Source organism: uncultured Jatrophihabitans sp. (genome assembly GCF_964252635.1).
In the GTDB taxonomy this organism is placed as follows: Bacteria; Actinomycetota; Actinomycetes; order Mycobacteriales; family Jatrophihabitantaceae; genus Jatrophihabitans.
The window spans coordinates 1-95,431 of sequence record NZ_CAXUNP010000005.1 but is presented as its reverse complement, the minus strand read 5'-3'; the positions used below and the strand labels follow the sequence as shown (position 1 = coordinate 95,431).

The 95,431-nt window shown below is 71.6% G+C and carries 94 protein-coding genes, 6 tRNA genes, 1 other RNA gene and 1 pseudogene; 62 read left to right on the top strand and 40 right to left on the bottom strand.

Translation table 11 applies throughout. The features are described from left to right. From ACFFCA_RS03850 to egtA, 5 genes are all read right to left on the bottom strand, one after another. Positions 1 to 779, bottom strand: a 779-nt coding sequence (locus ACFFCA_RS03850; RefSeq protein WP_375481980.1) for a lysophospholipid acyltransferase family protein, incomplete at its 3' end; no start/stop codon positions are given. A 52-nt stretch (positions 780 to 831) separates the two neighbouring features. Continuing rightward, positions 832 to 1,800: an L-histidine N(alpha)-methyltransferase gene (gene egtD, locus ACFFCA_RS03845; RefSeq protein ID WP_375481978.1), complete on the bottom strand. Its 969-nt coding sequence runs from the start codon at positions 1,798 to 1,800 to the stop codon at positions 832 to 834. Then, the gene (egtC, locus tag ACFFCA_RS03840) at positions 1,800 to 2,504 is read right to left on the bottom strand and encodes an ergothioneine biosynthesis protein EgtC (protein WP_375481976.1); all 705 of its coding nucleotides are present in this window, start codon (positions 2,502 to 2,504) and stop codon (positions 1,800 to 1,802) included. The genes egtD and egtC overlap by 1 nt, the downstream gene beginning before the upstream one ends. Next, positions 2,497 to 3,765: an ergothioneine biosynthesis protein EgtB gene (egtB, locus tag ACFFCA_RS03835; RefSeq protein WP_375481974.1), complete on the bottom strand. Its 1,269-nt coding sequence runs from the start codon at positions 3,763 to 3,765 to the stop codon at positions 2,497 to 2,499. Before egtB ends, egtC begins: the two co-directional genes overlap by 8 nt. Beyond that, a complete protein-coding gene (gene egtA / locus ACFFCA_RS03830) occupies positions 3,758 to 5,059 on the bottom strand; it encodes an ergothioneine biosynthesis glutamate--cysteine ligase EgtA (RefSeq protein WP_375481973.1) in 1,302 nt (433 codons plus the stop codon). The genes egtB and egtA overlap by 8 nt, the downstream gene beginning before the upstream one ends. A 362-nt stretch (positions 5,060 to 5,421) precedes the next feature. Between egtA and ACFFCA_RS03825 the strand changes: the two genes are divergently transcribed. The 3 genes from ACFFCA_RS03825 (at position 5,422) to ACFFCA_RS03815 (ending at position 9,943) form a co-directional block, all read left to right on the top strand. Then, positions 5,422 to 7,014: an alpha/beta hydrolase gene (locus ACFFCA_RS03825; RefSeq protein WP_375481971.1), complete on the top strand. Its 1,593-nt coding sequence runs from the start codon at positions 5,422 to 5,424 to the stop codon at positions 7,012 to 7,014. Positions 7,015 to 7,101: 87 nt separating this feature from the next. Then, positions 7,102 to 8,445 (top strand): amidase, encoded by a 1,344-nt coding sequence (locus ACFFCA_RS03820; protein ID WP_375481969.1) that lies wholly within the window; start codon positions 7,102 to 7,104, stop codon positions 8,443 to 8,445. 130 nt (positions 8,446 to 8,575) lie between these two features. After that, positions 8,576 to 9,943, top strand: coding sequence for an aspartate aminotransferase family protein (locus ACFFCA_RS03815; protein WP_375481967.1), 1,368 nt, complete (start codon positions 8,576 to 8,578; stop codon positions 9,941 to 9,943). Positions 9,944 to 9,968: 25 nt separating this feature from the next. Here the strand turns inward: ACFFCA_RS03815 and ACFFCA_RS03810 are convergent, their stop codons facing one another. Both ACFFCA_RS03810 and ACFFCA_RS03805 read right to left on the bottom strand, forming a co-directional pair. Then, positions 9,969 to 10,409 carry a hypothetical protein gene (locus tag ACFFCA_RS03810; protein WP_375481965.1) on the bottom strand — a complete coding sequence of 147 codons (441 nt, stop codon included), beginning with the start codon at positions 10,407 to 10,409 and terminating at the stop codon, positions 9,969 to 9,971. Positions 10,410 to 10,483: 74 nt separating this feature from the next. Next, positions 10,484 to 11,494 carry a helix-turn-helix domain-containing protein gene (locus ACFFCA_RS03805; RefSeq protein ID WP_375481963.1) on the bottom strand — a complete coding sequence of 337 codons (1,011 nt, stop codon included), beginning with the start codon at positions 11,492 to 11,494 and terminating at the stop codon, positions 10,484 to 10,486. Between the two features lie 161 nt (positions 11,495 to 11,655). Here ACFFCA_RS03805 and ACFFCA_RS03800 point away from each other — a divergent pair, with 161 nt between their 5' ends. From ACFFCA_RS03800 to purS, 4 genes are all read left to right on the top strand, one after another. Next, positions 11,656 to 11,820, top strand: a complete 165-nt coding sequence (locus ACFFCA_RS03800) for a hypothetical protein (RefSeq protein WP_375481961.1) — start codon at positions 11,656 to 11,658, stop codon at positions 11,818 to 11,820. Positions 11,821 to 11,861: 41 nt separating this feature from the next. Next, the gene (locus ACFFCA_RS03795) at positions 11,862 to 12,746 is read left to right on the top strand and encodes a phosphoribosylaminoimidazolesuccinocarboxamide synthase (RefSeq protein ID WP_375481959.1); all 885 of its coding nucleotides are present in this window, start codon (positions 11,862 to 11,864) and stop codon (positions 12,744 to 12,746) included. Positions 12,747 to 12,826: 80 nt separating this feature from the next. Further along, entirely contained in the window at positions 12,827 to 13,390 is a 564-nt protein-coding gene (locus tag ACFFCA_RS03790; RefSeq protein ID WP_375481957.1) for an NADPH-dependent FMN reductase, read from the top strand. A gap of 60 nt (positions 13,391 to 13,450) precedes the next feature. Beyond that, positions 13,451 to 13,684: a phosphoribosylformylglycinamidine synthase subunit PurS gene (gene purS / locus ACFFCA_RS03785; RefSeq protein ID WP_375481956.1), complete on the top strand. Its 234-nt coding sequence runs from the start codon at positions 13,451 to 13,453 to the stop codon at positions 13,682 to 13,684. Positions 13,685 to 13,700: 16 nt separating this feature from the next. Here purS and ACFFCA_RS03780 read toward each other — a convergent pair whose 3' ends face one another. Both ACFFCA_RS03780 and ACFFCA_RS03775 read right to left on the bottom strand, forming a co-directional pair. Further along, positions 13,701 to 14,945, bottom strand: coding sequence for a DUF1501 domain-containing protein (locus tag ACFFCA_RS03780; protein WP_375481954.1), 1,245 nt, complete (start codon positions 14,943 to 14,945; stop codon positions 13,701 to 13,703). 78 nt (positions 14,946 to 15,023) lie between these two features. Continuing rightward, the gene (locus ACFFCA_RS03775) at positions 15,024 to 16,331 is read right to left on the bottom strand and encodes a DUF1800 family protein (RefSeq protein ID WP_375481952.1); all 1,308 of its coding nucleotides are present in this window, start codon (positions 16,329 to 16,331) and stop codon (positions 15,024 to 15,026) included. Between the two features lie 114 nt (positions 16,332 to 16,445). Between ACFFCA_RS03775 and purQ the strand changes: the two genes are divergently transcribed. From purQ to purM, 5 genes are all read left to right on the top strand, one after another. After that, positions 16,446 to 17,117 (top strand): phosphoribosylformylglycinamidine synthase subunit PurQ, encoded by a 672-nt coding sequence (gene purQ, locus ACFFCA_RS03770; RefSeq protein ID WP_375481950.1) that lies wholly within the window; start codon positions 16,446 to 16,448, stop codon positions 17,115 to 17,117. A gap of 70 nt (positions 17,118 to 17,187) precedes the next feature. Further along, complete coding sequence (purL, locus tag ACFFCA_RS03765) at positions 17,188 to 19,485, top strand: phosphoribosylformylglycinamidine synthase subunit PurL (RefSeq protein ID WP_375481948.1); 2,298 nt, start codon at positions 17,188 to 17,190, stop codon at positions 19,483 to 19,485. Positions 19,486 to 19,498: 13 nt separating this feature from the next. After that, a complete protein-coding gene (locus ACFFCA_RS03760; RefSeq protein ID WP_375481946.1) occupies positions 19,499 to 20,281 on the top strand; it encodes a sterol carrier family protein in 783 nt (260 codons plus the stop codon). Positions 20,282 to 20,341: 60 nt separating this feature from the next. Continuing rightward, on the top strand, positions 20,342 to 21,868 hold the full coding sequence (gene purF / locus ACFFCA_RS03755) for an amidophosphoribosyltransferase (RefSeq protein ID WP_375481944.1): 1,527 nt from the start codon (positions 20,342 to 20,344) through the stop codon (positions 21,866 to 21,868). Then, a complete protein-coding gene (gene purM / locus ACFFCA_RS03750; protein ID WP_375481942.1) occupies positions 21,865 to 22,944 on the top strand; it encodes a phosphoribosylformylglycinamidine cyclo-ligase in 1,080 nt (359 codons plus the stop codon). The genes purF and purM overlap by 4 nt, the downstream gene beginning before the upstream one ends. A gap of 171 nt (positions 22,945 to 23,115) precedes the next feature. On the opposite strand, the gene ACFFCA_RS03745 is transcribed toward purM, so the two are convergent. Next, the gene (locus ACFFCA_RS03745; protein WP_375481940.1) at positions 23,116 to 23,304 is read right to left on the bottom strand and encodes a DUF3073 domain-containing protein; all 189 of its coding nucleotides are present in this window, start codon (positions 23,302 to 23,304) and stop codon (positions 23,116 to 23,118) included. Between the two features lie 331 nt (positions 23,305 to 23,635). Here ACFFCA_RS03745 and ACFFCA_RS03740 point away from each other — a divergent pair, with 331 nt between their 5' ends. Further along, positions 23,636 to 23,845 (top strand): BldC family transcriptional regulator, encoded by a 210-nt coding sequence (locus ACFFCA_RS03740; RefSeq protein WP_375481938.1) that lies wholly within the window; start codon positions 23,636 to 23,638, stop codon positions 23,843 to 23,845. Between the two features lie 167 nt (positions 23,846 to 24,012). On the opposite strand, the gene ACFFCA_RS03735 is transcribed toward ACFFCA_RS03740, so the two are convergent. Next, entirely contained in the window at positions 24,013 to 25,641 is a 1,629-nt protein-coding gene (locus tag ACFFCA_RS03735) for a dihydroxyacetone kinase subunit DhaK (protein ID WP_375481936.1), read from the bottom strand. A gap of 43 nt (positions 25,642 to 25,684) precedes the next feature. On the opposite strand from ACFFCA_RS03735, the gene ACFFCA_RS03730 reads away from it, so the two are divergent. From ACFFCA_RS03730 to ACFFCA_RS03710, 5 genes are all read left to right on the top strand, one after another. Further along, positions 25,685 to 27,337, top strand: a complete 1,653-nt coding sequence (locus ACFFCA_RS03730) for an AMP-binding protein (protein WP_375481934.1) — start codon at positions 25,685 to 25,687, stop codon at positions 27,335 to 27,337. Between the two features lie 102 nt (positions 27,338 to 27,439). After that, positions 27,440 to 27,982, top strand: coding sequence for a MarR family winged helix-turn-helix transcriptional regulator (locus ACFFCA_RS03725; RefSeq protein ID WP_375481932.1), 543 nt, complete (start codon positions 27,440 to 27,442; stop codon positions 27,980 to 27,982). Further along, the gene (locus tag ACFFCA_RS03720) at positions 27,982 to 29,703 is read left to right on the top strand and encodes an MDR family MFS transporter (RefSeq protein WP_375481930.1); all 1,722 of its coding nucleotides are present in this window, start codon (positions 27,982 to 27,984) and stop codon (positions 29,701 to 29,703) included. Before ACFFCA_RS03725 ends, ACFFCA_RS03720 begins: the two co-directional genes overlap by 1 nt. Positions 29,704 to 29,797: 94 nt before the next feature. Beyond that, entirely contained in the window at positions 29,798 to 30,208 is a 411-nt protein-coding gene (locus tag ACFFCA_RS03715) for a Crp/Fnr family transcriptional regulator (RefSeq protein ID WP_375481928.1), read from the top strand. 236 nt (positions 30,209 to 30,444) lie between these two features. Beyond that, positions 30,445 to 31,533 carry an ABC transporter ATP-binding protein gene (locus ACFFCA_RS03710; protein ID WP_375481926.1) on the top strand — a complete coding sequence of 363 codons (1,089 nt, stop codon included), beginning with the start codon at positions 30,445 to 30,447 and terminating at the stop codon, positions 31,531 to 31,533. A gap of 60 nt (positions 31,534 to 31,593) precedes the next feature. Here the strand turns inward: ACFFCA_RS03710 and ACFFCA_RS03705 are convergent, their stop codons facing one another. Further along, a complete protein-coding gene (locus tag ACFFCA_RS03705; RefSeq protein WP_375481924.1) occupies positions 31,594 to 32,394 on the bottom strand; it encodes a phosphotransferase in 801 nt (266 codons plus the stop codon). Then, positions 32,384 to 33,373 carry a sugar-binding transcriptional regulator gene (locus ACFFCA_RS03700; RefSeq protein WP_375481922.1) on the bottom strand — a complete coding sequence of 330 codons (990 nt, stop codon included), beginning with the start codon at positions 33,371 to 33,373 and terminating at the stop codon, positions 32,384 to 32,386. The genes ACFFCA_RS03705 and ACFFCA_RS03700 overlap by 11 nt, the downstream gene beginning before the upstream one ends. A gap of 152 nt (positions 33,374 to 33,525) precedes the next feature. Here ACFFCA_RS03700 and ACFFCA_RS03695 point away from each other — a divergent pair, with 152 nt between their 5' ends. Genes ACFFCA_RS03695 through ACFFCA_RS03680 form a run of 4 tightly spaced genes read left to right on the top strand, consistent with a single transcriptional unit; the run spans position 33,526 to position 37,757 of the window. Further along, positions 33,526 to 34,881 (top strand): ABC transporter substrate-binding protein, encoded by a 1,356-nt coding sequence (locus tag ACFFCA_RS03695; protein WP_375481920.1) that lies wholly within the window; start codon positions 33,526 to 33,528, stop codon positions 34,879 to 34,881. Between the two features lie 43 nt (positions 34,882 to 34,924). Then, positions 34,925 to 35,890 (top strand): carbohydrate ABC transporter permease, encoded by a 966-nt coding sequence (locus ACFFCA_RS03690; RefSeq protein WP_375481918.1) that lies wholly within the window; start codon positions 34,925 to 34,927, stop codon positions 35,888 to 35,890. Then, entirely contained in the window at positions 35,887 to 36,771 is an 885-nt protein-coding gene (locus tag ACFFCA_RS03685; RefSeq protein WP_375481916.1) for a carbohydrate ABC transporter permease, read from the top strand. Before ACFFCA_RS03690 ends, ACFFCA_RS03685 begins: the two co-directional genes overlap by 4 nt. Further along, positions 36,768 to 37,757 (top strand): zinc-dependent alcohol dehydrogenase family protein, encoded by a 990-nt coding sequence (locus tag ACFFCA_RS03680; RefSeq protein ID WP_375481914.1) that lies wholly within the window; start codon positions 36,768 to 36,770, stop codon positions 37,755 to 37,757. The genes ACFFCA_RS03685 and ACFFCA_RS03680 overlap by 4 nt, the downstream gene beginning before the upstream one ends. Here the strand turns inward: ACFFCA_RS03680 and ACFFCA_RS03675 are convergent. The 7 genes from ACFFCA_RS03675 to ACFFCA_RS03645 form a co-directional block, all read right to left on the bottom strand. After that, positions 37,735 to 38,520 carry an esterase/lipase family protein gene (locus ACFFCA_RS03675; protein WP_375481912.1) on the bottom strand — a complete coding sequence of 262 codons (786 nt, stop codon included), beginning with the start codon at positions 38,518 to 38,520 and terminating at the stop codon, positions 37,735 to 37,737. The genes ACFFCA_RS03680 and ACFFCA_RS03675 overlap by 23 nt on opposite strands. A 302-nt stretch (positions 38,521 to 38,822) precedes the next feature. Continuing rightward, a complete protein-coding gene (locus tag ACFFCA_RS03670; RefSeq protein ID WP_375481910.1) occupies positions 38,823 to 40,457 on the bottom strand; it encodes a hypothetical protein in 1,635 nt (544 codons plus the stop codon). Between the two features lie 247 nt (positions 40,458 to 40,704). Continuing rightward, positions 40,705 to 40,781 (bottom strand) — tRNA-Phe (locus ACFFCA_RS03665). A 40-nt stretch (positions 40,782 to 40,821) separates the two neighbouring features. Continuing rightward, positions 40,822 to 41,508: a sirohydrochlorin chelatase gene (locus ACFFCA_RS03660; protein ID WP_375481909.1), complete on the bottom strand. Its 687-nt coding sequence runs from the start codon at positions 41,506 to 41,508 to the stop codon at positions 40,822 to 40,824. Positions 41,509 to 41,543: 35 nt separating this feature from the next. Further along, a tRNA-Asp gene (locus ACFFCA_RS03655) sits at positions 41,544 to 41,620 on the bottom strand. A 52-nt stretch (positions 41,621 to 41,672) separates the two neighbouring features. Continuing rightward, positions 41,673 to 41,745 (bottom strand) — tRNA-Glu (locus tag ACFFCA_RS03650). 85 nt (positions 41,746 to 41,830) lie between these two features. After that, complete coding sequence (locus ACFFCA_RS03645; protein ID WP_375481907.1) at positions 41,831 to 42,793, bottom strand: prephenate dehydrogenase; 963 nt, start codon at positions 42,791 to 42,793, stop codon at positions 41,831 to 41,833. Positions 42,794 to 42,925: 132 nt separating this feature from the next. Here ACFFCA_RS03645 and ACFFCA_RS03640 point away from each other — a divergent pair, with 132 nt between their 5' ends. The 4 genes from ACFFCA_RS03640 (at position 42,926) to ACFFCA_RS03625 (ending at position 44,475) form a co-directional block, all read left to right on the top strand. Beyond that, a complete protein-coding gene (locus ACFFCA_RS03640; RefSeq protein ID WP_375481905.1) occupies positions 42,926 to 43,411 on the top strand; it encodes a tRNA adenosine deaminase-associated protein in 486 nt (161 codons plus the stop codon). 6 nt (positions 43,412 to 43,417) lie between these two features. Then, positions 43,418 to 43,918: a tRNA adenosine deaminase-associated protein gene (locus tag ACFFCA_RS03635; RefSeq protein WP_375481904.1), complete on the top strand. Its 501-nt coding sequence runs from the start codon at positions 43,418 to 43,420 to the stop codon at positions 43,916 to 43,918. Next, positions 43,915 to 44,370: a tRNA adenosine(34) deaminase TadA gene (tadA, locus tag ACFFCA_RS03630; RefSeq protein ID WP_375481902.1), complete on the top strand. Its 456-nt coding sequence runs from the start codon at positions 43,915 to 43,917 to the stop codon at positions 44,368 to 44,370. The genes ACFFCA_RS03635 and tadA overlap by 4 nt, the downstream gene beginning before the upstream one ends. Positions 44,371 to 44,387: 17 nt before the next feature. Next, positions 44,388 to 44,475, top strand: a tRNA-Ser gene (locus tag ACFFCA_RS03625). 55 nt (positions 44,476 to 44,530) lie between these two features. On the opposite strand, the gene ACFFCA_RS03620 is transcribed toward ACFFCA_RS03625, so the two are convergent. The 4 genes from ACFFCA_RS03620 to ACFFCA_RS03605 all read right to left on the bottom strand — a co-directional run bounded on the left by ACFFCA_RS03620 (position 44,531) and on the right by ACFFCA_RS03605 (position 48,361). Further along, a complete protein-coding gene (locus ACFFCA_RS03620; protein ID WP_375481900.1) occupies positions 44,531 to 45,073 on the bottom strand; it encodes a carbonic anhydrase in 543 nt (180 codons plus the stop codon). Positions 45,074 to 45,155: 82 nt separating this feature from the next. After that, the gene (locus ACFFCA_RS03615; protein ID WP_375481898.1) at positions 45,156 to 46,085 is read right to left on the bottom strand and encodes a GlxA family transcriptional regulator; all 930 of its coding nucleotides are present in this window, start codon (positions 46,083 to 46,085) and stop codon (positions 45,156 to 45,158) included. Between the two features lie 4 nt (positions 46,086 to 46,089). Further along, the gene (locus ACFFCA_RS03610) at positions 46,090 to 47,049 is read right to left on the bottom strand and encodes a Dyp-type peroxidase (RefSeq protein WP_375481896.1); all 960 of its coding nucleotides are present in this window, start codon (positions 47,047 to 47,049) and stop codon (positions 46,090 to 46,092) included. A 22-nt stretch (positions 47,050 to 47,071) separates the two neighbouring features. Then, complete coding sequence (locus ACFFCA_RS03605; RefSeq protein WP_375481894.1) at positions 47,072 to 48,361, bottom strand: NAD(P)/FAD-dependent oxidoreductase; 1,290 nt, start codon at positions 48,359 to 48,361, stop codon at positions 47,072 to 47,074. A gap of 62 nt (positions 48,362 to 48,423) precedes the next feature. Between ACFFCA_RS03605 and ACFFCA_RS03600 the strand changes: the two genes are divergently transcribed. Next, the gene (locus ACFFCA_RS03600) at positions 48,424 to 49,356 is read left to right on the top strand and encodes a diacylglycerol kinase (protein ID WP_375481892.1); all 933 of its coding nucleotides are present in this window, start codon (positions 48,424 to 48,426) and stop codon (positions 49,354 to 49,356) included. 38 nt (positions 49,357 to 49,394) lie between these two features. Here the strand turns inward: ACFFCA_RS03600 and ACFFCA_RS03595 are convergent, their stop codons facing one another. Continuing rightward, positions 49,395 to 49,955, bottom strand: coding sequence for a YceI family protein (locus ACFFCA_RS03595; protein WP_375481890.1), 561 nt, complete (start codon positions 49,953 to 49,955; stop codon positions 49,395 to 49,397). Positions 49,956 to 50,047: 92 nt separating this feature from the next. Here ACFFCA_RS03595 and ACFFCA_RS03590 point away from each other — a divergent pair, with 92 nt between their 5' ends. From ACFFCA_RS03590 to ACFFCA_RS03560, 7 genes are all read left to right on the top strand, one after another. Then, positions 50,048 to 50,587, top strand: coding sequence for a MarR family winged helix-turn-helix transcriptional regulator (locus ACFFCA_RS03590; protein ID WP_375481888.1), 540 nt, complete (start codon positions 50,048 to 50,050; stop codon positions 50,585 to 50,587). Positions 50,588 to 50,689: 102 nt separating this feature from the next. Beyond that, positions 50,690 to 51,877 carry a PP2C family protein-serine/threonine phosphatase gene (locus ACFFCA_RS03585; RefSeq protein ID WP_375481886.1) on the top strand — a complete coding sequence of 396 codons (1,188 nt, stop codon included), beginning with the start codon at positions 50,690 to 50,692 and terminating at the stop codon, positions 51,875 to 51,877. Next, the gene (locus tag ACFFCA_RS03580) at positions 51,874 to 53,436 is read left to right on the top strand and encodes an ATP-binding protein (protein WP_375481884.1); all 1,563 of its coding nucleotides are present in this window, start codon (positions 51,874 to 51,876) and stop codon (positions 53,434 to 53,436) included. The genes ACFFCA_RS03585 and ACFFCA_RS03580 overlap by 4 nt, the downstream gene beginning before the upstream one ends. Then, positions 53,414 to 53,881, top strand: a complete 468-nt coding sequence (locus tag ACFFCA_RS03575) for a response regulator (RefSeq protein ID WP_375481882.1) — start codon at positions 53,414 to 53,416, stop codon at positions 53,879 to 53,881. Before ACFFCA_RS03580 ends, ACFFCA_RS03575 begins: the two co-directional genes overlap by 23 nt. A gap of 98 nt (positions 53,882 to 53,979) precedes the next feature. Then, complete coding sequence (locus ACFFCA_RS03570; RefSeq protein WP_375481880.1) at positions 53,980 to 54,240, top strand: hypothetical protein; 261 nt, start codon at positions 53,980 to 53,982, stop codon at positions 54,238 to 54,240. Between the two features lie 56 nt (positions 54,241 to 54,296). After that, positions 54,297 to 55,133 carry an alpha/beta fold hydrolase gene (locus ACFFCA_RS03565; protein ID WP_375481878.1) on the top strand — a complete coding sequence of 279 codons (837 nt, stop codon included), beginning with the start codon at positions 54,297 to 54,299 and terminating at the stop codon, positions 55,131 to 55,133. Between the two features lie 48 nt (positions 55,134 to 55,181). Further along, the gene (locus ACFFCA_RS03560; RefSeq protein WP_375481876.1) at positions 55,182 to 56,378 is read left to right on the top strand and encodes an MFS transporter; all 1,197 of its coding nucleotides are present in this window, start codon (positions 55,182 to 55,184) and stop codon (positions 56,376 to 56,378) included. Positions 56,379 to 56,443: 65 nt separating this feature from the next. Here ACFFCA_RS03560 and ACFFCA_RS03555 read toward each other — a convergent pair. After that, positions 56,444 to 56,531, bottom strand: a tRNA-Ser gene (locus ACFFCA_RS03555). Positions 56,532 to 56,621: 90 nt separating this feature from the next. Here ACFFCA_RS03555 and ffs point away from each other — a divergent pair. The 6 genes from ffs (at position 56,622) to ACFFCA_RS03525 (ending at position 62,129) form a co-directional block, all read left to right on the top strand. Beyond that, positions 56,622 to 56,718, top strand: an RNA gene (gene ffs / locus ACFFCA_RS03550) — signal recognition particle sRNA small type. Positions 56,719 to 56,847: 129 nt separating this feature from the next. Continuing rightward, positions 56,848 to 58,854 (top strand): DNA polymerase III subunit gamma and tau, encoded by a 2,007-nt coding sequence (locus ACFFCA_RS03545; protein ID WP_375481874.1) that lies wholly within the window; start codon positions 56,848 to 56,850, stop codon positions 58,852 to 58,854. 71 nt (positions 58,855 to 58,925) lie between these two features. Next, complete coding sequence (locus ACFFCA_RS03540) at positions 58,926 to 59,279, top strand: YbaB/EbfC family nucleoid-associated protein (protein WP_375481871.1); 354 nt, start codon at positions 58,926 to 58,928, stop codon at positions 59,277 to 59,279. A gap of 24 nt (positions 59,280 to 59,303) precedes the next feature. Next, the gene (gene recR, locus ACFFCA_RS03535) at positions 59,304 to 59,900 is read left to right on the top strand and encodes a recombination mediator RecR (protein WP_375481869.1); all 597 of its coding nucleotides are present in this window, start codon (positions 59,304 to 59,306) and stop codon (positions 59,898 to 59,900) included. 10 nt (positions 59,901 to 59,910) lie between these two features. Beyond that, the gene (locus ACFFCA_RS03530; protein WP_375481867.1) at positions 59,911 to 60,897 is read left to right on the top strand and encodes a hypothetical protein; all 987 of its coding nucleotides are present in this window, start codon (positions 59,911 to 59,913) and stop codon (positions 60,895 to 60,897) included. Continuing rightward, positions 60,897 to 62,129 (top strand): S8 family serine peptidase, encoded by a 1,233-nt coding sequence (locus ACFFCA_RS03525; protein ID WP_375482058.1) that lies wholly within the window; start codon positions 60,897 to 60,899, stop codon positions 62,127 to 62,129. The genes ACFFCA_RS03530 and ACFFCA_RS03525 overlap by 1 nt, the downstream gene beginning before the upstream one ends. Positions 62,130 to 62,221: 92 nt before the next feature. Here the strand turns inward: ACFFCA_RS03525 and leuA are convergent, their stop codons facing one another. Beyond that, positions 62,222 to 63,979: a 2-isopropylmalate synthase gene (gene leuA / locus ACFFCA_RS03520; protein ID WP_375481865.1), complete on the bottom strand. Its 1,758-nt coding sequence runs from the start codon at positions 63,977 to 63,979 to the stop codon at positions 62,222 to 62,224. A 287-nt stretch (positions 63,980 to 64,266) separates the two neighbouring features. Between leuA and ACFFCA_RS03515 the strand changes: the two genes are divergently transcribed. The 7 genes from ACFFCA_RS03515 to ACFFCA_RS03485 all read left to right on the top strand — a co-directional run bounded on the left by ACFFCA_RS03515 (position 64,267) and on the right by ACFFCA_RS03485 (position 71,245). Beyond that, entirely contained in the window at positions 64,267 to 65,703 is a 1,437-nt protein-coding gene (locus ACFFCA_RS03515) for a gamma-aminobutyraldehyde dehydrogenase (RefSeq protein ID WP_375481863.1), read from the top strand. Between the two features lie 23 nt (positions 65,704 to 65,726). Next, complete coding sequence (locus ACFFCA_RS03510; protein ID WP_375481861.1) at positions 65,727 to 65,954, top strand: biotin/lipoyl-binding carrier protein; 228 nt, start codon at positions 65,727 to 65,729, stop codon at positions 65,952 to 65,954. Positions 65,955 to 65,975: 21 nt separating this feature from the next. Further along, positions 65,976 to 67,307, top strand: a complete 1,332-nt coding sequence (gene gabT, locus ACFFCA_RS03505; protein ID WP_375481859.1) for a 4-aminobutyrate--2-oxoglutarate transaminase — start codon at positions 65,976 to 65,978, stop codon at positions 67,305 to 67,307. Between the two features lie 42 nt (positions 67,308 to 67,349). Further along, positions 67,350 to 67,661 (top strand): NfeD family protein, encoded by a 312-nt coding sequence (locus tag ACFFCA_RS03500; RefSeq protein ID WP_375482056.1) that lies wholly within the window; start codon positions 67,350 to 67,352, stop codon positions 67,659 to 67,661. 2 nt (positions 67,662 to 67,663) lie between these two features. Beyond that, positions 67,664 to 68,824: an SPFH domain-containing protein gene (locus ACFFCA_RS03495; protein ID WP_375481857.1), complete on the top strand. Its 1,161-nt coding sequence runs from the start codon at positions 67,664 to 67,666 to the stop codon at positions 68,822 to 68,824. Positions 68,825 to 68,901: 77 nt separating this feature from the next. After that, entirely contained in the window at positions 68,902 to 70,170 is a 1,269-nt protein-coding gene (locus tag ACFFCA_RS03490; RefSeq protein ID WP_375481855.1) for an aspartate kinase, read from the top strand. Between the two features lie 55 nt (positions 70,171 to 70,225). Then, positions 70,226 to 71,245, top strand: a complete 1,020-nt coding sequence (locus tag ACFFCA_RS03485) for an aspartate-semialdehyde dehydrogenase (RefSeq protein ID WP_375481853.1) — start codon at positions 70,226 to 70,228, stop codon at positions 71,243 to 71,245. A 114-nt stretch (positions 71,246 to 71,359) separates the two neighbouring features. On the opposite strand, the gene def is transcribed toward ACFFCA_RS03485, so the two are convergent. The 3 genes from def to ACFFCA_RS03470 form a co-directional block, all read right to left on the bottom strand. After that, positions 71,360 to 71,881, bottom strand: a complete 522-nt coding sequence (def, locus tag ACFFCA_RS03480) for a peptide deformylase (RefSeq protein ID WP_375481852.1) — start codon at positions 71,879 to 71,881, stop codon at positions 71,360 to 71,362. A 132-nt stretch (positions 71,882 to 72,013) separates the two neighbouring features. Next, positions 72,014 to 72,087, bottom strand: a tRNA-Pro gene (locus tag ACFFCA_RS03475). A gap of 63 nt (positions 72,088 to 72,150) precedes the next feature. Then, positions 72,151 to 73,041: a metallophosphoesterase gene (locus ACFFCA_RS03470; RefSeq protein WP_375481850.1), complete on the bottom strand. Its 891-nt coding sequence runs from the start codon at positions 73,039 to 73,041 to the stop codon at positions 72,151 to 72,153. 43 nt (positions 73,042 to 73,084) lie between these two features. Here ACFFCA_RS03470 and ACFFCA_RS03465 point away from each other — a divergent pair, with 43 nt between their 5' ends. Beyond that, positions 73,085 to 73,540, top strand: a complete 456-nt coding sequence (locus ACFFCA_RS03465) for a GatB/YqeY domain-containing protein (RefSeq protein WP_375481848.1) — start codon at positions 73,085 to 73,087, stop codon at positions 73,538 to 73,540. 42 nt (positions 73,541 to 73,582) lie between these two features. Here the strand turns inward: ACFFCA_RS03465 and ACFFCA_RS03460 are convergent, their stop codons facing one another. The 3 genes from ACFFCA_RS03460 to ACFFCA_RS03450 form a co-directional block, all read right to left on the bottom strand. Then, a complete protein-coding gene (locus ACFFCA_RS03460; RefSeq protein ID WP_375481846.1) occupies positions 73,583 to 76,063 on the bottom strand; it encodes a transglycosylase domain-containing protein in 2,481 nt (826 codons plus the stop codon). A 119-nt stretch (positions 76,064 to 76,182) separates the two neighbouring features. Then, the gene (locus ACFFCA_RS03455; RefSeq protein ID WP_375481844.1) at positions 76,183 to 77,325 is read right to left on the bottom strand and encodes an ArsA family ATPase; all 1,143 of its coding nucleotides are present in this window, start codon (positions 77,323 to 77,325) and stop codon (positions 76,183 to 76,185) included. A 126-nt stretch (positions 77,326 to 77,451) separates the two neighbouring features. Then, entirely contained in the window at positions 77,452 to 78,432 is a 981-nt protein-coding gene (locus ACFFCA_RS03450; RefSeq protein ID WP_375481842.1) for an ArsA-related P-loop ATPase, read from the bottom strand. 41 nt (positions 78,433 to 78,473) lie between these two features. Here ACFFCA_RS03450 and ACFFCA_RS03445 point away from each other — a divergent pair, with 41 nt between their 5' ends. The 3 genes from ACFFCA_RS03445 to ACFFCA_RS03435 are packed head-to-tail and all read left to right on the top strand — an operon-like array spanning position 78,474 to position 80,570. After that, entirely contained in the window at positions 78,474 to 78,941 is a 468-nt protein-coding gene (locus tag ACFFCA_RS03445; RefSeq protein WP_375481840.1) for a RidA family protein, read from the top strand. A 28-nt stretch (positions 78,942 to 78,969) separates the two neighbouring features. Then, entirely contained in the window at positions 78,970 to 79,722 is a 753-nt protein-coding gene (locus tag ACFFCA_RS03440) for an NUDIX hydrolase (protein WP_375481838.1), read from the top strand. Then, positions 79,719 to 80,570 carry an MBL fold metallo-hydrolase gene (locus ACFFCA_RS03435; RefSeq protein WP_375481836.1) on the top strand — a complete coding sequence of 284 codons (852 nt, stop codon included), beginning with the start codon at positions 79,719 to 79,721 and terminating at the stop codon, positions 80,568 to 80,570. Before ACFFCA_RS03440 ends, ACFFCA_RS03435 begins: the two co-directional genes overlap by 4 nt. 169 nt (positions 80,571 to 80,739) lie before the next feature. Here the strand turns inward: ACFFCA_RS03435 and ACFFCA_RS03430 are convergent, their stop codons facing one another. The 3 genes from ACFFCA_RS03430 to ACFFCA_RS03420 form a co-directional block, all read right to left on the bottom strand. Further along, positions 80,740 to 81,567 carry a hypothetical protein gene (locus tag ACFFCA_RS03430; protein WP_375481834.1) on the bottom strand — a complete coding sequence of 276 codons (828 nt, stop codon included), beginning with the start codon at positions 81,565 to 81,567 and terminating at the stop codon, positions 80,740 to 80,742. Between the two features lie 195 nt (positions 81,568 to 81,762). Then, on the bottom strand, positions 81,763 to 82,437 hold the full coding sequence (locus ACFFCA_RS03425; RefSeq protein ID WP_375481832.1) for a Crp/Fnr family transcriptional regulator: 675 nt from the start codon (positions 82,435 to 82,437) through the stop codon (positions 81,763 to 81,765). A 130-nt stretch (positions 82,438 to 82,567) separates the two neighbouring features. After that, complete coding sequence (locus ACFFCA_RS03420; protein ID WP_375481830.1) at positions 82,568 to 82,831, bottom strand: hypothetical protein; 264 nt, start codon at positions 82,829 to 82,831, stop codon at positions 82,568 to 82,570. A gap of 17 nt (positions 82,832 to 82,848) precedes the next feature. Between ACFFCA_RS03420 and nth the strand changes: the two genes are divergently transcribed. Genes nth through ACFFCA_RS03390 form a run of 6 tightly spaced genes read left to right on the top strand, consistent with a single transcriptional unit; the run spans position 82,849 to position 87,007 of the window. After that, positions 82,849 to 83,631 (top strand): endonuclease III, encoded by a 783-nt coding sequence (gene nth, locus ACFFCA_RS03415; protein ID WP_375481828.1) that lies wholly within the window; start codon positions 82,849 to 82,851, stop codon positions 83,629 to 83,631. Beyond that, a complete protein-coding gene (locus ACFFCA_RS03410; protein WP_375481826.1) occupies positions 83,628 to 84,314 on the top strand; it encodes an NUDIX hydrolase in 687 nt (228 codons plus the stop codon). Before nth ends, ACFFCA_RS03410 begins: the two co-directional genes overlap by 4 nt. 41 nt (positions 84,315 to 84,355) lie before the next feature. Next, positions 84,356 to 84,793, top strand: coding sequence for a plastocyanin/azurin family copper-binding protein (locus ACFFCA_RS03405; RefSeq protein WP_375481824.1), 438 nt, complete (start codon positions 84,356 to 84,358; stop codon positions 84,791 to 84,793). Further along, the gene (locus ACFFCA_RS03400) at positions 84,790 to 85,977 is read left to right on the top strand and encodes a MarP family serine protease (RefSeq protein WP_375481823.1); all 1,188 of its coding nucleotides are present in this window, start codon (positions 84,790 to 84,792) and stop codon (positions 85,975 to 85,977) included. The genes ACFFCA_RS03405 and ACFFCA_RS03400 overlap by 4 nt, the downstream gene beginning before the upstream one ends. 15 nt (positions 85,978 to 85,992) lie before the next feature. Then, positions 85,993 to 86,547, top strand: coding sequence for a hypothetical protein (locus tag ACFFCA_RS03395; protein WP_375481821.1), 555 nt, complete (start codon positions 85,993 to 85,995; stop codon positions 86,545 to 86,547). Next, positions 86,540 to 87,007, top strand: coding sequence for a hypothetical protein (locus tag ACFFCA_RS03390; protein ID WP_375481819.1), 468 nt, complete (start codon positions 86,540 to 86,542; stop codon positions 87,005 to 87,007). Before ACFFCA_RS03395 ends, ACFFCA_RS03390 begins: the two co-directional genes overlap by 8 nt. Positions 87,008 to 87,069: 62 nt before the next feature. Here the strand turns inward: ACFFCA_RS03390 and ACFFCA_RS03385 are convergent, their stop codons facing one another. Both ACFFCA_RS03385 and ACFFCA_RS03380 read right to left on the bottom strand, forming a co-directional pair. Continuing rightward, positions 87,070 to 88,017, bottom strand: a complete 948-nt coding sequence (locus ACFFCA_RS03385) for an alpha/beta fold hydrolase (protein WP_375481817.1) — start codon at positions 88,015 to 88,017, stop codon at positions 87,070 to 87,072. An 11-nt stretch (positions 88,018 to 88,028) separates the two neighbouring features. Further along, positions 88,029 to 88,460: a phage holin family protein gene (locus ACFFCA_RS03380; protein ID WP_375481815.1), complete on the bottom strand. Its 432-nt coding sequence runs from the start codon at positions 88,458 to 88,460 to the stop codon at positions 88,029 to 88,031. Positions 88,461 to 88,577: 117 nt separating this feature from the next. Here ACFFCA_RS03380 and ACFFCA_RS03375 point away from each other — a divergent pair, with 117 nt between their 5' ends. Further along, positions 88,578 to 89,318 carry an oxidoreductase gene (locus ACFFCA_RS03375; protein ID WP_375481813.1) on the top strand — a complete coding sequence of 247 codons (741 nt, stop codon included), beginning with the start codon at positions 88,578 to 88,580 and terminating at the stop codon, positions 89,316 to 89,318. A 285-nt stretch (positions 89,319 to 89,603) separates the two neighbouring features. Here ACFFCA_RS03375 and ACFFCA_RS03370 read toward each other — a convergent pair whose 3' ends face one another. Next, a complete protein-coding gene (locus ACFFCA_RS03370) occupies positions 89,604 to 90,419 on the bottom strand; it encodes an HAD family hydrolase (RefSeq protein WP_375482054.1) in 816 nt (271 codons plus the stop codon). A 147-nt stretch (positions 90,420 to 90,566) separates the two neighbouring features. Here ACFFCA_RS03370 and ACFFCA_RS03365 point away from each other — a divergent pair, with 147 nt between their 5' ends. From ACFFCA_RS03365 to ACFFCA_RS03350, 4 genes and pseudogenes are all read left to right on the top strand, one after another. Next, the gene (locus ACFFCA_RS03365; RefSeq protein ID WP_375481811.1) at positions 90,567 to 91,289 is read left to right on the top strand and encodes a hypothetical protein; all 723 of its coding nucleotides are present in this window, start codon (positions 90,567 to 90,569) and stop codon (positions 91,287 to 91,289) included. Further along, positions 91,238 to 92,260 (top strand): annotated as a pseudogene (locus ACFFCA_RS03360) (TadA family conjugal transfer-associated ATPase); the annotation flags it as partial. The gene ACFFCA_RS03365 and the pseudogene ACFFCA_RS03360, both read left to right, overlap by 52 nt. Positions 92,261 to 92,423: 163 nt before the next feature. Then, positions 92,424 to 93,254: a type II secretion system F family protein gene (locus ACFFCA_RS03355; RefSeq protein ID WP_375481809.1), complete on the top strand. Its 831-nt coding sequence runs from the start codon at positions 92,424 to 92,426 to the stop codon at positions 93,252 to 93,254. A 158-nt stretch (positions 93,255 to 93,412) separates the two neighbouring features. Further along, positions 93,413 to 94,063 carry a type II secretion system F family protein gene (locus ACFFCA_RS03350; RefSeq protein ID WP_375482052.1) on the top strand — a complete coding sequence of 217 codons (651 nt, stop codon included), beginning with the start codon at positions 93,413 to 93,415 and terminating at the stop codon, positions 94,061 to 94,063. 5 nt (positions 94,064 to 94,068) lie between these two features. Here ACFFCA_RS03350 and ACFFCA_RS03345 read toward each other — a convergent pair whose 3' ends face one another. Beyond that, positions 94,069 to 95,331 (bottom strand): hypothetical protein, encoded by a 1,263-nt coding sequence (locus ACFFCA_RS03345; protein ID WP_375481807.1) that lies wholly within the window; start codon positions 95,329 to 95,331, stop codon positions 94,069 to 94,071. Between the last annotated feature and the right edge of the window lie 100 nt (positions 95,332 to 95,431).

The following is a 95,431-nucleotide window of genomic DNA, read 5'->3' as shown; positions in this document are numbered from 1 at the left end:
CCGTGAGCGCGCCGCTCGGCCACCCGCCGGGCCGTCCGCTCGGCTGCGGCGCGCTCACGGTCGGCGGCCACCTCGACGGTGGGCGCCGAGCCGCCGGCCACCGCGGGCACCCACCACCGGTCGGCGTCGTCACGGGGTTGGTCGGGGTAGGCACGCCACGCCTCGACGAGCAGGGCGTCCATCCGGTGGCGTAGCTCGGCGTCGACGTCGGCCGGGTCGGCGTCGCGTCCGGGCACGATCGGCTCGCCCACCACGATGAGCACGGTCTTGCCGCGGGTGAGGCTGTACTGCTTGTCGACGGTGAAGGTCCGCTGCGGGGCCCACAGCACGACGGGGATCAGTGGCACCTGCTCGCGGACGGCCAGCGTCGCGGCGCCGAGCTTGAAGGACTTGAGCGTGAACGACCGCGAGATCGTGGCCTCGGGGAACACCCCGACCAGTTCCCCGGCCGCGAGCTCGCGCGCCGCGCGCCGGTAGGCCGCCGCTCCGCTGGCCCGGTCGACCGGGATGTGGCCCATCCTGCGCATCAACGGACCGGCGACACCGTGCTCGAAGACCGCGGTCTTGGCCATGAAGCGCACGAGCCGTCGCCGGCGTCGACCGGCCAGCCCGACGAAGGCGAAGTCGAGGTAGCTGAGGTGGTTGCTGGCCAGCACCGCGGGCCCGTGGGAAGGGACGGCGTGCTCGCCGATCACGCGCAGTCTCAGCCCCAGCAGCCGGAACACCAGCCGGAAGATCCGGATGACCGTGCGGTACGTCCGGTCGTCGTGCGGCCCCATGCGCCCACTATCCGCCCTGTCGTACCGGATCGGTACACCCAGGGTGGCCGGTCTATCCCGGGACGGAGAGAGACAGCGCGAAGTCGCCGGGCGGGTCCGTCCACCACTGCGTCAGCAGCAACCCGGCCGCGGCCAGTTCGGCCTCGACCGTCGCCCGCCGGAACTTCGAGCTGATCTCGGTCCGCATCTCCTCGTGCTGTGCGAAGTGCACCTCGAGGCCGAGTCCACATACCTGCACCACCTGCTCGCGCGACGACTGCAACCGCATCTCGATGCGCTCGTGCTCGGCGTCCCAGACCGCACGGTGCTCGAAGGCGTCGAGGTCGAAGTCGCCGTCCAGGTCGCGGTTCACCACGGCGAGGACGTTCTTGTCGAAGGCCGCGGTGACGCCCTGCGCGTCGTCGTAGGCGGCGATCAACCGCTCGACGGGCTTCACCAGGTCGGTGCCGAGCAGGAACGCGTCGCCCGGCCGCAGGATGCTGCGCACGTCGGCGAAGAACCCGGCGCGCTGTGCCGGGTCGAGGTTGCCGATCGTGGACCCGAGGAACGCGACGAGTCGCCCCGGGTGACGCGGCAGCTCGCCGAGGTGACGGTCGAAGTCGCCGACGACCGGTTCGACCAGCACGCCGGGGAACTCACCGGCCACCGCGGAGCTCGCGTCCTTGAGCACGGCCGGGTCGACGTCGAAGGGGATGAAGCTCTCCAGGGTGCCGGCGTCACGCAGCGCGCCCAGCAGCAGGCGGGTCTTCTCCGACGTGCCGCTGCCGAGCTCGACGAGTGACCGCGCGCCCGTGACGCGGGCGATGTCGGCGGCGTGGGCCTCGAGGATGGCCCGCTCGGCGCGCGTGGGGTAGTACTGGGGCAGCCGGGTGATCTGGTCGAACAGCTCACTGCCGTGCGCGTCGTACAGGTACTTCGACGGCAGCGTCTTCCGGGTCGCGGTCAACCCGGCGCGGACGTCGGCGGCCAGCTGCTCGGCCAGCGCACCGGGGTCGGTCAGGACGACCTCGGGGACGTTCATCAGGACTCCAGATCGGTGACGGTGATCCGGGCGGGTCCGTCGACGCCCCGGGTCACCTCGATGAGGTGGTGATCGGGCACGTCGGTCCAGCGCGGGTCGTCGTCCCACGGCTCACTGGCCACGACGACCCCGTCCGGCTCGACGAGGTAGCTCAGCTCGTCGCCCCAGGTGAGCCCGAGGACCCGCTGCCCGTCGGTGAGGAGCAGGTTGAGGTAGGCGTCCGGGTCGCGCCTGGCGACCTCGCGGACGGTGTCGACGACGTGGTCGGCCCCGCGGTCGAAGACGTGCGCGGCCAGCTGCGCGGAGTCGCAGGTGGACTCGGCGTCGCGGCTCGCGGGCAGGGCGCTGCGATCGACGCGGCCGTTGTGCGACAGCAGCCACGCACCGTCGGTGAACGGTGCGGCCGCGCTCTCGTCCATGGGCATACCGACGGTCGCGGAGCGGACCGCGGCCAGCACCGAACCGGACGCGAGCACCGGCGCGAGCGAGGCGAAGGACGCGTCGCCCCACAGCGGCCGCGCCGAACGCCAGCGGCGCACCGCACCGTCGGCGTCGTGGAAGCCCACGCCCCAGCCGTCGGCGTTGACGACTCCGCGCTTCTGGCGGCGCGGCGCGTAGGACTGGTGCAGCAACCCCGCCGGTGGATCCAGCACGAGCGACGACACCGAGCGCGGTGCCCCCAGCCAGGCCAGGTGCCTACACATCCCAGGCCAACCGGAACCCCGTGAAGATCTGGCGCCGGATCGGGAGGTCCCAGTTGCGGAACGAGGGCCGGATCGAACTCGCGTCGACCGCCCACGACCCGCCGCGCAGCACGCGGAAGTCGCCACCGAAGAACGGTGCGCTGTACTGCGCGTAGAGCATCGGCGTGAAGCCCGGCCAGGCCTCGAAGCCCGAGGACGTCCACTCCCACACGTCACCCATGAGCTGCTCGACGCCGTAGGCGGAGGCGCCGGCCTCGTAGGCGCCGACGGGAGCCGGGCGCAGCCCCGTGCCGCCGAGGTTGGCCAGCGCGGGCGTCCAGTCGGCCGCGCCCCACGGCCAGCGTCGCCGCTCGCCGCGCTCCGGGTCCCAGGCACACGCCTTCTCCCACTCCTGCTCCGTCGGCAGCCGGGCGCCGGCCCAGGCGGCGTACGCCTCGGCCTCGAAGAAGCAGACGTGCTGCACGGGTTCGTCGTCGGGCAGGTCCTCGACCGCGCCGAAGCGGACCCGGCCGCCGTCCACCGTCCAGAACTGCGGGCGCTGGAGACCGGCCTCGACGCGGTGCGCCCAGCCGGGCTCGGACCACCAGCGCTGCTCGTCGTAGCCACCGGCCGCGACGAAGCGGCGGTACTCGCCATTGGTCACCGGCACCCGGCCGATGCGGTAGGCGGGCAGGTCGACGACGTGGGCCGGTCGCTCGTTGTCCAGCGAGAACGGCTCGTCGCTGCCGTCGACCCCGAGCTCGAACGGGCCGGCCGGCACCAGCACGCCGTCGTGCAGCACCGACCGCGCGGCCGGCACCGTGGTGCCCGGGCCGAGGATCGGGGTGCCGTCGCGCAGCTGATGGGTGGCCAGCATGGTCTCCACGTGCATCTGCTCGTGCTGCTCGACCATCGCGTACGGGAACAGCGCCGCCGCGTCGTCGGGAAGCCGGTCGAGCGCGTCGAAGACGCGGCCGCGCACGTCGTCGAGGTAGGCGCGCGCCTCGCCGGGGGTGAGCAGCGGCAGCGTCGCGCGGGTGGCCCGCGGGTTCTCGAAGGCGTTGTAGAGGCGCTCGACGGCCTGGGGCAGCACGCCCTGGGCCGACGCGTCGCCGGCGCGGAGCAGCCAGAGATCCTCCTGCTGGCCGATGTGGGCGAGGTCCCAGACCAGCGGGCTCATCAGCGGGCTGTGCTGGCGGGTCAGCTCGGCGTCGTCGAACTCGGTCAGCTCGGCGGTGCGGCGGCGGGCTCGTTCCAGGCCGCGAGCGGCATTGTCACGCACGGGCTTCCTCCAGCAGGGCGGTCAGCGGGTCGGTGGCGGTGGCGCGCTCGCGGATCTCGTCGCCCGGTGTGCGTCCGGCGGCCACGAGTTCGGCGTAGGCATCGACCTGGTCGTGCAGGGACGGCGGCGCGTGCCGCACGGCGATGTCGAGGCACGCGGTGGCGGCGGCGTGCAGCGCCCGGTCGGCCAGGCCGTCGCGTGCCGCGACCAGCCAGGCGTCGCGCACCGGTGCGCAGGCCTCCGCCGCGGAGTCGGCGGCCACCGGGTCGTCGACGAGCACCGTGGCGATCGTGGCCAGCGCGGGCCACCAGCGGTCGGGCACCGCGTCGAGGCAGCGCAGCTCGAGATACCCGCGCGGACGGATCGGTGGGAACAGCGTCGTGAGGTGGTAGTCGAGGTCCTCCACCCGCGGCGGCCGCGGCACCACGGCGCGCCCCGACACCCAGTCCGCCAACGAGGCGCCGGTCGTGACGGCCTGCGCGTCGGCACCGTCGCGGACGAGCATCAGCGGTGCGTCGAGTGCGTAGTCGGCCCAGGCCTGCGCGGGCTCGGCGCCGTGGATCGGCGCCGTCCGGCCGTGGTCGATGCCGTGCCAGGCCTGCTGGCGCATCGAGTGCCAGCCGGACGCGGTCCCGCCGAGCAATGGCGAGCATGCCGAGACGGCGACGAGGACCGGGCTGAGGTCGCGGATGTGCGCGGTGCGCCGTGCCCACCCGTCGCGAGGACCGGCGTCGAGATTGACCTGCAGCGCGGCCGTGGCCGTCATCATGGCCCGACCCGGTCCGGCGCAGCCGCGTGCGGCGAAGTGCGTCTCCATGGCGACGTAGCGCCGGCTCGGGTTGACGCGGCGGGCCTCGCGGGCGGGGTCGGTGCCGAGCGGTGCGGCGCCCAGCCCGACCTCCAGCAGTGCGGCGGCCAGGACGGCGCGGTCGGCCTCGAGGGCCGCCACCGAGCCGGCCACGCCGACCACGGGCGGGGTCGACAACTCGATCTGGCCACCGGGTTCCAGGGTGACGCTACTGCCCGACGGCATGGCGGGCAGCCCGGCGACGACCTCGGTGATGCGCTCCCAGTCGGGCCGCCGCGCAGGCCGGTCCAGGTCGACGAGGTGCAGTTCGAGCTCGAGGCCCACGAGGCCGGAGCCGGCCGGCGTCTCGGTGAGTGCGCTGGCCGCGATGTGGGACCGGGCGACGGCCAGCGGGTCGGCGCTGAGGTGCAGCGCGTCGGTCTCCGTGCAGTCGGCCGGACAGGGCCCGCTCGGATCGCGATCGGTGAATGAATACTGAGCGGTCATCCGCCCCCTCCAGGTCCGGACCGGTCACACCGTGAGGTGCGACCGCGGGTCGGTGCGGGGGCGGCCCAGGCTCGGCCGTCCTCGTACTGCGGTGATGCTGGTACTGCGTCGAACTGGTCGTTCGTCATCCAGTGTTGCCTACCGCGGGCGTCCGACAAAACCCCGGGTCGAGGGGCCTGAGACCCCCTTGCGGAGCTGAATCGCTTCACCGGCCGAACGGTCTGTCGTGCGACTTCGCCCGGACCTCTTGTCCGGCGGGGTCCCGCCCGCAACACTCATATCCCCTACACAGGTAGGGAGTCTCCCGAGACCAAGGAGTCCCGTTGCGCCGCTTGTTGTCCATAGTGGTTTCGCTGGCTGCGGTGGGTGCGGTTGCCGCCGCGCCGGTGGCCGCGCAGGCCAGTCCGAAGGCCCCCACCCGCTCGTCCGTCTACCAGCCGCCGAAGATCGCCTGGGGCGCCTGCCACGACGACACGTTGACGGGGATCGGCGCGCAGTGCGGCTACCTCGTCGTGCCGCTCGACTACGCCTTCCCCAACGGCCACAAGATCAAGATCGCCGTGTCGCGGCTGCTGCACAAGAGCGGCACCAGCTACCAGGGTGCGATGTTCACCAACCCCGGCGGCCCGGGCGGTTCAGGACTCGACCTCCCGGTGCTCGCTCAGTACGTGCCGAAGCACGCCGGTGACGGCTACGACTGGTACGGCTTCGACCCGCGCGGGGTGGGGTCCAGCATCCCGTCCCTGAGCTGTGACCGGCACTGGACCAAGCCCGACCGGCCGCCCTACGACCCGACGACCGCGGCCATCCACCGCGCCTGGGTCAAGCGCTCGAAGGCCTACGCCGCGAAGTGCGCGCACACTGCGGGCCACGCCCTGTTCAACCACGTGCGGACCACGGACACCGTCAACGACATGGAGAGCCTGCGACGCGCCATCGGCCGGCGTCAGATCAACTACTACGGCTTCTCCTACGGCACCTACCTGGGCTCGGTCTACATGACCCTGCACCCGACGCGCGTGCGTCGTTTCGTGCTCGACAGCACGGTCGACCCCCGCACGGCGTTCTACAAGAGCAACCTCGACCAGGACGTCGCGTTCCAGCGGACGTTCAACATCTACTTCAAGTGGCTCGCGAAGTACCACAGCGTCTATCACGTGGGCGCCAGCTTCCGCACCGTGCGGGCGCGCTACCTCGCCACCATCGCGAAGCTCAACCGCCATGCCGCACGGGGCATCCTCGGCGGCGACGAGTTCATCGACGTCTTCACCTCGGCCGGCTACTACGTGTACGGCTGGGAGGACATCGCCAAGGCGTACTCGGCGTACATCAACCACAAGAACCCGAGCGCCCTCATCGCGCTGTACCGGCAGGCCGACCCGACGACCGCGGGCGGCGACAACGAGGACGCGCTGTACCTCGGTACGCAGTGCACCGACGCCCGCTGGCCGCGCAGCCAGGCCCGCCTCGACCGGGACAGCCGCAGGCTCAACAAGAAGTACAACTACTTCACGTGGAGCAACGCCTGGTTCAACGGGCCCTGCGCGTACTGGCACTTCCCCGGCCGCATCCACCCCTTCAAGGTCTCGGGCCGGAAAGTGCACGCCAAGATCCTGATGATCGACGAGACGTACGACGCGGCGACGCCGTACGAGGGCAGCCTGTACGTGCGCAAGCTGTTCCGCGGCGCATCGCTGATCGAGGGGCGCGACGGCACCACGCACGCCGGTTCGCTCAGCGGCGTCTCGTGCACCGACAACGCGATCGCGACCTATCTCGCCACCGGTAAGACGCCGGCCCGGCGATCGGGCAACCGCTCGGACAAGGTGTGCCCGCCGGTGCCGAAGCCGAACCCGCTGGCCGATGCGAACGCACGGTCGGCGGCCACGGCGGGCGTCGCGCACCGCAGCCCGGTGCTGTTGCGGATCCTGCAGGACGCGCAACTGGTTCGCTGACGCAACCGGCAGCACCGATCCGACAGGCCCGTCATGGCCCGACCGCTACGGTCGGGCCATGACGGGCACCCACGCAGCAGGCATCGCATGACGGCGACGGCCACCGCGACCCAGATCGCCGCCGCCGTCCGGGCCGGGCGCACGACGGCGCGAGCCACGGTGGAGGCCGCGCTCGGGCGGATCGAGGACTCCGCGCGTCTGAACGCCTGGCAACAGGTACGGGTGTTCGCGGCGCTGCGCGAGGCCGACGAGATCGACGCCCGTCCCGACCGCGCCGAGCTGCCCCTGGCCGGCGTCCCGATCGCGGTCAAGGACAACGTGGCGGTGGCGGGGGAGCCGCGCCGCAACGGGTCGCTGGCGACCGACGACGCGCCACAGCCTGCCGATCACGAGGTGGTGCGCAGGCTGCGCGCTGCGGGCGCGGTCGTCGTCGGCACCACGCGCGTCCCCGAGCTGTGCGTGTTCGGCACCACCGACTCGTCGTGGGGCATCACCCGGAACCCGTGGGACGTCGACCTGACCCCGGGCGGTTCGTCGGGCGGTTCCGCCGCTGCCGTGGCCGCCGGCGCGGTCCCCGTCGCGCACGGCAACGACGGGATGGGCTCGCTGCGCATCCCGGCCGCCTGCTGCGGACTGGTCGCGATCAAGCCGGGCGCCGGGGTCGTGCCACGCGACCTGGGCAGCGGGTGGTTCGACATGTCCGAGAACGGGCCGCTCGCCACCACCGCCGCCGACGCAGCGCTCATGCTCTCGGTGCTCGCTGATCGCCCCGGTCTCGCGACGCCGCTGGATCCCGGCCGGCTGCGGGTCGCGGTGTCGACCGCGGTGCCGATGGTCGGGGTACCGCTCGCCCGGCCATGGGCCGACGTCACGCATCTCATCGGCGAGGTGCTGCACGGTGAGGGCCACGCGGTCGAGGCCGCCGACCCGCCGTACGGGTCGACACTGGGCCTGCACGAGATGGTGCGCTGGGTCGCCGGTACCGAGCTCGACGCGCGTCTCGTGCGCGACCGCACCCGCCTCGCGGCCCGCACCGCCCGGCATGCGGCGGTCGGCCGGCTCGCGCTGCGCGCCGGGCTGCCGCGGGAGAGCGGGCGCCGCCGATGGCTGCACCGCGCGGAGCGCTTCTTCGCCGACGTCGACATCCTGCTGACACCCGCGCTGGCCCAGCCGCCGGTACCCGCGAAGGCCTGGGCCGGGCGGGGCTGGCTGGCCAACGTGTGGTCGAACAGCCGCTACGCGCCGTTCGCGGCGCCGTGGAACCTCGCGGGCTGGCCGGCGATGGCGGTCCCGGCCGGGCTCGACGCGCACGGCCGTCCACTGGCCGTGCAGCTCGTCGGCAAACCCGGTTCCGAGGCGCAACTGCTCAGCGTGGCCGGGCAGATCGAGCGGGTCCGGCCCTGGGCGCGCACCGCGCCGACGACCCGCTGACCCAAGCTGCGGACGCGGGACGGCTCGGTCCTCGACACCGATGATCGACGCCGACCTGTCACCGGCCCTGCCGCCGCGTGCGTCGACGTGGCAGGGTCGGGGACAGACACCACGCTCGAGAGGATGACCCATGTCGGACCTCGCCGGCCTGCCCCGCGACGACGCCACCGTGCGCCTGCTCGACCGCGACCACGTCTTCCACTCCTGGTCGGCCCAGGAACTCATCGACCCGCTGCCGATCGCGAGCGCGTCGGGTTCCTACTTCGCCGACTACGACGGCAACCGCTACCTGGACTTCTCCAGCCAGCTCGTCAACGTCAACATCGGTTACTCGCACCCACGCATGATCGCGGCGATCACCGAGTACGCGCAGCGGTTCACGACGGTGTCGCCGGCTTTCGCCAACGACGCACGCAGCGAGGCCGCGCGGCTCATCGCCGAGGTGTCACCTCCGGCGCTCAACCAGGTGTTCTTCACCAACGCCGGCGCCGAGGCCAACGAGAACGCCATCCGGCTGGCGCGCCTGCACACCGGACGCAGCAAGATCCTGGCCGCCTACCGCAGCTACCACGGCGCCACCCACGGATCGATCGCGCTCACCGGTGACCCGCGACGGTGGGGCAGCGAGCCCGGGGCGATCCCGGGCGTCGTCCACTACTGGGGGCCTTATCCCTACCGCTCGGCGTTCCACTCCGACTCACCCGAGCAGGAGACCGAGCGCGCGCTGCGGCACCTGCACGAGACCGTCATGGTCGAGGGCGCCTCGACGATCGCCGCGATCATCCTCGAGCCGGTCGTCGGCACGAACGGCATCCTCGTCCCGCCGCCCGGCTACCTCGAGGGCGTGCGCCAGCTCTGCGACGACACCGGCATCCTGTTGATCAGCGACGAGGTCATGGCCGGCATGGGCCGCTGCGGCGAGTGGTGGGCGGTCGACCACTGGAACGTCGAACCCGACCTGATCACCTTCGCCAAGGGCATCAACTCCGGGTACGTGCCGCTCGGTGGTGTCGTGATCTCCGACGAGATCGCAGAGACGTTCGCGCGGCGGGTCTACCCCGGCGGGCTCACCTACTCGGGCCATCCGCTGGCGTGCGCCACCGCGGTCGCCTCGATGACGATCTTCCGGGACGAGAAGATCCTGGAGAACGTCCGCACCCTCGGCGAGGAGGTCGTCGAACCCGAGCTGGCCAAGATCGCGGCGAAGCACCCGTCGGTGGGTGACGTCCGCGGCCTGGGCATGTTCTGGGCCGTCGAGCTCGTGCGTGACCGCGACACCCGCGAACCGCTCGTGCCGTTCAACGTCGCCGGCGCCGCGGCCGCCCCCATGACCGAGTTCGCGGGTGCGTGCAAGCAGCGGGGGCTGTGGCCGTTCACGCACTTCAACCGCACTCACGTGGTGCCGCCGTGCACCGTCACCGCGGACGAGCTGCGCGAGGGCCTGGCTATCCTCGACGAGGCGCTCGAGGTCGCCGACGGCTACTACACCGGGGCGTAGGTAGCCCGGTCCGCCCGGCGACCGGTCACGCGGACGGGTCGCCGAGCTCGATCGGCCGGTCGACGGTGACCGCGGGCTCCGCGCCGGGCTTGAGCACGTGCAGGCGAACGTCGGCGCGCACCTGCTGGGCGACGAGCTGTTCCTTGAGGATCTTCAGCGTCTGGTCGTACACGATGCGGCGGGTGATGCCGGGCGCCAGTGACCCGGCGATGCTCGCCAGCCTGCCGCGCGTGCCGGCCAGCTCGAGCGCGTTGAGGATCTCGACGCTGATGAGCCTCCGCGTCATCCCGGCGACGGTGGGCGGGCGCGGCGTGCGATCCAGCGCGGCCGCGGCGGTGGCATCCACCTCCAGGACGCGCTCGAGCAGCCAGGCGGGCGGCCGGCGCACGAGCAGCACCAGTGCCACCACGGCCAGCGCGGTCGTCAGGGCGAGGAGCACGACCAGCACGACGAGCAGCGCGAGCACGGTGCGAGGCTAACCGCCGCCGGGCCCGGCGGCGGCGGTGTACGTCAGTTCGGCGCCGGTCAGTTCGGCGCCGGTCAGCTCTGCGACGGCGCGTCGGTGTGGCCGGCGCGAGCGGCGATGACCCCGGCCTGGAAGCGGCTCGACGCACCGACCTGCAGCATGTAGTCGGCGATGTGCCGGCGGCACGTCCGTACCGAGATCGACAGCCGTCGCGAGATGGCCTCGTCCTTCTCGCCCTCGGCCATCAGCCGCAGGATCGCCGCGCGGGTCTGGTCCAGCTCGGTCTCGTCGTCGTGCTCCTTGTGCATGACCTCGTCGAGCGGGGACGCCTCCGCCCAGAGCTGCTCGAACGTCGCGACGACCCAGGCGATGACGTTGCGTTCCCGCACCACGGCCAGCCGTTGGCCGCCCGGCTCCTCGGTGGGGATCGGGAGCAGCGCGACCTCGCGGTCGACGACGAGACCACGGCCGGGGACGGATGGTGTCAGGCGCACCCGCGCGCCGTTCTGCGCCAGCTCGTTGAGGTAGGACCGGGTCGCGCGGTCGCGCAGGGCGACGTACTGGTAGATGGCGCGGGTCTTGATCCCGCGGCGCGAGGAGTACACGTTGGCCACCCGGGTGCGCCCGTCGATTCGCGTGGCGGCCATCCGGCCCGGGGCGATCGAGAGCAGCTCCTCGCTGCAGCTGTCGGCGTAGTGCATGAGGATGTTGGCCATCGCGGTCGGGTCGGAGATGACGTCGACGACGCCGTCGTTGACCCGCTCGGACAACGCGGTGTTCCAGTCGGGGATGAGCTGGCGGATCGCGTCGCGCCGCTGCTCGACGGCTGCGCGACGGGCGGCCAGCTCGAGGTCCTCGGCGCCCAGGACGGTGGCCTCGGCGAGCATCGGGCTGATGGCTGTGAGCCGGTCGGGGCCGTCGAAGCGGATCAGGCCCATCTCGCCGAGCCGGGCCACCGATTTGTCGATCTCGTCCGACGTGCTGGCGAGCCGTCGAGCGAGCGCGTCGACGGTGCAGAGGGGCTCGACCAGGACGGCGCGGTACACCGCGATGTCGAACTCGATCAGCTCGCCGAAGTCGCTCATGTGGGTGCGCTCGCAATTCATGCCTGGCATGTATGTGCCACGGTCTGGATTTGTCAGACACGCCGTGGGACATGATTCTAGGTGTAGAGCAAACTGGCCGAAATTCGGCCGCAGTCGGTTTCCGCCGTAAAAACCGGACATAGCCCACCGAAAGGCACATAATGCGCAGGCTTCTTGCCCGTTGGACCGCGATCGTCGCCCTGGTCGCCGGTGTCACGGTCGGTGCCACCGCCCTGCCCGCCTCGGCCCACCCGACGAGCGGCGCAGCGTCCTCGGACCGCACGAGCTCGGTGCACACCGTCCGGCCGATGGACTGGTGGGTCTGACCGACCCCGGGTAGCGCCGAGCGCTCTGCCAGGATCAGGCCATGGACGGCCTCACGCACGTGCACAGCGGCAAGGTCCGCGACCTCTACCGCACCGACGACGGCCGGCTGGTCATGGTGGCCAGCGACCGCATCTCGGCGTTCGACCACGTCCTGGCCAGCCCCATTGCCGACAAGGGCCGCATCCTGACCGCCATGTCGGTCTGGTGGTTCGCGACGCTCGCCGACGTCGTTCCGAATCACCTGATCAGCGCCGACGACCCGGTGATCCCGGCCGCCTGGCGCGGGCGGGCCCTCGTGTGCCGGCCGTTGCAGATGATCCCCGTCGAGGCCGTGGCCCGCGGCTACCTGGCCGGTTCGGGGTTGCTGGACTACCGCGCCACCGGTGAGATCTGCGGCGTGGCCCTCCCGCCCGGTCTCGTCGACGGTGACCGGTTGCCGGCGCCCGTCTTCACCCCGGCGAGCAAGGCCGATCTCGGGGAGCACGACGAGAACGTCAGCTACGCCACGGTCGCGGCGCAGGTCGGCGAGGCCACCGCATCGCAGCTGCGCGACACGACGCTGGCGATCTACGCGGCGGCGAGCGACATCGCCCGCGATCGGGGGGTGATCCTGGCCGACACCAAGTTCGAGTTCGGTCGTACGTCGCCCGACGGCCCGCTCGTGCTCGGCGACGAGGTGCTCACTCCCGATTCGTCACGCTTCTGGCCCGCCGACGAGTGGGAGCCGGGCCGGCCGCAGGCCAGCTTCGACAAGCAGTTCGTGCGCAATTGGCTGCTGTCGCCCGCGTCCGGGTGGGACCGCAACGGCACCGAGGCGCCGCCCCCGTTGCCGGACGACGTCGTCGCCGCCACCCGTGACCGGTACGTGCAGGCCTACGAACGGCTCACCGGGTTGTCCTTCGCCGACTGGCCGGGTGGCGAGTGATCCGGACCATGCTTGGTTGACCTGTCACCCCGGTGGGTAGGGTGAGGTTGACAGATCAACCTCTCTCGTTCGGAGTCCCCATGCTGCTGCAGGTCATCGTCGCGAGCACCCGCCCGGGCCGGGTCGGGCCCGTGGTCGCCGACTGGTTCGCCGAACAGGCGAAAGCCCACGGCGGCTTCGAGGTCGAGGTCACCGACCTCAAGGTGCTGGACCTGCCCTTCCACGACGAGCCGGCCCACCCGATGACCGGGCAGTACGAGCACCAGCACACCAAGGACTGGGCCGCCATCGTCGCCCGCTCGGACGCGTTCGTCCTCGTCATGCCGGAGTACAACTTCAGCTTCAACGCGCCGCTGAAGAACGCGCTCGACTACCTCAACCGCGAGTGGGCCTACAAGCCGGTCGCCTTCGTCAGCTACGGCGGCATGTCGGGGGGCATCCGCGCGGTGCAGATGCTGAAGCCCGTGGTGTCAGCGCTGCGCATGATCGCGGTGAACGACGCCGTCCCGATCCCGATGGTCAAGACGCTGGTCGACGACGACGGGTTCCACCCCACCGACATCATCGCTGCTTCCGCAACGACCGTGCTCGACGAGCTGGCCAAGCTGGCGCCGGCCCTGGCCACGGTGCGCGAGAACACCTGACCGCGGCGACTAGGCTCAGCTGTTTAGGGTCGGAGACCCCACCGTCTGAAGGAGTTGCCCGTGGCCCGCGTGGTCGTCGACGTCGTGCTCAAGCCCGAGATCCTGGACCCGCAGGGTCAGGCGATCGTGGGCGCGCTCGGCCGCCTGGGCATCGCCGGGGTCCGCGACGTCCGTCAGGGCAAGCACTTCGAGCTCGACGTCGACGACGCCGTGGACGAGGCCACCCTCACCCGGCTCGCCGACACGCTGCTCGCCAACCCGGTGATCGAGACCTTCACGATCCACCGCACCTGACCCAGGCGCCCTGCGCTCAGGCCAGGAAGCCGAGCTCCGACGGCACCTTGTCGAGCACCCGGCTCGGATCGGCGCCGAGCACCCCGCGCACCACCTCGCCGTACACGGCCCGGAAGTCCACGGTCGAGATCATGTTGCCGTCGTCGAGCTTGGTCAGCGACGGCGGGTCGCCGTAGTAGCCGCCCTGCACGGGCACACCCGCCACGAACACCGGGCCCGCCGTGCCGTGGTCGGTGCCGTCCGAGGCGTTGGCGGCGACGCGGCGCCCGAACTCGGAGTACGCCATCACCACCACCTTCTTGCCGTTGCGGTCGCCGGCCATGTCCTTGAGGAAACCGGACACTGCGTCGTCGAAGGTCGACAGCAGCTGCTGCTGCGTCTGCTTCTCGTTGGCGTGGGTGTCGAAGCCGCCGAGGCTGACGAGGTAGGCACGCGTCGGCACGCCCGCCTTGACGCACCGTCCGACGAAGTCCAGCTGCCCGCTCAGCGCGTTGGCCGACTGGCCGGAGTGCCCGCCGGAACGCGCACCACGACCGTTGCCCGAGGTGGTCGACGTTCCCCTCAGCGCGGACGCAAAGGTCTTGGCGACCGTCCGCTCGTTGCGGTAGGAGGTGCAGACCGTCGACGTGGCGGGCGAGTCGCCCGTCTGGGTGCGCCCGAGCCCGGTGACCGCCGAGGCGAACGTGGGTCGCAGCTGTCCGTCGCCGCTGGCGTCGAGGGCCGCGGCGGTGCACCGGGCACCCACTCCCGCGGGCGGCAGCACCGATCCGATGTTGAGGGCCCGGACCGGGTCGTCACCGGTCGCGTCGAGCCAGCGACCGATCCATCCGGTCGTCACCGGCGCCGACGGTGATGCGGTCTGCCAGATGTCCATGGAGCGGAAGTGGCTGAAGTCCGGCGTCGGGTAGCCCGCGCCGCGGACGATCGCGAGTCGCTTGTCCTTCCACAACGCGCCGAGGCCCTTGAGCGACGGGTTGAGCCCGACCTCGTCGTCGAGGCGGATCACGTCGTCGGCGTCGTAGGCGAGGTCCGGGCGGGCGTCCTGGTAGGCGCTGTCGGCGTAGGGGATCACCGTGTTGAGCCCGTCGTTGCCGCCGTACAGCGTGACCAGCACCAGGATGTTGTCGGCCTCGTCCAGTGGCGTGTTGTCGGCCGCGTGCTGCAGCTCCCGCGGGCCGATCACCGCGGCGCCGGCGGCCAGGGCGGCCGCTCCGGTGACGCCCGAGGCGAGGAGGAACCGTCGTCGGGTCAGGGTGTCCATGGGTCGCTCCGGTTCGGTGGACGAGGTCAGTGGACGAGTTCGGTGGACGAGTTCGGTGGACGAGTTCGGTGGACGAGGTCAGTGGACGAGGTACTCGGGGGTGTTCAGGGCGACGGCGACCAGTTGCGCAGCATTGCTCGCACTGCCCTTGAGGACGGCGAGGCTGCGCGCCGACCACGTGTCGACCCCGAGCAGGTGCGCCACGGCCTCCAGGCGGCTCGTGACACTGCCGGCGAGGGCGGGCAGCTGCGCCTGCTTGACCAGCATCGCGGCGTAACGGAACCGCAGATCGGCCGCGGCGGTCGACGCCCACACCTGGCCGGACGGCCATCCGCCGACGCTCGGCGGGTAGAACGGCAGCTGGCCGAGCGAGTCCAGGGCCCCGGCGGCCTGCGCGGCACTTCTCGCGTCGTCGAGCGACACACGCAGGATGCGGGCCGAGCCGATCAACCACTCCGTCGGCCCGATGATGAGCGAGCCCTCGGCCGCGGCGAACGACGGGTCGGTGAACAGCGCGGTGAACAGGGCCTTGAGGTCGCGCTTCGCGCCGTACGCCGCGGTCAGCCGGGCCAGGACGTCCTTGGCCGGCGGGGTGCTGGACACGTACTGCGCCCAGAGGCGGTTCACGATGTAGGCCGGGCCGCCCGGACGGGCCAGCACCGCGTCGCAGTACTGGGTCGGGCCGAGGTCGCCGGTGACGCCGAGGAACGTCTTGGACCCGTTGTCGTGCAATGCCGGCACGAGCCGGGTCGCGCCGGTCGCCCGGTTGATCTTCAGCCCGGTCAGCGCGCGCGCACCTTGGCGGACGTCCTGCTCGGTGTAGCCGTCGGAGTGGCCCAGCGTGAAGATCTCCATGAACTCGCGGGCGAGGTTCTCGTTCGGTCCCTTGACGGTGTTCTTCTCGCCGTCCAGCCAGCGCAAGGTCGCGGCGTCGGTGAGCACGGCGGAGGCCAGGGTGTGGAAGTCGCCGCGGCCGAGGGTGCGCAACTTCTGGTTCTGGGCCAGCATCACCCGCGCATCGCGCACCTTCTTCAGCGACGTCGCGAAGTGTCCGTGCCACACGAACGTCGACTTCTCCCCGAAGGCGGACTCGGCCGCCACCATACGACGCAGCCACCACGCGGTGGCCTGCGTGCCCTGCGCGTGCAGCTTCTTGTTGCGCGCCTTCTTGGCGTCGGCATCGGCGTCCTTCACCGGCCGGTCGACCGCCTCGAAGTGGGGGACGGGGGTCCGGCGCGCGCCGGCGTCGGCGTCCGGATCGGCGGCCAGGGTGCGTGTGACGAAGGCGGCCATGCCCTGCTTCACCACGGCGTCGACCTCGGTGCCCGTGGCGCCGAACCCGGTACGTCGGACGAGCCGCGCCGCGGCGGCCCACTCGCTGGTCATGCGACCGATCCAACGCGCCGATTGTTCGAGCGAGGTCAGGGCGGCGTCCGGGTTTGCGCGGGCCGCTGGGACGCAGCGGCCGGAACGGCCCCGCCGCCCCGGTAATCTGCGTGTGTGGCTTTCCGTGTCGGTGTCGTGACTTTCCCTGGCAGCCTCGACGACCGCGACGCGCAGCGCGCGGTCCGGGTGGCGGGTGGTGAGCCCGTCGCGCTGTGGCACGCCGACCCCGACCTGCACGACGTCTCGGCGGTGGTGCTGCCCGGCGGGTTCTCCTACGGCGACTACCTGCGGTGCGGCGCGATCGCGCGACTGTCGCCGGTCATGGACTCCGTCGTTGCCGGCGCGCGAGACGGCCTGCCGGTGCTCGGCATCTGCAACGGCTTCCAGGTGCTCTGCGAGGCCCACCTGCTGCCCGGCGCGCTAATCCGCAACGACCACCAGCGCTTCGTGTGCCGCGACCAGCGCCTGCGCATCGAGAACGCCTCGACGGCCTGGACCTCGCACTACGCCGCGGGCCAGGAGATCGTCGTGCCGCTGAAGAACATGGAGGGCGGCTACGTCGCCGACGCCCGCACCCTCGACGAGCTCGAGGCCGAGGGGCGGGTCGTCGCGCGTTACCTCGAGCGCAACCCCAACGGCAGCCAGCGCGACATCGCCGGCATCACTAACGAGGCGGGCAACGTTGTCGGCCTCATGCCGCACCCCGAGCACGCGATCGACCCGCTGACCGGCCCGGGCACCGACGGCCTCGGCTTCTTCCTGTCCCGCATCCTCGAGGCCGCGTGATGACCGCCCTCCGCTGCGCTCCGGCCGCCGGAGGCCATGCCCATTCGTCCTTCGCTCGCGGAGCTCGCTCATGACTGTGGACACCGTCGGCGTCGCCGAACAGACCCCGGAGCAGGAGCAGCCGTTCAAGGAGCTCGGGCTGCGCGAGGAGGAGTACCAGCGCGTCCGCGAGATCCTCGGCCGCCGGCCGACGTCGTCGGAATTGGCCATCTACTCGGTGATGTGGAGCGAGCACTGCTCGTACAAGTCCTCGAAGGTGCATCTGCGCCAGTTCGGCGAGAAGAAGCCCGTAGGCACGGCTGGCAGCTCAGCTCTGCTCGTGGGCATGGGCGAGAACGCCGGCGTCGTCGACGTCGGTGACGGATGGGCGGTCACCTTCAAGATCGAGTCGCACAACCACCCGTCCTACGTCGAGCCGTACCAGGGCGCGGCGACGGGTGTGGGCGGCATCGTCCGCGACATCCTGACCATGGGGGCCCGTCCCGTCGCCGTGCTCGACAGCCTGCGTTTCGGCCCGCTGCACGCCGCCGACACCGGCCGCGTGCTGCCCGGCGTCGTCGCCGGGGTCGGCGGGTACGGCAACTGCCTCGGCCTGCCGAACGTCGGTGGCGAGGTCGTCTTCGACGAGAGCTACGTCGGCAACCCGCTCGTCAACGCCCTGTGCGTCGGTGTGATGCGGGCCGACGGCATCAAGCTGGCCAAGGCCGACGGCCCGGGCAACAAGGTGGTGCTCTTCGGCGCGCGCACCGGCGGCGACGGCATCGGCGGCGCGTCGGTGCTGGCGTCCGCGAGCTTCGCCGACGGCGACGCCAAGCGGCCCGCGGTCCAGGTCGGCGACCCGTTCGCCGAGAAGGTGCTCATCGAGTGCTGCCTGGAGATCTTCGCCGCCGACCTCGTCGTCGGCATCCAGGACCTCGGCGCGGCCGGGCTGTCCTGCGCGACGACCGAGCTCGCCGCGGCCGGCACCGGCGGCATGGACGTCGACCTCGACCTTGCCCCGCTGCGCGACGACACGCTCGCTCCCGAGGAGATCCTCATGAGCGAGTCGCAGGAACGCATGATGGCCGTCGTCACTCCCGAGAAGCTCGACGACTTCCTGGCCATCTGCGGCAAGTGGGATGTGCTGGCCACCGTCATCGGGACGGTGACCGACACGGGCCGGTTGCGGATGAACTGGCACGGCGAGCAGATCGTCGACCTGCCACCGCGCACCGCCGCCCACGACGGACCCGTGTACCAGCGTCCGATCGAGCGGCCGCTCGACCAGGACGCGGTCATCGAGCACGACGGCGCGGGCCTGCCCCGCCCCCGCACCCCCGACGAGCTGCGCGCCACCGTGCTGCGCCTGGCCGGCGCGCCGAACCTGGCCGACAAGTCGTGGGTCACCGACCAGTACGACCGTTACGTGCTCGGCAACACCGTGCTCGCCCAGCCCGAGGACGCCGGCATGATCCGCGTCGACGACTCGACGTCGCGTGGGCTCGCGCTCGCCACCGATGGCAACGGCCGGTACGCCCGCCTGGACCCCTACGCCGGCGCGCAGCTCGCCCTCGCCGAGGCGTACCGCAACGTGGCCACCACCGGCGCGCGACCGCTGGCCGTCACCAACTGTCTGAACTTCGGCTCGCCCGAGGACCCGGCGGTCATGTGGCAGTTCGCCGAGGCCGTGCGCGGGCTGGCCGACGGCTGCCAGCAGCTGGGAACCCCGGTCACCGGCGGCAACGTCAGCTTCTACAACCAGACGGGCAGCACGCCGATCCTCCCCACGCCCGTCATCGGCGTGCTCGGCGTCATCGACGACGTGTCGCGGCGCGTGCCGCAGGCGTTCCGTACCGACGGGGCAGAGATCTACCTGCTCGGGGACACCCACGACGAGCTCGGCGGTTCCGAGTGGGCCTACACCGTCCACGGGTTCCTCGGCGGCCGGCCGCCGGCGGTCGACCTCGCGCGCGAGCAGGTGCTCGCCGACGTCCTGATCGAGGCCGGCGCGCAGGGCCTGCTCGACTCCGCACACGACCTTGCCGACGGTGGCCTGTCGCAGGCCCTCGTCGAGTGCTGCCTGCACGGTGACGTCGGCGCGCGCATCACGCTGCCGACCGACACCGACACCGAAGCCGAGTCCGGCGCCGCTCCGGACGCGTTCGTGTCACTGTTCAGCGAGTCCGCCGGCCGGGCGGTCGTCAGCGTCCTGCGCGCGGACAAGGACCGCTTCACCGAGCTGTGCGCGCAGCGGGGACTGCCGTGCACGAGGATCGGATCGGTCGACCTGCTCGACGCGGCGCTGGAGGTGCAGGACCGGTTCCGCATCCCGTTGCGGGAGCTGCGCGAGACCTGGACGGCCACCCTCCCGCGGCGCTTCGACCGGTGATCTCCACGGTCTGATGAGCGAACGCCTGCCCCGGGCGCTGGACGCCTACCTCGCCCAGACGGCGGCGACGTCGGCCTGGCTTGCCACGTTGCCGGCCGACGACTTCGGCCGGCCGTCGGTGCTCGACGGCTGGGACGTGCGCACGCTGGTCGGCCACCTCGTCCGGTCGCGCGCCGGGCTGATCGAGGTGCTCGGCACCCGTTCGGGCGCCACGGCGATCCCGGTTGCGCGCTACGTGCAGGCCTACCGCCCGGCGGCAGGCGAGATCTCGTCCGGCACGGTCGAGGCGGCCGGTACGCGCGTCCCGGCCGAGCTCGTGGCCGCGCTGGCCGAACCGCCGGACGCCGCGGTGCGCGAGGCCGCGGACGGGTCGACCGATGCGACCGTGCTCGCCGGCCACCGCGGGCCGATCAGCGCACTGGACTGGGTCCGCACCCGGGTCCTGGAAGCCGTGATCCACGCCGACGACCTGTCGCGCTCGCTGCCCGATGCCGACGCCGGGCCGTTGGTGCGTCCGGCGCTGGCCGACGCCGTCCGGCTGCTCGCCGAGATGCTGGCCGAGTCGGTGCCCGGCCGCTCGGTCGAGGTGCGGGTGCCGCCGTTCGTCGCCGTGCAGGCCGTCCCCGGCCCCCGTCACACGCGGGGCACGCCGCCCAACGTCATGGAGACTGACGGCCTGACCTGGCTGCGGATCGCCACCGGCAGGCGGGTGTTCGCCGAGGCCGTGGCCGACGGCAGCGTGCGCGCGAGCGGCAACCGCGCCGACCTCACCGACCATCTGCCGCTGCTCAGCTGACCCGCGCGCGCCTCGCCGCCCGTGGCACGGGGTGCTGCCGTTCACCCCTACACTGGAGTCGTGGCCGGAGGCGACGGAAGACTGACCCACGATCTACTCGCTGACGACAAAGGACCCCAGGACGCGTGCGGCGTCTTCGGTGTCTGGGCGCCGGGCGAACAGGTCGCCAAGCTGACCTACTTCGGGCTGTACGCGCTGCAGCACCGCGGGCAGGAAGCGGCCGGCATCGCCGTCAGCGACGGCAGCTCGCTGGTCGTCTACAAGGACCTCGGCCTGGTGTCGCAGGTCTTCGACGAGGCGACGCTGGCCACCCTGCAGGGCCACATCGCCGTCGGCCACACCCGCTACTCGACCACCGGGTCGACCACGTGGGAGAACGCCCAGCCCAGCTTCCGCACCACCCCCGCCGGCACCGGCCTCGCTCTCGGGCACAACGGCAACCTGGTGAACACCGCCGACCTCGCCGCCGAGGCCCGCGCCGCCGGGATCCGCAGCGCCATCGGGGCCACCACCGACTCCGAGCTGCTGACCGCGCTACTGGCCGCCCGTCCCGACGTCAGCGTCGAGCAGGCGGCCATGGACGTCCTGCCGAAACTGCGCGGCGCGTTCTCGCTGTGCTTCATGGACGAGCACACCCTCTACGCCGCCCGTGATGCACAGGGCGTGCGCCCGCTCGTGCTCGGGCGCCTCGACCGCGGCTGGGTCGTCACGTCCGAGACCGCCGCGCTCGACATCGTCGGCGCGAGCTTCGTCCGCGAGGTCGAGCCGGGCGAACTGGTCACCGTCGACGCCGACGGGCTGCGCTCGCAGCACTTCGCGAACGCCGACCCCAAGGGCTGCATCTTCGAGTACATCTACCTCGCCCGCCCCGACACCACGATCGCCGGGCGCAGCGTGCATTCGGCTCGCGTCGAGATGGGCCGGCGGCTCGCGCGGCAGCACCCGGCCGAGGCCGACCTCGTCATCCCGGTTCCCGAGTCGGGCACGCCCGCCGCGATCGGCTACGCCGAGGAGTCGGGCATCCCGTACGGCGTCGGGCTGGTCAAGAACTCCTACGTCGGACGGACCTTCATCCAACCGTCGCAGACGATCCGCCAGCTCGGTATCCGGCTCAAGCTCAACCCGTTGCGCGACGTCATCCGCGGCAAGCGGCTCGTCGTCGTCGACGACACGATCGTGCGCGGCAACACCCAGCGCGCGCTCATCCGGATGCTGCGCGAGGCGGGTGCCGTCGAGGTCCACGTCCGCATCTCGGCGCCCCCGGTCAAGTGGCCGTGCTTCTACGGCATCGACTTCGCGTCCCGCGCGGAGCTGGTGGCCAACGGTCTGGACGACGAGGGGATCCGCCGCTCGATCGGCGCCGACTCGCTCGGTTACGTGTCGCTGGAGAACACCGTGGCCGCGACCGAGCAGCCGAGGTCCCGCCTGTGCTGCGCCTGCTTCGACGGCAACTACCCGATCGCGCTGCCCGAGGAGATGGGCGGCAAGCACGTCCTGGAAGGGATCGAGAAGTCGGTGCGCCTGACCGGTCGGGAACCCGAGCACGGCGGCGCCTACGACGCCGTCGACGCCCTCACCCGGCCGTGAGCCGCTCCGGGTACGCCGCGGCCGGCGTCGACATCGAGGCCGGCGACCGCGCGGTCGAGCTGATGAAGGCCTCGGTCAAGCGCACCGACCGACCCGAGTCGTTGGGCGGTCTCGGCGGGTTCGCCGGGCTGTTCCGCCTCGACCTCGCGAAGTACCCGCAGCCGGTCCTCGCCAGTTCGACCGACGGCGTGGGCACCAAGCTGGCGATCGCGCAGGCGCTCGACCGCCACGACACCATCGGCATCGACCTCGTCGCGATGGTCGTCGACGACCTCGTGGTGGTCGGCGCCGAGCCGCTCGTGCTCACCGACTACATCGCCACCGGCACGGTCGTACCCGAGAAGATCGCCACCATCGTGGCCGGTATCGCCGAGGGCTGCGTGCAGGCCGGCTGCGCGCTGGTCGGCGGGGAGACCGCCGAGCACCCGGGTGTGATGGCCCGCGACGACTACGACATCTCCGGCACCGGCGTCGGCGTCGTGAACGCGGACGCCGTGCTGGGGCCGGAGCGCGTGCAGGCCGGTGACGTGCTGGTGGCACTGGGTTCGTCCGGCCTGCACTCCAACGGGTACTCGCTGGTGCGGCACGCGCTGTTCGACCAGGCCGGCATCGGTCTCGACGAGACTCCGGCCGTCCTCGGCGGGCGCACGCTCGGCGACGAGCTGCTGGTGCCCACCCGCATCTACGCCCTCGACTGCCTGGCCCTGGCCGCCGAGTGCGACGCGCGGACCTTCGCCCACATCACCGGTGGCGGGCTGGCCGGCAACCTCGCTCGGGTGCTCCCCGAGGGGCTCGAGGCCGTCGTGGACCGCTCGACCTGGGCCCCGCAGCCGGTGTTCGACCTGGTCCGGGAGGCCGGCGCGCTGTCGCGGGCCGACCTCGAGCTGGCGTTCAACCTCGGCGTGGGCATGGTGGCCGTGGTTCCCGGTGACCGGGCGTCGCAGGCCCTGGACCTGCTGGCGGCAGGCGACGTCCCGGCGTGGCCGCTCGGTGAGGTCCGCCGCGCAGACGGCGCGCGGCCCACTTTCGTCACCCTGCACGGCGACTACGCGGGGCTCGCTGCGGGCTGGGTCTGACGGGCCGAACCGGGTCCGACATCCGCCGGCCGAGCCTGCGGGTGTCGCGGAACGGCGAAACGCCCGTTTGATCCGGTGTCAGCGTGTCACGTCACCTGAACCGGCTGTGTCACGAAAACGACGGGTCGCTACGAGGCCCCTCGGACGAGGGGCGGGAGCCGTCACGCGCTGTCAGCGCTCGGTGCCGGTCCAGTCCTCGTAGTCGTCCTCGTCGGCATCGGACTCCTGGGTAGGCGCGCGCCCGCCAGGGTCCGAAGTCCCGAGCTCGCGCTGCAAGGAGTCCAAATCGGTGAAATGCGTGTTGTATTTCAGCTCTCGGGCCACTTTTTGCTGCTTGGCCTTCGCCCGGCCTCGCCCCACGGCTCGACCCCCTCGCTCGCGCGCTCATCCGGCTGTCGGCCCGCTGTCGGAGGGTTAGCGGGCGTCACCGGGAACTTGTTCTGTCGTGAGATCAGCGTACCGCGCGGACAACTACCTCGGCACCGAGGGACAGACCCCTGCATCGTGGCCCTAAGTGACCGTCAATGTCCGTTTTATGCCATGACACCGACCACCAGCAACTTGTTGCATGGCACAGAGTGGACAGTTGAACGCGCAGCTATGGGCGCCGGGCTTCACCTTATGCATACTTGGGGTGTTCACGCGGAACAGGACTCCGGGTGATGAATCCTCCAGAAGGGTGGCACCACACATGACGACGGTCCGCCAAAGGCCCGACACCGAAGCTCTCCTCACGCCGTCCGAGGTCGCGACGCTCTTCCGCGTCGACCCGAAGACGGTCACGCGCTGGGCCAAGGCCGGCAAGCTCACCTCGATTCGCACCCTTGGCGGCCACCGCCGGTACCGCGAGTCCGAGGTCCGTTCGCTGCTCGACGGCAACACCGCAACCATCGACAGCTGAACGAGCCGCCCGACGGGCAGCACCGCACTCCGTGTGCGGCACGAGCCGCATCCCGACCTTGCGTCAGGATGCGGCTTTCGTGGTTTCTGACGTCTGGTGCAGGAGGGCGGTGCCCGGTTCGACGTCCGTCTTCGGCCACGCACGGCGGCGGGTTGCCGCGGGCTGGCTCATCTCCCGGCCGCGGCGCGGAGCATCACGGCGACAGCGGCGGCCCCCGGATCCTGCACGCCGGCGAGGTGCTCGCCGGATACGTAGGCCGAACGTCCGGCCCCGGCGTGGGCCATGTCGGCCGTCGAGCGCGCGCCGGCCTCGGCGGCGGCCGCGGCGTCAGCCAGGGACCCCCCGGCGCGCAACGCCTCGAGCGCGGGTACCAGAGCATCGAGCAGGGTCCGATCGCCTGGCGCGGCTCCACCGTGGCGCTGCATCGACTCGGCCCCTGCCCACAGCGCGTCCGCCGTCGTGGCGCCTTCACGAGCCGCGCCGGCGGCGGCGGAGAACAAGATCGAGGCCAGCACCCCGCTCGACCCACCCATCGCCGTCGACAGCACAACCGACAGGGCGCGCAGCAGGGCGGGCGGGTCGGCCAACGGCAGCCGGTCCGTCGCGTCGAGCACCCGGCGGGCCGCGGTGGCGAACGTGGATCCGGTGTCGCCGTCGCCCACGCGGGCATCCAGGGCGTTCAGTTCCTCCTCGGCCGCGACCAGGGCCTCGCACACCGCGACCACGAGCCCCCGTGTTCCGGCGTCGACCGAGGCCTCGAAGGTCTCACCGGGCGCCTCCGGCATCGCCCGGACCTCGAGCGATCCGACCGACCGCACCGCGGGCCAGGCGGTGTGCGCCGCCACCGGTGCCAGCAGCCCGGCACGAACGGTGTCGGTCAGGGGCAGCGCCGTCAGCGAGAACCCCTGCGCAGCCAGTGACGTCATCAGAGCGGCCGGACCGACGACGAGCTCGGCGCGCGCACCGAGGTCGGACCCGAGCACGTCATCCGTCACGACCCCCATCTCGAGGGCGGCGACCCCGCCGAGATTGTTGACCAGCAGGGCCAGCGGACCGGGTGCGGTTTCGGCGTCGAGGCGGTGGGCCATCTCGGCCACGAGCGTTGCCGCACCGTCGACGTCGATGGTCTGCGCGCCCGGCTCGCCGTGGATCCCGAGCCCGAGCTCGGCCCGGCCGTCGGGGATGCGTTGCTCGACCGGTCGTCCGGGGATGGCTACCGGGCTGAGCGACACCCCCAGGGTCCGGGCACCGTCGATCACCTCTCGTGCCGCCTGCGCGACCTCGGCGAGCGGGGCGCCCCGTTCGGCCGCGGCGCCGGCGACCTTGTGCACCAGCAACGTCCCGGCGAGGCCACGTGGCTGCGGGACGTCCGGCAGGGCGACGTCGTCGCCCACGACGACCATCTCGACGTCGAGCCCGGCCGCCCTGGCCTGTTCCACCGCGAGGCCGAAGTTCAGCCGGTCGCCGGTGTAGTTCTTGACGATCACCAGGCAGCCAGCGTCGCCGGTGACGTGCCTGATCGCGGCCAGCACCGCGTCGACGCTGGGGGAGGCGAAGATCTCGCCGGACACGGCCGCGGTGAGCAGGCCGCTGCCGACGAACCCGGCGTGTGCCGGTTCGTGTCCCGCGCCGCCCCCGGACACCAGGGCCACGCGGTCCCGCTGCCAGTCGGCGCGCACCACGACCTTGACGTCGGGGTATCCGTCGAGTCGAGCCAGCGCGCCGCCGGAACCGCGTACCAGGCCGTCGATGGACTGCGTGACGACCTCGTCGAGAGCGTTGACGAGATGGGTCATCAGACCTCTCTACCCTCTGGATTGTGGACCTAAGCTGACCAGGGTGACGACTCCCACGGTGCCCACCGCCCTGTCGTATGCCAGCGGCACGTCCGCCACCCCGCTGCTCGGCCAGACCATCGACGCCAACCTGCGTCGGGCCGTGGCCCGGTTCCCCGACCGTGAGGCGCTCGTCGACGTGGCCGCCGGGACCCGCCACACCTACGCCGAGCTCGACGCCTCCGTGACCGAGCTCGCGCGCGGTCTGCTGGCGCGGGGCGTCGAGCGCGGCGACCGGGTGGGCATCTGGGCGCCGAACTGCGCGCAGTGGTTCCTCGTCCAGTACGCCACCGCGCGGATCGGCGCCATCCTGGTCAACATCAATCCCAGCTATCGCACCCACGAGCTGGCCTTCGTGCTCGAGCAGGCGAGGGTCGGCACGCTGATCTCGGCGACGTCGTTCAAGACCAGTGATTACCGGGTGATGGTCGAGCAGGTGCGCCCGCAGCTCACCGAATTGCGCGACGTCGTGTTCATCGACGACCCCAGCTGGGACGCGCTGCTCGCCGACGGAGGCTCGATCGCGCCGGAGCGGGTCGACGAGTGTGCCGCGGCGCTCAGCTTCGACGACGCGATCAACATCCAGTACACGTCCGGGACCACGGGCTTCCCGAAGGGCGCGACGCTGTCGCACCACAACATCCTCAACAACGGGTTCTTCGTGGGCGAGGGGATGGACTACTCCGAGCACGACCGCATCTGCGTGCCGGTGCCCTTCTACCACTGCTTCGGCATGGTCATGGGCAATCTCGCCGCGACCAGCCACGGCGCGTGCATCGTCATCCCGGCGCCCGGGTTCGACCCTGCGGCCACGCTGCGGGCGGTGCAGGACGAGCGCTGCACCTCGCTGTACGGCGTGCCGACCATGTTCATCGCCGAACTGGCGCTGCCCGACTTCGGCAGCTACGACCTGTCGAGCCTGCGCACGGGCTGCATGGCCGGCTCGCCCTGCCCGGTCGAGGTCATGAAGCGGGTGATCTCCGAGATGCACATGGACGAGGTCACCATCTGCTACGGGATGACCGAGACCTCCCCGGTGTCGACCCAGACCCGCAAGGACGACTCCCTCGACCGGCGCACCGCGACCGTGGGCCGGGTGCACCCGCACGTCGAGGTCATGGTGGTCGACCCGGAGACCGGCCTGCCGGTACCCCGGGGCGAGTCCGGCGAACTGTGCACCCGGGCCTACTCGGTGATGATCGGGTACTGGGACGAACCCGAGAAGACGGCCGAGGTGCTGCAGCGCGGCTGGATGCACACCGGGGACCTGGCCGTCATGGACGACGAGGGCTACCTGAGCATCGTCGGGCGCATCAAGGACATGGTCATCCGGGGCGGCGAGAACGTGTACCCCCGCGAGATCGAGGAGTTCCTCTACACCCACCCCGACATCGTCGACGCCCAGGTCATCGGGGTCCCCGACGCGAAGTACGGCGAGGAACTGATGGCGTGGGTACGGCTGCGCGAGGGGGTCGATGGCCTGACCGCCGAGGCGTTGCGTGCGTTCTGCACCGGCAAACTCGCCCACTACAAGATCCCGCGTTACGTGCACGTGGTGGACGAGTTCCCGATGACGGTGACGGGCAAGGTGCGCAAGGTCGAGATGCGGGAGGCGGCCGCCGCGATGCTGAACGGGGAGGGCTCGGCCGGCGGGTGACGGCGGCGGGTCGGGACAGCCCGCGTTACCTACGTCACGGGATTTGCGTTTGCTGTGCCCCGGGTAGATGCTTGTATCGAGCATCTAATTCGGAGGTGACCCGTGACCGATCTCGTTGACGCGCCGAACACGACTGACACCCCTGCCGCCGAGGCGCCCCTCGTCGAGCAGGTGGCCGACACGTTCGTCGGCCTGATGCACTCGTTCGGCAAGGCCCGCGCCCGCCTGCTCGCCGCCGCACGCCACGACGTCGAATGGTCGGCGCACGTGATCCTCCGGGCGGTGCAGAACGAGGGCCCGATGCGCGCGAGCGCGATCGCGGAGGCGATCCAGTCCGATCCCTCGACCGTGAGCCGGCAGGTGGCCGCGCTGGTCAAGGACGGCATGCTCGAGCGGCAGGCCGATCCGGAAGACGGCCGGGCCGCGCTGCTCGTGCTCACCGCACGGGCCCACGAGGTGCTCGGGGCCCAGCACCGGGTCCGCCTGGACTACTTCGCCCGGATGCTGGCCGACTGGTCACCGTCCGAGCTGCACGATTTCGCCGGCCTGCTGCGCCGGTTCACCACCGACTACGAGAACGCCAATGAGCTGTGGATGAGCGAACGACTCCTCCAGGCGGCCGCGCGTCCAGGAGGAACGAACTGATGGCGACCACCCACTCCGCCCCCGCAGCCGCGGTCGAGGCCACCGACGACGGCGGGCTGAGCCACAAGCAGATCCTGACCATCCTGTCCGGCCTGATGCTGGGCATGTTCCTCGCTGCGCTCGACCAGACCATCGTCTCGACCGCCATCCGCACCATCGGCGACGACCTCAACGGGCTGTCCGTGCAGGCGTGGGTGACCACCGCGTTCCTCATCACCTCCACCATCGCCACCCCGCTGTTCGGCAAGCTGTCCGACATCTACGGGCGCAAGCCGCTGTTCATGATCGCGATCACGATCTTCGTGGCGGGTTCCGCCCTGTGCGGCCTGGCGCAGTCGATGTACATGCTGGCCGGGTTCCGCGCCCTGCAGGGCATCGGCGCCGGCGGCATCATGCCGTTGGCGCTGGCGATCATCGGCGACATCATCCCGCCGCGCGAACGCGCTCGGTACCAGGGCTACTTCATGGCCGTCTTCGCCACGTCCTCGGTGCTCGGCCCGGTCATCGGCGGCTTCCTCGCCGGCCAGTCCCACCTGTTCGGCGTGCCCGGCTGGCGCTGGATCTTCTACATCAACGTGCCGATCGGCGCCCTCGCACTGTTCGTCGTGCAGGCCGTGCTCAAGCTCGACCACACCCGACGACAGAGCCGGATCGACTGGGGCGGTGCGGCCGTGCTCGCGGCCGGCCTCGTCCCGCTGTTGATCATCGCCGAGCAGGGCCGGACCTGGGGGTGGGCGTCGATCGGCGCCTTCACCTGCTACATCCTGGGCGTTGCCGGGCTCATCGGCTTCGTCCTCGTGGAACGTCGGATGGGCGATGACGCCCTGCTGCCGATCCGGTTGTTCCGCAACCGCGTCTTCGCCCTCGGCTCCGTGCAGGCCACGATCATCGGCATGGGGATGTTCGGCGGGATCGCCTCGATTCCCCTGTACCTGCAGATCGTCAAGGGCGCGTCGCCCACGAAGTCCGGGTTGCTGCTGCTGCCGCTGATCGGTGGGCTGATGGTCGCCTCACTGGCCTCCGGCCAGATCACGTCCCGGACCGGGCGGTACAAGATCTTCCCCGTCGTCGGGTCGGTGTTCATGGTCGTCGGCATGCTGCTGTTGACGCAGACGGCCGCGGACACCCCGCTGTGGCAGACCGACATCTTCATGGCCGTGTTCGGCCTCGGCCTGGGCATGAACATGCAGAGCATCGTGCTGGCCATGCAGAACTCGGCCGATCCCCGCGACATGGGGGTGGCCACCTCGTCGGTCACCTTCTTCCGCCAGGTCGGCGGTTCGTTGGGCACGGCGATCTTCCTGTCCATCCTGTTCTCGCGGGCGGCCACCAACGTGCCGGCCGAGCTGAAGAAGGCCGGGGTGTCGGGTTCCGCCGGCGGCTCGTTCGACCTCAACGACACCAGCGGGATCGGCAAGCTGCCGGAGCAGATCAAGCACCCGATCCTGGTCGGCTTCAGCAACGCGATGGACACCGTGTTCCTGGTCGCGGCGATCGTGCTCGTCCTGGCCGTGGTCGTCTCCTCCGTGATGAAGGAGGTGCCGCTGCGCACGATGTCCGGCCAGCAGGCCGCTCGCTCGGCGGCTGCCGCGGCCGCTCCGGCCGCGGACGGTGTCACCGACGCGCAGACGCCGACCGGCGACGAGCCCGGTGCCCAGCCGGAGGCCGGCACGAACGGCTCCGTCGGGCTCGGCAAGCACCCGCTGCGAAAGAACACGTGACGCGTCGTCGTGCGTACGTGCGGCCGCGGCCCTAGGCTCTCACCCAGCCGGCCGCGGGCCGCGCGGGACGAACGACGACGTGAGGTGGACCCAGGTGGCCAAAGGCAGTGACACGCGTGAGCTCATCTCCACCCTGCGCGGGTTCGACACCTTTTCCGGCTGCGACAAGGGCGACATCGAGGCCCTCGTCGAGGCCGGCGCCCCGTTCTCCCTGCCGTCGGGCTGGCCGCTCGTGCAGGAGGGCATCCCGGCCGACGCGGTGTACGTGCTGACCGAGGGTCAGGCACGCGTCTTCCACCAGCGCGAGCAGATCGCCGATATCGGCGTGGGTGACCTCGTCGGCGAGATGGCGTTGCTCAAGGGCGGTCAGCGCAGCGCCACGGTCACCTCGGCGAGCCGCGTCGCCGGCCTGCGGGTGGAGTACGACAAGCTCAAGCCCGTCCTGCAGAAGCGTCCCAAGCTGGCGTCGGCGTTCGACGCCGTGTACTCCGCGCACCAGGGCTGACGCGGCTCACCCGCGACGGTCGGTCCGAGGCTCGTCGCGGCATCGATCGGGCCCGGGGCCTTGACCGGGGACCTGCCGAGCGTGTCTCATCCCACTCATCAGGTTGCTATGCCGTCGGTGCGTGTGCCGCCCTCATACCGGTGGGGCGGGTGCCGCACTCCCGACGGAAATCCGTGAGGCGACAACCCCGTCGCCCGTACTCGGCGCAGCCGAACACACCGGTCGGGGAGTGTGGCATGGCCACGGTTTCTTTCGTCAAGGCATCACGGCTCTACCCGGGAAACCCGGTGGCGGCGGTGAACGAGCTCGACCTCGACATCGAGGACGGCGAGTTCATGGTGCTCGTCGGTCCGTCGGGTTCGGGCAAGTCCACGGCGTTGCGCATGCTGGCCGGCCTCGAGGAGGTCAACGGTGGCGAGATCCGCATCGACGGTGAGGACGTCTCGCGCAAGGCGCCCAAGGACCGCGACATCGCGATGGTGTTCCAGAACTACGCGCTCTACCCGCACATGAGCGTCGCCGAGAACATGGGCTTCGCGCTGAAGCTGAAGGGCGTGTCGAAGGAGGAGCGGATGGCGAAGGTCACCGACGCCGCGAAGCTGCTCGACCTCGACAAGTACCTCGACCGCAAGCCCAAGGCGCTGTCCGGTGGCCAGCGCCAACGCGTCGCCATGGGGCGGGCCATCGTGCGCGAACCCAGCGTCTTCCTCATGGACGAGCCGCTGTCGAACCTAGACGCGAAGCTGCGCGTCGAGACGCGCGCCAACATCGCGGCGCTGCAATCACGATTGAAGACGACGACGGTGTACGTGACGCACGACCAGGTCGAGGCCATGACCATGGGCCACCGGGTCGCGCTGCTCAAGGACGGCCTCCTGCAGCAGGTCGACACCCCGCGCAACCTCTACGACCGCCCGAAGAACGCGTTCGTGGCGGGCTTCATCGGCTCGCCGGCCATGAACCTGCGGCAGGCGTCGCTGGTCGCGGACGGCGCGAAGATCGGTGACACCGTCGTGCCGCTGTCGCGCGAGACGCTGCAGCGGGCCCACCAGAACAACGTCGAGCGCATCCAGCTCGGCATCCGTCCCGAGGCGCTCGCCGCCGCCGACAAGGGCCTGACCCTCGAGGTGACGCTCGTCGAGGAACTGGGTTCGGACAGCTACGTCTACGGCAGCCTGCCCGGCGACAACCCGGCGACCGACCGTCCGATCGTGGTGCGGGTCGACGGCCGGTCGGCCCCGCGCATCGGTTCGACGATGACCGTAGCCGCGCAGCCGGGTTCGGAGCACGTGTTCGACGCCGAGTCCGGCGACCGCATCGACTGACCGCTCCCGCACCACCGCAGGTCGATCGGCACGGAGGTCGGCAGGGCTCGTCGCCGCCGTTCAGGAGGCGGCGTCGACGAGTCCTCCGGCGTTGTGCCGTAACCAGTCGTCGGCGCGCGCGTACATCTGCGACTGCGCGGCCCACAGACTGCCGAACGCGGGATGGCCGCGGCGGCTCGCGTCCTCGATGATCGCCGCGATCCACCCGTTGGCGGCGACCGTGGCGCGGGCGACGTCCTGGCGCAACGCGAGCGGCGCCTCGTACCCGTCGAGCAGGATGCGGAACCGTCGCCGGACGTTGCCCTGGCGGCTGTCGCTGATGTCGTCCGCGCTGCGCAGCGGGGCCCAGAAGCAGGCGGTGACCGCAAGCTCCCACGCGGGGGTGGCGGGCGCGGCGAGGTCGAAGTCGATCAGCGCCGCCGGCTCTCCGGCGCGGAAGATGACGTTGGCCGGGTTGACGTCGTTGTGGGTCACCAGCGGGCCTCGCCACGGTGCGGGTACGGGTCGCTGCCAGGCCAGGGCGCTGCCGTCGAAGTCGACGAGGTGTTCGTGCAGCTCCTTGAGCAGGCGCCCCACCCCGTGGACGGCCTCGTCGCTCAGGGCCCAGGCGGCCAGCGGCTCGGTGGCCGCGGTGCCCTCCAGGTAGGTGAGGACCTCGATGCGGTCGTCGGCGGTGACGACGCGCGGCGCCTTGGTGAACCCGCGCCGGACGAGATGGTCGAGCAGGGCGTGGACCGCGCGCGACTGGATGCCACGCGGTCGGTGGACGGTGTCACCCACCCGCAGGACGCGGCCGCGGTTCGCGGTGCCGCCCGGAAGCGGCCCGTCCAGTGCGCCGGGGTGTCGCGGCTCAGCGCACACGGCCGCTCCTGACCCCGGCCTCGTCCAGCCCAGCCTCGGCGGCGACGTCGAGCAGGGCCCGGGCCAGACCCGCGTGGGTGACGACCCCGTTGACAAGGCCGCCGCGCAGGGCGGCCAGCAGGGCCGGCGCCTTCGCCGGTCCGTAGGCGACCGAGATGACGGTGTCGACGTGACGCAGCTGATCACCCGTCACGCCGATGATCCGTCGGGTCAGCGGTGCCTCGAGCGCGTTGCCGTCACGATCGATCAGCGCGCCGGAGATCTCGCCGATCGCGCCGAGCTCACCGGTACGGCGGCGGGCGACCGGGTCGACCATGTCGTAGATGGTCGACAGCTCCGGCTCCCACGCACCGACGCCGACCACGGCCACGGTGACCTGTTCGGCGAGGGCGGCCGCGCGCATGACCTCGGGCTGCCGGCGCAGGCTGCGCGCCGAGGCCGCGTCCGGTGCGACGAGCGGCGCGTAGAAGACGTGCGGCACGCCATTGCTGGCCTTCGCGACACGGCGGACCAGGTCGAGCACGTCGCTGCCGTCCGGTCCGGACAGCGCGCCGGTGAGCTGCACGACCGGGCACGGGGCGAGGGGTTTCGCGCCCTCGTGGGCGATGCCGCGCAACGACCTGGCCCACGCCAGCCCCAGGACGTCGTCGCGCGTGACCACCCCGTGCAGCACTTCCGCGGTGACGCGTCCGAGCAGCGCGCGCAGGGTGTCGGGCTCGTCGTCCTCGGCGGTGACCACCACGGCGTGGGCGAGCCCGAACATCTGCTGCAACCGCATGGACAGCTCGGTGTCGTACCCGGTCGGCGACTCGATGCGGATGCTGACGACACCTTCGCGGCGCGCGGTGTCCAGCAACCGGGCCACGCGGAATCGGCTGATGCCGAGCTCGTCGGCGATGTCGCTCTTCGAGCGGTCCTCGAGGTAGTAGTGCCGCGCCACGCGCGCGAGCAGCACGTGCTCGGTGGGAGTGAGAGTCACGTCGTCCTCCGGCCGCTCATCTGAGCGCTCTTCATATCAGTTTGGCAGCGGTCGTTGACAGTGACCGGTGTCACGTAGAAGCTTCGCCTGACATTTCGAGCACCGTAGCGCTCATTTGAGAGCTCAGCGCACCCGGAACGGGAGACCGAAGTATGCGAATCAGACGAATCGGCGTCGTGGCACTGTCCCTCGTCCTTGCCGCGGCAGGGATGAGCGCGTGCAGCGCAGGCGGCAGCAGTTCGGGCAAGAAGAGCATCACCGTGCTCATGGTCAACAACCCGCCGATGTTGGAGCTGCAGAAGCTCACGGCCGCCAACTTCACGAAGAAGACCGGCATCAAGGTCCGCTTCGTGACCAAGGTCGAGCAGGACATGCGCGACACGGCGAGCACCGAGTTCGCCAACCAGAGCGGCCAGTACGACGTGGCGACACTGTCGAACTTCGAGATCCCCTACTACGCGAAGGCCGGCTGGATCTCGAGCATGGCGAGTATCGCCAAGAGCAAGAGCTTCGACCAGGCCGACATCCTGCCGTCGATGACGCAGGCGTTGTCCTACAACGGCACGGTCTACGGCGAACCCTTCTACGGTGAGTCGTCGTTCCTGATGTACCGCAAGGACGTGTTCCAGAAGCTGGGCATCACGGTGCCGACGAACCCGACCTGGTCGCAGGTCGCGCAGTGGGCGGCCAAAGCCGATGGCGCGCAGTCGGGCATGAAGGGCATCTGCCTGCGCGGCCTGGCCGGCTGGGGCGACAACCTGGCCCCGCTGACCACCGTCGTCAACACCTTCGGCGGAACGTGGTTCAACGACGACTGGAAGGCGCAGGTCAACACCGGCGGCTTCAAGGCGGCGGCCAACTTCTACGTCAACCTGGTCCGTCAGCACGGTGAGCCCGGTGCGGCCACGTTCAGCTTCCCGCAGTGCCTGAACGCGCTCCAGCAGGGCAAGGTCGCCATGTGGTACGACTCGACGGCCGCCGCCGGCTCGCTCGAGGCCTCCGACTCGCCGGTCAAGGGCAAGATCGGCTACGTCTCGGCGCCGCACGACAAGACCTCGCAGTCCGGCTGGCTCTACACCTGGGCCTGGGCCATCGAGAAGGCGTCCAAGCACCAGAGCGACGCGATGAAGTTCGTCAGCTGGGCGTCGAGCAAGGCCTACGAGCAGCTGGTCGCCAACGACACCAAGAACCCGAGCACGGGCGGCCCGACCAACATCCCGGCCGGCAAGCGTGCCTCGACCTACAGCAACCCGACCTACCTGAAGGTGGCATCGGCGTTCGCGAAGCCGACGCTGAACTCGATCAAGAACGCACCGGCCTCCATGCCGGGTGTGCAGAAGCGGCCCTACAGCGGGATCCAGTTCGTCGGTATCCCGTCGTTCACCGACTTCGGCACGAACTGCGCCAAGGTCATCAGCAGCGCCATCGCCGGTTCGGAGAGCACGAACTCGGCACTGAACAGCTGCCAGACCCTGGCGCAGGCGGCCGGCAACAAGCAGAAGAAGTGATCCGTGCCGTGCCGCGTCTTGTCGAGTCGAAAGAGGTGAACCCGTGAGTTCGGTCGCGCTCGGCAAGACCGGCACGGCTACGGCGCCCGAGGCGACGTCGAAGGTCAAGCCGCCGAAGGTCCGCAAGTGGGACAAGGCGTCGTGGGTGCGTCGCGCGCCACTGCTGCCGGCGTTGGTCTTCCTGATCATCGTCACCCAGTTGCCCTTCGTGGCGACGCTGGTCATCTCGTTCATGAACTGGAGCGCGCAGCCCGACGCACCGGGCCGCTCGTTCGCCGGCTTCGACAACTTCAAAGAGGTCTTCCAGACCCCCGCGTACCGCGAAGCGGTGTACACCTCCATCGAGATGACCGTGACCGTGGTGGCCGTCAGCGCGATCCTCGGCCTGGGCATCGCGCTGCTGCTCGACCACGCCTTCTTCGGGCGGGGCATCGTGCGGACGATGATGATCGCGCCGTTCCTCATCGTTCCGATCGCGGCGGCGGTGTTCTGGGGCAACGGCGTGCTGCAGACCGGTTTCGGTCTCGTCGACGGGCTGCTCGGCGAGATCGGTGTGCACAACGCCCAGAACATCTCCTTCCTGACCGAGCATCCGAAGCTCGCGATCGAGATCGAGCTCATCTGGCAGTGGACGCCGTTCATGATGTTGATCCTGTTGGCCGGCCTGCAGTCGAGGGACGGTGACGTCATGGAGGCGGCCAGCATCGACGGTGCGAACGCGTGGCAGATGTTCCGCAACATCACGCTGCCGCACCTGCGCCGCTACCTCGAGCTGAGCGTCGTGCTGGGCACCATCTTCATCGTCCAGAACTTCGACTCGATCATCGGCATGACCGGTGGGCAGAACTCGACGAACATCCCGTTCGAGATCTACGAGGTCTTCTACTCGGCCAAGGACTACGGCGCCGCGTCCGCGCTGGGCGTCGTGGTGGTGATCGGCTCGATCATCGTGGCCACCATCGGGTTGCGGGTCGTGTCCTCGCTGCTCACCGACGAGGAGGTCCGATGAGTTCCACGACCCTGGACAAGCCGGCGCTGGAGGACGTGCCGTCGGCCAAGTCGCCGAGCAACCGGCGATACGGCAAGGCGTTCATCGGGATCGGCGCGTGGATCATCGGGCTCATCTTCATCGTCCCGATCCTCTACATGATCCTGACGTCGCTGCACCGCGCGCCCGACGCGCAGAAGTACCCGCCCGCATGGGGTGCGCCGCTGACCGGCCAGAACTACAGCGACCTGTTCAGCGCCACGAACAGCATCCGTCCGGCCCTGCTGAATTCCCTGCAGGCCAGCGTCATCTCGACGGTACTGGTGCTGGTGCTCGCGATCCCGGCGGCGTACGCGCTGGCCATCAAGCCGGTGCGTAAGTGGACCGACGTGATGTTCTTCTTCCTGTCGACCAAGATGCTGCCGCCGGTCGCGGGCATCCTGCCGATCTACCTGTTCGTCAACAAGATCATCCATCTGCCGGACAACATCCTCGTCCTGATCATCCTGTACACCTCGATGAACCTGCCGATCGCGGTGTGGATGATGCGCTCGTTCCTGGCCGAGGTGCCGCCGGCGATCATCGAGGCGGCGTCGATGGACGGTGCCAGCACGACGATGATCCTGCGCAAGATCGTCGCGCCCATCGCCGCGCCGGGTATCGCCGCGACGTCGCTCATCTGCTTCATCTTCAGCTGGAACGAGCAGCTGTTCGCCAAGGTGCTGACCAGCGTCAACGCGCAGACCGCACCGGTGTACGTCAGCACGCTCATCCAGACCGAGCATTCCTACCTCGCCCAGCTGTCCGCCGGTGCGGTGATGATCTCCATCCCGGTGCTCGTCGCCGGTTTCGCCGCGCAGGACAAGCTGGTGCAGGGTCTCTCGTTGGGAGCAGTCAAATGAAGGCCGCCGTCGTCAAATCCATCGGTGAGGTCGGGATCGAAACGGTCGACGACCCGACCCCCGGTCCGGGTGAGGTCGTCGTCGAGGTGGCCGCGTGCGGCCTGTGCGGCACCGACCTGCACATCCTGCAGGGCGAGTTCGCGCCGACGCTGCCGGTCATCCCGGGCCATGAGTTCGCCGGCACCGTCGTCGCGCTCGGCCCGGGTGCGCTGGACGTCAACGAGGGCGACCGCGTCGCGGTCGACCCGTCGCTGTACTGCCACGAGTGCCACTACTGTCGCCGCGGGCACAACAACCTCTGCCTGCGGTGGGGCGCGATCGGCGTCACCACGGCGGGCGGGGCGGCCCAGTACGTCGCGGTGCCCGCGGCCAACTGCGTGCAGCTGCCCGACCACGTCGACACCCGTGACGCGGCACTGATCGAGCCGTTGTCGTGCGCTGTTCGCGGTTACGACGTGCTCAGCAGCCAGCTCGGCTCGCACGTGCTGATCTACGGCGCGGGCACGATGGGGCTGATGATGCTGCGTCTCGCGCAGCGGGTGGGTGCGACGAGCATCGACGTCGTCGACCTGAACACCGACCGACTCGAGATCGCGCGGGGGTTGGGCGTGACGCACGCCGAGACGACCGCCGAGGGCATCGAGCCACGCTTCGGCTGGGACCTCGTCGTCGACGCGACGGGCAACGCCAAGGCCATCCAGGACGGCCTCGGCCGGGTCGCCCCCGGCGGCACCTTCCTGCAGTTCGGTGTCGCCGACTATGCCGCGCGGGCCACCATCGAGCCGTACCGCATCTACAACAAGGAAATCACCATCACCGGCTCGATGGCGGTGCTGCACAGCTACGAGAGGGCCGCCGACCTGTTCGCGACCGGCGTGCTGGACCCGGAGCTGTTCATCACCGACCGCGTGCCGCTCGACCGGTACGCCGACGCGATCGAGGCCTTCAAGTCCGGCGCCGGCCTCAAGACCCAGGTGCTGCCGTAGCCGCCACCGTGCGCGTGACGGCGCGCAGCGCCTGCGGGTCGGTGGTCATACCGACGTGGCCGGCCGCCACCTCGACCAGGTCGGCGGCCGGGTCCAGGCAGGTGCGCCAGTCGAGGATCGCGTCGTTGCGCGAGTAGACGGACGTGAACGGCACGTCCGACGGGAACGGCGTTCCCAGCTCGGTAATCACGCGAGTCGCGCACGCCCCGGTGACGCAGTCGGCGGCCAGCACCCGGTGCAGACCGCGCTCGTGCAACCGGAACAGCAGCTCGAGCTGCTTGCGGACGTGCGGCGCCACGCTCAGCGATCCGGTGATCGGGGCCGCCAGGGTGACGAGGCCGGCCACCAGGTCCGGCCGGCGTCGTGCGGCCAACGCGGTGATCATGCCGCCGCGGCTGTGTCCGACCAGCACGACCGGGCGACCCTCGTCGCCCGTCACGACCTCCACGCGACGGACCAGGCGCTCGACCATCTCCTCGGTGCAGCCGACGTTCGCCCCGATGTCGCTGCGGAAGGTGCGCAGACCCGCCCGGCGCAGCTCGCGTGCGAGCAGGGTCAGCGAGACGTCGCCGGACAGGAAACCCGGCACGAGCAGCACCGGGGCGCGGGTGCTGACGTCCGGCTGGGCCACGGGACGGCCGAGCATGCGCACCATCCGTCCGTAGGCGCGCAGCTCCCCGGCGCGGGCGCCCGCGGTGGGGACGTGGTCGGGGGCCAGCCCGGGCTCGCTCGGCAGGGTGGGCTCGTGGGGAAGTGCGGTCACGGACCCGTCCTCGCCTGGCTGTCATGAGTGGCCGCTGCTCGCAGCCCGTATTACTCCGTATTACACCGCGCCGTGGGCCACCGCACCGACCACGCAAGCCGTGGGTGCCTCACACGAAGGGATTATCCGTCCCGGACCGTTCAGTGAGGTCGCGCTCGTCTGGCGTCCGGATTGCCAGCCGCGCGAAGAGATGGCGTTGCCACGGTTGTTACCAACTCCATCGGTGACCCTTGGTCTCGTCAGGACGTCATGGCCCTGGGGCACCGAGAGCGGACCAAGCCAGGCTATGGAGGAGAACAAAGTCAGTAGTTGACCTTGACTCCCAGGTTGCGGCAATCATTCTTGACGATGGGAAGGCTAGCTCTGGCCGCCTGGAGCTGCATTCGGGAAAGACTGGTATTTGGGAGTTCGGCGAGGGCGTGCATAGCCCGCGCGAGCCTTGCCCAGCCAGAACCAGCGGTCCGGGCCTGCTCGGCGGCTTTAAGCTGAACGGGGCCAGCGTCGGCCATGGAGATCTGCTGGCGTTCGATGCTCTGCCAGGTTGTGCATGCCTCCGTCGCTAGAGCGTCGTTGCTCAGGCTGGACGACGGCGATCGACTTCCGGGCGGCACAGACCAGATGGACAGCGCTTGCTCGGCGGCGACGAGCATCGGGTCCTGGTCACGGGTCGAACCGTGCACCCACCACGCGTCGAGTACGACGCCCATGTTGTCCTGTCCGGTGATCGTGTAGGCCTCGCTGGAAGGTACCTGGGTCGCGCCGGGCGCCGGGTGACCTTCGCGGAGCAGGTCATTGATGGACCCGGTGTCGTTGGCGTTCTGCAGCCGTTGAAACTTTTGGTTCGCCTTGTATCCGTACTGGTCACCGGGAGCCGGTGGGAAGCTGACCCAGACTTCGGAAATGACGGCTTGCCGGCCGCCGATAATTGCGGTCGCGACTATTCGTTTCGCCTGCGCGCAGGGCGTGGACTTGAAGAACGCGATCATGCGAGTGCCGTAGGAGTGCCCAGCGCAGTCGGTGATGCGGTCTGCAGCGATGATCTGCAACGGGTAGACGGCGCCGTCGAGCCCCTGAACGTTTAGCTGGTGGCCAGCGATCGGCCTTAGTGGGTCGCTGCCAGTTTGGGCTGGCGGCGCCGTGGTCGTTGGCGCCGAAACGGGTCGCAAGGTTGGTGACGAAGCGGAGGCGGCCCTGTTCGGCGACGATGCTGCGGGATTAGCGCCTTGATCTTTCCTAAGCCCGTTGATCGCGTTGCTGATTGTCGAGCGAGCCCGGCTTTCGTCGGCGGGTTGGTCGCTGCTCTTTACGGTAACCGAGAGGTCGAGGTCGGGATTGTGAAAATCGACCGTGGTGCCGAGCGCTGATGCGGGAAGATCGTCGGTGCGCGTGTCACCCCTCGTCGTGCAGGTCTGCGACGGCCCGCAGGGGGCAGGTGCTGGAAGTGAGGTTCGGTGACTTGGAAAGGTGGCCACTACTTTCCATAAAAGATTGTCGTCATCGTGTTCGCAGGTAATTGCGAATGCGCCGAAGTTGTCGGGACCGCTCACGTAGGTGTGGGTGCTGACGAACGCCGGGCCGGTTCCGACGGTGCTCGTGGTAGTCACGAGATCTTCCGGCGTTACAGACGGCAGCTCGGCTGCTTTCCAAGAATTACACAGAGCGACGACTTCAGGCGGCGGCCTCCGACAGGTTCCGCCTGGGGCGGTGTAATCGCCGCGGCAGGCGGTGTACACCGCGAGCACCGAATGCCGGTCCGAGCCAGTTGCGAGCGGCGCATCGGGATCGCTTGAGCTGCCGTCGGACGACACCACAACAAGTACAGCGCTGACGATTGCAGCCAGGACAGCTGCCGCGACCGCAATGAACGCACGTCGGCCCACTCTTGTCGAAAAAGCGCTTTGACGGCTGCAGGGTGCCGCTTCTTCGGTACTGGTCACGAAGCCTCGCTCAGTCTTGAGGTAAAGGAAATGTAAAGTATGACTGAGAGGTTGGCAAGCGTTGATCAAGGGCGACTGTGCCGCCATGCCGAACGTAGAGAGGGTTACGGAGGCGAAGAACGTCGTGCTTCATTGCCTCAGGTGGGGCAGTTCAAGCGGCTGCTCGACAGTGAGTAAGCCCATTGCAGGCTGGTGCTCAACACGCGACATGAGTCGGCCGATAGGGCGGGTCAAACTTGAGCTGCGATGGTGGCCAGGGGCGGGGTCGAACCGCCGACCTACCGCTTTTCAGGCGGTCGCTCGTACCAACTGAGCTACCTGGCCGTGCCGACCGCGGACGTGCCGGGCCGGACCAGTCGAGAGTCTAGCCGACCACCCGGCCGCCGCCGTCCGCGCTCACCTCGTCGTAGCGCGCCCAGATCAGCTCGACCAGGGCCGGGTGCACGCCGATCGGTGCGCCCACCGTGACCTCGCCCGTGGCCGCGGCGTTCAGCGTCGAGACGAACTGGCCGTCGGCGAGCAGGTAGGTCAGCACCCGGACCGGGTGGTCCAGTTGCGCGAAGGCGGCGACGAGGTCGTCGGCCAGGGTCAGGGTGGCGACGGGCCCGCCCAGCCGGGCGCCGGCGAGCGCGGCCATCGCCTCCAGCTCGACGCGGGCCTCCGGTCGGCTCGAACCGGCCCCGACGAGCACCGTCGTGCCGGCGGCGCCGGCCGGCAGCCGGTCCAGCATCGCGTCCAGCAGCAGGGAATGGGGCCCGAGGTGGCGGGCCTGCCGCGTCGCGGCCCGGTCGCCGATCGCGTCCGGGATGTCGTGCTGCACGTGGTAGCCGGTGGACAGCAGGGCGGGGACGACGACCGTCGGTCGATCGTCGAGCACGTCGGGCAACCGGGGCTCGGCGACGTCGAGAAAGCACAGGGTGACGTCGTGCTCGGGGCGTGCCGCGGCGACCGCGTCACGCAGCCGCCGGCTGGTGCCGCCGCCGGCGGCCGACCGTGTGCCGTGCGCGACGAGCACCAGGCGCGGGTGGACGCGCGGTCCGGTGACGGACACCGAGGCTGTTTCGTGCATCGCATCCGATTCGTGCTTGGCGACCCCGACGGGACTTGAACCCGCGACCTCCGCCGTGACAGGGCGGCACGCTAACCAGCTGCGCTACGGGGCCTCGGCGACCCGACTGGCGGGCCGATCTGGCGATCTTGCTTGTGTGAACTGCGTGCCCCCAACGGGATTCGAACCCGTGCTACCGCCTTGAAAGGGCGGCGTCCTGGGCCTCTAGACGATGAGGGCGGCGAACCGCATCATGCTAGCCCCGCTGGCGGACCGCTCCAGCATAGGGGACGGCGCCACACGCTCCCAAACCGGTGGTCGGTGGTCAGTGCGGGCGCATGCCGAGCAGGCGGACCTCGTCGTCGTCGCGCAGCACGGCGGTGACCCACCCACCGTGGCGTCCGTGCTCGAGCAGGGTCGCGGCGTCCGCGCCCAGCTCGACCGGTTCGACGTGCCGGTGCTCCCAGTCGGTGCGTGCCGCGTGACCGGCCTCGGCCAGCGGCAGCACCGACCCGTCTCCCCGGAGGGCGTCACGGGCCTCGGTGAGGTGTCGGATCGCGTCGTCGAGCGCGGCGGGCAGCGCCTCGTTGCCGTCGCACCAGGTGGCCACCAGCTCGGGACGGGTGCGGGCCACGCGGGAGCCGGACAGGTAGGACCCGGCCGCGAGGGTGAGGCCGAGCGGACCGCCCGCGAGGCCGGTGAGGGCCAGCGCCTCGGCCAGCACGTGCGGCAGGCCGATGACCCGGGCGACGGCGGCGTCCTGTTCGGCGGCGGTCGTGGGGACGGGCCGGGCACCGAGATCGCAGACGAAGGACGCGAGGCGCAGCCAGTCGTCGAGGTCGGTGTCGGGCTCGAGCACCAGCGCCCAGGACGCGTCGCGGAACATGGTCGGCCGGGCCGCGGCCCAGCCGGTGTCCTCGACGCCGGCGAGGGGGTGACCGCCGACGAACGACGCCCCCGGCAGCTCGCCGCGCACGGCGTCGACGACCGGTGCCTTGAGCGTGCCGACGTCGGTGACGACGGTGCGGGGGCCCAGCCGGCCGCGCAGCCCGGCGGCCGCGTTGCGGACCTCGGGCAGCGGCATGGCGAGCACGACCAGGTCGGCGCCGCGGACGGCCGCGGCCGCCGACGGGGCGACGGCGAACCCGTCGCCGCTGGCCTGCTCGGCGGTGTCGGGGTCGACGTCGTAGCCGACGGTCTCCAGGCCGGCGTGGCGCGCCGACCGGAGCACCGATCCACCGATGAGCCCGAGGCCCAGCACCGCGAGGCGGGCGAAACCTGCGCTCACGGTGTCGGCCCCGTCGGGGATGGCTGAGGGTTCACCGTCCCGACCGTAGTAGCCGCCTCGCAACCGCTTCCTGCGACCGGCCCGACGTGCCAGGATCGTCACGGGTGTCGATGACGCGACAGGGGGTGACCGATGGCTGCGCGCGGATTCGCGGTGGCCGCGTACAAGGACGCGGCCGAGTGGCGTCTGGAACCCCTGCCGCCGACCGTCCTCGAGGACCTCGGCGTGCTGCTGTCGGCCTTGCGTTCGCAGCCGCCCGAGGGCGGGCCGTTCGTCATCGCCTGCATCGAGGAGGAGTTCTTCGTCATCGCGCGTCAGGAGGAGGGCCGGCGGGTCGCGCTGCTGCTGTCCGACCTGACGGCGGCCGTCGAGTTCCCGCTGGCCGAGCAGGCCATCACGCGACTCGGTGAGGACCCGCCGAACGATGACGAGCTGGACGAGGTCTGGCCGGTAGGTGACCTCGAGCTGTTCGACGATCTCGACCTCGGCGAGGACGAGATGGAGGACATCCTCGACGATCTCGACGCCCTGCCGGAGGACATGCTCGACGCCATCGTCGAGCGCCTGGACCTCGCCGAGGCCTTCGCGCGTGCGACCGACGCGGCCTGGGTCCGGTGACCCACGATGTCCTACTTCGCTGCCGTGCTGACGCGTCGAGGCGATCGCTGGAGCGGGGTCGAGGCAGACCTGTCCGAGTGCGAGTCCATCGCCGACCTCGGTGACGCGCTGCGCGACCTGTCCGGCGACGTCCGCCTGCTGATCATCGAGCAGGACGACGAGTACGCGGCGCTGCTGCGGCTCGACGACAGCGACGACGACCCGCGCGCGTTCCTCTCCGACGGCCACGCCGCCGACCGGTACCCGATGGCGGCGATCATCGCCGAGGAGCTCGAGGAGATCGGCGGCGACGCGCTGGCCGCCGATCCCGACGCCGTCGAGACGGCGGCGGCCGCCGTGCACGACAGCGCACCGTTCGGTGACCCGGACCTCGTCGAGGACCTGGGCACGTCGGCCGCCGACCTCATCGAGATGTGCGAGCACCAGGGCACCCTGCCCGTCGATCTCGTGCTGGCGGTCTGCGAGAAGGCCGGCTGCGGCGAGGTCTTCGAAGACCTGCACGGATGAGTCCGTCCGATCCCGTGTTGATGGGGTCCGCGCTGTCCGTCGCGGCGGCTGCCGGTGCGGACGGTGAGATCCCGGTCGGCGCCGTCGTCGTCGCCGCGGACGGCACGGTGCTGGCGTCGGCGGGGAACGCCCGGGAGGCCGACCGCGACCCGACCGCCCACGCCGAGGTCGTCGCCTTGCGGCAGGCCGGGGCGGTGCTTGGCGACTGGCAGCTGACCGGCTGCACGCTCATCGTCACCCTGGAGCCGTGCACGATGTGTGCCGGTGCGCTCGTCCTGGCCCGCGTCGCCCGGCTCGTGTTCGGCGCGTGGGACCCGAAGGCGGGCGCCGTCGGCTCGTTGTGGGACGTCGTGCGGGACCGGCGGCTCAACCACCGCCCCGAGGTCGTCGGCGGGGTGCGCGAGGACGAGTGCGCAGCGTTGCTGGAGGCGTTTTTCGCCGCTCGCCGCTGACCTGTAACCTCATCGGCGGTGGCGTGTCCGAGCGGCCAAAGGAGCACGCCTCGAAAGCGTGTGTGGGTAAAACCACCGTGGGTTCGAATCCCACCGCCACCGCCAGAGAATCCTCGTCGACCGGCTGCAGGGCCCGAGGCGGCCGTGCCGTGGTCGTGCTTCAGGCCGCACGACTCGTCGGCGCGACGACCTCGGTGACGAGCCCGGTGTGGACGTCGTAGGCGTAACCCCCGACGCGGATCCGGTCCGACAGGTTCGTGTCCTCGATGATGCGCCGGACGTCGCCGGGCACGGTGGCGGCGGGATCGAGCACGGCGGTGGCGCGCAACGTCGCGTCGTCGAACCCGCGGGCGACGAAGCCGGCGCGCAGCTCGTCGTCGGCCATCAGCCCCGACCCGCAGTCCGTGTGGTGCACGACCGCGACCTCGAACCATTCCGCGTCCGGGGTCTTGACCTCGTGCAGGTAGCTGATCCAGGCGAGATCGTCGAGCACCGCGTCGGTGACCCGGCCGCCGACCACGCGGGCGACGATCGCGTCGCCGAGACTCAGGTCGAACAGCGCGGCGGGGTCGACGCGCGGGTCGATGCAGGTGATGACGTACACCTGCCGGTTCGGGATGAACGGGATCTGCGGGACGTGGTCCTTGGCGTCGGTGCCGGCGAAGCGGCGATTGGCTGCGATGAGTTCGTCGAGGTGTGTCATGCCGACCACGATGCGCCGGCCGCACCGGCCGTCGCCATCGCCGGACGGCCAGACGACGTCGGGTTCCGGCCACCCTCACCGGTCAGGCGCCGCGGACGTCCTGCCGGTACGCCGTCGGAGTGGTGCCGAGCTCGCGCGCCAGGTGCAGCCGCAGGGAGGTGCCGGTACCGAAGCCGCTGTGCAGCGCGACGTCGTCGACCGACAGCGTGGTGGCCTCGAGCAGCCGCTGCGCCTCGCGAACCCGCTGTGCGGTGAGCCAGCGCATGGGGCTCAGGCCCGTCTCGTCGTGGAACTGGCGCGCGAACGTGCGGACGGGCAGGCCGGCGTGGCGCGCCAGGTGGGTGACGGTCAGCGGACGCTGCATCTCGGTGATCGCCCACTCGCGCGTCGACGACAGGCCGCCGTCGGGCAGCACCGGCCGTTGCGCGTACTGGGTCTGGCCGCCGGTGCGGTGGCCGGCGACCACCATCCGGCGCGCGACCTGCGCGGCCACCACCTGCCCGTGGTCACGGCGGACCATGTGCAGGCACAGGTCGATACCGGCGGACAGGCCGGCGCTGGTGAGCACCCGGCCCTCGTCGACGTAGAGCACGTCCGGGTTCACCCGCACGGACGGGAACATGGCCGCGAGCTCGCCGGCGTGCTCCCAGTGCGTGGTCGCGACCAAGCCGTCGAGCAGGCCTGCGGCGGCGAGCCCGAACGCGCCGATGCACACCGACGCGACCCGCGCCCCGCGGGCGTGCGCACGTCGCAGCGCCTCCAGGTTGGCCTCACCCGGTCTGTCCTTGGGATGGAACCCCGGCACGACCACCGTGTCGGCCTGCTCGAGCGCCTCGAGTCCGTGCGTCACCTCCACGCCGAAGCCGGTCGACGTCGGGACGACCCCGGGGCGTTCGGCACACACCGAGAACAGGTACCGGTCACGTTCGTCGGGATGACCGAAGATCTGCGCAGGGATGGCGAGGTCGAAGGCGACGACCGATTCGACGGCCAGCGCGACGACGCGGTGCACCCGACTACCGCGCCGTCGTGATGGTCTCGAGCAGGGCCGCGGACGGCGCGAAGAACAGCGCTCCGGTGACGGCGTGCGAGACGTCCAGGATGCGGTCGGACAGGCCTGGCGGGTCGCCGAGGAACATGCGCCGCAGCATCTCCAGGGTCACCCACGCCCGGCCGGAGTAGCCGACGAAGTACGTGCCGAACTCGCCGTGCGCGGCACGACCGAACGGCATGTTGTCGCGCAGGATGTCGTGCTCGCCGTCGTCGTCCTCGATGGTGGCCAGCGTCTTGTGCGACTTCTGTCCGAACTCCGCGTCCGGCAGCTCGACGTTGTCGCTCTTGCGCCGGCCGACGATCCGGGCCTGTTCGTCCTCGCCGAGCTGCCCCCACGCGTCGAGGTCGTGCAGGTACTTCTGCACCACGACGTAGCTGCCGCCGGCGAAGCCCGGGTCGTCGTCACCGACGAGCGCCGAGGCGGCGGCGTCGGCACCGACGGGGTTGGCGGTGCCGTCGACGAAGCCCAGCAGGTCACGGGCGTCGAAGTAGCGGAAGCACGACGTGTCGTCCTCGACGGTGACGGCGTCGCCGAGCGAGGCGGTCAGCAGCCGCACGAACTCGAAACAGAGGTCGGCGCGCTCGGCCCGAACGTGCAGCAACAGGTCCCCGGGCGTCGAGACGGCGGTGTGCTTCGGCCCGACGATCGCCTCGAAGGGCCGCAGCTCGGCGGGCGCGCGGCCCGGTGCGAGCCGCGACCAGGCAGCGCTGCCGATGCCGACCACACACGTCAGCCGGGCCGAGAGGTCGCGGAAGCCGACCGTCTTGAGCAGGTCGGGTACGTCCGCGAGCGCGGCGCGCGTGGCCTCGAGATCCTCCTCGCGCGGGCCGATCTTCAGCACGACGAACTCGGCGAAGGGGCTCAGCGTCGCCTCGATGGTCTGGGCGGCGAAGGGGACGCGGTCGGGACCGGCCTGGGTCATGGCGTCGGCTCGTGCATGAGGATCATCCGTTCTGCGGACGCGACGTGTCGAGGGGCAGGCCGGGGCGCGTGGTCAGCATCAGCTGCACCTCCTGCGGGCCGAGCAGCGCGTGCTCGAACCAGTCGAACACGGTGCGCAGGCGGTTGCCCGGCATGGCGGCCAGGTGGTAGCCACGGGTGACCACCGCCGCGGGCAACCCGCCGAGCGGTACGCCCAGCGGGTCGGCCGCGCCGGACGCGCCACCGAGGTCGACGACGAAGCCGAGGTCGTGGTGCTCGTACGGATGGGGGGCGTGACCGTCGAGGGCGGCCAGAACGTTCTCGGCGACCCGCGCGCCCTGCCGCTGCGCGTGCTGCGCGGTCATCGCCGTCACCTGGCCCGGCCGGGTCAGGTCGGGCACCGCGGCGGCGTCGCCGCACGCCCACGCGTCCGGGTGGCCCGGCACGCCCAAGGTGGGCGACACCGTCAGCCGGCCGTGGTCGGTGTCGACGCCGAGCGAGGAGACGAGCGGGTCCGGGCGCACGCCCACGCACCACACGAGCGACCAGGTGGGCAGCGTGTCGCCGTCGGTGAGCTCGACCCCGGCGTGGGTCGCCTCCTTGACCGAGGTGCCCAGCCGGACGTCCACCCCGAGCTTGTGCAGCGTCTTCGCCGCGGTCCGGCCGAGCCGTGGTTTGAGCCCCGGCAGCACGTGGTCGGCGGTGTCGAGCAGCAGCCAGTTCGCCTCCGTGCCGGACAGCCTCGGGTGCCGGCGAAGCAGCCGGCGGGTGGTGCGTGCCCCGTACGCCGCGACCTCGGTGCCCGTGTAGCCGGCGCCCACGACGACGAACGTCAGCCGCGCCCTCCGCTCGTCGGCGTCGGACGTCTCGTCGGCCAGCTCGATCTGCCGGATGAGGTGGTCACGCAGGTACACCGCCTCGGCGAGGTCGCGGAACCCCAGCGCGTGCTCGGCCACGCCGGGGATGGGCAACAGCTTGGTGACGCTGCCGGAGGTGATGATCACTTGGTCGTAGCCGAGCTGCTGCGGACCACCGTCCAGCGCGTCGAAGGAGACGGTCCGGGCGTCGAGGTCGATGCCGGTGACCGTGCCCGCCACGTGACGCACCCGAGGCAGGGAACCGGCCAGTGAGATCGTCAGCCGACGCGGCTCGACGACCCCGGCCATGACCTGGGGCAGCAGCGGGACGTAGAGGAAGTAGTCGTGCGGGTTGAGCAGGACCACCTCGACGTCGGTCGCGTCGGCGTGCTCGGTCAGCCGGCGCGCGGCGTAGTACCCGGCGAAACCTGCCCCCACGACTACGACTCGGCGCATCCCGGAAGCCTAGAACGCGCGGCCTTCGATGTCGTCGGTCGATCGGCTGCCAAGCTCGTCGCATGAGTCCGATCCGCCGCGTCGCCATGCTGGTGAACCCGCAGGCCGGCCACGGGGCCTCGCGCAGGGCCGCGGACGCCGCAGCCGCGCGGCTCGCGGCGCGGGACGTCGGGGTACGGACGCTGGTCGGCGGTAGCGCGGACGAGTCGCGCGAGCTCGCGTGCCAGGCAGTACTGGACGGTGTGGACGCGCTGGTCGTGGTAGGCGGGGACGGCATGATCCGCTGCGCGCTGCCGGCCGTGGTCGGTACCGGGACGCCGCTCGGCGTCGTCCCTGCCGGGACCGGCAACGACCAGGCGCGCCACTACGGCTGGCCGCGCGGGGTGCGGCGCGCACCCGAGGCGGCCGACGTCGTGGCCGACGGCCGCTCGGTCGCCGTCGACGTCGGCGTGGCCGAGACCTCGGACGGGCGCCGCACCTACTTCGGGTCCGTCCTGGCGTCCGGGTTCGACTCGCTGGTCAGCGACCGCACCAACCGGATGCAGTGGCCGCACGGCCGCGCGCGCTACAACCTGGCGATGCTCGTGGAGTTCGTCGGCCTGCGGCCCCTGCCCGCGACGATCACGCTCGGCGACGGCACGGTCGTCAGCCAGGACGTGCTGCTCGTCGCGGTCGGCAACACCACCAGCTACGGCGGCGGGATGCGGATCTGCCCGGACGCCGATCCGTCCGACGGGCTGCTCGACGTGACGATCGGCGCCGCGGCGTCCCGGCGGCACGTCCTGGCCCAGCTGCCGCGGGTCTACCGCGGCACGCACGTCCGCCGGCCCGACACGACCACGGTGCGCACGGACCGGGTACGCATCGAGATGGGCACGGGCATCAACGCCTACGCCGACGGTGACCACCTCGGCCCGCTGCCCGTCGACGTCACCGTGCTGCCGGGTGCGCTGCGGCTGCTCGTCCCGGGGACGACGAAGGCCCGGGTCGGATGACCCGGGCCCTGCCGTGGTGAGGCTGCGAACGCGGTGCGTCAGGCGGACTTCACCGCGGAGATCTCGAACTCCAGGGTGACCTTCTCGCTGACCAGCACGCCACCGGTCTCGAGCGCGGCGTTGAAGCTGACGCCGTAGTCGGTGCGGTCGATGGTCGTCGTGCCGTCGAAGCCGATGCGGGTGTTGCCGAACGGGTCCTTGGCCGAGCCCTGGAACTCCAGCGGGACGGTGATCGCCTTGGTCGTGCCCTTGATCGTCAGGTCGCCGGTCACCTCGAAGTCGTCGCCGCCGCGGTGCGCGACGGAGGTCGAGACGAAGGTGATCTCGGGGTAGGTCTCGGCGTCCAGGAAGTCGTTCGTGCGCAGGTGACCGTCGCGCTGCTCGTTGCGGGTGTCGATGCTGGCGACCTTGGCCCGCACGTCGACGCGGGACAGGCTCGGGTCCGCGCCGTCGACGGTGATGGTGCCCTCGAAGTCGTTGAAGCCGCCGCGCACCTTGGTGACCATCGCGTGCCGGGCGACGAAGCCGAGGCGGGAGTGGGCGGGGTCGAGGGTGTAGGTGCCCGTGTGGACGGTGAAGTCGGTGGTGGTGCTGGTCATGGTCTGCTCCCGGTTGATCGAGGCTTGGTTGAGATGTCAACCAAGCTAGTACTCTGAGGATGACGTGTCAACCAACCGAGTATGGTGAACTGATGACCGTGTCCACCACCGACAGCCCGCCGGCCGAGTCCGCCGTCCGCTGGCTCACCGACGACGAGCAGTCGGCGTGGCGGGCGTTCCTGGCCATGAAGACCGAGCTGGACGCCCAGCTCGGTCGGGACATGCAGGACAGCTCCGGGTTGTCCATCGCCGACTTCTCGGTGCTGGTGCCGCTCAGCGAGCACCCCGAGGGTCGCCTGCGGATCCTCGAGCTGGCTCGCGGCCTGCAGTGGGAGAAGAGCCGGCTGTCCCACCAGCTCACCCGGATGGAGCAGCGCGGCCTGATCGAGCGTTCGAACTGTCGCGAGGACCGCCGCGGGTCGTTCGTCGTCCTCACCGCCGACGGCCGGCGCGCCGTCGAGGCGGCGGCTCCACGGCACGTGGAGTCGGTGCGCCGCTACCTGTTCGACCTGCTCACTCCAGACCAGGTCGCGGTTCTGGGGGACATATCCCGGACTGTCCGGGATCGTCTGGCTGCTCAGTGCGCGGGGCGTGAAGCGACGTGTGCAGAGAGCGACGCGGGCTCATGCTGAAAGCCGCCGGACCGACTATGGTCTGCACGGCCCGCCGTACCGGTCCGGGCCGGTAGGCGGGCCGACCCGTCTGCGTCACGCGACGACGGGCAGGCAGGCAGGATGAGCATCCTCGAGGTCGCCGGCGGGCAGGAGGGCGCGGTCAGCGTCCTGCTCGTCGAGGACGACCACGGTGATGCGGTGCTCGTGCAGGCCAGCCTGCACGAGGTCGGCTTCCCGGACGACGCCGTGCTGTGGGTCCGGACGATGGCCGAGGCCAAGGACGCGGTCGCCGCCCGTCGACCACGCTGCGTGCTGCTCGACCTGGGGCTGCCCGACGCGGAGGGGTACGCGGCGGTGCAGGAGATGGTGACGACCGCGCCGGACGTCGCGGTCATCGTGCTCACCGGGCGTCAGGAGCGCAACGGGGCCGACGCGCTGACCGCCGGGGCGCAGGACTACCTGGTCAAGGACGCCATCGACGGCGAGCTGCTCGAGCGCTCGATCCGCTACGCGATGGAGCGCAAGCGGACGCAGCGGGCTCAGGAACAACTGCTCGAGGCCGAGCTCAGCGCGGCCGAACAGGCCCGGCTCGAGCGCGGGCTGCTGCCGAGACCACTGGTGCGCACCGACGCGGTCGGCGTCGCCACCTACTACCGCCCCGGACGCGACAACGCGGTCCTCGGCGGCGACTTCTTCGACGTCGTCGAGACTCCCGAGGGCCGCATCCGCGCGGTCATCGGCGACGTGATGGGCCACGGGCCCGACGAGGCCGCGCTCGGCGTCCACCTCCGTGTCGCGTGGCGCACGCTGCTGCTCGCCGGCGTCCCGGACGTGGAGATCCTGCCGAACCTGTCGCGACTGCTCGACTCCGAGCAGGCCGAGCACCCCCGCTACGTCACCGCCTGCGAGGTCACCATCGACGGCGGCGAGCTGTCCATGCGGGTCGCGGGACACCCCGCGCCGGTGCTGACGGTGTCCGACGTCGCCGAGTACCCGGACGCCGTCGTGGGTCCGCCGCTCGGCGTGCGCGTGCCCGGCGGCGGCCGCTGGCCCGCCACCACGACCGCCTTCCCCGCAGGGTCGTCCGTCGTGCTCTACACCGACGGCCTGCTCGAGGCGTACGCCGTGCATCCCGAGACCGACTCGCTGGGCATCCCCGAACTGGTCGAGGCGGTGGGCCGGTTGAGCCGCGGGGGCGAACCTGCGACGGGGTGGATCTCCGAGCTGGTGAGCGGGGCGCCGCTGGACTCCGCCGACGACACTGCAGCGCTGGTACTGACGTCGGCGCTGTCGAGGAGCGAACCGTGAACGCGCTCGTCGAGCCTGTCGCCACCCGCACCAGTCCGTGGCGGTTACGGTCCAGACTTGGTCGGGCCTTCGCCGTCGTCACCGTCGTGGTGCTGCTGTTCGTCGCGCTGGCCGTGCTGGCCTCGATCCGCTTCGTCACCGCCGGCAACGCCCTTGTCTACCGGTTGCAGCCCGCGCAGACCACCAGCAAGCAGCTCTACGCCGACTTCCTGGTCGAGCAGAACGCACTGCGGTCCTACCTCATCAACGGCCAGGCCACGTCACTGGCCCCGTACAGCGCCGCGCCCGCCGCGCGTACCGCGGACCTACGACGGTTGCGTCATCTGACCCACGACTGGGACACGATCACGAAACGCACCACTGAATACCTGGCCGCGGTCGACAGCTGGGAGAAGAACAACGCAACGCCGGCGATCGCCCAGAAGCGGAAGGGCATCACCACGGTCGCCACCGCCCAGACCCGGGCTCGCAGCGCGCGCGTCGCCTCGGCAGCCGACGTGCTGGGCACCGCGATCGACGACGCAGTCTCCAGCTCGCGCGGGGGCCGGCTGACGGCCGGCGTGGTTGCCGCGGTGGCCCTCGGTCTGGCCGTGGCCATTCTCGTTCTCGCCGGGGTGGTCGTCTGGCGCGGATTGCACCGCTGGGTACTCCTACCCGTCGACAGCCTGGGTGCGCAGACCCGGGTGGTGGCCGAAGGGGACCTGTCCCGGGCCATCGAGCCGCTCGGCCCGATCGAGATGACGAACCTGGCCTACGACGTCGAGACCATGCGCGCGCGCATCGTCGACGAGCTGGCCCGCGCCGAGGACATCTCCGAGGACCTGCGCAGGCAGGGTGCCGAGCTGGAACGCTCGAACGCCGATCTGCAGCAGTTCGCCTACGTCGCGTCCCACGACCTGTCCGAGCCGCTGCGCAAGGTGGCCAACTTCTGCCAGCTCATCGAGCGCCAGTACGGCCCGCAGCTCGACGACCGCGGGCGGCAGTACATCTGGTTCGCCGTCGACGGGGCCAAGCGGATGCAGGCGCTGATCAACGACCTGCTGGCCCTGTCGCGCGTCGGGCGCACGACCGACACGTTCGAACAGATAGACCTCGACGCCAAGCTCGACCAGGCCATCGCCAACCTCGGCGAGCAGATCACGGCCACCGGGGCGACGATCGAGCGGCTGACGCGCTTGCCGACGATCGAGGGCGACCGGGCGCTGATGATCTCGTTGCTGCAGAACCTCATCGGCAACGCGATCAAGTACCACCGTGACGACGTGCCGCCGATCGTGCGGATCGGGGCCGAGCGCGACGGCAAGAACTGGGTCATCCGGGTCAGCGACAACGGCATCGGCATCGACCCGCAGTACGCCGACCGGATCTTCGCCGTATTCCAGCGGCTGCACCTGCGCGACCAGTACGGTGGCACCGGCATCGGGTTGGCGCTCTGCCGACGCATCGTGGACTTCCACGGTGGCCGGATCCGGCTCGACACCCCCGACCCCGGCGAGGGCGCTGCCTTCGTCTTCTCCCTACCGGAAGGCCAGCACCGTGCCCGATCAGACGACGAGTGACTCCGAGGAGCGTGGCCCGCTCGACGTGCTGCTCGTCGAGGACGACGCCGGCGACGTGATCATCGCCCAGGAAGCGCTGCGGGCCGGGCAGGTCGACACGCGGCTGTCCATCGTCAGTGACGGCGTGGAGGCCATGGCCTTCCTGCACCGCGAGGGTGAGTACCGCGACGCCGAGCGGCCCGACCTCATCCTGCTCGACCTCAACCTGCCGCGGAAGTCCGGGCACGAGGTGCTCGCCGAGGTCAAGGCCGACCCTGCCCTGCGCTCGATCCCGGTGGTCGTGCTGACCACGTCGGCGGCCGTCGAGGACGTCGCGCGCTCCTACGAGCAGTACGCCAACGTCTACGTCACCAAGCCGGTCGACTTCGACCACTTCACCGCCGTGGTCAAGCAGATTGACAGCTTCTTCTCCGAGGTCGCGCGGCTGCCTCCGCAGGCGGACTGACCCCCGGAACCTGGCGCCGGGCTGTGCGTCGCGACGGCCCGGCGAAGAAGGGCCCGCCGGCCGGTTAGAACGCGTTTTGCCGGGGGAATGGTCGAGCCATGACAGCTCATGTGGGCACGATGTCCGTGGACGGCACGCCGATCTCGCAGGCCGACATGGCCCGCATCGAGGCCGAGGAAGTGCTGCACTCCGAACAGCAGCGCAGGGCCGTGCGCGTCGTGGCGGCCGCCGCCACCGACGTGGACGACGCCCGCATGCTGCTCTCCATCCTGGGCCTCGGCGACGAGGTCGTGACGAGCGCGCGGGCCGAGATGGTCGAGCCCGTCAAGCACTCCCGCAAGCGCCGCGTCGCCGCCTGACCCGGGCCGAGGTCCGGCCGCGCGCCCCTGAGAGGCGCGCACTAATCTCGCGTGGCGTGCGCAGTGACGTCCTGGTCGGCGGGTACGTGCTGTCCTACCTGCAGGCCGGGGCCGCCGACGACCCGGTCGTCCTGCTCCTGCACGGGCTCGCGTCCGATAGCGAGACGTGGGACCGTGCCCTGGAGCCGCTGGCCGCCCGCGGTTTCCGGGTTCTCGCGCTCGACCTGATCGGGCACGGCCGGTCCGACAAGCCCGATACGTCCTACGAGCTCGCCGAGCTCGCCGCCTCCGTCAAGGCCTTCCTGGACGCGGTGGGAGTCGAGTCGGCGACGCTGTGCGGTCACTCGTGGGGTGGCGCCATCGCCATGGCCGTCGCCAGTGAGTACCCCGCCACCGTCGACGCCCTGGTGCTGGTCTCGGCCGGTGGCCTCGGGCGTGAGGTCCATCCGCTCCTGCGCGCCGCCGCGCTGCCGGTCGCGCCCTACGTGCTGCGGGCGGCGACCCGCCCCCGCCTGCGGCGTTGGTACAACCACCCGCGGGTCCATCGCGCACTGCGCCTGACCGAGGACAACCTCGTCAACCTGCGGCGGGCCGGTCGTGCTCTCGGGGATCCGAACGGCCAGTCGTCGTTCTTCGCCTCGCTGCGGGGGGTCATCGAGGTCGGCGGTCAACGCGGGTCGTTCATCGACATGGGACGCCTCTCGGCCGAGCGGCCCACGCTGCTGCTGTGGACCGAGGGCGACCCGGTCATCCCGGTCGCGCACGCGCGCGCCGCGCACGCCCATCTCCCGGGCAGCCGGCTGGTCGTGCTGCCGGGCGGGGGCCACGAGCCGCACCGACGGGATCCGGAGCGCTTTGCCGACGAGGTGGCGGCCTTCCTCTTATCTCACTGAGTAGGACGGTCGTCTCTTCCTATGAGACGAGCGGTTAGGCTGACGGGCATGGCCGAGTCGAGGCGTTGGGCGATCCTCGCGGTCGGCACCTACGCGCAGGCCGCCACCTGCTCGTTCCTGTACGGCATGCCGCTGCTCGTGGCCGCCCTGCGTGACGAGGGGCTGAGCCTCGTGCAGGCCGGTGTGCTGGTGTCCGCGCCCGTGGCCGGCCTGCTGTGCACGCTGATCCTCTGGGGAGCCGCAGCCGACCGGCACGGTGAGCGCGTTGTCATCGTGACCGGCGTCGGGCTGTCGGCCGTCCTGCTCGCCGGAGCGGCCGCCACGCAGAGCCCGGTTCCGTTCGGGGCGCTGCTCGGCCTGGCCGGGGCGGCAGCAGGATCGGTGAACGCCGCCAGCGGGCGCATGGTGCTCGGCTGGTTCCCGGTCGCCGAGCGCGGCCTCGCGATGGGGACGCGGCAGACCGCGCAGCCGCTGGGCGTCGCGCTCGCGGCCCTGGTGCTGCCGGCGCTGGCCCGGGTGCACGGCCCGTACCTCGCCCTGGCGTTCCCGGCCGCGCTGTGCGCGGTGGCCGCGGTGCTCGTGTTCCTCGTCGTGCGTGACCCGGCCCGCCCGGCGAAGGTCGAGGGGGAAGCGCCGGCCCGCTCGCCCTACCGCGGCTCGCGGGTGCTCGCGCGGGTGCACGGGTCGAGCGCGCTGCTCGTCGTTCCGCAGTTCGCGGTCAGCGGCTTCACGCTCGCCTACCTCGTCGCCGAGCGGCACTGGGACCCGGTCGCCGCCGGCCGGCTGGTCGTCGGGTTCCAGGTCGCGGGAGCGGTCGGCCGCGTGGTCGCGGGCGTGTGGTCCGACCGGGTCGCCAGCCGGTTGCGTCCGATGCGCCAGCTCGCCGTCGCCAGCGCCGCCCTGATGGCCCTCATCGCGGTGGGAGCCGGCACCGGCGCCTGGTTGGTCGTGGCCGGCTTCGGGCTGGGTGCGGTCGTCACCGTCGCCGACAACGGGCTGGCGTACGTCTCGGTGGCCGAGGTCGCCGGGCGGGAATGGTCCGGCCGCGCGCTGGGCGTGCAGAACACGGTGCAGAACGTGGCCGCGGTCGCGACGCCGCCGGCGCTGGCGGCGATCGTCAGCAGCGCCGGGTACGCGTGGGGGTTCGCCCTGGTGGCCGTGTCCCCGCTGCTGGCGATCCCGCTGGTGCCCGTCCGCGCCGAGCGCATCGCGGCGGAGCAGCCACCGGTGCCGGCCGGTCGTTGAGCGTCGCGCTCGCGCCGTGGTGCCTTCGTGCAGCGGGCCCGCGTGTGGTGATCACGCGGGCCCGGTGGCGGAGGATATGGGATTTGAACCCATGAGGGGTTTCCCCCAACCCGCGTTCCAGGCGAGCGCCATAGGCCACTAGGCGAATCCTCCGCCGACGAGGATACGGGCATCGTCGCGCGCGGCCCACACCCGCTCCGGAGGAGTGTGTGACCGGCCCCGGCGGCACCCGTAGACTCGGCACCCGACCCCCCGTGCGGCGCTCATCCCGCGAACCTCCCCAGGGCCGGAAGGCAGCAAGGATAAGCAGGCTCTGACGGGTGCGCGGGGGGTCCTTCCCTGCCCGGGCGCGCCGACCGCTCCGCCGGTGGACGGGCGTGGCGGGTGTCGGTGCCGATGGTTAAGGTCGACGGGTGAGCAGAGCGAACAGCAGGCATGACGGCTCTGCCGGCCCGAACGGGGTGAGGGCATGACCCAGCCCGCGTCGAGCAACCTGGCGCTCTACCGCAAGTACCGCTCCGCCACCTTCGCCGAGGTCATCGGGCAGGACCACGTCACCGTCCCGCTGCGCGCCGCGCTGGACGCCGGACGGATCAACCACGCCTATTTGTTCAGTGGGCCACGCGGCTGTGGCAAGACCTCGAGCGCGCGCATCCTGGCCCGTTCGCTGAACTGCGCCCAGGGCCCCACGAGCGAGCCGTGCGGCGTCTGCGACTCCTGCCGCGAGCTGGCGCCGAACGGCCCGGGCTCGATCGACGTGATCGAGATCGACGCGGCGAGCCACAACGGTGTCGACGACGCCCGCGACCTGCGTGAGCGCGCGTTCTTCGCCCCGGTGCGCGACCGCTACAAGGTCTACATCATCGACGAGGCGCACATGGTGACGACGGCGGCGTTCAACGCGCTGCTGAAACTTGTCGAGGAACCGCCGGACTTCCTGGTCTTCATCTTCGCGACCACCGAGCCCGACAAGGTGCTCACCACCATCCGCTCGCGGACCCACCACTACCCGTTCCGGCTGATCCCGCCGCAGGTCCTGCGCAAGCACCTCGAGCACATCACCGCCGCCGAGGGCATCGCGGTCGAGCCGGCGGTGCTGCCGCTGGTGGTACGGGCGGGTGGCGGCTCGGCGCGTGACTCGCTGTCCATCCTCGATCAGCTGCTGGCCGGCGCCGGTCCGGAGGGCGTCACGTACGCGCGGGCCGTCGGGCTGCTCGGCGTCACCGACTCGGCGCTGCTCGACGACATGATCGACTCGTTGGCCGCCGCCGATGCGGCCGGCGTGTACGGCACGGTCGACCGCGTCGCCGAGGCCGGTCACGACCCGCGCCGGTTCTCCGTCGACCTGCTCGACCGCTTCCGCGACCTGATCCTGCTCGACGCCGTGCCGGACGCCGGGGAGCGCGGGCTGATCAACGTCCCGCAGGACCAGCTCGCCCACATGGCCGACCAGGCCGTCCGGCTCGGCGGCGCCACGCTGGCCCGCTACGCCGAGATCGTGCACACCGCGCTCATCGAGATGCGCGGCACGACCTCCCCGCGCCTCGTGCTCGAGCTGCTCTGCGCGCGGATGATGCTGCCCGACGCGACCACCGACGCTGCGGCGCTGCTGCAACGCCTCGAACGTCTCGAACGTCGGATGACGGCCTCGGACGACGACGCCCCGCCGGAGCTGCCCCGGGCCGCCGCGCTTGCGCAGCCGCCCGCGGCCGCACCGGAACGCCCAGCCGCATCGGAACGCCCCGCCGCATCGGAATGCCCCGCCGCATCGGAACGCCCCGACGCACCGCAACCTGCGGCGGCACCCGAACGTCAAGCCGCGCCGGAACGCCCAGCGGCACCGGAACGCCCAGCGGCACCGGGACGCCCCGCCGCACCGCAACGCCCAGCCCCACCGCACCGCCCAGCCACGCCACAACCCGCGGCCGCCCGCCCGCCGGCCGGGGCGCCGGAGCCAACCGCCCCCGCGGCGGCGGCCGCGTCGACCCCGGACATACACGACACCCCCGGAGCCCTCGACTCGGCGGCTCTTCGTCGGCTCTGGCCGGAGATCCTCGAGACGGTCAAGATCTCGAGCCGCCGCACCCGCGCGCTGCTCGACAACGCCCAGATCACCGAGGCCGACGGCGAGCTGGTTCGGCTGAGCGCGCCGGCGGCGCTGGCCAAGATGATCAGCGACGACAGCAACACCTCGGTGCTCAAGGACGCCCTGCGCGCGGTCGTCGGGGGTTCCTGGCGCATCGAGGTCTCGGCCGGGTCCGGCGCACCGGCGGCTGCGGGCGACACCACCCCTGCCCCGGCCGCGCGGACCCGGGCGGCGGAGCGCGACGAGCCCGACCCGCGCGACGAACCGGACTTCGAGCACTCGGCCCCGTCGGCTCCCGGTTCGGGCGCGTCCGCGGCCCACGACCCCGAGGCCGACGCAGTCAGGTTGTTGAGCGAGCAGCTCGGCGCGCGCCCCGTCGAGCGCGGGTGAGTGCCCGTTACCCTGGGCCGCAGCACACCTGAGACACCCGCAGCACACCCCAGCTACAGAGGTAGGACGACGTGAGCCAGCCAGGAAGATTCGGCGGCGGTGGCCAGCCGAACCTGCAGCAGCTGATGCAGCAGGCCCAGAAGATGCAGCAGGACCTCGCCGCGGCGCAGGCGGAGCTGGCCGAGGCGCAGGTCACCGGGTCGTCCGGCGGCGGTCTGGTGACGGCCACGCTCAGCGGCGACGGTGAGCTCGCCTCGCTCGTCATCGACCCCGAGGTCGTCGACCCCGACGACGTCGAGACCCTGCAGGACCTCGTGGTCGCCGCCGTGCGCGACGCGCAGCGTGCCGTCGGCGAACTCACCGCCGAGAAGATGGGCCCGGTCACCGGCGGGCTCGGCGGCGGCCTGGGCATCCCCGGTCTCTGACCGGCCCGAGCGAGCAGACCACCCGTGTACGAAGGCGCCGTCCAGGACCTCATCGACGAGCTCGGACGGTTGCCCGGTGTGGGCCCCAAGAGCGCGCAGCGCATCGCCTTCCACCTGCTGGCCACCGAGGCCGTCGACGTCGAGCGCCTGGCCAGCACGCTGCTGCGGGTCAAGAACGAGGTCAAGTTCTGCTCGATCTGCGGCAACGTCGCGCAGGCCGAGGTCTGCCGCATCTGCAGCGACGACCGCCGCGACGCGACGGTGATCTGCGTGGTCGAGGAGCCCAAGGACGTCGTCGCCGTCGAGCGCACCAGGGAGTTCCGCGGCCGGTACCACGTGCTCGGCGGCGCGATCAGCCCCATCGACGGGATCGGCCCGGACGACCTGCGCATCCGTGAGCTGCTGACCCGCCTGCGGGACGGCGTCGTCACCGAGCTCATCCTCGCCACCGACCCGAACCTCGAGGGCGAGGCGACCGCCACCTACCTCGCGCGCCTGCTCTCGCCGATGGGTCTCACCGTCTCCCGGTTGGCCAGTGGGCTGCCGGTCGGCGGTGACCTCGAGTACGCCGACGAGGTGACGCTCGGCCGGGCGTTCTCGGGACGTCGACGCGTCGACTGAGGGCGCCCCGATGCCGCCCGAGGCGCCCGCCGGGTCATCCACGGGCTCATCCACGGGGCCACCGCGTCGCCCCCTGCTGTTCTGGTCGGCGCTGCTCGTCGCCCTGGCCGCCCTCGTCGGCGGAGCCGTCGTGGCCGTCACGAGCGTCGTCGGCACGCAGGCGCCGGCCGGCGCCGTCCGGGGCTACTTCGATGCCCTCCAGCACGCCGACGCGCCCCGCGCCCTGGGGTTCGGCGACGTGCCGTCCGGTTCCCGCGTGCTGCTGACGTCCGCCGTGCTGCGGGAACAGCGGCGCAACGCGACCATCGTCGACGTGCACGTCGCGACGGTGCGGCACACCGGGTCGCGGGCCGTCGTGCCGGTGTCCTACACGCTGCGCTACCCGGGTGCCGACGTCCCGGTGTCGGTCCGCATCCCCGTGCACGACTCGGGCAGCGGCTGGCGCCTCGATGCCGCCGCCGTCCGCACGCAGCTGACCCTGCGCATGGCGTCGCAGCGCGCCTCGGTGCTGGGCCACGAGGTGCCCACAACCGACGTGCTGGCCTTCCCGGGCGCGCCGCCCGTTCGCTTCGACACCGCCTACCTGGCCCTCGACCCCGACTCCGGCATCGTCCCGGGCCGCAGCGGCGCCCGCACCTTCGACGTCGTCGCCACCGCGGCCGGACGCAGGGCCATGCAGGCCGCGGTGCTGGCCGCGATCACCCGGTGCCTGTCGGACGCCCACCCCGCCGTCACCTGCCCGCTGCCCGACGCGCGCTACGTGCCCGGCAGCGTGCACGGGCGACCGACCGGCGGGCTGTCCGGCGTGCACCTCTCGCTCGACGTCACCGAGATCGGCCGCTTCGACCTGACCGCCACCGTGGCGGTCGCGGCGACCAGCTACCAGCGGCTGGACTTCCACAACCGGGCCAGCACCGGCCGCGGCCGCGTCACCCTCGACGTCCACGCCCTGGCCGCGGCCCGTCCGCTGCTGACGATCACCTGGTTGCCGGCGTGATGCGGCGGCTGGCCGCCCTGGTCGCGGCCGCGGGCCTGGCCGTGGCCATGGGCCCCGCAGCTCCGGCGGCGGCGGCACCGGGCCCGCCGAACGCTCCGGAGTACTGGTTCGACAGCTGGGGCGTCCCGGCCCTGTGGAGCTCCGGCGCGCGCGGGCAGGGCGTCACCATCGCCGAGATCGACTCCGGGGTGAACGCGGCGCTGCCCGAACTCGCCGGCCGGGTGGTGCCCGGCACCGATCTCGGGGTCGGCGGCGACGGCCAGGTCGACCGCGAGCGCAGCAGCTTCGGCCACGGAACGGCCATGGCCTCGATCATGGTCGCCCGACCCGGGCTGTTGGACATCACCGGGCTGGCCCCCGACGCCAAGGTCCTGCCCGTCGCCGTGCCGTTGACCGGCACCACCGACGCCCAGCGACCCGACCGGTTGCCCGACGCGATCCGCTACGCGGCCGACCACGGCGCCAAGATCATCAACATGTCGGTGGGCGGGCTGCGCGACCCGGCGACCGATGACACCCCGTGTCCGGAGGACGAGCAGCAGGCCGTGTTCCACGCCCTGGGCAAGGGCGCGGTCGTGGTGGCGTCCGTGGGCAACACCGGGCCGACCCGCAACACGGTGGAGGAACCAGCCGTCTGCCTCGGTGTGGTCTCGGTCGGGGCGGTGGACCGGCAGGGCGTCGTCGCGAGCTTCTCGGCCCGCGAACCGTTCCTGACCGTCACCGCGCCGGGGGTCGACATCCCGTCACTGGGTCGCACCGCAGGGGATGCGTTCTCCGGCGACGGCACCAGCCAGGCGACGGCGCTAGTGTCGGCCGCGCTGGCCCTGGCCTGGTCGGCGCACCCGCAGCTCACGAACCGCCAACTCGTCGCGCGGCTGCTGGCGACCGTCGACGGGCGGCGGACCACGCCCAGCAGCGCCGACGGCTACGGGCGCCTGGACGCGGGCACCCTCGTCCGCGCCCGGGTCCCCGCCGACGCGCCCAACCCGGTGTTCGCGGCGGCGGCGCCGTTCAGCGAGCGGGAGGCGCGCCTGGACCGGGTCCAACCCGTCCCGCCCAAACCGGCCGCGGACACGCCGCTGCCGACGGGCGGCTACGCGGTGGCCGGCCACCCCCGGTTCACCGACCGGGCCCGGCGGGCCACCGGCGTCTCCGCCGCCGGGCTCGTGGCGCTGCTCGCCGTCGTGGCCGTCGGCACGCAACGCCGCCGCCGTCGACGGCAGGCGTTCTAGCCGCAGCCGCCGCAGCCGCCGCAGCCCGAGTCGTCCGCGCTCTGACGCGCCGGATTACAACGAGGCGCGGACAACTCGGGGAGGGGGGCGTGTCAGCCGAGGCGGCGGGATTCTCGGTTGACGGCGCTGACAACGGCACGCAGTGACGCCTGGGTCGTCGACTCGCTGATGCCGACGCCCCAGAGCACGGTGCCCTCGGCGTCGCCGAACTCGATCTCGAGGTAGGCGGCGGCCTCGGCGTCACGACCCGAGGTCAGCGCGTGCTCGTGGTAGTCGAGGACCCGCACGGTCAGCCCGCCGTAGCCGAGGTCGACGGTCGACAGCGCGTCGCAGAACGCCGACACCGGGCCGTTGCCCACGCCGCTGATCTCGTGCTCGACACCCTTGACCCGCACCGTCGCGGTGATCCGTTCGATGCCCTCGTCGCTCGTGGACGACAACCGCACCAGCTCGACGTCGCCGGCCGACAGGTACTCGTCGGAGAAGATCCGCCACATCGCCGCCGGCTCGACCTCGCCGCCCTCGGCGTCGGTGTGGCCCTGGATGACGTGGCTGAACTCGATCTGCAGCCGGCGCGGCAGGTCGAGCTTGTGGTCGTTCTTCATGATGTAGGCGACGCCGCCCTTGCCGGACTGCGAGTTCACCCGGATGACGGCCTCGTAGCTGCGGCCGACGTCCTTGGGGTCGATCGGCAGGTACGGGATGTGCCACGGCATCTCGCCGACCGGCCGGCCCGCGTCGGCCGCCTGCCGCGACAGGTCGTCGAAGCCCTTCTTGATCGCGTCCTGGTGCGAGCCCGAGAAGGACGTGTAGACGAGGTCGCCCGCGTACGGGTGCCGCTCGTGCACGCCGATCCGGTTGCAGTACTCGACGGTACGGCGGATCTCGTCGATGTCGCTGAAGTCGATCATCGGGTCGATGCCCTGGCTGTACAGGTTCAGCCCGAGCGTCACCAGGTCGACGTTGCCGCTGCGCTCGCCGTTGCCGAACAGGCAGCCCTCGATGCGCTGCGCGCCGGCCAGCACGGCCAGCTCGGCGTCGGCGGTCGCGGTCCCGCGGTCGTTGTGGGTGTGCACGGACAGGCAGACGTGGTCACGACGGGAGAAGTGCCGCGACATCCACTCGATCTGGTCGGCGTAGACGTTGGGGGTCGATCGCTCGACGGTGCACGGCAGGTTGATGACGATCTCGCGCTCCGGGCCGGGCTGCCAGACGTCCATGACGCCCTCGCAGATCTCCAGGGAGAAGTCGAGCTCGGTGTCCATGAAGATCTCGGGGGAGTACTCGAGACCGAAGTCGGTGCCGGGCAGGTGGACGTCCGCGTATTTCATGATCGACTGGATGCCGTCGACGGCGACGGCGCGGCACTGGGCCCGGCCGTCGCCCTCCCAGCCGAACACGACCTTGCGGAACACCGGCGCGGCCGCGTTGTACATGTGCACGGTGGCCTGGCGTGCGCCGACGAGCGACTGCACGGTGCGCTCGATGAGTTCCTCGCGCGCCTGGGTGAGCACCGAGATGCGCACGTCGTCGGGGATGCGGTCGCCCTCGACGAGGCTGCGGACGAAGTCGAAGTCGGTCTGGCTGGCGGCCGGGAACCCGACCTCGATCTCCTTGTAGCCCAGACGGACGAGCAGGTCGAACATGGCGTTCTTGCGGGCGGCGTTCATCGGGTCGATGAGAGCCTGGTTGCCGTCGCGCAGGTCGGTCGAGAGCCAGCGCGGGGCCCTGTCGATGGTTCTCGTGGGCCAGGTGCGGTCGGGGAGGTCGACGCTCGGGAAGCGCGGGTAGCGGTGGTGCGGCATGCCCGAGGGCTGCTGCGGACTGGGTCGGCTGGCGGGACGGCTCATGACGGTGCTCCGGGGGTGATCGGTGGGAGCGGTCGGCGGCGCGGTGCGATCCCGCGGCGAGGGGCCGACCGGATCAGTTCCGGGCCTCGCCGCGGCCGGGAAGGAGCAGCACGCGGGTCATGGTGCTGCCAGGCTAGCCGACCCGGCGGGACCGGGCCAGGGCGGTCGCCCGACGGTGATCAACTGCGGATGCGTGCGGCCAGGCAATCCGAATCCGCAGTTGATTACAGCCATTGCTACGGATTCCGTTGTTGTCGGGCGTGTGCACCGTCGGTAACGTTCCCCACGTGAGCGACAAGACTGTGGTCCAGAACCTGATCAACGGCGAGTCGGCCCCGGCGGCGGACGGGCGCACGCTCGACCTCGTTGACCCGAGCACCGGCGAGGTCTTCGGCACCTCCCCGGTGTCCGGCGCCGAGGACGTCGACCGGGCCTATACCGCGGCCGCGACCGCGTTCGAGGGCTGGCGCGACACCACGCCCAGCGAGCGCCAGCAGGCCCTGCTCAAGTTCGCGCAGGCCCTGGAGGACCGCGCCGAGGACCTGATCGCCGCCGAGTGCCGCAACACCGGCAAGCCGATCGAGATGACCCGCACCGAGGAGATCCCGCCCGCGCTCGACCAGATCCGCTTCTTCGCCGGCGCGGCCCGCCTGCTCGAGGGCCGGGGCGCCGGGGAGTACATGAAGGGCTTCACGTCCTACGTGCGTCGCGAGCCGGTCGGCGTCGTCGGCCAGGTGACGCCGTGGAACTACCCGATGATGATGGCCGTCTGGAAGTTCGCGCCCGCCCTGGCCGCCGGCAACTGCGTGGTGCTCAAGCCGAGCGACACGACGCCGGCTAGCTCCGTGCTGATGGCCGAGATCGCCCAGGAGTTCTTCCCGCCCGGCGTCTTCAACGTCCTGTGCGGCGACCGCGACACCGGCCGCGAGCTCGTCTCGCACCGCGTCCCGGCCATGGTGTCGATCACCGGCTCGGTCCGGGCCGGGTTCCAGGTCGCCGACGCCGCGGCCAAGGACCTCAAGCGCGTGCACCTCGAGCTCGGCGGCAAGGCGCCGGTCGTCGTGTTCGCCGACGCCGACCTCGCCGACGCGGCCGAGAACATCGCGATCGCCGGCTACTTCAACGCCGGCCAGGATTGCACGGCCGCAACCCGCGTGCTCGTCGAGGCCGCGGTGGCCGACGAGTTCTCGGCCCTGCTCGCCGAGCAGGCGCGCGCTACCAAGGTGGGGCCGCCGTCGGACAAGGACGCGCTGTACGGGCCGCTCAACAACGCCACCCAGCTCGAGCACGTCGGCGGCATGCTCGAGCGGCTGCCGGACCACGCCGAGGTGCTGGCCGGTGGCGCCCGGCAGGGCAACAAGGGGTACTTCTGGCAGCCGACCGTCGTCGGCGGGCTGACCCAGCGCGACGAGATGAGCCAGCACGAGGTGTTCGGGCCGGTCATCAGCGTGCAGAGCTTCACCGACGAGGCCGAGGCGATCCGCAGCGCCAACGACGTCGAGTACGGGCTGGCGTCGTCGGTGTGGACGAAGGACCACGGCCGGGCGATGCGCATGACGCGCGCACTCGACTTCGGCTGCGTGTGGGTCAACTGCCACATCCCGATCGTGGCCGAGATGCCGCACGGCGGGTTCAAGCACTCGGGCTACGGCAAGGACCTGTCCGTGTACGGGCTGGAGGACTACACCCGCATCAAGCACGTCATGCACAACATCGATGTGTGAACGACGCGACTAGCCTTCCTGTCATGAGTCACGTTCTGGGCGCCGAGATGGTCGCGCGGGTCCACTCGGTGGCGGTGCAGGTCGGCGACACGGTGCGACCCGACACCATGGTCGTGCTCCTGGAGTCCATGAAGATGGAGATCCCGGTGCTGGCCGAGGTCGACGGCGTCGTCCGGGAGATCTCCGTCGCGCCCGGCGACAACATCCAGGAGGGCGACGTCATCGCCGTCCTCGACGAGACGCAGAGCTAGACCGACGAACGCGAGGACGCCATGACCGTCGAGCAGCGACGCCTCCTGACCACCGAGATCCCGGGGCCGCGCTCGCGAGCGCTGCACGAGCGCAAGGGTGCCGCGGTCGCGTCCGGCGTCGGGACGACACTGCCGGTGTACGTGGAGCGGGCCGGCGGCGGGGTCGTGGTCGACGTCGACGGCAACCAGCTCATCGACTTCGGTTCGGGCATCGCCGTGACGACGGTAGGCAACGCGGCGCCGCGCGTGGTCGAGGCGGTGCAGGCCCAGGTCGCCGCGTTCACCCACACCTGTTTCATGGTCACGCCGTACGAGGGCTACGTCGCGGTGGCCGAGAAGCTCAACGAGCTGACCCCGGGCACCCACGACAAGCGCAGCGCGCTGTTCAACTCCGGCGCCGAGGCCGTCGAGAACGCAGTCAAGATCGCGCGGCATCACACGGGCCGGCAGGCCGTGGTCGCGTTCGACCACGCCTACCACGGGCGCACGAACCTGACGATGGCCCTGACCGCCAAGTCGATGCCCTACAAGAGCGGCTTCGGGCCGTTTGCCGGCGAGGTCTACCGCGTCCCGATGGCCTACCCGTACCGGTGGCCGACCGGCCCGGAGAACTGTGCGGACGAGGCGTTCGCGACGTTCGTCGAGCAGGTGCACGCGCAGGTCGGTGAGCAGAACACGGCGGCCGTGATCGTCGAGCCGATCCAGGGCGAGGGCGGCTTCGTCGTGCCCGCACCCGGTTTCCTGGCCCGCGTGGCCGAATGGTGCGCGGCGCACGGCATCGTGTTCGTCGCGGATGAGATCCAGAGCGGTTTCTGCCGCACCGGCGACTGGTTCGCCTGCGAGTTCGAGGGCGTCGTGCCCGACCTGATCACCACGGCCAAGGGCATCGCCGGCGGCCTGCCGCTCGCCGCCGTCACCGGCCGCGCCGAGATGATGGACGCCGTCCACACCGGGGGTCTGGGCGGCACCTACGGCGGCAACCCGGTGGCCTGCGCCGCGGCGCTGGCCGCGATCGAGACCATGCAGGCCGACGACCTGTGCGGGGCGGCCAAGCGCATCGAGTCGACGATGCTGCCGCGGCTGCAGGCGCTGGCCGAGAAGTACGGCTCGGTCGGCGACGTCCGGGGCCGAGGCGCGATGCTGGCCGTCGAACTCGTCGAGCCGGGCACGTCCACCCCCGACCCGGCGCTCACCGCCGCGCTGTCGGCGGCCTGCCACCGAGAGGGCCTCATCACCCTGACCGCCGGCACGTACGGCAACGTCCTGCGCTTCCTGCCGCCGCTGGTCATCGGTGACGACCTGCTGCACGAGGGACTCGACATCCTCGACGCCGCCTTCGCCGGGCACGCCTGAGCGCCGTGCACGCCTGAGCGGGACCTTTCGGAGCGCTGACATCTGCGTACACCGGGCTCCCAGGAAGCCGCGTGGAGTGCAAAGATCACGTCATCATCGGGTGAGGGCGGGGGCACGGTGGCGGACGCGTCGTTGATCGGCTCGACAGGGGTCGTCATCGTCGCCACGCGTGGCTCGAACGGGTCGGGCGAGGTGCTGCTCGAGACGGGCGGCACCGGCGAGACCTTCCTCGCCTGGTCGACCACGCCGTTGCCCAAGGGCGAGCAGGTGCTCGTCACGGACGTCCGCGGCGCCCGCACGGTCGAGGTCGAGGCGATCTCGGAGTTCGGCGCGGACAGCGCCGGGAAGGGCTGATCATGCTCGGTTACCAGGTCCCGTCGCCCGACGAGGCGATGCTGATTGCTGGCGGCAAGAACAAGGGCAGCACCCCGTTCCGCGTGGTCACAGGCCACGGCGCCTTCGTGCTGCCGTTCTTCCGCAAGGCCCGCTTCCTCACGCTGTCGATGATGGAGTCGGAGGTCGACGAACGTTGCGTGACGCGGCAGGGCATCGCGCTGAACGTCCGCGCCGTGATCGCCTTCAAGGTCGGCACCGACGAGGCCAGCATCGTGGCCGCCGGACAGCGCTTCCTGTCCGACCAGGACCAGATGTCGGTGCTCACCGGACGCATCTTCGCCGGCCACCTGCGCTCCATCATCGGCTCGATGACCGTGGAGGAGATCGTCACCGAACGGCAGAAGCTGGCCACCGAGGTGCTCGACGGGTCCAAGGAGGAGATGGCCCGCATCGGCCTGGGCGTCGACGCCCTGCAGATCCAGTCCATCGACGACGGCGACCTCGGCTACATCGCCGCGATGTCGGCGCCGCACACCGCCGCCATCCAGCAGGCCGCGCAGATCTCGCAGTCGCAGGCGCGGCAGGCGGCCGCCGAGGCCGAGCAGGAGTCGCAGCGGGCGCAGGCCGAGTACGCCCGCCAGACCGCGATCGTGCAGGCGCAGTACAAGGCAGAGGTCGACCAGGCCCAGGCGTCCGCCGGGCAGGCCGGCCCGCTGGCCGCGGCCAAGGCGCAGCGAGAGGTGCTGGCCATGCAGACCGAGCTCGCACAGCGCAACGCCGAGCTGCGGCAGCAGCAGCTGGTGGCCGAGGTGGTCAAACCGGCCGAGGCCGACGCCGAGAAGACCCGCGTGCTGGCCAAAGCCGACGCCGAGCGGATGCGCATCCAGGCCGAGGCCGCCGCGTCGCACAACCGGGTCGCGCTCGACCGGATGCTCATCGACCAGCTGCCACTGATCGTCCGGGAGGCGGCGGCCGGGCTGAACGGCGCCAACGTCAACATCCTCAACGGCGCCAGCGGGCTCAGCGAGATGGCGGCCAGCCTCGTCGGCCAGGGCCTGACGATCTTCGACTCGATCCGCGGCAACCTCAACGGATCGAGTGCCGAGGACGCCGGCGAACCGGACGCGCCCGAGCCCGAGCGTCCGCAGCTCGGCGACGGCGCGCACCCCCGCCCCGACTGAGCGGCGGGCGAAAGCGTTGCCGGCGGGCCGGTAGGCTGGGGTTTCCCGCCCGCCGCCGTTCGTCAGGGGTCGATGCAGTGAGTCTCGTCGTGCAGAAGTACGGCGGCTCGTCCGTCGCCGACGCCGAGCGCATCAAGCGGGTCGCCGAGCGCATCGTCGCCACCAAGCGCGAGGGGCACGACGTCGCGGTCATCGTGTCCGCCATGGGCGACACCACCGACGAGCTCATCGACCTCGCCGAGCAGATCGTCCCGGTGCCCGGGGGCCGTGAGTTCGACATGCTGCTCACGGCCGGCGAGCGCATCTCGATGGCGCTGCTCGCGATGGCCATCAACTCGTTGGGCTACCGCGCCGAGTCGTTCACCGGCTCGCAGGCCGGTGTGCTCACCACGTCCGTGCACGGCAACGCCAAGATCGTCGACGTGACTCCGGCGCGCATCGAGAACTCCATCGCCGAGGGCAACATCGCCATCGTCGCGGGGTTCCAGGGGTTCTCCAAAGAGACCATGAACATCACGACCCTCGGGCGCGGCGGCTCGGACACCACCGCAGTGGCCATCGCCGCCGCGTTGCGCGCCGACGTCTGCGAGATCTACACCGACGTCGACGGCGTCTACAGCGCCGACCCGCGCATCGTCCCGAACGCGCGACGGCTCGAGCAGGTGACGTTCGAGGAGATGCTCGAGCTCGCGGCCTGCGGCGCGAAGATCCTGCACCTGCGCAGCGTCGAGTACGCGCGTCGCTACGGGATGCCGTTGCACGTGCGCTCGTCGTTCTCGGCCAAGTCCGGCACCACAGTCAGCGGATCGATGGAGGACCTCCCGGTGGAACAGGCGATCATCAGCGGCGTCGCACACGACCGCAGCGAGGTCAAGATCACGGTCGTGAACGTGCCCGACAAGCCGGGCCAGGCCGCCGCGATCTTCCGCGAGCTGGCCAACGCCGAGATCAATATCGACATGATCGTGCAGAACGTGTCGACGGGCGGCACCGGACGCACGGACGTGTCGTTCACGCTCCCCGCCACCGACGGCAGCACCGCGTTGTCCGCGCTCAAGCGCGTCCAGGACGAGGTCGGGTTCTCCGACCTGCTTTACGACGACCACGTGGGCAAGCTGTCGCTGGTCGGGGCGGGCATGCGTTCGCACCCCGGTGTGTCGGCGCGTTTCTTCACCGCCCTGTCCGACGCCGGCATCAACATGGAGATGATCTCGACGTCCGAGATCCGCATCTCGGTGGTCGTGCGCGACACCGACCTCGACGTCGCCGTCCGGGTCGTGCACGACGCCTTCGAGCTCGGGTCCGAGGACGAGCAGGCCGTCGTCTACGGAGGTACCGGCAGATGAACCACCCCACGACTTCGCTCCGCACAGAACGCTCCACGAATTCGCGGGGGCCCCGATGAGAGTGGGAGTGGTCGGAGCCACGGGCCAGGTCGGCACGGTCATGCGGCGGCTGCTGGCCGAGCGCTCGTTCCCGGTCGACGACATCCGCTTCTTCGCCTCGGCGCGCTCCGCCGGCGGCACCCTGCCGTGGGAGGGCGTCGACGTCCGCATCGAGGACGCCGCCACCGCCGACCCGTCCGGGCTCGACATCGCGCTGTTCTCCGCCGGCGGCTCGACGTCGAAGGAGCTGGCCCCGACCTTCGCCGCGGCCGGGGTCACCGTCATCGACAACTCCAGCGCCTGGCGCATGGACCCCGACGTCCCGCTCGTCGTGGCCGAGGTCAACGGCGCCGAGGTCCACCACGCCACCAAGGGCATCATCGCCAACCCGAACTGCACCACCATGGCGGCGATGCCGGTGCTCAAGCCGCTGCACGACGACGCCGGGCTGATCCGCCTCGTCGTCTCCACCTACCAGGCCGTGTCCGGCGCGGGCCTCGCCGGCGTGGACGAGCTCGACGGCCAGGTGCAGAAGGTCGCCGGTGGTGCCGCAGGCCTGACCCATGACGGCGGCGCGGTGGCCTTCCCCGAGCCGGTGAAGTTCGCCCGGCCGATCGCGTTCAACGTCCTGCCGCTGGCCGGGTCCATCGTCGACGACGGTGCGTTCGAGACCGACGAGGAGAAGAAGCTGCGCAACGAGTCGCGCAAGATCCTCGACATTCCGGCGCTGCGCGTGTCGGGGCTGTGCGTGCGTGTGCCCGTGTTCACCGGGCACTCGTTGTCGATCAACGCCGAGTTCGAGCGGCCGCTGTCGGTGGCCCGGGCGACCGAGCTGCTGGCCGGCGCACCCGGCGTCGAGCTGTCCGACGTGCCGACCCCGTTGCAAGCCGCGGGTCGTGACCCGTCCTACGTCGGGCGGCTGCGCCAGGACGAGGGCGTCGACGGCGGCCGCGGGCTGGCCCTGTTCGTCAGCAACGACAACCTGCGCAAGGGCGCGGCGCTGAACACGGTGCAGATTGCGGAACTGCTCGTCTGACGAGGGCGTGGTCGCACGGCTGGAGCCGTGTCCGCTCTCGCGGGCGTGTCACACGGTGATACGGCGGGCTCCGTAACACGCTGTGACACGCCTTGGGGCATCGCCGTGCCCCACTCAGCCGGGGACGGGTGCGTTCCAGTCGAACGGCTCCATGTCGCGCAGCACCCGCCGGCGGCGGTTGCGCGGCAGGTGGTCGATGTAGAGCACGCCGCGCAGGTGGTCGGTCTCGTGCTGCAGGCAGCGCGCGAAGTACCCGTCGCCGCTGACCTCGACCGGCTCGTTGTGCAGGTCGACGCCGCGCACCTCGGCGTGCATGGCGCGCTCGAGCTCGTGGAACGGGCCGGGCACCGACAGGCAGCCCTCCTCGCCGTTCTGCGTCGCGCCGCTGGTCTCGATGGTCGGGTTCACGACGTGGCCGCGCACCCGCTCGCCCGAACCGTCGGGGCAGTCGTAGACGAAGACGGCGAGGTCGACGCCGATCTGCGGAGCGGCGAGCCCAACGCCCTCGGCCACGGCGAGCGAGGCGAAGAGGTCCTCGATCAGGGTCGCCAGCGTGTCGTCGAACTCGGTGACGGGACGGGCCGGCGTGGCGAGGACGGGATCACCCACGACTCGGATCTTCGGCGGCGTGGTCACGCGAAAAGCCTATCCGGGCCGAAGGTTTGCGGAGGGAGCGGCCTTGCCTGGTCGGGGTATTCGGCGCTACGCGCCTCCTACCCCCTCCATCGCCTCGGCAGAGCGAGCGAGCTCGCTCTGCCCTCGTCTCAGTCGGGGTGACAGGATTTGAACCTGCGGCCTCTTCGTCCCGAACGAAGCGCGCTACCAAGCTGCGCCACACCCCGCTACGCCGCCGGGCGGGAACCCGTGAAACGCAACCGGCCCAGCATACCCGGGCAGGGACAGCGCTATGTACGCGGGACGAGCGTCAGCAGGGTGGCCTCGGGGCGGCAGCAGAACCGGATCGGCGAGTACGGGTTGGTGCCGAGGCCCGCGCTGACGTGGAAGTACATGCGCTCGTCCCACCGGTGCAGCCAGCGCGCACGAGCACGGTCGATCCCGCAGTTGGTGACCAACGGCGGCCCGAACGGGATGCGCACCTGGCCGCCGTGCGTGTGCCCGGCCAGCACCAGGTCGTAGCCGTCGGCGGCGAACGCCGACAGCAGCTCGGGTTCGGGCGAATGGATGACGCCGATGCGTACGTTCGCATCCGGTTCGGCCGGGCCGGCGATGCGCTTGTACCGGGCCCGGCGCAGGTGCGGGTCGTCGGTGCCGGCCAGGGCCGCTTTCCCGGCACCCGCGCCGAGCACGGTGCGCACGTGGGTGAGATCGGCCCACCCCGCGCCGCTCATGGCCCGCGCGAGGACGGGCCACGGCAACGGCTGCAGGTCGGGCGGCAGGTCACCGGGCGCCGTGAAGTAACGCGCCGGGTTCTTCGGCTTCGGCGCCCAGTAGTCGTTGTTGCCGGGCACGAAGGCGCCCGGGAACGCGAGCAGGGGCTCGAGCGCGTGCATGACGGCAGGGATCGCGTCGGCGCCGGACAGGGTGTCGCCGGTGTTGACGACCAGGTCGGGACGCTCCTCGGCCAGCCTCCGGACCCAGTCCTGCTTGCGTCGCTGACGGGCCGTGATGTGCAGGTCTGACAGGTGCAGCACGCGCAACGGCGACGAACCCGGTGCCAGCACCGGCACCTCGCGGCGGCGCAGCACGAAGGCGTTGCGCTCGACCACCGAGCCGTAGAACAACGCTCCGGCCCCGGCGGCAGCTGTCGCACCGAGCACGCGGGTGGTCGTCGACATGCGTCCAGCCTACGGAGGTGCGGGCCTCGGTACCGTCGACGCTATGGCTGAGCTCAAGGACCGTCTGCACGCCGATCTCAACACGGCCATGAAGGCCCGTGACGAGTTGACCACCGCGACCCTGCGGATGGCGCTCACCGCCGTCACGACGGAGGAGGTCTCCGGGTCCAGCGCCCGCGAGCTGTCCGACGACGAGGTGCTGCGCGTCCTCACCCGGGAGGGCAAGAAGCGTCGCGAGGCGGCCGAGGCCTACGACGGTGCCGGACGTCCCGAGCTCGCCGAGCGCGAGCGGGCCGAGAACTCGGTCATCGACCGGTACCTGCCCGCCCAGCTCGAGGACGCCGAGCTGGCCGAGCTGGTCCGCGACGCGATCGCGCAGACCGGGGCGAGCAGCCCGCGGGACATGGGTGCGGTCATGAAGGTCGTTCAGCCCCAGGTCGCCGGCCGTGCCGACGGCAAGCGGGTGAGCACCGAGGTGAAGGACCAGCTCGCCGGCTGACGGCCTGCCCACCGGGCGACCCTCAGCCGCAGCCCGTACCGGCTACCGCCGCGGCGGCTTGGTCTTGGTGCGGCCGCCACCACCGGGTGTCTTGGTCTTCGTGCTGCCCGACCCGGGGGAACCCGAGCGGGTCGAACCCGAGCCGGACCCGGACCGCCCCGTCGTGCGCGGCTTCTTGGTGACCTTCGGCGGCGGTGGCACGTAGATCGTCTGCGACGTACCCAGGCTCTGGCAGACCGTGATCGTCGAGCCCTCGGGCGCCTTGTGCGGGCCGTAGAACGCGATCGAGTCGTAGGGCGCCACGCTCGGCGAGGCGGGGCAGCGGAGCGCGTCGTTGCTGCTGATGACCGCCAGCTTGAACTGGCCGGCCAGCGCCGAGCGGGCCTCGCTCAGGGTCATGCCGGTCAGGGGCGGCACGTCCTGGCCCTTGACGTCGATGGCAGAGGTCCAGGACCACGACTGCGACGTGAGGCTCGGGCCGAACGCCTTGAGCCAGACGCCGGAGGCGTAGTTGCCGTACGCACCGCCGGTCTTCTCGCGAGGCAGACCCGTCGACGCGCTGTTCGGGTAGTCGAAGTTGATCAGCGCGCTGGTGGCGACCAGGTTCGGGGTCATGCCGACGAACCAGACCGCCGCGTTCTTGGAGGTCTCCTTGCCGTTCTTGACCGCGGCCACCGTGCCGGTCTTGCCGGCCACCTCGCTGTGACCCGCGTCGTCCCAGCTGGCGAACTCGCCCGCCGAGGTGCCGTCCCCACGCGTGTCGCCGGTGAGGATCTTCACGGCCTTGCGCGCCGTGTCCGGGGAGACGACCTGCACGCCCGGCGAGCGCTTGAGCGAGAGCGCGCTGCCGTTGCTGTCGGTGACCGAGAGGATGGGCGCCGGAGCGTGGAAGGTGCCGCCGTTGGCCACGGCCGCGTAGGCGCCGGCGATCTCGAGCGGGCTGGTCGGCACGCTGCCGAGCACGAACTGCTGCGCACGCCCGTACGCCTCGATGGCCTGCGCCACGGTCTGCTTTCCGCTCTCGATCTGCGACAGGCCAGCCATGCCCAGCTTCTGCGCCATCGACACCATGGGCTGCAGCTGGCAGTTGTAGAGCTGGTCGGCCAGACCGAGGAAGTAGGTGTTCGACGACTTGGCCGTGGCGGACGTCAGGGTCTCCTGGTCGCTGTAGCTCTCGTCGGCGTCACCGTTGGAGGTGCCCGGTTTGCTCGTCACGCAGTACTTGGGCTTGTAGACACCGTTGGCGGTGGTCAGCAGCGGCCAGTCGCTCGGCACGCCGATCGACAGCGCGCTGAGCAGCGGGAACAGCTTGTAGGTCGAGGCTCCGTTGGCGACGTGTGCGGTGAACACCGGCTGCTCGGTCTGTCCCTTGCCGGTGCCGAAGGTCTTGCTGGTGGCCATGGCCAGCACGTTGCCGGTCTTCGGGTCGACGGCCGGGAGCACCGCCGTCATGGGTGACGTGGCCGGTACGGCCTTGGACACCTTGGCCTGGCTGGCGTTCTGCAGAGCCGGGTCGAGGGTCGTGACGATCTTCAGGCCGCCGGTCTGCAGCTGCGTGGAGGACAGCCCGTTGACCTTCTCGAGCCAGTTGACGGCGTAGTCGCAGAAGAAGTTCACATTCGCGATCTTGGACGCGGCGTTGGCACATCCCTGCCGGACCTGCGGCGGGGAGTTCGTGACGAGCGCGATCGGCTTGGCCTTCTCGCTGTTGGCCTCGGCCTGGGTCAGCCGGCCGACCGACACCAGGTTCTGCAGGACCTCGTTGCGGCGCTGGGTGGCGGCCTCGCGGTGCACGAACGGGTCGTAGTCCGACGGCGCGCGCAACAGGCCGACGAGCAGCGCCGACTCGCCGAGGGTCAGCTTCGACGACGGCTTGTCGAAGTAGGTCTCGGCCGCGGTCTGGATGCCGTAGGAGTGCTCGCCGAAGAAGGCGATGTTCAGGTAGTCGTCGAGGATCTGCTTCTTGCTCTTGTGCAGCGTGCCCTCGATGTAGAGGGCGCACTTCGCGTCCTCGATCTTGCGGGTCAGGTTCTGCGCGATGGCCGCCTGCTGCTTGGCCACGTTGTCGCCGGCCTGGTAGTACCGCAGCTGCTTGACGTACTGCATGGTGAGCGTCGAACCGCCCTGCGTGTCACCGCTGGAGGTATTGACGGCCGAGCGCACCAGGCCACGCAGGTCGACGCCGTGGTGCTGGTAGAAGCGGCGGTCCTCGGTGGCAACCAGCGCGTCCTGCAGGTAGGTAGGCACCTGGCTCAGCGGCACCGGAACGCGGTCCTGCTTGAACAGGGTGGCGACGACGGTCTTGCCGTCCTTCGCATACAGCGTGGTCTTCTGCGGCGGCTTGCTGTCCGGCAGGTTGCACTGGGTGTTCTGGAACTTGTCGGCCTCGCGACCGGCGACGAGGCCGAGCCCACCGACGTAGGGCAGGGCCAGGCCGGCGACGAGCACGCCGGCCGCGACCAGGGCGACGAAGAGTTTCGCCAGCGTCTGCCAGGGGTCCGGGCGTCCGGGGAAAGCTGCCACGGAGCATCAGGGTACGGGGCAGCCGAGGGGTGCTGTTGCCTCGCTGGGGGCGCCCTCAGCAGCTGAGAACCTCCAGGGCCCGGAATGTGGGCGTGTCGCGCCGTGGAGTCGGGTCGGTCTCAGCCGCCGAGCAACCCGCCGATGGTGACCAACCCGTCGAGGTCGTGTACGTCGATCGGCAGCGCCGGCACCGCGACCAGGGGCACGGCCGGATGCGCCGAGGAGAAGCGGCGGGTCATCCGGGCGTCGTGCTCGGCGGCGCCCGCCACCTCGGCGTGGACCCGGAGGGCAGCGACGGCGAGCTCCGAGGCCGCGTCGGCGGGCTTCTCGGCGAGCGCGTCCGCAGCCGCCTCCGCTCGCGCGGCCGGCAGCGTCTTGGCACCCTGCACCGGGCTGGTGAAGCGGGTGCGGTTGACGATCACCCCGGCCAGCGGCATCGCGTCGGTCGAGAGGCGGTCGACGAAGTAAGACGCTTCACGCAGCGCGTCCGGCTCCGGGGCGGCCACGACGACGAAGGCAGTGCCGGGGCGTTTGAGCAGTTCGTAGGTCTGCTCGGCCCGCTCGCGGAAGCCGCCGAACATCGACTCGAGCGCGCTGACGAACGTCGACAGGTCGTTGAGCAGGTCGCCACCGATGACCTTGGTGAACACCCGCGCCACCATGCCGACCGAGACGGTGACCACCTTCAGGTAGGCCTTGCCGCCGGCCTTGGCCGGGGCGGTGAGCAGCTTGATCATGCGGCCGTCGAGGAAGCGGCTGAGCCGGTTCGGCGCGTCCAGGAAGTCCAGCGCCGAGCGGGACGGCGGGGTGTCGACGACGATGAGGTCCCACTCGTCCTGGGCCACGAGCTGGCCCAGCTTCTCCATCGCCATGTACTCCTGCGTCCCGGCGAACGACGACGACAGCGATTGGTAGAACGGATTGTTGAAGATCTGCTCGGCGCGGTCGGGCGTCGAGTGCTCGAGCACGACGTCGTCGAACGTGCGCTTCATGTCCAGCATCATCGCGAACAGCGCGCCGCCGTCGCCCGCCTCGACGCCCTGCACGGGCCGCGGGGTGTTGTCGAGCTCGGTGAGGCCCATGGACTGCGCCAGCCGGCGGGCCGGGTCGATGGTGAGGACAACGGTGCGCCGGCCGGCCCGGGCGCCGAGCATCGCCACGGCTGCGGCCGTCGTCGTCTTGCCGACACCGCCGCTGCCACAGGTGACGACGACGCGGGTCGTGGGATCGCGGACCAGGGCCGCGACGTCGAAGTCGCTCATGCCCTCACTCCGTTCGGGCATGCAGAGACGCAATACCGCTGGTTCGCTCCGCAAGCGTCGCTCATGCCCTCACTCCGTTCGGGCATGCAGAGACGCAATACCTCTGGTTCGCTCCGCAAGCGTCGCTCATGCCTCGCCGCCGTCGAGGAAGCGCGCCGCGAGGTCCTTGAGCTCGCCGAGCTGGACGGGCGGGTTCAGGTCGGGCAGCTCGATGCGGGGCAGGTCGAGCTTGTCGAGGCGCGCGGCGTTCTCGGCCTGCACGACCTGACGCTGGGCGTAGTCGGCCATCTCGGCGGCGAGCGCCGGCGCCTGGGCCACCGCGACCCCGGCCCGGCGCAACCCCACGGCCAGGGCCTTCGCGTCGACCGTGCCGTCCGCCCGCACCTGGCCCTCGCTGATCAGTGCCGGACGGGCGCGGTTCACGACGACCGCGCCGAGCTGGAAGCCCAGGTCGGCGAGCTCGCCGGCGGCGTCGATCGTCTCCTGCACCGGCATCTCCTCGAGCAGGGTGACGAGGTGGAGGACCGTGCGCGGCCCGTGCAGCAGGGAGATGACGCCCTCGCTCTGCTTGTTGATCGGGCCGAACTTGGTGAGCTTGGCGACCTCGCGGGTGGCGTCGAGGAAGCGGGCGATGCGGCCCGTCGGCGGCGCGTCCAGGACGACCGAGTCGTAGACCGGGCGGCTATGGGCCTGCCGCACCACCGACTCCTTGACCTTGCCGGTGAGCAACACGTCGCGCAGGCCCGGCGCCAGGGTGGTCACGAAGTCGACGGCGCCCATCTTCTTCAGCCCGCGCCCGGCCCGCTTGAGGTTGTAGAACAGTTCGAGGTAGTCGAGCATCGCCTGCTCGGGGTCGACGGCTAGCCCCAGCAGCTCGCCACCGTTCGCGGCGCCGGCGAGGTGGCGTTCCTCGTAGGGCATCGGGGGCGTGTCGAACAGCTGGGCGATCGCCTGCCGGGACTCGACCTCGACGAGCAGCACCTTGCGTCCGGTGTCGGCGAGGGCCAGCGCCAGCGCTGCCGCGGCGGTGGTCTTGCCCGTCCCGCCCTTGCCGGTGACGACGTGCAGCCGCGCCTTGGGGGAGATCCCGTCCGCGAGAGCGACCATCAACCCAGCGTAGGACGCACGTCAGCGATACCGTCGGGCGCATGTCCGCCTCCGCGTCCGAGCGTCTCGCCGAGCTCGGCATCACCCTGCCCGCCGTCCCCGCCCCGCTCGCGTCCTACGTGCCGGCCGTCCGGACCGGGTCGCTGGTCTACACGTCCGGTCACCTCCCGCTGGTGGACGGCGAACTGCGGCACGTCGGCAAGGTGGGGGCGGAGGTGACGCCCGAGGACGCGGCGGCCGACGCCCGGGTGGCGGCCCTGAACGCGATCGCCGCCGTGGACGCCCTGGTGGGCGTCGACGCGGTCGTGCGGGTGGTCAAGATGGTCGGTTACGTCGCGAGCGCCCCCGGGTTCACCGGCCAGCCGGCGGTCGTCAACGGGGCCAGCGAGGTGCTGGGGGAGATCTTCGGGCCCGAGGGCGCCCACGCCCGCTCGGCGGTCGGGATGGCCGTCCTGCCGCTCGACGTGCCGGTGGAGATCGAGCTCATCGTCGAGGTCGTCGTTGAGTAGGCGTGAGAGTGAGACGGTGGGGGCGCCGGTGCCGGTCCGCGATGCCGCCACCGTGGTGCTGCTGCGCGACGGCGCCGACGGTCTCGAGGCGTGGCTGCTGACCCGGGTCCGGCAGATGGCCTTCGCCGCGGGCATGACCGTGTTCCCCGGCGGCCGGGTCGACGAGGCCGACGTGCACCTCCCGCTGGAGGTGGCCGACGTCGAACGGGTGGCGGCGCGGTTCGACTGCGACGCCCCGTCCGCGCGGGCGGTACTCGGCGCGGCCGCGCGCGAGACGTTCGAGGAGACCGGCGTGCTGCTGACCCGGCCGGCGGCCGTCCTGCCCGACGACCGCGCCGCCGTCGAGAGCGGCGCGCTCTCCTTCGGCGACCTGCTGGCCCGGCACCAGCTGACCGTCGACGGCGCCGCCCTGCGGCCCTGGGCGCGGTGGGTCACCCCCGAGGGCGAGGTCCGCCGCTACGACACCCGGTTCTTCGTGGGCACTCTGCCCGACGGCGCCTCGGCCGCCGACGTGACGACCGAGTCCAGCGCGGCGGGCTGGCTGCCCATCGGCGTGGCCCTCGAGCAGGTGCAGGCCGGCGAGCGTCGCATGCTGCCGCCGACGATGATCACCATGACGGAGCTGCTGGCGCACAGCACGGTGGCCGAGGTCCTGGTGGCGGCCGACGAGCGGGTGATCCGCCCCGTCCGCCCCACGCTCCGCATCGCCGAGGACGGCGCCGTGACCGTCGAGCTCGACGACGGCAGCGTGCATCCCGTCCCGCGGGCGATGCTGGCGTGAGGCTGCGACGGCGCCGCCGACCGGAGGCGGCCGCGTCCGAGGTCGCATTCCCCGCGTACGGAACCCTGCGCGCGGTGACCCCGCGCGCGTCGGTGCTGCTGCAACGCAACCCTGGACCGATGAGTCTCGAGGGCACGAACAGCTGGGTGGTCGGTGCGCGGGACGCCGCGGAACGCATCCTCATCGACCCCGGCGAGGACAGCGAGAACCACCCCGGCGCGGACCACCTCGAGCGGCTGCTGAGCGCGGCGCCGTCGGTCTCGGTGGTGCTGCTGACCCACGGCCACCACGACCACAGCGGCCTGGCGGCGCGGTTGCACGAGCAGACCGGGGTGGCGGTCCGTGCCGCGGACCCGGCGCTGTGCCGCGGTGGGCCGCCGCTGCGGGACGGGGCGGTCGTCGACGCGTCCGGTGTGCGGCTGCAGGTCCTCGCCACCCCCGGGCACACGGCCGACTCGGTGTCCTTCGTCCTGGCCGGCAGCGACGACGCCGACGGTGCCGCCGTGTTCACCGGCGACACGGTCCTGGGCCGGGGCACGACCGTGGTCGCGCACCCGGACGGCGCGCTGGGGCCCTACCTGGCGTCGCTGCGTCTGCTGCAGGGCCTCGGCGGGGCGCGGGTGCTGCCCGGTCACGGGCCGGAGCTCGACTCGATCGGCACGGTGGCGGCGGAGTACCTCGCGCACCGTGCCGAGCGGTTGGAGCAGGTGCGGTCGGCGCTGCAACGGCTCGGGCCGTCGGCGACGGCACGCGAGATCGTCGAGGACGTCTACGCCGACGTCGACCCGGCCGTGTGGTGGGCCGCCGAGCTGTCCGTCGCCGCCCAGCTGGACTACCTGCGCCGCTGAGGCCCTCGGCCCCGGCCCCGTCGAGCCATCCCCGCCTCGCGCCCGCTCTCCGTCGAGCCATCCCGCCTCCGTCCCTCGCTCGAGTGGTGGGTTATTGCTCGAGTGGCGGGATATCTCCCGCCACTCGACGCATTCCCCGCCACTCGGCAGACTTGCCGCCGCGGCTCGATCAGATCCGAACGCCGATCCGTTCGCGTCGCACCCGTGCGACGTACGCGGCGCACTGGTCGAGGCGCCCGAACACCTGAGCCGGGCCGAACGCAACGGTCTGCCAACCACCGCGGTCACCGAGATCGACCTGACGGGTCATGTCCCTCCGCATCCGATCCGTCGTTGCGTGATCGGCGCCGTTGTACTCGACGGCCAGGCGAGCGTCGTCGAAGCTGAGATCGGGTTCGGCAAGCCATTGCCCGAGGTCGTCGAAGACCGGCTGGTTGACGCCCGACGGCACCAGCCCACGCAGGACGAAGCCGGCTCGCAGGTGGGACTCGGGCCGCGACCGCGAGCGTGCATCGAGCAGCGTCAGGGCCGCCCGGGCCGCTCGTACACCACGACGGCCGCGGCCCCGGCCCACGGCGTCCGCCAACGAGTCGGTCCCCGCGCCGCCTCGCAGCGCGCTGTCGCCGGCAGCAACGACATCGAGCAACGTCAACCGCTCGGCGATGTCGATCCACGTGCGCTCGATGCAGGTGACGTCCAACCCGTCGACGTTCACGATCTCATCCCGTCGGAGTCTGCACCTTCGCAACCGAACCTCGCTGCGTTCGCTGTGCGCATGCGCACGAGGCTGTTCGGCGCCCGGATGGGTGATGAATTCCACCGGGCCGACGTGTGCGGAAGAGGGCAACCACAGGCCGTGCAGCCGCGCCGCGGAAAGCCCTGAGACCACGGAGCCGGGCGCTATCCCGGTGAGTAACGCTGCCGCTCTGCCCGCAAGATCGACGATGTCGGAAGGTTCGCGCCAGACGCCGTGGCTGACGCGAGCGAGATCGGTCATGAACGCAACGTTGGACTGCCGAGCGCACCGCGATCCGCTGGTGCCGACTTCCTGTGGACACGAGCCGTGCCTGTGGACAGCTGCGGGGACGTATCGCGAGTGGCGGGCTATGACGCGAGTGGTGGGTTATAGCCCACCACTCGACGAATATCCCGCCACTCGACGTGGTGGGCGGTCAGCGGGTGCGGCGGTCGGTCAGCGGGCGCGGCGAGCCAGACGTTCGCGGTCGAGGATGACGACGCTCTTGCCCTCGAGGCGCAGCCACCCGCGGGAGGCGAAGTCGGCCAGCGCCTTGTTCACCGTCTCCCGGGAGGCGCCGACGAGCTGCGCGAGCTCCTCCTGGGTGAGGTCGTGGGTGACCCGCAGCTGCCCGCCGTCGATGGAACCGAAGCGCTGCGCGAGCTGCAGCAGCTGCTTGGCCACCCGGCCCGGCACGTCGACGAAGATCAGGTCCGCGAGCATCGTGTTCGTGCGGCGCAGCCGCCGGGCGACGACGCGCAGCAGCTGCATCGCGATCTGCGGCCGCTCGGTCGCCCACTTCTGCAGCGCCGACTTGGGCAGGCGCGCCAGCCGGGCGTCCGTGACGACGGTGGCGGTGGCCGTGCGCGGGCCCGGGTCGAACAGCGACAGCTCGCCGAACTGGTCCGACGGGCCGTAGATCGCGACGAGGTTCTCGCGGCCGTCGGGGGAGCGGCGGCCGAGCTTCACCTTGCCGGCCACGACGATGTACAGGCTGTCGCCGGGCTCGCCCTCGTTGAACAGGACGGCACCGCGAGGGGCGTCGAAGATCTCGAACTCGTCGGACAGCGCCTCGACGTCCTCAGGGTCGACGCCCTGGAACAGTCCCGCCCGGCGCAGAACCTCGTCCACTCATGCTCCTCGATCGCCGTCAGTGCGAATCCGGTCACAGCTGACAGAAGTCTAGGGCACCGGCCTTATAGTGCGCCGCTGGCCTCCGTGCCGGACGGCGACGCGCCATGCGCACGCTCGCGGGGCGAGCTCAGTCCAGCGTGGCTGCGTCGGCCTTGCGCCGGCCACGGCGACGGCCCAGCCGCCCGCGGAAGCGCCGCAGCGCCGACTCGCTGCCTTCACGGACGAACGTGTTCAGCTCGGAGGGGTTGGCGCTGTCGAGGAAGTTCTCGATCTCGCGCTCGTTCGGTAGGTGGTTCAGCGGCTCCTCGACGCGTTCCATGAGCAGCACGAAGCCGAGCACCACGAAGGGGAAGAGGAGCAGCGCGAAACCGATCATGACGCCGCCCATCATGCCGCACCACGGTGCGGATGTCGGCCAAGCGGGCCGACGCGGTGTCCGTACCGGCTCGTAGGCTCGCTGTCGTGGCAACCGTCCGGGCCTCAGCCCCCGAAACCCCGTTGGCCCTCACCCGCCGCGCGCGGCGGATCAACCGTGAGCTCGCCGACCTGTATCCGGATGCCCACATCGAGCTGGACTTCACGACGCCGCTCGAGCTGTCGGTGGCCACGGTCCTGTCGGCGCAGTGCACCGACAAGCGGGTCAACGAGGTCACCCCGGCCGTCTTCCGCCGCTACCGCGACGCGGCCGCGTACGCCGGTGCCGACCGTGACGAGCTCGAGGCCCTCATCAAGCCGACCGGGTTCTTCCGGAACAAGACCACGTCGCTGATCAAGCTCGGGCAGGCCCTGGTCGAGAACTTCGACGGGGAGGTCCCGCGGACGCTCGCCGAGCTCGTCACCCTGCCGGGCTTCGGGCGCAAGACCGCGAACGTCGTGCTCGGCAACGCCTTCGACGTGCCCGGGCTGACGGTGGACACCCACTTCGGGCGGCTCGTGCGGCGGTGGGGCTGGACGACCGAGACCGACCCCGTCAAGGTCGAGGCCGCCGTCGCGACCCTCATCCCCAAGAAGGAATGGACGATCTTCAGCCACCGCACCATCTGGCACGGGCGGCGAATGTGCCATTCCCGCAAGCCCGCGTGCGGGGTGTGCCCGATCGCGCGGCTGTGCCCGTCCTTCGGCGAAGGGCCCACCGACCCCGAGGCCGCGGCGAAGCTGGTCAAGACCGAGGCGCAGATGGTCGCCACGTGAGCGCTGCCGTTCCCGGGTGGCTGGCGCCGCTGGCCGACGCGGCCGCCTCGATCGGCGGTGACGACCTCTCTCGCTTCCTGCCCCCCGACGACGGGTCGGGGCGTCCCTCGGCCGTCCTCATCTCCTTCGCCGACGGCCCGGACGGCCCGTCCGTCCTGCTCATCGAACGTTCCTCCGACCTGCGCAAGCACGCGGGCCAGGTCGCGTTCCCGGGCGGGTCGATCGACGACGGGGACGCCTCGCCGGTCGCGGCGGCCCTGCGCGAGGCCACCGAGGAGGTCGGCCTCGACGCCGCGGACGTGCAGGTGATCGCCGCGTTGCCGCCGATCTTCATTCCCGTCACCGGCTTCGTCGTGACCCCGGTGCTCGCCTGGTGCCCGGCCCTGCACGACCCCGCCGCGGTGCGCGCGGTCAGTGCGGCCGAGGTCGCGCGGGTCGAGCTGGTGCCCATCGCCGAGCTCACCGACCCGTCGCACCGCTTCCTCGTCAACGGTCCCGCGGGCTACCTCAGCCCGGGGTTCGAGGCCCGCGGGCTGTTCGTCTGGGGGTTCACCGCCGGGCTGCTCGACCGCCTCCTGGACATCGCCGGCTGGGCGCAGCCCTGGGACCGCACCGTGCGGCGCCCGCTGCCACCGCTGCCCGGCTACCCGAGCCCGCCGACGGCAGCTGTGGACAGGGATTGACGGCCACCGGAACCGTCAGGCCGCGCCGGTACCGTCACCCCATGCCCGCCGCCCGTGCCCGTCTCCGTGTCGTGGCCGCGACCGTGGCCCTGACCGCAGCGGTGGCCGGCTGCAGCAACAGCGAGTCGGCGCCGCAGAAGCGGCCGCACAACGGGTCCGGCACCGCGTCGGACGTCAACGGCCTCCAGCAGCTGACCGTCACCACCGGGGCCGATCTGCGCTTCCACCCGTCCACGCTCGTCGTCCATCCCGGACGGGTGGAGATCATCCTCAAGAACGTCGTCAAGGGCGGGTCCGGCGGCCCGCCGCACAACCTGCTCGTCAACGGCCTGCCCGGTGCCTTCGTCCCGCTGACCGCGGCCGGCGACGTCGGCAAGGTGACCTTCACCGCCGGCGCGCCCGGGCGTTACCGCTTCGTGTGCACCATCCACGTGCAGCAGGGCCAGACCGGCACGTTGGTGATCGAGCCCCGCTCGTGAACCTGCTTGACCTGATCATCATCGTGGTCGCCGTCGCGTACGCGATCGGCGGTTTCCGCAGCGGGGCCGTGGTCGGGGTGTTCTCGCTCATCGGCTTCTTCGGGGGCGCGGCGATCGGTGCCCAGCTCGCCCAGCCGCTCGGATCGCGGGTTGCGGACGGCCGCGCGCAGATCCCCGTTGCCATCGTGTGCGTGCTGGTGCTGGCCACCATCGGTCAGCTGGCCGGCGTCTACCTGGCCGCGCACGTCAAGCAGTTGGTGCCGGAGTGGGGCAAGCCCGTCGACGCCGGGGTCGGGTCGATCCTCGGTGTGCTGTCGGTGCTGCTCGTGGCGTGGATGGTCGCGGTGCCGCTGGCCACCTCGCCCTACCCGACGCTGGCCTCCGAGGCCGCCCATTCGCGGATCGTGCGGGCGGTGAACGGCGCCGTCCCCGACGGCGTACGCGGGCTGTACTCCTCGCTGCGCGGGTTCCTGAACCAGAGCGGCTTCCCGCCGGTGCTCGGCGATCTGCCGTCGACCTCGGTGGTGGCCGTCCCCGCCCCGCCCGCGAGCCTGTCGCCCGCCGTCCAGGCGCGCGTGCGCGCGGCGCAGCGCTCGACGGTGAAGATCTACGGTCAGGCGCCCGAGTGCGACCGCGGTATCGAGGGCTCCGGTTTCGTCTACGCGCGGCACCGCGTGCTCACCAACGCCCACGTGGTCGCGGGCACCCGCAGCGTGCGCATCCAGGTCGACGGCGGCACCGTGCCGGCCAAGGTCGTGTACTTAGACCCCGACCGCGACGTCGCGGTGCTGTCGGCGCCGCGTCTCGACGCGCCGGTGCTGCGGTTCACCGGCTCGCCCGGCCGCACCGGCGACGCCGCCACCGTGCTCGGCTATCCCGAGAACGGGCCGTTCACGGTGCGCACCGCCCGCATCCGTTCGCAGACGACCGTCCGCGGCTCCAACATCTACGGCCACGGCACGATCACCCGCTCGATCTACTCGATCCGCTCCGTCGTGCGCAGCGGCAACTCCGGTGGCCCGCTGCTGGCCAACGACGGCACGGTGCTCGGCATGGTCTTCGCCACCGCACTCGACTCGCCCGACACGGGCTTCGTGCTCACCGACGCCGAGATCGCGTCGGGGGCCTCGACCGGGCGTACGGCGAACACCGCTGTCGACACCGGTGGGTGCACGCCCGGCTGACGTTAGGGTGCCGCTGTGAGGCCGACCGCGGGAAGCGCTGTGCTCGGCGCCGCGGTGGGCGCCGCGCTCTCCCTCGTGCTGGTCTTCATGGCCGGGACGAGCGCGCGGCAGGGCGTGGCCCTCGGCGCCGGTCAGGGCATGCCGCGGCGCTACGTCGACTACCTGGCCACCTCCGTGCCCGGTTCCTGGAGCGACGTCGGCCGGCTGCTCCCGGTCGCGGTCGGCGCTGGGCTGGTGGCCGGCCTGCTCCTCGGGCTGCTGCGGTGGGTGGTGTCGTCGCGCGGCACGGCCGAGGTCGGACGGATCGGGACGGCGGTCGTGCTGGCCTCGTCCGGTCTCGTCGTGGGGGTCCTGCTCGCGGTGGAGTTGCACTTCTACGGCCGCACCGAGAACCCGCCGGCGGGCGACTTCAGGTTCACGACCTTCGAGCCCAAGGGCATCACCATGGAGCTATTGCCGACGTCGGGACCGTGGTGGCCGCTGGTGCTGACCGGCGCCGTGGTCGGACTCGCGGTCGGTGTGCTCGCCGCCGTCGTCGCCGAGGTGGTCGGGCGGCTACGCAGTGCCTGAGCGACGGACCGTCGCCCTGTTCGCAGCGCTCGGCCTGCTGGTCGGCGGGCTCGTGGCCGTGGCCATGGCCTTCCACCTCGGCCGCCGGTCCGACATTGCCTGGCCGGTGCCGGTGGCCGTCACCCTGGGCTCGGGAGTGGTCGCCGGGCTCTTCGTCGCGTTCGCGGTGCGGTGGCTTCGTCGGGGCCGTCTCCCGGTGCTGACCGTCGGCGGGGTCGCGGCTGGCCTGCTCGTCGGGCTGGCCGTCTACCTGTGGGGTCGTTACGTCGCCGACGGGCAAAGGGTCGTCTACCACGGCCGGTACGTCCCGACGGACGGGATCACGGCGTCCAAGGCGTACTCCAGCACGCTGGTCGTCGGTTACGGCCAGCCGCAGACGTGGTGGTCGCTCATGGGAATCGGGGGGGTTGCCGGGCTCGTCGGGGGACTGGTCTTCCGGGTCAGAACCGCCTCGCGCTAGTCCGGCGCCGGGAGAGTTGTGCGCCGCCGCGGCACACAACACTCCCCGGGATTGACGCGGAGCTACAGCGTGACCTTGGCCCAGCTGACCAGCTCGTCGCCGATCATCGCCGGCACCTCGTTGTGCGGGAAGTGCCCGACCCCGTCCAGCAGGCGCCACTCGTAGCGGCCGCGGACGTGCCGCCCGGCTCCCTGCGCGGTGGCCGGCAGGACGCAGGCGTCGAAGTCGCCGTGCAGGTGCAGCACCGGTGCGGTGACCGGCCGGCGCATCGCTTCGGCCCAGGCGCGCCCGTCGGAGCGCAACACCGAGCGGGCCAGCCACCGGTAGTGCTCCGCGGCGCAGAACGACACCGGGTGGATGCGCATGGCCTGGGCGTAGCGCTCGACGTCGACGCGGTAGCGCGGCGTGCCGCGCCAGCGGGGGCCCGTCCACCGGTCGAACAGCTCGCGGACCCAGGACGAGTCACGCGAGAGCAGGCTCTCCGGTCGACGCGGGATCTGGAAGGTGCGCAAGGCGTACGCGGACGCCTGCCGCTGAGCGGGTCCGGCCCCGGGACGCAGCGCAGCGCGCAGGTCCAACGGATGCGCCGCGCCGAGGACGACGGCGGACCGCACGACCTGCGGATGCTGCGCCGCCATCGTCCAGGCGAGGGTCCCGCCGACGTCGTGCCCGACGATCATGGCCGACGACTCGCCCAGCGACGTGACGAGTGCGGCCATGTCGGCGGCCAGCGTGGGCGAGTCGTACCCGCGCGGTGGCTTGTCGCTGGCGCCGTAGCCGCGCAGGTCGACGGCGACCGCGCGGTAGCCCGCGTCCGCGAGTGTCGTCAGCTGGTCGTGCCACGCCCACCAGAACTGCGGGAAGCCGTGCACGAGCAGGACGAGCGGCCCCTGGCCGAGCTCGGCGACGTGCAGCGCGATCCCGTTGGCGCGCACGACGCGGTGCGTCCACGGGCCGTCGAGCAGGACGGTGGAGCTGTCAGGGGCGCCCGGGAGGGGGCCGAATCCCACGACGCAGCGGCCTAGTGCTTACGCAGGTAGGCGACGGTCTCCTTGCCGGTGCTGATCGTGCGTTCCGGCGCCTTCACCCGCTTGATCTTGCGGATGCCGACGAACACCAGCGCACCGACGACGAGAAGCTGGAAGCCGAAGACGATGAGGAACGCGAGCCAGCGGTCGAGGCCGAGCGCGGCGATGCCCTCGGCGAGGGCGAGGAAGCCGAAGGTGAGGGAGAAGACGAGCACGACCAGGGCGCCGATGAAGGCTCCGGCGCCGACGCCTGCGTTCTTGACCGTCGAGCGCAGTTCCAGCTTGGCCAGCTCGATCTCGCTGTGCACCAGCGTGGACAGATGCTTCGACGCCTCGGCCACGAGTTCGCCCATGCTGGGCTCGGCAGCGCTGCCGGCCGAGGCCGTGACCCCTGGGGTGGCGTTCGACTGCGGGGTGACCGTCACGGTCGCAGCTCCTTGATCGACGGACGTGCACGGGTGGTCGTGCCGGAAAGTGCTGTCAATCATGGCAGGCGGCCCGTGGTCGTGGGGCGCCCGTGCCGGACACTACCGTTGCCTCCCGTGCCCGCCGATCCGCTCGCCCCGCTGCTCGAGCTCCCCGGTGTCGCGGACGGCGTGCAACGTGCGCGGGACGCGGTCGACGCACTGCTCGGCAATCGCACCCTGCGCCGTCGCTCGCCCGACGTGTCCGCCGAGTCCGCGCTGCGCGGCGCGTGGGCCTCGGCCTGGCTGGCCGGTGACGAGGTGGAGCTGGCGGACGTGCGCTCGGGTGACGCGGCGCAGCGGCCGGTCGTGCAGGGTGCGCTGCGGGCGCAGTCCGCGATCGCGTCGCTGACCGACACCTGGACGAAGGCGCCCCGGCAGGCGATGGCCCGGCTGCACGCCCTGGCGGCCGCGGACCTGGTCGAGGACGCCGAGACCCTGGGCCGCCCCCGTGCTGGCGCGGCCGAGCGGATGGACACCCTGACCCTCGTGCTGGCCACCACGCGCGCCCCGGCTGTGGTGGTCGCCGCGATCGTGCACGGCGAGCTGCTCGGCCTCGACGCGTTCCCCCCGGCGTCGGGCGTGGTGGCGCGGGCGGCGGTGCGGCTGACGCTCGTCGAGCGCGGCCTGGATCCCAAGTCCCTGGTGGCCGTCGAGGTGGGGCACCGCGAGTTGCGTGCCGACTACGACGAGGCCCTGGAGGCCTACCGTTCCGAGACGCCGGCCGGTATCGGTCGCTGGCTGGTGCACTGCGCGGACGCGCTCGTCGCCGGAGCCACCGAGAGCGTCGCGATCTGCGAGGCCATGGCGCGCGGCTGAAGGTGTGTGCGGCGGCGGCCCTGCGCATGCGGGCCCTGGACATGCGACGGCGGCGTCGCCGTGTCTGTCGACACAACGACGCCGCCGGCACGGGCGGCGAGTTACCAAGCGTGCCCTGTTCGGTATCGAACGCGGTCCGTCAGCGGCGCTGCCTCGGTGCCACGTCGATTCACCTTCGACGGTGGGATCGCCGCGTGGGTGCTCGTACGTCCGTGCTGTCTCCAACGAACCACTGTGACCCGGGTCACGCAAGGGCCCGACGGCGTGTCAGCGGTAGTTCACAGCTCACGCCCGGATGCGGCGTCGCGCGGCGTACCACGCGATCCCGGCCGCGGCCATGCTCGCGCCGACGACCGTCGCCGCCGTGACCGGGTGCTCGGGACGCAGGCCGGAGATGCGTTCCCGCAGGGGAACCGCGTTGGAGAAGGTGAGTAGTGGCCAGTCGCGTTCGACGGCTGCCCGCCGCAGGGCGCGGTCGGCGTTGACGGCGTAGGGGTGCCCGACGCTCTCCAGCATCGGGACGTCCGTGGCGGAGTCCGAGTAGGCGTAACTCGCCGACAGGTCGTAACCCCGTAGCTCCGCGAGCTCGCGGATGGCCACCGCCTTCTCCTCGCCGAACGCGTAGCGGCTGATCTCGCCGGTGTAGCGACCGTCCTGCACGACCATCCGGGTGGCCACGACGTCGTCGGCGCCCAGCATGGCGCCGATCGGCCCGACCACCTCCTCGCCGGACGTGCTGACGATGACGACGTCGCGCCCGGCGGCCTTGTGCATGCTGATCAGCTCGACGGCCTCGTTGTAGACGATGGGGTCGATGATCTCGTGCAGGGTCTCGGAGACGATCTCGCGCACCTGCGCGACGTCCCACCCCGTGCACATGCCGGTGAGATAGGCGCGCATGCGCTCGATCTGGTCGCTGTCGGCCCCGGCGAGGGCGAACATGAACTGGGCGTAGGCGCTGCGCAGCACGGCGCGCCGGTTGATCAGCCCGCCCTGGTAGAACGGCCGCCCGAACGCGAGCACGCTCGACTTGGCGATGATCGTCTTGTCGAGATCGAAGAACGCCGCCGTGCGCGGGAGTTCGGCCACGACGGTGAGGATACGGACCGTCGCTGACTGCTCCCGACTGGTTCGGTCGGGTTCGGTCTGCGCAGGGGTTCGTGGGTGCGTCACGCCGCCGCTTGCTCGCCGTCCACAGGCTGCGAACGGGACGCGTGCGGTCGCGGCGAACGGGGTTGGCTGGCGGGCATGAGTGACGTGACGCGCCCGGGCGCCGGTCCGGTCATCGGGGTCGTGGGAGGCAGCGGCGGTGTCGGCGCCTCGATGTTCGCGGCGGTCCTCGCCGTCCGGGCGGCCGCGGTCCTGATCGATCTCGACGTCACGGGCGGCGGCATCGACGTGCTGCTCGGGCTCGAGACCGAGCCCGGTGCTCGCTGGTCGGGCCTGCACCTGGCCGGGGGCCATCTCGAACCGGAGGCGCTGCGGGCCGGCCTGCCGCGCGCCGGGCCGTGCGCCGTGCTCGCCGCCGACGTCGGTGAGTTGGACCCGGAGGCGGTCGGTCAGGTGCTCGGTGCGGCGGCCGCGCTCGGCCCGGTCGTGCTCGACCTCCCCCGGGCCGCCGTCGTCGAGCGCGCCGCGGCGCTCCTGCGCTGCGATCTCGTCGTTGTCCTGGCCCGCGCCGACGTGGCGGGGCTCGTTTCGGCGCACGTGCTCGTCGACGCGCTGCCCGAACTGCCGCTCGGCATCGTGCTGCGGCGCGCCGACGTCGACGTCACCCGGGCGGCGCAGTGCCTCGACGTCCCGTGTCTGGGGGTGCTGCCGCCGCGGGCGGCTGTCGGTCGACGCTTCGAGATGAGCAGGTTGCCGCGAGCGACGGTGCGCGTGGCGGACGGCGTACTGGCCGGGGCGACGGGGCGGGCATGGCCGGCCGGGCAGGCACCGCCGGCGCGGCGGGCGCTGGTGCTCGCATGATCGGCGCCGACGTTGCGCTGGCCGATCGGGTCCGGCACCGACTGGTCGAGTCCGGCGAGGTCGGCCCGGGGCTGGGCCTGGACGCGGCACTACGCGCCGAGTCGTCCGGGATCGTCGACGACGCCGTGTTCGCGCGCCTGCGTCGGGACGTGGCCGCCGAACTGCGTGGTGCCGGGCCGTTGGAGCCGCTGCTGGAGCTGCCCGGGGTCACGGACGTGCTCGTCAACGCGCCGGACGCGGTGTGGCTCGACCGGGGCGCCGGCATGGAGCGCAGCGCGGTGGGGTTCGCCGACGAGGCGGAGGTGCGGTCGCTGGCCCAACGGCTCGCCGCGGGGGCCGGACGTCGGCTCGACGACGCCACCCCCTACGTCGACGCGGTCCTCGCCGACGGGACGCGGCTGCACGCGGTGCTGCCACCGCTCGTGCCCACGACGACGGTGTCGTTGCGCGTCCTGGCTCGCCGGCCGCTCGGGGTCGACGACCTTGTCGACGCAGGTGCCATGCCGGACGACGTCGCAGCGCTGCTGCGGGCGATCGTGGCGGCTCGGCTGGCGTTCGTCGTCACCGGCGGCACCGGGACGGGCAAGACGACACTGCTCGGTGCCCTGCTCGGGGAGGTGGGCCCGCGCGACCGGTTGCTGGTGATCGAGGACGCCGCCGAGCTCGTCGTCCGGCACCCGCACGTGGTGCGTCTGGTCACGCGTCCGGCGAACGTCGAGGGGGCCGGCGCCGTCACCTTGCGCGAGCTCGTGCGCCAGGCGCTGCGCATGCGCCCCGACCGCCTGGTGGTCGGCGAGTTCCGCGGGGCCGAGATGGTCGAACTGCTCGTGGCCCTCAACACCGGGCACGAGGGCAGCGCCGCCACCCTCCACGCCAACTCGGCCGCCGACGTGCCCGCCCGGTTCGCCGCCCTCGGCGCCCTGGCGGGGCTGCCGGCGGCGGCGGTCACCAGCCTCGTGGCCAGTGCCGTCGACGTCGTGGTGCACCTGCACCGCGGACGCGACGGCCGTCGCGTGGTGGCCGAGATCGGGCTGCTCGAGCGCGGTGGCGACGAGCTCGCCGTGGCCCCGGCGTGGTCCCGCGCCGCCGGACCCGGGCCGGCGTGGGGCCGTGCCCCCAGCTGGCCGGTGCCCGATGACCCCGCTGTCGTGGGCCCTGGTCGCGCTCGCCCTGCTGGTCGGCGCCGCTCCACGCCGGGCTCCGGTCCGCGTCGCCACGTTGGCCGGCCGCGCGCGCCTGTCCGGCGCCCCGCCTGCGACGGTTCGTCGTCATGCGCACCTCGCGCGGCGTGTCGACGGCCGGCTGCTTGCCGCGCTCGGCGTCGTCGCGGTCGCCGTCGTCACCGGCGGGGTGGCCGGCCCGGTGCTGGCGCCCGCGGCCACCCCACTCCCCGCGCAGGCGGCCCGGCAGCTGGCCGGCCACGTCGCCCGTCGCCGTCACCGGGCCGAGCACGCCGCGGTGCTGGCTGCGGTCCGGATCCTCACCGCCGAGCTGGCCGCCGGCAGCCTGCCGGCGAGCGCGCTGGCCGCGGCAGCGTCGGCTGCGCCGCAGGTGCGCGAGGCCTTCCAACGCGCGGCCGACCAGGCCGGTCGCGGGGAGCGGCCGGAGGCGCTGTCGCCGGACCCGCGGCCCGGGATCCGCGCCGTCGGGGTCGCCTGGACGCTCGGGCAGGACACCGGGTCGGCGTTGGCCGGCGTGCTGGAGAGGGTGGCCGAGGATCTGTCCAGTGCCGACGCGCAGCGCCGCGCGGTGGCTGTCGCACTGGCCGGCCCGCGCTCGTCGGCGGTGCTCGTGGCCCTGCTCCCGGTGCTCGGCCTCGGGCTCGGCAGCGCGATGGGGGCGTCGCCGGTCAGCGTCCTGGGCGGGTCGCCGGGTGGCCGGGTGCTGTGCCTGGTCGGCGTTGCCCTCGACGTCGCCGGCGTCCTCTGGATCCGCTCCGTGCTCCGCCGCGCCGAGCGGGCGTGACGCTCGTGCCCGGAGTGCTCGAGACCACCACGTGGTTGTGGGTCGCCGCGGCCCTCCTGGTGGCGCCGCGCGGTTCCCGCAGGATTGAGCGCGGGCGCGGTCCGGCCGGCGGGGCTGGCGGGGACGATGGCACGCGCGAGGTCGGTCCCGCTGGCGGTTTGGGTCCCGCCCGCGGTCGGGGTTCCGTCGGCAACGTCGGTCCCGCCCGCCGCCTGCGTGGTGGCCCGGCACTCGCCGCGGTGCTGGCCGCGGTCGCCTGCGTCGTGACGGCGGGTCCGCGGGTCGGTCTCGTGGCGGCGCTGGTGCTCGCCCCGGTGGCCGGGTTGGGCGTGCGCGCCGCCGGGCGACGACCCGGCCGGCTGCGGACCGATCGGTCGATCGCGCTGCCGCTCGACCTGGCTGCTGCCGTCCTGCGCAGCGGCCGCCCGCTCGCCGACGCGCTTGCTCTTGCCGCACCCGCTGCGGGGCCCGATTCGGCGCCGCTGTTGCTGCGCGTAGCCGGTCTGGTCCGGCTCGGGGCCGGGGCCGAGGACGCCTGGAGCGTGGTTCCCGACGCGCATCCCCTGCGGCCGCTCGCCGCCAGCGCGGTACGCAGCGCGGCCAGCGGGATCAAGGTGGCCGATGCGTTCGAGCGGCACGCGGCCGAGATCCGGGCCGAGGCGGTGTCCGCCGCCACTGCCCGCGCGCAGCGCGCCGGCATCACGGCGATGGCTCCGCTGGCGGCGTGCTTCCTGCCCTCGTTCGTCTGCCTGGGCGTCGTGCCGATCGTCGTCGGCATGGCGACCCATGCGCTCGGGGTGCTCGGGTGACCCGCTCAGCGGGTACGCCCGGCGCTGCCCGTCTGCACGAACTCGGTCTTGCGCCAGGTCCAGTACTTGATCACGCGGTCGTTGCCGCTGCACCGGCTGATCGGCAGCTGCGACGAGCAGTCGAAGGTCTCCAGGCGGCCACCGGTGAGGACGAAGTCGTCGCCGAGCCCGACCCCGCCGATGCCCACGCCCTGCCCCGACGGAGCGAGGTTGCCGTCGGACTTGGCCTTGATCGCCCCCCAGCCCTTGCTGCCGTTGGTGTAGGCGACCGCATTGCCCGACCCGTCGCCGGAGAACGTTCCGCGCACGACGAAGGTTGCATTAGTCATACCGGTGAGCACCGAGCCGGTGGCTCCGGCGTCGGGGGCGCCGAGGGACGCCGAATAGGGGTATGTGCTGAGCCCGGCCGTGCGCAGCACGTCGTCGGCCTCGGAGAAGAAGGTGACCGTGCCCTTCTGGCCGACGATGATGGCGTCGGCCCCGCTCGGCGTGACGACCTGGTAGGTCGGCGCGGTGCTGTCGCTGTGCCGCAGCAGGGTCTGGATCACGGTGGAGTCCATCCGCAGCATGCCCTTCGCCGGGCTGACTGACGGGGAGGTCTGGGCACCGCTGCGCGCCGCGCGGAAGGTGTCGTCGCACTCGGCGGGCAGGGCATCGGGGAACGGTGCCTTGTTCCAGATGCCCGTGCGGAGGTCGTCGGTGCTGACCTTGGTCCGGTCGGGGGCGCGTACCCGCACGAGGTAGCCGGGCAGCCCGCAGAAGGTGCTGGTCAGGGTCGAGGTACCGGACCCGTCCTTCGGAGTGAGCAGGGCAAGACCCCGCGGCCGGCCGGCCGCCGTCCACACGAACTGGCCGTACCCGGCCTCGTCGAGGCGGTTGGCGAGGTAGGCATCGACCTTCGCGGCGGTGGCCAGACGCAGGACGGTGATCGTGGTCGGGTCGGACGGGTAGGTGCAGGAGACCTCGTCGAGGATGCCCAGCGTGACGTCGAGACCGCTCGGCCCGGACAACCGGCAGGAGCCGTGGTCGAACGCCGTCGCCGAATCGGAGTCGCGGGTGCCGACCAACCTCGAGAACGCGGCGAAGTGGGCCCACGACACGGTCGGGGTTCCCGCGGACCCGGTCCGCAGCACCGGATGCGCGCCGGCGGCGGTGACGGACGGCGACGTCCGTGCCGGCCCGCTCGAGGTCCGCCCGCCGGCGTTCGAGCCACCCCCGCCGCGCAGCGCCACCGCGGCGACCGCCGCCCCGACAGCGAGTACGAACACGACCGCAGCTGCGATCAGCGCGGTGCGTCGTCCGCGCCGCGGCGTGTCCGCCCCTGGCCGTGGGGCCGAAGGCACAGGGGTGTGGGGAGGGGTGTTGTAG

Coding starts and splice junctions, on each gene's coding strand:
- egtC (WP_375481976.1), bottom strand. CDS start 2,504: ATGTGTAGGCACCTGGCCTGGCTGGGGGCACCGCGCTCGGTGTCGTCG.
- ACFFCA_RS03545 (WP_375481874.1), top strand. CDS start 56,848: ATGACCCAGCCCGCGTCGAGCAACCTGGCGCTCTACCGCAAGTACCGC.
- ACFFCA_RS03405 (WP_375481824.1), top strand. CDS start 84,356: ATGCCCGCCGCCCGTGCCCGTCTCCGTGTCGTGGCCGCGACCGTGGCC.
- ACFFCA_RS03685 (WP_375481916.1), top strand. CDS start 35,887: ATGAGTTCCACGACCCTGGACAAGCCGGCGCTGGAGGACGTGCCGTCG.
- leuA (WP_375481865.1), bottom strand. CDS start 63,979: ATGAGCCGTCCCGCCAGCCGACCCAGTCCGCAGCAGCCCTCGGGCATG.
- tadA (WP_375481902.1), top strand. CDS start 43,915: ATGAGTCCGTCCGATCCCGTGTTGATGGGGTCCGCGCTGTCCGTCGCG.
- ACFFCA_RS03485 (WP_375481853.1), top strand. CDS start 70,226: ATGAGAGTGGGAGTGGTCGGAGCCACGGGCCAGGTCGGCACGGTCATG.
- ACFFCA_RS03495 (WP_375481857.1), top strand. CDS start 67,664: ATGCTCGGTTACCAGGTCCCGTCGCCCGACGAGGCGATGCTGATTGCT.
- ACFFCA_RS03530 (WP_375481867.1), top strand. CDS start 59,911: ATGCCGCCCGAGGCGCCCGCCGGGTCATCCACGGGCTCATCCACGGGG.
- ACFFCA_RS03465 (WP_375481848.1), top strand. CDS start 73,085: ATGGCTGAGCTCAAGGACCGTCTGCACGCCGATCTCAACACGGCCATG.
- nth (WP_375481828.1), top strand. CDS start 82,849: ATGTCGGCCAAGCGGGCCGACGCGGTGTCCGTACCGGCTCGTAGGCTC.
- ACFFCA_RS03820 (WP_375481969.1), top strand. CDS start 7,102: ATGACGGCGACGGCCACCGCGACCCAGATCGCCGCCGCCGTCCGGGCC.
- ACFFCA_RS03635 (WP_375481904.1), top strand. CDS start 43,418: ATGTCCTACTTCGCTGCCGTGCTGACGCGTCGAGGCGATCGCTGGAGC.
- ACFFCA_RS03600 (WP_375481892.1), top strand. CDS start 48,424: ATGAGTCCGATCCGCCGCGTCGCCATGCTGGTGAACCCGCAGGCCGGC.
- ACFFCA_RS03790 (WP_375481957.1), top strand. CDS start 12,827: ATGCTGCTGCAGGTCATCGTCGCGAGCACCCGCCCGGGCCGGGTCGGG.
- gabT (WP_375481859.1), top strand. CDS start 65,976: ATGACCGTCGAGCAGCGACGCCTCCTGACCACCGAGATCCCGGGGCCG.
- ACFFCA_RS03795 (WP_375481959.1), top strand. CDS start 11,862: ATGGACGGCCTCACGCACGTGCACAGCGGCAAGGTCCGCGACCTCTAC.
- ACFFCA_RS03365 (WP_375481811.1), top strand. CDS start 90,567: ATGAGTGACGTGACGCGCCCGGGCGCCGGTCCGGTCATCGGGGTCGTG.
- ACFFCA_RS03620 (WP_375481900.1), bottom strand. CDS start 45,073: ATGACACACCTCGACGAACTCATCGCAGCCAATCGCCGCTTCGCCGGC.
- egtA (WP_375481973.1), bottom strand. CDS start 5,059: ATGACCGCTCAGTATTCATTCACCGATCGCGATCCGAGCGGGCCCTGT.
- ACFFCA_RS03445 (WP_375481840.1), top strand. CDS start 78,474: ATGTCCGCCTCCGCGTCCGAGCGTCTCGCCGAGCTCGGCATCACCCTG.
- purL (WP_375481948.1), top strand. CDS start 17,188: ATGACTGTGGACACCGTCGGCGTCGCCGAACAGACCCCGGAGCAGGAG.
- ACFFCA_RS03470 (WP_375481850.1), bottom strand. CDS start 73,041: ATGTCGACGACCACCCGCGTGCTCGGTGCGACAGCTGCCGCCGGGGCC.
- ACFFCA_RS03775 (WP_375481952.1), bottom strand. CDS start 16,331: ATGACCAGCGAGTGGGCCGCCGCGGCGCGGCTCGTCCGACGTACCGGG.
- ACFFCA_RS03815 (WP_375481967.1), top strand. CDS start 8,576: ATGTCGGACCTCGCCGGCCTGCCCCGCGACGACGCCACCGTGCGCCTG.
- ACFFCA_RS03510 (WP_375481861.1), top strand. CDS start 65,727: ATGAGTCACGTTCTGGGCGCCGAGATGGTCGCGCGGGTCCACTCGGTG.
- ACFFCA_RS03640 (WP_375481905.1), top strand. CDS start 42,926: ATGGCTGCGCGCGGATTCGCGGTGGCCGCGTACAAGGACGCGGCCGAG.
- ACFFCA_RS03595 (WP_375481890.1), bottom strand. CDS start 49,955: ATGACCAGCACCACCACCGACTTCACCGTCCACACGGGCACCTACACC.
- ACFFCA_RS03735 (WP_375481936.1), bottom strand. CDS start 25,641: ATGACCCATCTCGTCAACGCTCTCGACGAGGTCGTCACGCAGTCCATC.
- ACFFCA_RS03455 (WP_375481844.1), bottom strand. CDS start 77,325: ATGAGCGACTTCGACGTCGCGGCCCTGGTCCGCGATCCCACGACCCGC.
- ACFFCA_RS03740 (WP_375481938.1), top strand. CDS start 23,636: ATGACGACGGTCCGCCAAAGGCCCGACACCGAAGCTCTCCTCACGCCG.
- egtD (WP_375481978.1), bottom strand. CDS start 1,800: ATGAACGTCCCCGAGGTCGTCCTGACCGACCCCGGTGCGCTGGCCGAG.
- ACFFCA_RS03800 (WP_375481961.1), top strand. CDS start 11,656: ATGCGCAGGCTTCTTGCCCGTTGGACCGCGATCGTCGCCCTGGTCGCC.
- ACFFCA_RS03710 (WP_375481926.1), top strand. CDS start 30,445: ATGGCCACGGTTTCTTTCGTCAAGGCATCACGGCTCTACCCGGGAAAC.
- ACFFCA_RS03570 (WP_375481880.1), top strand. CDS start 53,980: ATGACAGCTCATGTGGGCACGATGTCCGTGGACGGCACGCCGATCTCG.
- ACFFCA_RS03585 (WP_375481886.1), top strand. CDS start 50,690: ATGAGCATCCTCGAGGTCGCCGGCGGGCAGGAGGGCGCGGTCAGCGTC.
- ACFFCA_RS03605 (WP_375481894.1), bottom strand. CDS start 48,361: ATGCGCCGAGTCGTAGTCGTGGGGGCAGGTTTCGCCGGGTACTACGCC.
- ACFFCA_RS03760 (WP_375481946.1), top strand. CDS start 19,499: ATGAGCGAACGCCTGCCCCGGGCGCTGGACGCCTACCTCGCCCAGACG.
- ACFFCA_RS03780 (WP_375481954.1), bottom strand. CDS start 14,945: ATGGACACCCTGACCCGACGACGGTTCCTCCTCGCCTCGGGCGTCACC.
- ACFFCA_RS03560 (WP_375481876.1), top strand. CDS start 55,182: ATGGCCGAGTCGAGGCGTTGGGCGATCCTCGCGGTCGGCACCTACGCG.
- ACFFCA_RS03695 (WP_375481920.1), top strand. CDS start 33,526: ATGCGAATCAGACGAATCGGCGTCGTGGCACTGTCCCTCGTCCTTGCC.
- ACFFCA_RS03610 (WP_375481896.1), bottom strand. CDS start 47,049: ATGACCCAGGCCGGTCCCGACCGCGTCCCCTTCGCCGCCCAGACCATC.
- ACFFCA_RS03680 (WP_375481914.1), top strand. CDS start 36,768: ATGAAGGCCGCCGTCGTCAAATCCATCGGTGAGGTCGGGATCGAAACG.
- ACFFCA_RS03430 (WP_375481834.1), bottom strand. CDS start 81,567: ATGACCGATCTCGCTCGCGTCAGCCACGGCGTCTGGCGCGAACCTTCC.
- ACFFCA_RS03420 (WP_375481830.1), bottom strand. CDS start 82,831: ATGATGGGCGGCGTCATGATCGGTTTCGCGCTGCTCCTCTTCCCCTTC.
- ACFFCA_RS03590 (WP_375481888.1), top strand. CDS start 50,048: ATGACCGTGTCCACCACCGACAGCCCGCCGGCCGAGTCCGCCGTCCGC.
- ACFFCA_RS03355 (WP_375481809.1), top strand. CDS start 92,424: ATGACCCCGCTGTCGTGGGCCCTGGTCGCGCTCGCCCTGCTGGTCGGC.
- ACFFCA_RS03805 (WP_375481963.1), bottom strand. CDS start 11,494: ATGAGCGACTTCGGCGAGCTGATCGAGTTCGACATCGCGGTGTACCGC.
- ACFFCA_RS03525 (WP_375482058.1), top strand. CDS start 60,897: ATGCGGCGGCTGGCCGCCCTGGTCGCGGCCGCGGGCCTGGCCGTGGCC.
- ACFFCA_RS03450 (WP_375481842.1), bottom strand. CDS start 78,432: ATGGTCGCTCTCGCGGACGGGATCTCCCCCAAGGCGCGGCTGCACGTC.
- ACFFCA_RS03720 (WP_375481930.1), top strand. CDS start 27,982: ATGGCGACCACCCACTCCGCCCCCGCAGCCGCGGTCGAGGCCACCGAC.